This window comes from Pseudomonas tremae (assembly GCF_001401155.1).
GTDB classification, from domain to species: domain Bacteria; phylum Pseudomonadota; class Gammaproteobacteria; order Pseudomonadales; family Pseudomonadaceae; genus Aquipseudomonas; species Aquipseudomonas tremae.
Window position 1 is genome coordinate 230687 of record NZ_LJRO01000153.1, and the last position, 99262, is coordinate 329948.

Below are 99262 nucleotides of genomic sequence, written 5' to 3' on the forward strand. Positions count from 1 at the left end.
AGCGCGAAGAGGTCAAGCCCGAACCGACAGCCAAGGCCGCACCGACCTTTGACAGCGCGGAACTGAGCAACGAGATCGCCAGCCTGGAAGCCGAACTTTCGACCGAACAACAGGCTTATGCCAAGCGCCCCAAGATCCATCGCCTCAATGCGGCTTCGACCATGCGCGACAAAGGCGCCTGGTATAAGGACGACTGGCGCAAGAAGGTCGAACGGGTCGGAAACCTGAACTATCCTGAGGAAGCACGCCGCAAGCAGATCTACGGCAATTTGCGACTTCTTGTGTCAATCAATCGGGATGGTTCGCTGTACGAGGTGCTGGTGCTGGAGTCGTCGGGGCAACCGCTGCTCGATCAGGCGGCTCAGCGAATCGTGCGTCTGGCAGCGCCTTTTGCGCCGTTCACCGGCGATCTGGCGGATATCGACAGACTTGAGATCATTCGCACCTGGAAATTTGCACGCGGCGACAAACTGTCCAGCAACTGACATTTTTGCCAATGGACAACGGGCACCTGCTAAGTGCCAGTTGTCAGGCCTGTAACACGACGCCAAACTAGGACTCATGAAAAAAGTCTCTCCGAGTTATCTCAAGCATCAGTTCCTGATCGCCATGCCCCACATGCACGACGAGAACTTTGCTCAGACCTTGACCTACATTGTCGAGCACAACGCCAATGGCGCGATGGGGCTGGTGATCAACCGCCCGCAAGGCCTGTCTCTGGCGGATGTGCTTGAACAATTGCGGCCGGAGCTTCCTGCGCCCAAGCGCTGCGAGGAAATCGCCATTCATTACGGCGGCCCGGTGCAGACCGACCGCGGTTTTGTCTTGCACCCCAGCGGTCAGATGTTTCAGGCCACGGTCGCCTTGCCGGGCGGAATCTCGTTGTCCACTTCCCAGGATGTGCTGTTTTCCATCGCCGACGGCTATGGCCCTGATCAAAATGTGATCACCCTGGGCTATGCGGGCTGGGACGCCGGTCAACTGGATGCCGAAATGGCCGACAATGCCTGGCTGACCTGCTCGTTCGACCCAGCCATCCTGTTCGATGTCGACAGCGATCAGCGCCTCGACGCAGCAGCGAGGCGCCTTGGCGTCAACCTCAGCCTGATTTCGACCCAGGCAGGACACGCTTGATGGCCGCGCTACGGCTTCTGCTGGGCATCGATTACGGCACCAAACAGATCGGCGTTGCCGTCGGCCAGGCAATCACCGGTCAGGCTCGCGAACTCTGCACGCTCAAGGCGCAGAATGGCGTACCGGACTGGGACAAGGTCCAGGCGTTGATCACCGAATGGAAACCTGACGCAATTGTGGTCGGCCTGCCATTGAACATGGACGGCACACCCAGCGACATGAGCGCCCGCGCCGAGAAGTTCTCGCGCAGGCTCAATGGTCGCTTTGGTGTAACGGTCTACACCCACGATGAACGCCTGACCACCTTCGAGGCGAAAGGCGAGCGCATGGCGCGCGGCGGACAGAAAGGCAGCTATCGCGACAACCCGGTGGACGCCATCGCCGCTGCACTGCTTCTGCAAGGCTGGCTGGACGAGCACCCCGAGCTGCTGAATGTGTGACTTTTGCAGCCCAGACCGCTTCGAGATAACCGGATTCCACGTTACCGCTTGAGCAAGGCGCCATGGATGGACGCTGCCCGAGCCTCAAAGGAGCAACCATGAGTCTGCCAAATCCCGCCGAGCTGATTCGTAAGATGGCCACTGACCTGAACGCTCATCTGAGCAAGCGCAGCATCAGCGACCCTCGCTTCATCGGCATTCGTACCGGCGGCGTATGGGTCGCTCAGGCGCTGCTCAAAGCGCTGGACAATCCGTCGCCACTCGGCACCCTCGACGTTTCCTTCTATCGCGATGATTTCAGCCAGAATGGGCTGCACCCTCAGGTTCGCCCTTCAGAGCTGCCTTTCGAGATCGAAGGCCAACACCTTGTGCTGATCGATGACGTACTGATGAGTGGCCGTACCATCCGCGCCGCACTCAACGAGCTGTTCGATTACGGCCGCCCGGCCAGCGTCACGCTGGTCTGCCTGCTGGACCTGGACGCCGGTGAATTGCCGATCTGCCCTGACGTGGTCGGGGCAACGCTGTCGCTGGCACCGAACGAACGCATCAAGCTGTCCGGCCCTGCGCCAATGACACTCGAACTTCAAGACCTTTCCACCGCCCTTTAAGAGTTCATTGCGATGACGCCTCTCGACGCCAAGCGCCCGCTGCAGCTCAACCATCAGGGCCAGCTGCGCCATTTCCTGTCTCTGGACGGCTTGCCCCGCGAGCTGCTGACCGAAATCCTCGACACCGCCGACTCTTTTCTCGAAGTCGGCGCCCGCGCGGTGAAAAAGGTCCCGCTGTTACGCGGCAAGACAGTGTGCAACGTGTTCTTCGAAAACTCGACGCGCACCCGAACCACATTCGAGCTGGCGGCACAGCGACTGTCGGCCGACGTGATCACCCTGAACGTCTCGACCTCCTCCACCAGCAAGGGCGAGACGCTGTTCGACACCCTGCGTAACCTTGAAGCGATGGCCGCCGACATGTTCGTCGTGCGCCACGCCGACTCGGGCGCAGCGCATTTCATTGCCGAGCACGTGTGCCCGGACGTGGCGATCATCAACGGCGGCGACGGCCGCCATGCCCACCCTACCCAAGGCATGCTCGACATGCTGACGATTCGTCGTCACAAGGGAGGTTTCGAGAACCTGTCGGTGGCCATCGTCGGCGATATCCTGCATTCGCGGGTGGCGCGTTCCAACATGATTGCGCTCAAGGCGCTGGGCTGCCCGGACATCCGCGTGATCGGGCCGAAGACCCTGCTACCGGTTGGTGTCGAGCAGTATGGTGTGAAGGTCTACACCGACCTCAACGAAGGCCTGAAGGATGTCGACGTGGTGATCATGCTGCGCTTGCAACGCGAGCGCATGACCGGTGGCCTGCTGCCCAGCGAAGGCGAGTTCTATCGCCTGTTCGGTCTGACCACCACGCGCCTGGCGGCCGCGAAGCCGGATGCGATTGTCATGCACCCCGGCCCGATCAACCGCGGCGTGGAAATTGAATCGGCGGTGGCCGACGGAGCGCATTCGGTGATTCTCAATCAAGTGACCTACGGCATCGCCGTGCGCATGGCGGTGCTGTCGATGGCCATGAGCGGACAAAACACGCAACGACAATTCGAGCAGGAGAACGCCCAGTGAAGCTAAGCATCCTCGGCGCTCGCGTCATCGACCCGGTCAGCGGGCTGGATCAGATTACCGACCTGCACATAGAAGCAGGCAAGCTGTGCGCAATCGGCGCCGCACCGGAAGGCTTCGAGCCCACCCAGACCATCGACGCCACCGGGCTGGTCGCAGCCCCCGGTCTGGTCGATCTCAACGTGGCCCTGCGCGAACCCGGCTACAGCCGCAAAGGCAGCATCGCCAGCGAAACCCGTGCAGCGGTAGCCGGCGGCGTGACCAGCGTGTGCTGCCCGCCGCAGACCAAACCGGTGCTCGACACCTCGGCAGTAGCCGAGTTGATTCTGGACCGCGCCCGCGAAGCCGGTTTCAGCAAAGTGTTCCCCATCGGGGCGCTTAGCAAGGGCCTGGAAGGCGAACAACTGGCAGAACTGATGGCCCTGCGCAGCGCAGGCTGCGTGGCCTTCGGCAATGGTCTGAGCAGCTTCAGCAATACCCGCACGCTGTGTCGGGCGCTGGAATATGCGGCCACGTTTGACCTGACGGTGATTTTCAATTCTCAGGATCGGGATCTGGCCGAAGGTGGTCTGGCGCATGATGGCCCGACTGCCGCCTTTCTGGGGCTGGCCGGCATTCCTGAAACAGCCGAAACAGTGGCGCTGGCTCGCGACCTGTTGCTGGTCGAGCAAAGCGGCGTGCGCGCGCATTTCAGCCAACTGACCAGCGCCCGTGGCGCGGCGCTGATCGCCCAGGCTCAGGCACGTGGGCTGCCTGTGACAGCGGATGTGGCGCTGTATCAGTTGATTTTGACCGATGAAGCGCTGATCGACTTCTCCAGCCTGTATCACGTCCAGCCGCCGCTGCGCACCCGTGCCGACCGTGATGGCCTGCGTGAAGCTGTGAGGTCAGGGGTTATTCAAGCGATATCGAGCCACCACCAGCCGCACGAGCGCGATGCCAAGCTGGCACCGTTTGGCGCGACAGAACCGGGCATCAGCAGTGTCGAACTGCTTTTGCCGCTGGCGATGACACTGGTTGAAGATGGCCTGCTGGACCTGCCAACCCTGCTGGCCCGCCTGAGCAGCGGCCCGGCACAAGCCTTGCGCCTGCCAGCCGGCAAGCTGAGTGCTGGCGCGCCTGCCGACATCGTGCTGTTCGACCCGGCTGCCTCCACCGTTGCAGGTGAGACCTGGCTGTCAAAAGGCGACAACTGCCCCTTCATCGGCCACTGCCTCCCGGGCTCGGTGCGCTACACACTGGTGGATGGGCGTATCAGCTACAGCCGCTGAGGCAAGCCACCGCCCTCCACGCTCTGACCAGCGGCGGGCGGACCGCACTCTGCGTCCGCCCACCCCCAAGCATTCAACCGCGTCGGGCGTTCTTCATCGAGATCTGATCATTCAACGTCCAGAAGTCATACAGGATGCCCACCAGGAACAACCCACCGGTCAACAGGTAGATGACGCCCGTTATCCACTTGCCCTGATACATGCGGTGCAGGCCGAACAGGCCGAAGAAGGTCAACAGCACCCATGCCACGCTGTAATCGGTCGAACCGGGCGTAAAGCGCAGGTCGGCCTCGCTGTCCATGGACGGGATCAGGAACAGGTCGATCAGCCAGCCAATGCCGAACAGGCCGAACGTGAAGAACCAGATGGTCCCGGTCACCGGCTTGCCGTAGTAGAAACGATGCGCTCCCAGAAACCCGAAAATCCACATCAGGTAACCCATGACCTTGCTGTGCGTATCAGAACGATAGCCGTTCATTTTTAACCTCTTTGCGCTGATAGAAAAAAATACATAACATTTTTGTGACTTGGTTTCGCTCATCCGACGTATGGCACATGAGCCGGTTTAATGCCGCCAAGCCCTTGTCACTAAAGGGATTAGCGATAAAAAAGAAAGAGTCTGTCGCAGAAAACGCAACGATACCAGTGTGATGCACTCGACAAATGGGGTCAGATTTTTCGAAAAAGCTGTTATAAAGTTGCGCGCTGACCACTACGAGCCCTGCCGAATGCGTCCTTTTTTCAAGACATGGCTAACCATTTGCCTATTTATGCCACTGGCCGCCCACGCCACCAATCGTGAGCAACAACTTCCTGCGAGCTTCACGGGCCATACCGCCAAAAGTCACTCTTCACCGGCACTCGCGACTCGCACTGCACCCAAGGAAGCCACACCAGTATCCGTTCAACCCAAAAACTCTCGCGCCAGCAAGCCGCTGTCGCGCAAGAATGCCCAAAAGGCAGCCCTGCAGGCATCGGTGCCTGCCAAACAGGGCAATGCCGTTGTAAAACGGGCCTTGCAGGCTGTCGGGACGCCTTATCGCTGGGGCGGCAACACGCCCGGCAAAGGCCTCGACTGCAGCGGTCTGGTCAAATATGCCTACACGGATGTCCGTGAAGTCAATTTGCCACGCACCTCCAATGCCATGGCCCAGGGTCATGGTCAGACGGTGGATCGCAAGGACCTGAAACCCGGCGACCTGCTGTTCTTCAACATCAAGAGCAGCAACATCAACCACGTCGCCATCTACCTCGGCGACAACAAGTTCGTTCATGCGCCGCGCCGTGGCAAGGCCGTTACTGTCGATACGCTGAACAAACCGTATTGGAACAGTCACTACAAGGTCGCCAAGCGTGTGCTGCCCAAGCAGCCGGTGCAGATGCGCGTCGTCCAGCGCTGACCTGATCGCAGCTTGACAAAGGGGGCCTTGAATTCATTCAAGGCCCCCTTTTCGTTCCACTCTCATAACATCCGAAGGCTTGCGGAACAGGTCAGAAATTGTCAGGCACCTTGGCCCGCTCGCGTGCGCTCTCGCGGGTGATCAGGCCCTTCTTGACCAAGTCGGCCAGACACATGTCCAGCGTCTGCATACCGACCGACCCGCCGGTCTGGATCGAGGAATACATCTGCGCCACCTTGTCCTCACGAATCAGGTTACGAATCGCCGGGGTGCCCATCATGATTTCGTGCGCCGCCACGCGTCCGCCGCCAACCTTCTTGAGCAACGCCTGCGATACCACGGCGTGCAGCGATTCGGACAGCATCGAACGGATCATCGACTTTTCCTGCGCCGGAAACACATCGACGATCCGGTCAATGGTCTTTGCCGCCGACGTGGTGTGCAGGGTGCCGAATACCAGGTGACCAGTCTCCGCAGCGGTCAGCGCCAGGCGAATGGTCTCGAGGTCACGCATCTCGCCGACCAGAATCACATCCGGGTCCTCACGCAGGGCCGAGCGCAGCGCTTCCGAGAAACCCAGGGTGTCACGATGAACCTCACGCTGGTTGACCAGGCACTTCTTGGACTCGTGGACGAATTCGATCGGGTCTTCAATTGTCAGGATATGGTGATGCTTGTTGCAATTGAGGTAGTCGATCATCGCCGCCAGAGTGGTCGACTTGCCTGAACCGGTCGGCCCGGTGACCAGAATCAGGCCTCGCGCCACATTGGTAATCTTCCGAAACACATTGCCCATCCCCAAGTCTTCCATACTCAGAATTTTTGAAGGAATGGTCCGAAAAACGGCGCCTGCGCCACGATTCTGGTTGAATGCGTTGACCCGAAACCGCGCGACACCCGGCACTTCGAAGGAAAAGTCAGTCTCTAGACGCTCTTCGAAATCCTGACGCTGCTTGTCGTTCATGATGTCGTAGATCAGCGCCTTGACCTCCTTCGCGTCCAGCGGCGGCAGGTTGATGCGGCGCACATCACCATCGACACGAATCATCGGTGGCAGACCTGCAGAGAGGTGCAAGTCCGACGCGCCCTGTTTGGCACTGAAGGCCAGCAGCTCGGTAATATCCATACAGCTCCTCAATCACATAGAATGCCGCAGACCTTAGCCTGACTGGCGCAAATCAATGTCCACGATAGCAGCGAACATTTCAACGCTTGAACAGCGAATTCGCGACACAGCCCACGCTGCCAACCGCGATCCGGCCTCCGTTGGCCTGCTGGCGGTCAGTAAAACCAAGCCGGCGAGCGACCTGCGAGAAGCTTACACGGAGGGCCTGCTTCATTTTGGCGAAAATTATTTACAGGAAGCACTGGGCAAACAGCTCGAATTGAACGACCTGCCCTTGTGCTGGCACTTCATCGGCCCCATTCAATCGAACAAGACGCGTGCTATTGCCGAGAACTTCGCCTGGGTACATTCCGTGGATCGCCTGAAAATCGCTCAACGCCTGTCCGAGCAGCGCCCCGACGCGTTGGAGCCGCTGAACATCTGCATTCAGGTGAACGTCAGTGGCGAAGCCAGCAAATCGGGTTGCGCGCCTCAGGACCTGCCGGAGCTGGCAGCCGCCATCAACGTGCTGCCGCGGCTGAAGCTGCGCGGCCTGATGGCGATTCCCGAGCCAACGGATGACCCTCATGAGCAGGCAGCGGCGTTTGCCGCCGTGCGCACCTTGCAGGAGCAACTGGGCCTGCCTCTCGACACACTTTCCATGGGCATGAGCCACGACCTGGAGGCCGCCATTGCACAAGGCGCCACCTGGGTACGGATCGGCACTGCCCTTTTTGGCGCTCGCGACTATGGGCAGCCATAACTTTGCACACAAGGACCCTTTCATGAGCAAGACCCGTATTGCCTTTGTCGGCGCCGGAAACATGGCCGCCAGCCTGATCGGCGGCCTGCGCGCGCAAGGTGTGGACGCGGCGCTGATCTGCGCCAGTGCGCCGGGCGCCGAAACCCGCGAGCGAATCGCAAAAGATCACGGCATCAAGGTATTCGCAGACAATGCAGACGCGATCAACGGCGCGGATGTCGTGGTGCTGGCAGTCAAGCCACAGATGATGAAAAGCGTCTGCCAGGCCTTGAAGTCCAACCTCGAACCTCACCAGTTGATTGTTTCGGTGGCTGCCGGTATTACCTGCGCCAGCCTGACTCAGTGGCTGGGCGAACAACCGGTTGTGCGTTGCATGCCCAACACCCCGTCGCTGCTGCGTCAGGGTGCCAGCGGGCTATATGCGACCGACAAGGTCACTGCCGAGCAACGCGATCAGGCCGAGCAACTGTTGTCAGCCGTCGGGCTGGCGGTCTGGGTCGAACAGGAAAAACACATGAACGCGGTGACGGCGGTGTCCGGCAGCGGCCCTGCGTACTTCTTCTTGATGATGGAAGCGATGACCGCGGCAGGCGTGAAACTGGGCCTGCCGGAGGATGTCGCTGAAAAGCTCACGCTGCAGACGGCGCTGGGCTCGGCCCTGATCGCGACCGGCAGCGATGTGGACGCGGGCGAATTGCGCCGTCGTGTCGCCTCACCGGGCGGGACCACCGAAGCAGCAATCAAGGCATTTCAGGCGGGCGGCTTCGAAGCGCTGGTGGAAACGGCGCTGACCGCCGCAGATCATCGTGCAGCCGAGCTGGCTGAACAACTGGGCAAATAATTTTCGGGTTTTCTGGAGCAGATCGATGATCGGATTGAACACCGCTGCAATTTACGTCCTGCAGACGCTCGGCAGTCTGTACCTGCTGATCGTACTGCTGCGCTTTGTGCTGCAATTGGTGCGGGCCAACTTCTATAACCCGCTGTGCCAGTTCATCGTGCGCGCCACTCAGCCGCTGCTCAAGCCACTGCGACGCATCATTCCGAGCCTGTTCGGCCTGGACATGTCGTCGCTGGTGCTGGCAATCATCGTGCAGATGATCCTGATGGCGCTGACCCTTCTGCTAATGTTTGGCACCACCGGCGATCCGCTGCACCTGCTGCTTTGGTCGATCATTGGCGTGACGGCGCTGTTCCTGAAGATATTCTTCTTCGCCCTGATCATCAGCGTGATCCTGTCGTGGGTGGCACCGGGCAGCAACAACCCTGGCGCAGAGCTGGTCAACCAGATCTGTGAGCCAGCCCTGGCACCGTTCCGCAAGATTGTCCCGAACCTGGGCGGTCTGGACATATCGCCGATCCTGGCGTTTCTGGTGCTCAAGCTGCTCGACATGCTGGTCATCAACAACCTCGCCGCCATGAGCAACATGCCCGATGTACTGCGATTGTTGATGTAAGCGAAGTTCCGAATCGTCCGGATATATAGAGGCTTTGTGGGAGCGAACCGGGCGACGCTCCCACAACAGCCCTGCCTCAACTATGGTGCGACGCTCTGCGTCCTGGTCAGATAGCGCAACTGATTTACGCCTCACAACATCCCTTATTGCCGCTGCACCCCGCGGTCTTTAGACTTACGCCTCATTCACGCGAGAGCAGGGTCGATGCCCACGGTTTTCCCTCACGATTCTGTCGGACTGGTCACACCGCAAATGGCGCATTTCAGCGAGCCTTTGCCGCTGGCCTGTGGCCGTTCGTTGCCAGCCTATGACCTGATTTACGAAACCTACGGTCAGCTCAACGCTGCTCGCAGCAACGCCGTGCTGATCTGCCACGCGCTGTCAGGGCATCATCATGCCGCAGGCTTTCACAGCGCCGACGACCGCAAGCCCGGTTGGTGGGACAGTTGCATCGGCCCTGGCAAGCCAATCGACACCGACCGGTTCTTCGTCGTCAGCCTCAACAACCTTGGCGGTTGCAATGGCTCGACCGGCCCAAGCAGCATCGATCCAGACACCGGCAAACCATTCGGTGCCAATTTCCCGGTACTGACCGTGGAAGACTGGGTCAACAGCCAGGCCCGGCTGGCCGACCTGCTGGGTATCGACACATGGGCTGCGGTGATTGGCGGCAGCCTGGGCGGCATGCAGGCGCTGCAATGGACCATCAGCTACCCGGATCGCGTGCGCCATTGCCTGGCAATCGCCTCGGCCCCCAAGTTGTCAGCGCAGAACATCGCCTTCAACGAAGTGGCGCGCCAGGCGATTCTCACCGACCCGGAATTTCACGGCGGCTCGTTCCAGGAGCAGGGCGTCATACCCAAGCGCGGGCTGATGCTGGCGCGGATGGTCGGGCATATCACTTACCTGTCCGACGACTCGATGGGCGAGAAATTCGGTCGCGGCCTCAAAAGCGAGAAGCTCAACTACGATTTCCACAGCGTAGAGTTTCAGGTCGAAAGCTACCTGCGCTATCAAGGTGAAGAGTTTTCCGGGCGTTTCGACGCCAATACCTACCTGTTGATGACCAAAGCGCTGGATTACTTCGACCCTGCAGCCAGCTTCGACGACGACCTCGCAAAGACTTTCGCCAACGCCACCGCGAAGTTCTGCGTGATGTCGTTCACCACCGACTGGCGCTTCTCGCCAGCCCGCTCGCGGGAGCTGGTGGATGCGTTGATGGCTGCCCGCAAGGACGTCTGCTACCTGGAAATCGACGCGCCTCAAGGGCATGACGCTTTCCTGATCCCGATTCCGCGCTACCTGCAGGCTTTCGGTAATTACATGAACCGAATTTCGTTGTGAGGACGTCATGAGAGCCGATCTGGAAATCATCCAGGAATGGATCCCCGCAGGCAGCCGCGTGCTCGACCTCGGTTGTGGCAATGGCGAATTGCTGACCTGGCTGCGTGATCACAAACAAGTGACAGGGTACGGGCTGGAAAACGACGCCGAGAACATTGCCGAATGCGTAGCCAAAGGCATCAACGTCATCGAGCAGGACCTCGACAAGGGCCTGGGCAACTTTGCCAGCAACAGCTTCGACGTGGTGGTCATGACCCAGGCCCTGCAGGCCGTGCATTACCCGGACCGAATCCTCGACGAAATGCTCCGCGTCGGTCGGCAGTGCATCATCACATTCCCGAACTTCGGTCATTGGCGCTGCCGCTGGTATCTGGCCAGCAAGGGGCGCATGCCGGTGTCAGAATTTCTGCCGTACACCTGGTACAACACGCCGAACATCCACTTCTGCACCTTCGGCGACTTCGAAGAACTGTGCCGCGAACGCGATGCACAGGTGCTCGACAGGCTGGCGGTCGATCAGCAGCACCGTCATGGCTGGGCCAGCAAACTCTGGCCTAACCTGCTGGGCGAGATCGGCATCTACCGGGTTACCAGCCCAGGGCTGGCGGAGCACAAGATTGCCGTTTAAACGATCGTTTTCAAGCACCACCACAGGCCGACCATGAACCTCACACAACTCGTACTGGCCAGCCACAACGGCGGCAAACTCAAGGAACTCCAGGCCATGCTCGGCGGCAGCGTGACGCTACGTTCGGTGAGCGAGTTCAGCCTCGTGGAACCGGAGGAGACCGGGCTGTCGTTCGTCGAAAACGCGATCCTCAAGGCACGCAACGCATCGCGGCTGTCCGGGCTGCCTGCGCTGGCCGATGACTCGGGGCTGGCAGTGGATTTTCTCGGCGGTGCGCCAGGCATCTATTCCGCGCGCTATGCCGATGGTCAGGGCGACGCGGCCAACAATGCCAAGCTGCTGGAGGCGCTGAAAGACGTGCCGGACGAGCAGCGTGGCGCGCAATTCGTCTGTGTTCTGGCGCTGGTGCGGCATGCCGACGATCCGCTGCCGATTCTCTGTGAAGGCCTGTGGCACGGGCGCATTCTGCACGCCGCCAGCGGTGAGCACGGCTTTGGCTACGACCCGCTGTTCTGGGTGCCGGAGCGCAATTGCTCAAGTGCCGAACTCGGCCCCAGCGAGAAAAACCAGCTCAGCCATCGCGCTCGCGCGATGGTCCTGTTACGCCAACGCCTGGGTTTGCAATGACCCACGATTCGCCTGCACAGCCGCTGTTTCTCGGCGAGAGCGGTTTCTCATCAGAGAGCCCACGCCCTGCACTGCAGCACCTGCCACCGCTGTCGCTGTACATCCATATTCCATGGTGCGTGCGCAAATGTCCGTACTGCGACTTCAACTCGCACACCGCCAGCCCGGTGCTGCCGGAACAGGAGTACGTCGACGCCTTGCTGGCCGATCTGGACCTCGACCTGCCGCACGTCTACGACCGCGAGCTGCAATCGATCTTCTTCGGTGGCGGTACGCCGAGCCTGTTCAGCGCCGACGCTTTGGGCCGCTTGCTGAAGGGCGTCGAGCAACGCATCCGCTTTGCCAGCGACATCGAGATCACCCTGGAAGCCAATCCCGGCACCTTCGAACAGGCCAAGTTCAGCGCCTATCGCGGCCTGGGGATCAATCGGCTGTCGATCGGCATCCAGAGCTTTCAGGAATCCAAACTCAAGGCGCTGGGCCGCATACACAATGGCGACGAAGCGATTCGTGCCGCTGACATGGCGCGTCAGGCCGGTTTCGACAACTTCAACCTGGACCTGATGCACGGCCTGCCGGACCAGTCCCAGGATGAAGCGCTGGCCGATCTGCGCCAGGCTATTGCGCTGGCACCGACTCACCTGTCCTGGTATCAGCTGACCCTGGAACCCAACACGGTGTTCTGGAATCAGCCACCGGTTTTGCCGGAAGACGACATTCTTTGGGATATTCAGGAAACCGGACAGCAGTTACTGGCCACTCATGGGTACGCGCAGTACGAAGTGTCGGCCTATGCGCAACCCGGAAAACCGGCGCGGCATAACCTCAACTACTGGGCGTTCGGTGATTTCATCGGTATCGGCGCAGGCGCGCACGGCAAGCTGAGCCATCCGGACGGGCGCATTATCCGCACATGGAAGACCCGGCTGCCCAAGGATTACCTGAACCCGGACAAGCCGTTTCAGGCAGGCTCGAAGCTTTTGCCGCTGGAGGAATTACCGTTTGAATTCCTGATGAATGCACTGCGACTGACAAATGGTGTAGACGCTGCGTTATTTCGCGAAAGAACGGGTCTAAGCCTCGATTCGCTTGCCGAGGCACGCAGGCAGGCCGAACAAAAGGGTCTGCTGCATGAAGATCCGTCACGCCTGATCGCCACGCCTCAAGGCCAGCTGTTCCTCAATGACTTGCTGCAATACTTTCTGATCTAAGGACCCTGCATGGATTTCGTACTCGACTTGCTCGCCACCGTTTCGCGCTGGAGTCGCAGCAATCTTTCAGAAATCGCGCTGGCATTGGTGGGCTGCCTGCTGGTGCTGTTTGGCGCAGACATCAAAGGCTGGATAGAACAACGCATCAGCAGCATGACCGGCGCCCTGCGCATTCCGCTCATTGCCCTGCTCTGCGCAGTCGGCAGCGGTGCGGCGCTGATCTACGCCACTCCTTGGGTGGTGCGCGGCCTCAGTCAATTCAACAACTACAGCCTGGCGCCGGTGCTGTTGGTGGTGCTGGTGTTGATCGGGGTGATTGCGGACCGCAAGTGAGCCTTTCAACTGGAGCCCCACGTCGCGTTATTGAACGATGAGGCAACTGGCAAACGTGCATGCGCCTGTTTTCCCGGTGAGTGTCACAAACTTTATGCTCGGCGTGCCACTGACAGGGGTGATACTCAGCGGGTAAGTGGCGACGCGACTAATGACGTAGGTGCCCTTGCTCGCCACCTCCTGCTTCACGCCCCTCTGTATGACATAAATCGCGAACGTACTGTTATTGCGGACCTGTACCGCTGTCTCCACTTCCTGAGCGATATCAGTGGGCGGAGCTATTTCATTTTGGGTGGCGTCTGTTGAGTCAACTGCGTATGCACCAAGGCAAACGCTCATGAACAATGTCGGTGCCAGGAACCATGCTCTCATCACGTTCTCCATAACATCTGATAGCGGTTCGCCGCAGAGGATTTCGCGGCTGTTGGGCCACTGTATAGTGCTGAAACGCTCTCGACACCTGTCAGAAATACCACTGTGTCTAAAGTGCCGCGCACAATCTTTGGACAAAAAAACACCCCGACTGGCGGGGCGTTTTCATACCAAATCAAACGTTCGCGCTATGGCACCAGCTTGTCCAGCAACGCCTTGTCACGCACGGCGCCCTTGTCGGCGCTGGTTGCCAGCAAGGCGTAGGCCTTGAGTGCAGTGGTCACCTTGCGTGGACGCGACTCGACAGGCTTCCAGCCTTTCTTGTCCTGTTCGGCGCGACGTTCGGCCATCTCGGCGTCGTCGATCATCAGGTTGATCGAGCGATTCGGGATGTCGATCAGCACTTTGTCGCCGTCACGGACCAGACCGATTGCCCCGCCCGCTGCGGCTTCCGGCGAGGCGTGACCGATGGACAGACCGGACGTACCACCCGAGAAGCGGCCGTCGGTGAGAAGCGCACAATCCTTGCCCAGGCCTTTGGACTTCAGGTACGAGGTCGGATAGAGCATTTCCTGCATGCCCGGACCGCCTTTCGGGCCTTCGTAACGAATGATGACGATGTCGCCAGCCTTCACTTCGTCAGCCAGAATCCCGCGTACAGCGCTGTCCTGGCTTTCGAAGATCTTCGCGTTGCCTTCAAAGACGTGGATCGACTCGTCGACACCGGCGGTTTTAACCACGCAGCCATCCAGCGCGATGTTGCCGTACAGCACGGCCAGGCCGCCCTCTTGCGAGTAGGCGTGCTCGACGCTGCGGATGCAGCCGTTTTCACGGTTGTCATCCAGGCTTTCCCAACGGGTCGACTGGCTGAACGCGGTCTGGGTCGGGATGCCTGCCGGGCCGGCCTTGAAGAAGGTATGCACGGCTTCGTCGTCAGTCTGGGTGATATCCCATTTGGCGATGCCTTCGGCCAGGGTTTTGCTGTGTACGGTGGGCAGGTCGGTGTGCAGCAGGCCGCCACGGGCCAGCTCACCGAGGATGCTGAAGATCCCGCCGGCGCGGTGCACGTCTTCCATGTGGTACTTCTGGATGTTCGGTGCCACCTTGCACAGCTGCGGCACCTTGCGCGACAGACGATCGATGTGACGCAGGTCGAAGTCGATCTCGGCTTCCTGAGCGGCTGCCAGCAAGTGCAGGATGGTATTGGTCGAACCGCCCATGGCGATGTCCAGCGTCATAGCGTTTTCGAACGCCTTGAAGTTGGCGATGTTGCGCGGCAACACCGAATCGTCGTTTTCCTTGTAGTACTGGCGGCACAGGTCAACGATGGTCCGACCAGCCTGCAGGAACAACTGCTCGCGGTCGCTGTGGGTAGCCAGTGCAGAGCCGTTGCCCGGCAGGGCCAGACCCAGCGCTTCGGTCAGGCAGTTCATCGAGTTGGCGGTGAACATACCCGAGCAGGAGCCGCATGTCGGACAGGCGCTGCGCTCGTATTCGGCGACTTTCTCGTCGCTGGCAGTCGAGTCGGCAGCGATGACCATTGCATCGACAAGGTCCAGACCGTGGCTGGCCAGTTTGGTCTTGCCCGCTTCCATCGGCCCGCCGGAAACGAAGACCACCGGGATGTTGAGTCGCAACGCCGCCATCAGCATGCCGGGGGTGATCTTGTCGCAGTTGGAAATACACACGATGGCGTCGGCGCAGTGCGCGTTGACCATGTACTCGACCGAGTCGGCAATGATCTCGCGGCTTGGCAGCGAATACAGCATGCCGTCATGGCCCATCGCAATACCGTCATCGACCGCAATGGTGTTGAATTCCTTGGCCACGCCACCGGCGCGTTCGACTTCCCGCGCGACCAGTTGGCCCATGTCCTTGAGGTGGACGTGGCCCGGCACGAACTGGGTGAAGGAGTTGGCGATGGCGATGATCGGTTTCTTGAAATCTTCGTCTTTCATGCCCGTAGCGCGCCAAAGGGCACGGGCGCCGGCCATGTTGCGGCCGTGGGTGGACGTTTTCGAGCGGTAATCAGGCATTGGAGCACTCCGGCAAAAATAAGGCTGATCAGGAAGGGAGTGAGCTTCTATTGACGTCGCGGGCGTGCGGCAGTGACCACAGGCAGCGAAGAAACCGAACACCACGGGATCACCGTGTACTCGGCCTGAGCTCATAAACCCGCCGGGGATGAATGGCGATGAATAGCGCGATTCTACACCGCCGACTCCGTTTGGTGGGTGAACAATGTTTGTACAGCTCGCGCTGTAATCTCTGTGGACAAAACGCTATCAGCCCATCTATCTTGGTCGGCAGGCCGCCTCATGCGGCCGCGTCGCTCGGACGGTTCCGGGCGCTTACGTTTGCGAGATACTCATGGCCGAACAAGGTTCGCCGCGCCGCTTTGCGCGCATAGATCGACTCCCCCCTTACGTGTTCAATATCACCGCCGAGCTGAAAATGGCTGCCCGTCGTCGCGGTGAGGATATTATCGACTTGAGCATGGGCAACCCCGACGGGGCCACGCCGCCACATATTGTCGAAAAACTGGTTACCGTCGCCCAGCGCGAAGACACCCACGGCTACTCCACATCACGCGGTATCCCCCGCCTGCGTCGCGCCATTTCCAACTGGTACAAGAAGCGCTACGAGGTCGATATCGACCCTGAAAGCGAAGCCATCGTCACCATTGGTTCCAAGGAAGGCCTGGCGCACCTGATGCTCGCCACGCTGGATCAGGGCGACACGGTGCTGGTGCCCAACCCGAGCTATCCGATCCACATCTATGGTGCCGTGATTGCCGGCGCCCAGGTGCGGTCGGTGCCGCTGGTACCGGGCGTGGATTTCTTCGCCGAGCTGGAAAAGGCCATTCGCGGCTCGATTCCCAAGCCGAAGATGATGATTCTGGGCTTCCCGTCGAACCCGACCGCGCAATGCGTGGAGCTGGATTTCTTCGAGCGCGTGGTGGCGCTGGCCAAGCAGTACGACGTACTGGTGGTGCATGACCTGGCGTATGCCGACATCGTCTATGACGGCTGGAAAGCACCGTCGATCATGCAGGTGCCTGGAGCCAAGGACATCGCCGTCGAGTTCTTCACCTTGTCCAAGAGCTACAACATGGCAGGCTGGCGAATCGGTTTCATGGTCGGCAACCCGGAGCTGGTCAACGCATTGGGGCGCATCAAGAGCTACCACGACTACGGCACCTTCACGCCATTGCAGGTCGCGGCCATTGCGGCGCTGGAAGGCGATCAACAGTGCGTTCTCGACATAGCCGAACAGTATCGCCAGCGCCGCAACGTGCTGGTCAAAGGCTTGCATGAAATGGGCTGGATGGTCGAGAACCCCAAAGCGTCCATGTACGTCTGGGCCAAGATCCCGGAGGTTTACGCGCATCTGGGCTCGCTGGAGTTCGCCAAGAAACTGCTGGCAGAAGCTAAAGTCTGCGTCTCGCCGGGCATCGGTTTTGGCGAATACGGCGACGATCACGTGCGTTTTGCGCTGATCGAGAATCAGGACCGAATCCGTCAGGCTGTGCGCGGGATCCGCAGCATGTTCAGGGCCGACGACAAGCTCAGGTCCTGAGTTTTCCCTGCGCACCCTGCCTGCTGACCGACTGCGGTCGGCAGGCAGCAACCTCATCGTCAATTACGCTCCTCAGCCTGACCGACAGTCGCTTCGACAATTTTTACTTACTGCAAATGGCCGCGGACCGGTATGATCGCGCGCCCTGATACACCCGGAATTCTGAAATAAAATGAAACCCACCTTGATCGCCGCCGCAGAACTCGATCGCATCGACACTTGGGCCAAGTACTCCAGCCACATGTGCGGAGGCTGCATCTCCAGCTGCTGCACGCTGCCGGTAGAAGTGAAGATCAAGGACCTGATCCGCATCGGCATCGTCGATGAGTTCGAGCGCGGCGACCCGGCCAAGAACATCGCCAAGCGCCTGCAGAAAGAAGGCATCGTCGAGCGTTACAATCAGAAGTCGGAAATCTTCACGTTGCAGCGCATGAGCAACAACGACTGCCTGTACCTGGACCGCAAAAGCCGCCTGTGTACCATCTACGAAAAGCGCCCGGACACCTGCCGCAACCATCCGAAGATCGGCCCGCGCCCCGGCTATTGCGCCTATAAGCCCAAAGAGGTCGTGCGTCAGGAAAGCGGCTCACTGAAGAACGCCACCAGCGCGCCAGTGCCGAAATTCTGAGCCTTCGTGGATGACGCAAGGCGTCAGCAATGCAGCGATTTCAATCAAGCCCCGGTCAGGGGCTTTTTTGTGGGCGATTGGAAAACTCCGAGAATGTTAAATTTTGTTATAAATAAAAATACTTCACATTATTTACTCATTGATTCACTATCTGATTCACAGATCAGAACAATAACGCTCGAATGCCGGCTTCACAGGCATCGGCACTGACTTTGAGGATTACTGCATGAACACTAAAAACGTTGGCGTCATCGGCCTGGGCGCGATGGGCTTGGGCATCGCCCGCTCGTTGCTGCGCAGCGGTTTCAATGTGCATGCCTGCGATGTGCGCACCAGCGTGACCGAAGCGTTCGCCCAGGAAGGCGGTGTTGCCTGCCAATCCCCAGCCAGCATGGCCGCTGCCTGCGACGTGATCATTACCGTCGTGGTCAATGCCGAGCAGACCGAAACCGTCCTGTTCGGCGAAAACGGTGCCATTGCGGCCCTGCGTCCGGGCAGCCTGGTGATCGGCTGCGCAACCGTCGCACCGACCTTCGCCGTCGAACTCGGCGAACGTCTTGCCGCACAGAATCTGCTGTACCTCGACGCCCCGATCTCCGGCGGCGCAGCCAAGGCCGCTGCTGGCCAGATGACGATGATGACCTCCGGCCCGAACCAGTCCTATGCCAAGGCCGAAGCCATCCTCAACGGCATGGCCGGCAAGGTCTACCGCCTGGGCGACGTCCACGGCCTGGGCTCGAAGGTCAAAATCATCAACCAGTTGCTGGCGGGAGTGCATATCGCTGCCAGTGCCGAGGCAATGGCCCTAGGCCTGCGTGAAGGCGTCGATGCCGACGCACTCTACGAAGTGATCACCAACAGCGCCGGCAACTCGTGGATGTTCGAAAACCGCGTGCCGCACATCCTCAATGCCGACTACACGCCGCTGTCGGCTGTGGATATCTTCGTCAAGGACCTGGGCCTGGTGCTGGATACCGCACGCAGCAGCAAATTCCCGCTGCCGCTGTCGGCCACTGCGCACCAGATGTTCATGCAGGCTTCCAGCGCTGGCTACGGTCGTGAAGATGACTCGGCAGTGATCAAGATTTTTCCGGGCATCGAATTGCCCAAAGCCAAGCCTGAAAAAGCCTGAGGAGCGAATGATGAGCCTGAACACCGCTCGCCCGCTGCTGGGCTGCATTGCCGACGATTTCACCGGCGCGACCGATCTGGCCAACATGCTGGTCCGTGGCGGCATGCGCACCGTGCAAAGCATCGGTATCCCCAGCGCCGAAATGGCTGCGGGGCTGGACGCCGACGCGATTGTCATCGCCCTGAAATCCCGTACCACGCCAAGCGCTGAAGCGGTTGCAGAGTCCCTCGCTGCGCTGGAATGGCTGCGCGAGCGCGGCTGCGAGCAGATTTTCTTCAAGTACTGCTCGACCTTCGACTCGACCGCAGCAGGCAACATCGGCCAGGTCAGCGAAGCACTGTTGGAACAACTGGGCAGTGATTTCACCCTCGCCTGCCCAGCCTTTCCGGAAAACGGCCGCACGATTTTCCGTGGTCACCTGTTCGTGCAGGACCAGTTACTCAGCGAATCGGGCATGCAGAACCATCCGCTGACACCCATGACCGATGCCAATCTGGTGCGCGTGCTGCAAGCGCAGACCACCCACAAAGTCGGCCTGTTGCGCTACGACACGGTTGCCAAAGGCGTAGAAAGCGTACGCGGCAAAATTGCCGAGCTGCGCGCTGAAGGTGTGCGCATGGCCATCGCCGATGCCCTGTCGGACGCCGACCTGTACACCCTGGGCGAAGCCTGCGCCGACTTGCCGCTCTTGACCGGCGGTTCGGGGCTGGCATTGGGCCTGCCGGGCAACTTCCGCAAGGCCGGCAAGTTGCGTGATATCGACGCAGCCAAACAGATCGCCATCAGCGGCGGTGAAGTGGTGCTGGCCGGCAGTGCATCGGTTGCGACCAATGGCCAGGTCGCGGCCTGGCTGGAAGCCAATCGCCCTGCCCTGCGCATCAACCCGCTTGATCTGGCCGCTGGCAAACCAGTAGTCGAGCAGGCGCTGGCGTTTGCAAGAGACGCCGCTCAGACAGTGCTGATCTACGCCACCAGCACCCCGGACGAAGTCAAAGCCGTACAGAAAGAACTGGGCGTCGAACGCTCCGGCGCTATGGTCGAAGCCGCACTCGGCGAAATCGCCAAAGGCCTTTTCGACGCTGGCGTACGCCGTTTCGTGGTGGCCGGTGGCGAGACGTCCGGGTCCGTGGTTCAGGCATTGGGCGTGCAACTGTTGCAGATCGGCGCACAGATCGATCCAGGTGTCCCGGCCACCGTCAGCAGTGGCAGTGAGCCGCTGGCACTGGCGCTGAAGTCCGGCAACTTCGGTGCTCGCGACTTCTTCGCCAAAGCCCTCAAGCATTTGGCGGGGGAAGCCTGATGATTGATGAAAACGCCCTGCGTCAGGAAATCTGCGACGTCGGCCGCCTGTTGTATGGCCGTGGCTACACGGTTGGCAGCGCCGGCAACATCAGCGCACGTCTTGATGACGGCTGGCTGATCACGCCGACCGACGCCTGCCTGGGCCGCATGGACCCGGCAGATATTGCCAAGGTCAATCTGGCTGGCGAATGGGTGTCGGGCAGCAAGCCGTCCAAGACCCTTGCGTTACATCGCGAAGTCTACGACCGCAACCCTGAAGTCGGCGGCGTGGTGCATACCCATTCGACGCATCTGGTGGCGCTGACCCTGGCCGGCGTGTGGCGTGAAGACGACATTCTGCCGCCGCTGACGCCCTATCAGGTCATGAAAGTCGGCCACATCCCCTTGATCCCTTACGAACGTCCGGGCTCGCCAAAAGTCGCCGAACGTGTTGCGCATCTGGCCAACAGCGTGCGCGGCGTGATGCTTGAACGGCTCGGCCCGGTGGTCTGGGAAAGCTCGGTGGCCAAGGCCTGCTACGCCCTCGAAGAGCTGGAAGAAACAGCTCGTCTGTGGCTGATGACCGATCCGAAACCTGACCCCCTTGACCCTACGGCGCTTGAAGAATTGCGTCAGGTGTTCGGCGCGAAGTGGTAACGGGCACACATTGATCGTGAGGCGCACGACGCCTCCCGGCCAAAAAACAATAACAACAGGAATCGAGAGCATGACTCACCACAAACCCGCTGTTTCGCATTCAATCTTCACCAACATTGGTCGGAGTACACGGGCATGACGCCGCTCATGTTGATGGTCGTGGCCGGTGCGGGCATCGCGCTGCTGCTGTTTCTGGTGCTCAAGTACAAATTCCAGCCCTTTGTCGCCCTGATGCTGGTCAGCATCATCGTGGCCTTGGTCGCCGGTGTTAAACCCGCCGATCTGGTTGCCACCATTGAAGGCGGCATGGGCAAGACCCTCGGCCATATCGCGATCATCATTGCCTTGGGCGCAATGATCGGGCGCATCATCGAGCTGTCGGGCGGCGCCGAAGCGTTGGCCAGAACCCTGATCAACCGCTTCGGCAACAAGCGTACGCCGCTGGCCCTGACGATCGCGGGCTTCATGGTCGGCATCCCGGTGTTCTTCGAGGTCGGCGTGATCATTCTTATGCCGCTGGCTTATGGTGTGGCCCGCGCGGCGCGCAAGCCGTTGCTGATTTTCGCGCTGCCGATGTGTGCTGCGTTGCTGGCGGTGCATGCGTTCCTGCCGCCACACCCTGGCGCCGTTGCTGCGGCCAGCCAGTTGGGTGCGGACCTGGGTCGTGTGTTGATGCTGGGTATCCCGATTGTCGCGGTGCTGTGCATGGTCGGCTACTTCGTCGCGGGCCGCATGACCCGCAAGACCTACCCGATAACCGATGACATCCGCGCCGAAGTCTACGGCCCGCACGTCACCAACGAAGACCTGGAAGCCTGGGCACGCAACGATTATTCAGCGGTACGTGAAGCCACTGAAACCAGAACCCTCGGCGCAGAAGAAAGCGCCAGCAGCCTGGCAAGCAAGCTGCCGCCAGCGCCCGCACCGGGTTTCGGGTTGATCATCGCCCTGATTCTGCTGCCGATCGTGCTGATTTTGATGGGCACTCTGGCAACCACGCTGCTGCCCGCAACCTCCACGCTGCGTGCGGTACTGACTGTTCTGGGCGCGCCACTAGTGGCCCTGCTGATCGACACCCTGCTGTGCGCCTGGCTGCTGGGCTCGCGTCGTGGCTGGAGCCGCACGCAGGTGTCCGACGTGATCGGCTCGGCCTTGCCCGGTGTGGCGATGGTAATCCTGATCGCCGGTGCCGGTGGCGTGTTCGGCAAGGTGCTGGTGGATACCGGTATTGGTGCGGTGGTTTCCGAGGCTCTGCGCAACACTGGTCTGCCAGTGCTGGCGCTGGGCTTTCTGTTGACGCTGTTACTGCGCGCTGTTCAGGGTTCGACCACTGTTGCGCTGGTGACCACCGCCGGCATTCTCAGCCCGCTGATTGCCACACTTGACCTGAGCGCCAATCACCTTGCCCTGCTGTGCCTGGCAATGGGCGGTGGCGGTCTGGCCATGTCGCACATCAACGACGCCGGTTACTGGATGTTCACCAAACTGGCGGGCCTCAACGTCGCTGACGGCTTGCGCACCTGGACTGTGCTGGTCACGCTGCTCGGCACACTGGGTTTCGTGATCACTCTGCTGCTTTGGCCATTCGTCTGACCTTTTGAAGACTGGAGTCAACATGCCTCGTTTTGCCGCCAACCTCAGCATGCTCTATCCACAGCATGATTTTCTTGAGCGCTTTGCCGCCGCCGCTGCCGACGGTTTCGGGGCGGTCGAGTATTTGTTTCCTTACGCCTACACGCCGCAGGAGCTCAAACAGCGCCTGAGCGACAATGGCCTGGTGCAGGCACTGTTCAACGCCCCACCGGGCGACTGGGATGCGTGCGAACGAGGCATCGCGACATTGCCAGGCCGCGAAGCGGAATTTCGCAGTGGCATCGAACGTGCGCTGGAATATGCGCAGGTGTTGGGTAATGACCGCGTGCATGTGATGGCCGGTCTGCTGCCCAGCGAGGACTTGCGCGAGCGCCATCAGGCGGTTTATCTGGAAAACCTGGCGTTTGCGGCCGAGCAGGCAAGGTCTGTTGGTGTCACGATCCTGATCGAACCGATCAACACGCGTGACATGCCGGGCTTCTTCCTCAACCGCCAGGATCAGGCGCAGGAAATCCGCAGGCTGGTGGGTGCAGACAACCTGAAGGTGCAGTTCGACTGCTACCACTGCCAGGTCGTCGAAGGCGACTTGACCAGCAAGCTGCGCCGGGACTTTGCAGGCATCGGCCACATTCAGATTGCAGGCGTACCGGATCGCAACGAGCCGAACCTCGGCGAATTGAATTACGAGCACCTGTTCAACGTCATCGACGATCTGGGCTACACCGGCTGGGTCGGCTGCGAATACCGCCCGAAAGGCGATACCAGCGAAGGCCTGACGTGGTTGCGAGAGTTCCAGGCCAAGGGCTGAGCCAAGCTGTGTGGACGACGCGGAGCGTCGTGAAGGGCATTCGCAAGCGGAGCGTGAGGTACGATCACTTTGTAACTATCGTGCCCACTCTCTGCGTGGGCACGCCGTTGCGGACGCTCTGCGTCCAATCTTCAGCAACCTGAACGTCAGTCCTCTACGTCGAACTGATCCTTTATATAGCGGATCTCGGTCCGCCCATGTGGCGCTGGCTGACCGTCTTCGTCGAGGTTGACGAAGACGATCTTCTCGACCGTCAAGATGCTCTTGCGGGTGATCTTGTTGCGCACCTGGCATTTGAGGGTGATCGAGGTGCGGCCGAACTCGGTGGCGGTGATGCCCAGCTCGATGATGTCGCCCTGACGCGAAGCGCTGACAAAGTTGATCTCGGAAATATACTTGGTCACCACCCGCTGGTTGCCCAACTGGACAATCGCATAGATCGCAGCCTCTTCATCGATCCAGCGCAGCAGGCTACCGCCGAACAGGGTGCCGTTGGGGTTGAGGTCTTCGGGCTTTACCCACTTGCGGGTGTGGAAATTCATGTTCATTCCTGAGCGTATGGCCGGTAGAGGGTTGCATGATGGCAGAGCAGAAGGCTTCCGCCCATGCTGGTCTCATAGAGACTGTGCATCGACCCTATTACCGCTAGATGGCAAAAGCATGGCCTTTAACCCGACAGAAAGCCTTGGGAAGAATCGCCAGCACAGCTATACTGCCAAACGTTTCACAACGGTCATCAACGCTTGATACCGTTCCCGCCACCTGTCCGAGGGGCGCTGCAGCAGGTTTTCCCTGTCAGGCTCGGATAGGGCGTTGTTTGCAAGGTTGATCATCAGCCGGCAAGCCTTAAACGCACAACGGCGCCCATTCGCATTTTTATGGAATGGAGACTCTCAATGAGTGCTGTAATCACGCCCGCAGATTTTAACGACTACAAGGTTGCCGATATTTCTCTGGCCGCCTGGGGCCGCCGCGAAACCATCATCGCCGAATCCGAAATGCCTGCCCTGATGGGTCTGCGCAGCAAGTACGCCGCTGAACAGCCGCTCAAGGGCGCGAAAATTCTCGGCTGCATCCACATGACCATTCAGACCGCTGTACTGATCGAAACCCTGGTTGCCCTGGGTGCCGAAGTACGCTGGTCGTCTTGCAACATTTTCTCGACTCAGGACCAGGCCGCTGCTGCCATCGCCGCTGCGGGCATCCCTGTTTTCGCCTGGAAAGGCGAGACTGAAGAAGAGTACGAGTGGTGCATCGAGCAGACCATCCTCAAGGATGGCCAGCCATGGGACGCCAACATGATCCTCGACGACGGCGGCGACCTGACCGAGATCATCCACAAGAAATACCCGGCGATGCTGGACAAGATCCACGGCGTGACCGAAGAAACCACCACCGGCGTTCACCGTCTGCTGGACATGCTGGCCAAGGGCGAGCTGAAAATCCCGGCCATCAACGTCAACGACTCGGTGACCAAGAGCAAGAACGACAACAAGTACGGCTGCCGTCACAGCCTGAACGACGCCATCAAGCGTGGCACCGACCACTTGCTGTCCGGCAAGCAGGCGCTGGTGATCGGCTACGGTGACGTGGGCAAGGGCTCGGCCCAGTCCCTGCGTCAGGAAGGCATGATCGTCAAAGTGACCGAAGTCGACCCGATCTGCGCCATGCAGGCTTGCATGGATGGTTTCGAGCTTGTCTCCCCGTTCATCGACGGCGAAAACGACGGCACCGAAGCCAGCATCGACAAGGCTCTGCTGGGCAAGATCGACCTGATCGTGACCACCACCGGTAACGTCAACGTCTGCGACGCCAACATGCTTAAAGCGCTGAAAAAACGCGCTGTAGTGTGCAACATCGGTCACTTCGACAACGAAATCGACACTGCTTTCATGCGCAAGAACTGGGCATGGGAAGAAGTGAAGCCGCAGGTTCACAAGATCCATCGTACTGGCGCCGGCTCGTTCGACGCGCAGAACGATGACTACCTGATCCTGCTGGCCGAAGGCCGTCTGGTTAACCTGGGCAACGCCACAGGTCACCCAAGCCGCATCATGGACGGCTCGTTCGCCAACCAGGTTCTGGCACAGATCTTCCTGTTCGAGCAGAAGTACGCTGACCTGGCTCCGGCCAAGAAAGCCGAGCGTCTGACTGTTGAAGTACTGCCGAAGAAACTCGACGAAGAAGTGGCCCTGGAAATGGTCCGCGGTTTCGGCGGTGTGGTGACCAAGCTGACCAAGACCCAAGCCGATTACATCGGCGTGACCGTCGAAGGTCCGTTCAAGCCAGATGCTTACCGCTACTGATTGAGCAGGTCCGGTACGCTTCTGCTGCCAAAAGAAGCGGATCGGGCCGTCTGCTCGCGTGCAAGTGGGCAGAGGTTGCAATCAGCCTTCACCGGACGTAGTTGATACTCCGGTGATGCTCGGTATCTGAAGGTCCTTCCGACCTTTTCGCGAACAAGTTCGCTCCTACGATGAGATCGGCTCCATGTCTCAAGATCGCCGCTTCAGTTTCGAGTTTTTTCCTACCAAGACCGACGCTGGACATGAAAAGCTGCTGACCGTTGCTCGTCAGCTGGCCACGTACAACCCCGATTTTTTCTCCTGCACCTACGGTGCCGGTGGTTCTACCCGCGACCGCACGCTCAATACCGTGTTGCAGCTGGAGAACGAAGTAAAAGTGCCTGCCGCGCCGCATCTGTCGTGTGTTGGCGACGGCAAGGACGACTTGCGCAACCTGCTGGCCCAGTACAGGGAAGCAGGTATCAAGCGCATCGTAGCCCTGCGTGGCGACCTGCCTTCCGGCATGGGCATGGCCAGCGGCGAGCTGCGTCATGCCAACGACCTGGTGACCTTCATTCGTGAAGAAACCGGCAGCCACTTCCACATCGAAGTTGCCGCCTATCCGGAAATGCACCCTCAGGCGCGCAATTTCGAAGACGATCTCAAGCACTTCGTCAACAAGGCCAACGCGGGTGCCGACAGCGCAATCACCCAGTACTTCTTCAACGCCGACAGCTATTTCAATTTTGTCGAGCGCGTCGAAAAGATGGGAGTGAGCATCCCGATCGTGCCCGGCATCATGCCGATCACCAATTACAGCAAGCTGGCACGCTTTTCCGATGCCTGCGGCGCAGAGATCCCGCGCTGGATCCGCAAGCAACTGGAAGCGTACGGCGATGACGTGCAGAGCATTCAGGCATTTGGCGAAGAAGTCATTACGCAGATGTGTGAACGCCTGCTGCAAGGTGGCGCCCCAGGCCTGCACTTCTACACGCTGAACCAGGCAGAACCGAGTCTGGCGGTGTGGAACAACCTGCAATTGCCACGCTGACAGTCCTGCAAAGCCGTGATCTGACGGGCAATTCCCTGAAGATCGCGGCCTGATACACCGTTGGGCAGCAGGAAAGCAGCGTATTGCGCTCGCTCTGTTATACTCCAGCCTTCCCGCCAGGCTTACGCCCGGACGCGCGGTCTTGCAATCGTCACTCGTTCACGCCATCAGCGCATTTTTTTCATCAAGCGCAGACGTCACGAGATGCACTGAAGACCCTGCAGGACCGGACGGGATCGCGTTGTCTTTACACGCCATTCGCGCCAGGCAAGACATCCCTTGAGCTTAAGCTCCAACAGAACAGGATTACTCATGTCCTTTGCTTCCCTCGGTCTCTCCGAGGCTTTAGTCCGCGCCATCGAGGCAGCGGGCTATACCCAGCCTACCCCCGTGCAACAGCGGGCAATTCCCGCCGTGTTGCAAGGTCGCGACCTGATGGTTGCGGCGCAGACAGGTACTGGTAAAACCGGTGGTTTCGCCCTCCCTATTCTGGAGCGGCTGTTTCCCAATGGTGTTCCGGACAAATCCCAGCGTCATGGCCCGCGCCAACCGCGCGTACTGGTCCTGACCCCGACTCGCGAACTCGCCGCGCAAGTGCATGAAAGCTTCAAGCTCTATGCACGCGACCTGAAGTTCGTCAGCGCCTGCATCTTCGGCGGCGTAGGCATGAACCCGCAGGTTCAGGCCATGTCCCGCGGTGTGGATGTACTGGTAGCCTGCCCTGGCCGCCTGCTCGACCTCGCCGGTCAAGGCAGCGTTGATCTTTCCCACGTCGAAATCCTGGTGCTTGATGAAGCAGACCGGATGCTCGACATGGGCTTCGTACATGACGTCAAAAAGGTCCTGGCTCGTCTGCCGGCCAAGCGTCAGAACCTGCTGTTCTCGGCGACGTTCTCCAATGACATCACGTCATTGGCAGGCAAGCTGCTGCACAACCCCGAGCGCATCGAAGTAACGCCTCCGAATACCACGGTCGAGCGTATCGAGCAGCGGGTGTTCCGTCTTGCGGCCAACCACAAGCGTTCGTTGCTGGCGCACTTGATCACCGTGGGGGCCTGGGAACAGGTGCTGATCTTCACGCGTACCAAGCACGGCGCCAACCGTCTGGCCGAGTACCTGGACAAGCACGGCCTTGCCGCCGTCGCTATCCACGGCAACAAGAGCCAGAACGCACGCACCAAGGCTCTGGCCGACTTCAAGGCCGGTGATGTGCGCATCATGGTCGCGACCGACATCGCCGCACGCGGCCTGGATATCGATCAGCTGCCACACGTCGTCAACTTCGAATTGCCGAATGTCGACGAAGATTACGTACACCGCATCGGCCGTACCGGTCGTGCAGGTCGCTCGGGCGAAGCCATTTCGCTGGTTGCACCGGACGAAGAAAAGCTGCTCAAAAGCATCGAGCGCATGACCAAGCAGAAAATCCCGGATGGCGACCTGATGGGCTTCGACATCACGGCAGTCGAGGCTGAAAAGCCGGAAGTACGTGAGCGTCCGGATGTTCGCAATTCCCGTGGTGCGCGCCCTGCTCGTGCCGATGGCGACAAGAACAACGGCGGTCGTCGCGACAAGGGCAAGGACAAAGGCAAGGAAAAACCTGCCGCTGCTGCCGCCACTGGCGAACGTCCTGCAAGGCAGCCACGCGAAAAAAAACCTCGTGAGGGCACGCCTCGCAGCGAACAGCGTGCATCGCAACCAGCCACACCGCGCCCGGCGTCGGATCGCGCCCCGGACGAGTTCCGCGATGACGAAGTAGATAACTTCGGTAATCGCGCTGACTACGTGAGCCCTTATCAGGGCAAAGGCCAGAACCGCGGTCGTCGCCCTGCTGCCGCGCCTGGCGCAGCACCGGCAACCGGTGGCGCTGCACGCCCGGCCAATTCGGGCCGCCCTGCGGGTGGCGCACCACGTACCGGTTCCGCTACTGGCGCACCCAAGCGTAACGGCTCGGGTTCTTCGGCACCGCGCTCGCGCGATAGTCAGCCACGCGGTCGTCGCCCGGCACGTGAAGATCAACCCTTGCCACGTGAAGGCCAAGAGCCTGCTGTACGCGCCCCGCGCGACGGTCAGCCTCAGCCGAAGATCGTGCACAAGGAATCAAAGATCGACCGCTTCCCGTCTGCCGAGCAACTGGACCAATTGCCAGCACGCCCACGCGGTGAAAAACCGGCCCTGCTGACCCGCAACCGCGACAGCTGACAGCCACGCAACAAAAAAACGCCCCGACTTGCTCGGGGCGTTTTTGTTTGTGGTGTCGATCATGGCTCCCACGCGCCGCGTCCGATTCTGGGCAGCACCAACAAAAACGCCGACCCAAGGGTCGGCGTTTTGTCGATCAGGCGAACACTTACTTCTTCTGTACGCCTTCGAAGGTGATGTCCAGGTCCAGCGTCTGCGACGTCGGGCCAGGGCCTTTGATGCCGAAGTCGTTCAGGTTCAGCGTCGAAGTACCGTTGAAACCGGCACGGTAGCCGCCCCACGGATCCTTGCCTTCGCCGTTGAAAGTCGCCTTGATCACGATTGGCTTGGTGACGCCGTGCAGGGTCAGGTCGCCAGTCACGTCAGCTGTTTTCTCACCGGTCGATTTGACGCTGGTGGAAACGAACTTGGCTTCCGGGTACTTGGCAACGTCCAGGAAGTCTTTGCTGGAGATGTGCTTGTCGCGCTCGGCGTGGTTGGTGAACAGGCTGGCGGTCTTCAACTCGACATTGATTTTGCTGGCCTCAGGCTTGGCAGCGTCGAAGCTGAACGTGCCGTCCCAGTCCTTGAACGTACCGTGAATGAAGCTGTAGCCCAGGTGGCTGATCTTGAAGTCAACGAATGCGTGTTGACCTTCCTTGTCGATAACGTAGTCGGCAGCCATGGCCTGGCCGGCAGACAACAGTGCAGTACCCAGAGCCAGAGCGGCGAGAGACTTCTTCAACATGCTTTTCTTCCCTTTTTGGTTAAACAATCAATTACGACCCAGCATGCGCTTGAGCGTCACATCGTGATCGATGAAGTGGTGTTTCAGTGCAGCAAGGCCGTGGAGCACCGCGAATATCACGATGACCCAAGCCAGATACAAATGAATCCAGCCCGCGGTTTCTGCCTGGTCAGGAAGACCTGATACCAGCGAAGGCACCTCGAACAGACCGAATACCGGTATTCCCACACCATCAGCTGTGGAGATCAGGTAGCCGGCAAACATCACGGCAAACAGTGCGACGTACAGGAATAGATGGCCGAACGCTGCGCCGAGACGCGTCAACTTACTGTAGCTGGTCAACGGCGGTGGCGGCGGGCTGAGCAAGCGCCAGACCACACGGATCAACATGACCGCAAACAGGGTGATGCCAATGCTTTTGTGCAGATCAGGGCCGGCCTTGCGCCAAGTGTCGTAGTAATCCAGCCCGACCATCCACAGCCCCAGCGCAAACATACCAAACACGACAGCAGCCACACCCCAGTGCAGCACCATGCTGACCAGACCGTAGCGAGAGGATGAATTACGTAGCTGCATTACCAGTACCTGTCAGAAGTATTACCAGACTAGCTTTTTATCTATCGAATGAAAGCGCAAAATTTCGCTTTGACCTATCGAACAATACGATGGATCTGCATGAAGCTTTTGCTTTCGCCATGCTGGTTTATCAATGTCTGGCGAGCCTCTCAGGGTTGCCAGACGGCGTTTGTCGCAGCAGCATCGCGATAATTTGCAGTCAGTAACACTTTGCAATGACCATCGGCCGTTCGATACCGATGAACGGCATAATCACGCCCGGTCTCATCAGCGCACATAAAACGGAACGAATTCGGCACGCGTAAAAAAAGGGACGCGGCGTGAGCCGCGTCCCTTTCAGTCATCTGGCGCCAAGTCAGTTGTTGGCGTCTGCGGGGGCTGTTTCAGCGGATGGCTTGGCGGGAGCAGGCTTGGCCTGAGCCTTCTTCGCAGCCTCTTTTTTTGCTGCCTCCTTCTTGGCGGCTTCTTTTTTGGCGGCGTCCTTCCTGGCTGCTTCCTTTTTCGCAGCATCAGTCTTGGCGGCAGGCTTTTTCGCAGGCTCGGCCTTTACCGGAGGCTGGACTGCCGGTGCGACCACAGGAGCGGGCGCTGCAACCGGCGCTGGCGCTGGAGCGGGCTCCGGGGCTTTCTCTACCGGGGCAGGTACAGGCGCGGGAGCCGGCGCTTCAGAGCCGCCGAACATGCGCGAGAAGAAGCCAGGCTTGTCCGCTTGAGGTTTTACGGGTTCAGACGGCTTGTCGGAAGAACCACCGCCAAACAGGTTACTGAAGAAGTTGCCTTCGGATTTCTGCGAAGCCGGCGCCGGGGCTTTCGGCGGAGCGACCTTGACTGGCTCGAACGATTTGCCAGCGGCCAGATCCTGCACCTGACTGGCCGCACGCTGACCACTGCGCAAAGCGCCTTCCAGCGTGCCAGGGTACAAGGTGTCCGTGTGTTCGCCGGCGAAGGCTACACGCAGTATCGGCCTTTCCCACAAGCGCCAGTATTTACTGATCTGACCGGGACCGAACGCCAGGTAGGAGCCTCCCGTCGAGGGGTCAACGCTGTAACGACGAATTTCATAGCCGGTGTAGGCGCCGCGGGCTTCAGGGTAGAACGCATGCAGCCGGATCAAAACCTGATCGACCATCTGCTTGTCGCCGAATGATTGCATGATGCGGGCATTGTCGCCGGAGAGGTTGATCACCACATTGGCGCCACCCTTGAGTGCAGGCTCGACCCACAGCATGCCCAGGCCGGTGTTGCTGAACACTTCACCCGACATGCGCGCCTTGCTGTCCCAGACCGGGGTCTTGAACTTGAGCATGATCTGGTCGCGCCAGCCGTAGTTGGTGCTCTTGATCGCGCCCATGTGCTGGGCGTCCAGCGCTGGCGTCATCTGAATCTTGCTCAGCGAACGCAGCGGTACGGCCATGACCACGTAGTCCGCAGTGTAGCTGGTGGCGCCAGCCTTTACGGTGACCTTGTCCTTCTCCTGAATGACTGACGTCACAGGCGAGTTGGTCTTGACGGTCTTTAGCTGCTTGACGAAAGCCTGGGTCAATACCGCACTGCCACCGGGCAAGCGCGCAGCGCGCAAGTCACGCTCATCGACAGCACGATAAACCCGTGATTGCTGGGCGAGGTACAGCAGCGACAGCCGCGAAGGCTCGTCATAGCGGGTACGGATCTGCTGATTGATCAACTGACGGGCCGTGGCAGGCAGGCTCAGACGGTCCAGCCAGTTGGCGACGTTGATCTGATCCAGGGCATACAGCGTACTGTTGGACGCCGGGTTCTCCGGGTCGTCAACCGAGCGCGCCAGATTGTCCAGCGTGTCGTTGTAGCGCTTGATGGCTTCGGCGGTTGCAGGCTGTTTGACGGCCAGGTCGGCTTGAGTGAAGTACACACCGTCAATCAGGTAGCTGGGCGTACGCACAAATTCAGGGGCTGGCACGGTAGGTAGCTTGAAGCTGTCCAGGTAGTGGTTCAGCACCGGCTGGGCCTTGGTATTGCCGATCCATTCACTGGTTGCCAGACCGGAGCGACCGCCCAGCACAGGTTTGGCTTCAAGCAGCGTCACTTGCCAGCCCTTGGCCTGCAGCTCATAGGCAGCAGTCAGGCCTGCCAGACCACCGCCGACGACGATCGCGGTGCGTTGTTTTTCATCGGCGAGCGTCGAAACGCTGACCAGCCCTGCAACTATCAGCGCACATGCGCGCAGCCACCCAGAAAGCATTCGGCGAACTCCGAAAAAACGTAGGAAAGATTGGGCAAGTCACCCCGAAAGATCGACTCGCTGCGCAGGATACGCGAGCCATCAAATAGCTGCCAGCAATGTCAATCGGGCTTTAAAACTGCATCAAAGGTTGTTCCATGGGCGGGCATTGCATAGGCTTGCGCGATTGTTTGTCCTCGCATCAGGCGAGTCGCTACCCGGAGATTGAAAATGGGCCTCAATGACCAGTGGATGCAACGTGACCTCAAGGTCCTGTGGCACCCCTGCACCCAGATGAAAGACCACGAAAATCTGCCGCTGATACCGATCAAGCGTGGTGAAGGCGTATGGCTCGAAGACTTTGAAGGCAAGCGCTACCTGGATGCTGTCAGCTCTTGGTGGGTGAACGTGTTCGGGCATGCCAACCCGCGCATCAACCAGCGCATCAAGGATCAGGTCGACCAGCTGGAGCACGTGATTCTGGCCGGTTTCAGCCATCAGCCAGTAATCGAGTTGTCCGAGCGGCTGGTCAAGCTCACCCCCGAAGGTCTGACGCGTTGCTTCTACGCCGACAACGGTTCTTCGTGCATAGAAGTTGCGCTGAAGATGAGCTTTCACTACTGGCTCAATCGCGGCCAGCCAGAGAAGAAACGCTTCGTCACCCTGACCAACAGCTACCACGGTGAAACCATGGCGGCGATGTCGGTCGGCGATGTGCCGCTGTTTACCGAAACCTACAAGGCGCTGCTGCTGGACACCATCAAGGTGCCAAGCCCTGACTGCTATCACCGCCCTGAAGGCATGGGCTGGGAAGAGCATTCGCGGAATATGTTTGCCGCGATGGAACAGACCCTCGCCGAGCACCACGCCAGTGTCGCGGCAGTGATCGTCGAGCCCCTGATTCAGGGAGCTGGCGGCATGCGCATGTATCACCCGGTGTATCTCAAGCTGCTGCGCGAAGCCTGCGACCGCTATAGCGTGCACCTGATCCACGATGAAATTGCCGTTGGCTTTGGCCGTACCGGCACCATGTTCGCCTGTGAGCAGGCCGGCATTCGCCCGGATTTCCTGTGTCTGTCCAAGGCGCTGACCGGCGGCTATCTGCCGCTGGCGGCCTGCGTGACCACAGACGACGTGTACGACGCGTTCTATGACGACTACCCGACCCTGCGCGCGTTTCTGCACTCGCATAGCTATACCGGCAACCCGCTGGCCTGCGCTGCTGCGCTGGCGACCCTGGATATCTTCGAGCAGGACAACGTCATCGAGAACAACAAGGCGCTGGCGCAGCGTATGGCGACGGCAACGGCGCACCTGGTGGATCATCCGCATGTCGCGGAAGTGCGTCAGACCGGCATGGCCATTGCGATCGAGATGGTTCAGGACAAGGCCACCAAAACTGCTTACCCGTGGCAGGAGCGGCGTGGCATGAAGGTATTCCAGCATGCACTGGAGCGTGGCGCGTTGCTGCGTCCGCTGGGCAGCGTGGTGTATTTCCTGCCGCCTTATGTGATTACCCCGGAGCAGATCGACTTTCTCGCTGAAGTGGCCAGCGAAGGCATTGATATCGCGACGCGCAGCAGCATCAGTGTTGCAGTGCGCGAGAATTTCCATCCGGATTTCAGGGATCCGGGTTAGGGCCGGAATTTTCGGCGCAATGGCTGGCGCCTTCGCGGACAAGTCCGCTCCCACAGTGTTTAGTCGACGGTTCGCTCGTGGGAGCGGACTTGTCTGCGAAGCCATCATCACAAAATAAACATCAGAACCGAGACACACCATGAGACTGTCCCGCTTTTTCACTGAAACGCCGCTGAGCCTGGGCGAGCACGAGCTGCCCGAGGCTCAGGTGCATTACATCAGCCGTGTGCTGCGCATGACCGAGGGCGATGCGCTGCAACTGTTCGACGGCTCGGGCCTGGAGTTTCGCGGCACGCTGCTGGAAGTCGGCAAAAAGCGTGTGCGCGTGCAAATGACCGAGCGCTTCGCCGGGCAGGTTGAGTCAGGCTTGCGCATTCATCTGGGCCAAGGCTTGTCGCGTGGCGAGCGCATGGACTGGGCGATTCAGAAGGCGACCGAGCTGGGCGTCAGCGAGATCACCCCGATTGTCAGCGAACGCTGCGAAGTGCGCCTCAAGGACGAACGCGCCGAGAAGCGTCAGGCGCACTGGCAGCAGATCGCGATCAGTGCCTGCGAGCAGTGCGGTCGCTCGGTAGTGCCGGTGATCCATCCGCCCATGCCGTTGGCCGACTGGATCAAGCTGACCGAAGCCGACCTGAAGCTGGTGCTGCACCCGGTGGCCGAACCGCTGACCAGCCATGACAAGCCAGCCAGCCTGGCTTTCCTGATCGGCCCGGAAGGCGGACTGAACGATGCAGAAATTGATCAGGCGCAAGACGCAGGCTTCCACGCCGCCCGCCTTGGCCCACGCGTCCTGCGCACAGAAACCGCCCCGGTGGTTGCCTTAAGCGTGGCGCAGCAATTGTGGGGCGATTTCTGACTGTTTATCGCGCCAATGCTCCGCATTGAAGGCTCAAGAGCGGACGCGAAGCGTCCACGAGGGCGTTACCACGCTGGAGCGTGGTAACGATAATCGAACCCAACGAGAACCTGGCTTCAGCGCCCACCTTCACAACACATAAAAACAGATAGCCACAAAATGCATCAGGCTGCCGCCGATCACGAACAGGTGCCAGATGCCGTGAAAGTGGCGGATCTGGTCGTAGGCGAAGAACAGGATGCCGACGGTGTACAGCACGCCGCCGCCAGCCAGCCAGATGAAGCCCGCCGTGCCGAGCGCAGCCAGTAGCGGCTTGACCGCCACCAGCACGATCCAGCCCATCACGGCGTAGATCACGATGGACATGATTCGCGCTTCGGAGCGGGGTTTTATCTCCTGCAAAATACCGATCAGCGCCAGTCCCCAGACGATGCCGAACAGCGTCCAGCCCCACGCGCCGCGCAGCGTGACGAGGCAGAATGGCGTGTAACTGCCAGCGATCATGAGGTAGATCGAAAAGTGATCGACCTTTTGCATGATCGACTTCGTGCGCCCCTGAACGCTGTGGTAGACGGTTGAAACGCTGTACAGCGTTATCAGGCAGACACCGTAGATCGCCATGCTGACCACTTTCCAGACATCACCCTGCAGGCTTGCCATGACCAGCAGCCAGATCGCGCCGACGGTCGCCAACACTGCGCCCACCAGGTGGGACCACGCGTTGAATTTCTCTCCGTAGTACATCCGCTCTATACCCTCTTATGGCGAAAACACTGGTTACAGAGGCTCCGGCTTATTGAAAAAAACCGCAACACCTATGTCTGTGAGGGATATTTTAAGCAGCTATCGGGGCATGAGTTGGGCACAATCAGCGCACACCAACAACAAGCGCCACGACATGCAGATCGATGACGAACTCACGCTGAAGAAACTGGAAATATTCCTGGCGTTCATGCGCACAGGCAATCTGGCCCGTGCTGCAGAAGCGCTGCAGACCAGCAATGTCAGCGTTCACCGGGCGATCCATTCTCTGGAGAGCGCCCTGCGCTGCCCTCTGTTCAAGCACGAAGGGCGTAATTTGACACCGCTGGAAAGTGCTTATGTGCTGGAAGAGCGCGCGCAAAAGCTGGTGCAGGATGTACTCGCCACGGTCGAGCTGACGCGCCAGGCCGCGGGTTTCTCGGCGGCACGTTTTCGCCTTGGGGCGCTGTACTCGCTGACGGTCAAGACCGTGCCGCAATTGATCATGGGCCTGAAGATACGTCGCAGCGAGCTGAATATCGACCTGATTCTAGGCTCGAACATCGACCTGCTCTACAAGCTCAAGAAAATGGAAGTCGATGCGATGCTGGTGTCGCTGGACGAAAGCACCAACGACCCGGATTGCGAACACCTGGCGCTGTTTTCAGATGACATCTTCCTCGCCGTACCGACCGATTCACCGTTCGCGGCACACGACGAAGTGGACTTGAGCGACTTGCGCGAAGCGACGTTCATCACCCTTACCCAAGGCTTCGCAACCCATCGCGACGGAGTACGGGTATTCCGGCAAGCCGGGTTCGAGCCCAAGGTGGCGATGCAGGTAAATGACATTTTCACTCTGTTGAGCATGGTCAGTTCCGGCGTCGGCTATGCCCTGCTGCCGGGACGCATCGCCGCAGTCTATGAAAACCGCGTGCGGCTGATTCCGCTGCAGAGCCGTTACCGGATGCAGCAGCACATCGGCATGGTCTTTCTCAAGTCAAAGGAACGCGACCCTAACCTGCTGGCGCTATTGGCTGAATGCCGCATGTACGCCAATCGCCTGCTGGATCAGGCGACCTGATCGACAGGCACTAACCGACGATGCCGCGCACAATGAAATACAACACCGAAGGCCCTAGCAGGCAGCCAAGCCCGGTGTGGAAGGTGGCAGTCAGCGCGCCATAAGGCACCAGGCGCCGATCCGTTGCGGCCAGCCCGGCGGTCACGCCGCTGACCGTACCCGCCAACCCACCGAAGACCATTGCCGAGCGCGGGTTGTCCAGGCCCATCCAGCGCGCAGCCATCGGCGTACCCACCATCACCAGAATCGCCTTGATCAGGCCCGTGGCGATCGACAGCGCCATGACGTCCGAGGTTGCTCCCAAGGCAGCACCGGTAACCGGACCGACGATATAGGTCACCGCACCCGCGCCAATGGTCGTCATGCTGATTGCATCACGATAGCCAAACATCCAGGCAATACTGGCACCCACGATAAACGGCAGAATGGTGCCCAGCAGCAAGGCAATCACACCGATCAGCCCTGCCTTGCGTGCTTCGGTGGCCTGCACTTCAAAGGCCGTCGCCACGATAGCGAAGTCGCGCAGCATCGCACCGCCCATCAGGCCGATGCCGGAAAACAACGTGATATCGGCAAGACCTTTCTGGCCGCCGGTCATGGTGCCGCCGACCCAGGCCAGAATCAGACCGATGACGATAGCAATCGCAGAGCCGTGAACCCTGCCGAAGGTCAGGCGCTTTGAAAGCACTACCGAGACCCACATGATGATGCCGACAAAGGCAAACGCCGTGATCAGGCCGTTGTGCTCCAGTCCCTTTTCGATGAGAGCCCACATATCAGCGACCTCCAGCCGGAGCGATATCGGGGGTCAACAGCGGCTCTTCATCAGGCAACGGGTCGCCTCGATTGGTGCGACTGATGAGTGCGATAGTGCAGGCACACAGCACCACTGAACCTACTGCAGCCAGCACGGCAACAGGGCCGCCCTTCAATGCAGTCACGACGTTCTGTTGCGCAGCCATCGCGACCACCACCGGGATGTACAGCGCGCCCCAGAAGCCGACGCCCATTTCACAGTCTTTGGTCATGCCGCCGTGTTTCTGCATCCACAGGCGTGCGCAGATCAACAGGATCATGGCGATCCCGACCCCGCCCACATTGGATTTGACGCCCAGCAGAACGCCGAGCATGTCACCGAGAATCACGCCCGCAAGCGTGCAGATAGCCAGTAGTGCAACACCGTAGATAATCATTGTTGTTATTCCTCTGTTTGCATTGCTGAAGTTGTTGTTTTTGTCCTTCGTAGCAGCTGCACGGCGGCTCTATCGGGTGCGGCAACCTTCCTCTCGCGACAGCGCGACCAGGCTGTCCAGACGCGCAGCCTGAAAAGCCAGCGCCGTTCCTTGCTGGAAGACCTTGCGCGCCAGGCCGGTCAACACCGCACCGGGCGGTAGCTCGATGTGCAGGCGCACACCGCGTTCGTAGGCGGTTTCCACCGTGCTGCGCCAGTCGATGACCCTGCACATATTGAAGGCTAGGTCATCACGCATCTTTTCGACATTCAGTAGCGGACGCGCCGTGCTGCCGCTGAGGTAGCGCACCTTGGGTGTTTTAAGCTCGATGCCTGAAAAAGCCTCGGCCAGCTTTTGTGCGGGTGCTTCAAGCAAGGCGCAATGAGAGGGCACGCTGACGGCCAGACGCTTTACGGCTGCGGCGCCTGCAGCCTTGGCCTGTCGACCGACCTGTTGCATCGCCTCGGCGCTGCCTGCGATGACCATCTGGTTGTCGGCATTGATATTGGCAAGAAACACGGGCGTTTTCGCGCTGTGTACCTGGCCGATCATCGCTTCGACCTGGGCCTGATCCAGCCCGATGACAGCGGTCATGCCGTAGCCTTCGGGGTAAGCGCTCTTCATCAGCTCGCCGCGCAGCGCTACCAGCCGCATGGCATCGTCGAAGGCCAGCGCGCCGCAGATGACGGCTGCCGGATAGGCGCCGATCGAGAGCCCTGCGACGTAATCCGGCACGCACTCGCGGGCCTGCAACAAGCGCGCGCAGGCAACACCGGCGATCAACAGACACAGCTGAACGGCGCGGGTCGATTGCAACGCCTCGGGGGTGTCCAGCGCCATGACATCCTCACCCAGCGCATCGGCGGCCTCTTGCAGGCAATCGCGAATAATCGGGTCGTCAGGCAACTGATGCAGCATGCCCGCCTGCTGCGCACCCTGGCCGGGGAACACCCACAGGCTGCTCATGCGCACGCCTCGACCAGGTACCACGGATCGGTCACAAGTCGAGCTCCGCTGGAGGTCTTGAGCAGCACCCGCCCTGCTGGCCGCGCCCATTCCTGTAGCGCGATTGCACCGTGATCGAGCTGTAACTGGACATCGACCCGGCAGGCCGATGTCTCCAACGCCTCGACCAGCTCGGCGGCGCAACGCCGACTGAACGGCTCGGGGGTGCGCAGAATCAGGTCCAGGTCGCTGTCCTGATTCAGCGCTGCGAAACCGCTGGCCAGTTCGAATCCGGCACTGCCGCCGATGCCCCAGACCAGCTCCAGTGCTTCCATCACCGGACGGATCTGGCGCAGGGCGCACAAGGCCGGGCAGTCCTGACCAGATCCGGTCGGACAAGCGATAAGTTGCTCGGGGCTTACCCGGTGAGAAATCTGCGAGAGCAGCATGCTCGCGGCATAACGCTGTTCCCGCCCACTGCCACGCAACCCTACCGCCACCTGACCGGCTGGCATCGTCTGACGCCGCACCACAACCGGCTGCCCGGCGATCAAGGCCTCGACCGCCCACTTTGGCGCGTCGTCCGGCAAGGCGGACAGCGGCATACCCCACAGCAAATCATGGGGCAGCACTGCGCCAGTAAGATCAATCACCATTGCGCTCGCATCAGCTGGCGTACTTTTGCCGACGCCGCTCGGTTGCTCGCGCCCAGGCGACTGCTCAGGTCGACGCCAGTGGCCTGCGTGTCCTTAATGGCACGACTCAGCACATCGCGCACCTGGGTCAAGTCATCTGCAGCGGGTTGTTCGATCTGACTGACCTGCAGGGTTTCCCACAGCAGACCGAGGCTGGCGTAGCTGTCGATGTCGTAGGCCATCGGCGGGATGCTGGCAGCGAGCTTTTCCAGGTCTTCGACACTGCGCAGGGTCACGCGGGCGGCCGAGGCTTTGCCCATCGCGTGCACCATGACGCCAGGGTCGCGCAGCGCGATCAACCGATTGGCCTGGTAGCCGTGGGCCAGAAACGCGCCGGACATCGCTTTGCCCACCAACAGGCCAACCACCGGATGCCCGGCCAACCGCGCCCGCGCATAGCTGTCCACTGCTCCGGCCAGCGCCTGGTGAATGCCTAGCGCCTCTTCGCGACGGCCATAGGCCTGGCTCGGTACGTCGACAATGGCGATCAGGGCGCGCTTCTCGGCACGCTCGCGATCCTGTTCGATGGCATCGTCCACCGCCTTGGCCAGCCCCCAGCCTTCCAGCAAACCCACCTCGCCCTGACGCGCACGAGGGAAGCGGTTTTCGGTATCGGCAATCACCGCCAGAAAGCGCACCGGCTGCTCGCCCAGCCTGCCATCGGCTACCTTGAGCGAAGCAGGCAGACCCGCAACGGCGGCGCCCCCTGAGCTCAATGCGTTGAACCAGTTCAAACCCCGTTGTGAATGACTCATGAGCGGGCTCCTTGGTAAAGGGTGCGCACACGTTGTGGATCGATTTGCGCTTCGGTATCGAGGCTGGCCAGGCGGTTTAAAAACAGCTCGTACTGGCTGCTGCGATGCGTTGCGGGCACGCCTTGCCTGAGCCAGTCGCTGACCTGCTGACGAATAGCGGCCACGTCATCGCTGGCAAAGCCATCGACCAGATCACTGGCGAAACGCTGTTCACCACCAGTCAGGCTCCAGATGAACGGTCGGTCACGGGAGTCGTATTCTTCGATGCCGGCTTCCTGCTCGATCACCTGCGGGCCGTTCAGCCCGAGGCGCGCTTCCTGGGTCACCAGCAGATAACTGCAAAGCCCTGCAGCAATGGACATTCCGCCAAAACAACCAACGCTGCCCGCTACTACGCCGATCACCGGTTGGTACTGACGCAGGTCGACCATCGCGGCATGAATTTCGGCAATCGCCGCCAGGCCCAGATTGGCTTCCTGTAAGCGCACACCGCCGGTTTCCAGCAATACAATCGCGGCGGTGGGAATACCGTTGCGATTGTCTTCGGCAGCCAGCTCCAGTGCGCCGGCCATTTTTGCGCCGCCGACCTCACCCATGCTGCCGCCCTGAAACGAGCCTTCGATGGCAGCGATGACCACCGGCAAACCATCGACAGTGCCTTTGGCGACCACCACGCCGTCGTCGGCCTGAGGCACCACGCCTTGCATGGCCAGCCAGGGCGACATGACGCGGTCGAACGGGCCGAGCAATTCCCGAAAGCTGCCCGTGTCCAGCAAAGCGCGGGTGCGTTGACGGGCGCCGAGTTCGATGAAGCTGCGCTGGCTCAGCAAATGTGCGTTATCAGTCATGGCCGATCTCCTCGAAACCTTGCTCCAGACGCAAGCGCACCACGCCGGGGGTTGCACCGAAGTCATGGATATCGATGCTCAGCGCGGGCGGGGTCTGGCCCTCGAACATGCGCTCAAACAGGTGCTTCCAGCGCAGCGAGGCGCCGTTCACCGAGGTCACCACCTGAATAGACAGTTTGCCCGGCTGTCCTGGTTCCAGCAGCACTTCCAGGTCACCGGAACCCACCACGCCCACCATCGCCCGGCCTTTGGGCGGCTGTCCGGCGGGGAATTCAAAAGACAGGGTTTCCATTTCAGGCACTCCTCGAAACAGGGCCTAGCACAGGCTCCAGGCCATCGATAAACAGGCAGGCGGCGAGCAGATCAGCAGCTCCGCCAGGCGAAGCGTTAAGTGCCAGCAATTGCTGATCCAGTTCGTTCAGCGCTCGGCGACCGGCCAAGCTGGCACTGCCACCGGCATCAAGCACACGCTGCGCGCCCTGTTGCATGACGCTCAGCCCTTCGATACCCGAACGATGCAGCACGCAGGTGTCAGCCAGGCGGGTCATGATCGCCAGCAATGCATCAAGCCGGGCGTTCTGCTCGCCACTGCCTGCCGCGCGACTGCGCTGCAACTGCGGCAGCGCGAACAGCGTCACGGCAGGAAAGCCCTGCTGCGCCTGCTCCTTGGCCCCCATGACCTTGTAGCGACGAACCACTTCACTGCCGTGGCTATTTTGCGTGAGCACCTGGCGGTCCTTGATCATTGCCAGCCTGGCTGCGCGCTGACAGACTGCGTCAGATCCACAGTCATGCGGCTCCAGCGCCACCGCCGTGACCAGCAGTCCCAATGCCCAGATTGCGCCACGATGGGTATTTACCCCGCCCGTGGTGCGCAACATGGAGCCCTCGCCCTCACGTCCCAGACGGCCAAGCGCCTCGCGCAACGGCTGGCCCACTGTCTTGAATTGCGCGGCGGCATCGGCCATCAGCTTGAACGTCGGCCATAACGAGAGCGCCGAAGCATGCATAAGCCCCAGGTGCAGGTCGGTGTGCGCGCCACTGCCACGACGGTCGACCAACGCGGGTTTCGGCGAAAGGTCGGCTTCGGCTATCAGGGCGTCGACTGCCAGATCAGCCAGTCGCTCGGCCAGTGAGGCGGGTTGCGGTGTCAGTTGAAGTGCGCTCATTACCAGCTCCTGAATTTGGCAGGCGGGTTGTAGAGGCCACCGGACCACTCGACCAGATCGGCGATGCTTTTGGCCGCCAGCAGTTCGCGACTGGCATCGGTGCGGCGGATGCCGAGGTCTTCGGGCAGCGCGATCAAGCCTTCGCGACGCATACGGGCAGTGTCTTTCGGGTTGTGGCGCAAACCGATCACGGTCACGCCCGCCACCGCTGCAATCATCGCCTGACGCTCTTCCAGGCTGCGCGCCTTGTACAGATAGGCGATGCCTTCTTCGGTCAGTAAATGAGTGACGTCGTCGCCGTAGATCATGATCGGCGCCAGCGGCATGCCGCTTTTCTTCGCCACCTCAACGGCATCGAGCGTTTCGACGAAGGTCGGTTTGCCGCCCTCCTGAAAGGTCTCGACCATCTGTACCACCAGCTTCTTGCCACGTTCCAGATAGGCAGCCGGGCCGTCTTCGGTCTGCTGACGCATGTCCAGCCAGGCCGGGGTGGCATGCCGTCGGCCACGCGGGTCATGGCCCATGTTCGGCGCGCCGCCGAAACCTGCCAGACGCCCACGAGTGACAGTCGAGGAATGCCCGTCACCGTCGACCTGCAGAGTCGCACCGATGAACAAATCAACGGCGTACTGACCAGCCAGCTGACAGAGCTGCCGGTTGGAACGCAGTGAGCCGTCGCGCCCGGTAAAGAACACGTCAGGGCGGGCGGCAATATAGTTTTCCATGCCCAGTTCGGTGCCGAAGCAATGCACGCTCTCGACCCAGCCGCTCTCGATGGCCGGGATCAGGGTCGGGTGCGGGTTGAGCGTCCAGTTGCGGCAGATCTTGCCTTTGAGCCCCAGCGACTCGCCATAGGTCGGCAGAATCAGTTCGATGGCGGCGGTGTTGAAACCGATGCCGTGGTTCAGCGACTGGACGTTGTGTTTCTCGTAGATGCCGCGAATCGCCATCATCGCCATCAGCACATGCACTGGCTTGATGTGACGCGGGTCGCGGGTGAACAGCGGCTCGATATAGAAAGGCTTGTCGGCCACCACCACAAAATCGACCCAAGAGGCCGGAATGTCGACCCGAGGCAGCTCACTGACGTCATCGACCAACTGATTGACCTGAACGATGACAATGCCGTCGCTGAAGGCAGCGGGCTCGATTAGTGCAGGGGTGTCTTCAGTGCTGGGCCCGGTATAGATGTTGCCTGCACGGTCGGCCATGAACCCTGCGGCCAGTACGACGTTGGGGATAAGGTCCACCACCAGCCGTGAATAAAGCTCGATGTAGGTGTGAATCGCGCCGATTTCCAGCAAGCCGTCTTCCAGCAACTGGCTGATACGCAGGCTTTGTGTGCCGGCAAACGAGAAATCCAGTTTTCGGGCGATGCCTTGCTCGAACAGGTCCAGATGTTCTGCACGGCCAACGCTCGGCATGATCATGTGCAGGTCATGCACCTTGCCCGGGTCGACTTTGGCCAGTGCGCGGGAGAGAAAATCCGCCTGTTTCTGGTTATTGCCCTCAAGTACCACCCGATCACCGGAAACCAGCAACGCCTCCAGCGCCTCGACGATCTTGTCGGTCGGCAACACCACGCCATCGGCCAATGCCCGCACCTGCTCGAGACGCCTTTTTTTCTCGGTGCGACGACGTGTCCAGCGCGCGTCGGGGGAAGTTGTTGTTGTCATGATCGCTCCACGATTGTGCTGTCGTGGGCCACCTTAGGAGCGATGGATGCCTTGCATCAATCAAGCAGCGAGCCCGATCGTTACGGCTGGAGTAACGATGAGCGAAATAATCAGTTTTAGGCACACTTTATGTGTGCCTCTGCAACATCTCTGAAACGCGCTGCTGATGTTTACGTGGGATTTGTCTTTAACTGGCTTTGGTCGATGCCGAGGCGCTGATTTGCACCTAGCCTCAGGCTTTCCGGAACCTACAGGAAGTACTGCCATGTCATTCATAGTCAGGGAAGGCGATTCCACTACCAGCGGCGGCTTTGTGCTGAGCGCATCTGCGCAAGAGGTGATCGACGAGCGCCGCGTAGCGCGCATGGGGGACCCGGTCTGGTGCCCTGCATGCACGAGTATCGGCTTCATCGCCCAGGGCAACCCGACTTACGTCGACGACCTGGTGGCAGTGGCCACTCAAGGCCACCATGTACGCTGCGGCTGCGAACCCGGCAGCAATACACTGACGGCCTCGCAGGAGAGATTTCAGGCTGATATGGACGCAACCATCAGCATCCCCGAAGAACTGGCCTTGAAAGCACGCCTGCATGGCGAACACTTGGCGCGCTCATTGAGAGACGGCAGCTACACGCCAGAGGTGCTGAGGCCACGATGACTCTCATGCCAATGCCCGTATGCCATTTTGGACGATTTGCGCCCGCTATCGAGCAGGCGGCGCGGCGCAGATCTGTGACGCGGAGCGTCACCCAAGGCATTACCACGCTGGAGCGTGAGGAACGATAGACGCATATGTTGGGAGGTGAGGCACGATAGGCGTCCGGAAGAACTCCTATCGTGCCCACGCTCCAGCGTGGGCACGCATTTCTGGACGCTCTGCGTCCGATTTCGGGTGCGCAATGGCCCATCAAGGATGGGCATTGGTCTCCAGCAAATGATGCAGGTCGACAAACTGTTGCGTCAGTTTGTGGCGTGGGTCTAGGTGGATCAGGGGCAGGTTGACCTGGTGCGATTCACGCATTTTCACCGAAGCATTCAAATAGACCGGCAGCACTGGCAGTCCCTCGGCGATGAGCTCGTCGAGCATCTGCTGCGGCAGGCTGGCCCGCGGCTGGAACTGGTTGACGATGATGCCCTCGACCAGCAGATCCTCGTTGTGATCTTCCTTCAACTCTTCGATTTCACGCAGCAGCCCGTACAGTGCCTGTCGCGAGAAACTGTCGCAATCGAAAGGGATCAATACGCGATCTGAAGCAATCAGCGCCGAAACCGCATAGAAATTCAGTGCAGGCGGCGTATCCAGATAGATCCGCTCGTAGTCCTCGCTTAGCTCATCCAGCAGTTTGCGAAGCTTGTTGATCTTGTGCTTTGCCTCAAGCTTGGGCTGCAGGTCAGCCAGCTCGGCCGTGGCGGTGACCACGTGCAGATTGTCGAATGGCGTTTCATAGATATCGACGTGGTTTTTCTTGGCGAACGGGGCAGCCGCCAGCGTGTTCTTGAAAAACTCGGCAATCCCCATCGGAATATCGTGGCCAGTCAGGCCGGTAAGGTACTGGGTAGAGTTGGCCTGGGCATCGAGATCGATCAACAGTGTCCGATAGCCTTCGTGAGCGCTGACTGCAGCCAGATTGCAGGCGATGCTGGATTTGCCGACACCGCCCTTCTGATTGAATACCACGCGACGCATGCTTTGGGCTCCTCGAAGATGAAGAAACAACAAGAGTGGCCGATAACGACCATAGGTGCATCGATTCTAGGCAGCAGATGTGACAACAACGAGCTTACCCCATACGGAGGGTGTCTGGTTGTCATACACAAAACAGACTCGAACCTTACGATACCTGCCTATAAACAGTTTTTCATGTAACAAATTTGCTAGTAATGACACCCATCGGGATAATGCGCGCACTCGGGATAATGACCGCACCCAGGCTGATATCGACCTGATATCGATGTAGCGAGAAACATGCCCACAGGGGCGGGAAGGCATAGTCTTGATCACGTTCAACATTGCACGATGGCAGGCTTGGGCCCCGGGCCTGGCAAGCGCGGATGACTGGCAGAAATGGAGTCGTGACCCGACGCCTTTGCAAGACAGTGATGAAGCGCCGGACGTGTCTTTTCTGCCTGCCATGCAGCGCCGACGTCTTGGTCGCATGGCGCGCATGGCGTTTGCAGTCGGCTGGCCATTGACCGAAGGCTACGGACGAGTGCCGCTGGTGTTCGTATCGCGCCACGGAGAAACCCCGAGAACGTTTGAAATTCTGCGTGACCTGGCCGCAGACGAGCCGCTTTCGCCGACCCAGTTCAGCCTCTCGGTGCATAACGCAGTGATTGGCCTGTGGTCGATAATGCGCGGCGAGACCAGTGAAATGACGGCGTTGGCAGCCGCAGGCGATGGCCTGGAATATGGAGCATTCGAGGCAGCTGCGCTGTTGGCTGAAGGAGCTGAAGCAGTGCTGCTGGTGGTGACCGAAGAGCAACCACCGCAAGCCTATGCCCAATGGATTGATGATGTGCCCTTTCCCTACGCCGTCGGCTTGCTGCTGACGCCTGGCAGCGAGTGGGAATTGTCTTTGCACGGCGACACGCAAGGAACCCGACGTACTCAGTGGCCCCACGCACTGAATCTGCTGCGCGCCTTGCACACTAATCAATCGGCCTGCCTGCACCCCTGGAATAACCGGTTATGGAACTGGCAACGCAGTCACTGAAAAAAGGTCAGGACGCCTATTACTGGCGCCTGCTGGCAACCGGCATCAGTTTCGCCCTGTTCGGGTTGAGCGGCCTGTGCCTTCGATTGTTCGTTTTTCCGGTATTGAGCTGCCTGCCAGGCAGCAAGGCCAGCCACCAGCGGCGCGCGCGACGGACCATCAGCCACCTGTTCTGGCGGTTCATCCGCATCATGGCGCGTATGGGCGTGCTGACCTACGAGGTGCAGGGCGCCGAAAAACTGGGGCGTCCCGGGCAGATGATCATCGCCAATCACCCATCACTGATCGACGTGGTGTTTCTGATCGGTCTGGTGCGTGACGCCAACTGCGTGGTCAAGCGCAGCCTCTGGGAGAACCCGTTCACACGTGGCCCGGTGCGCTCCACCGGCTATATCAGCAACGACGGCAGCATGGACATGCTCGACGCCGCAGTGGAGCGCCTGCAAAGCGGCCAGACGCTGATCATCTTTCCTGAGGGCACGCGCACCCGGCCCGGTCAGCCGCCGGTCTTTCATCGGGGCGCGGCCGCCATCGCGTTGCGCGGCGCGAGCCTCATCACCCCGGTGACCATTCAGGTACGCCCGACCACCCTGACCAAGGCCGAGCCTTGGTATCGCATTCCGCAACGCCGCGTGCACTTCACTTTTCGCGTCGGTGCCGATATAGACCCAAACGCCTTCAGTTCGCTAGGCCCGCCACCCATAGCGTCCCGCAAGCTCAACGATTACCTGCATGACTATTTCACCAAGGAGCTCGCCTCAGATGAGCGATCTGCACCAGAACATTAAATTGTTGATCATCGATGCCCTGGGCCTCGAAGACATCACTCCGGAGGATATCGGCAACGATATGACGTTGTTCGGCGAAGGACTTGGCCTGGATTCGGTCGATGCACTGGAATTGGGTCTGGCCATCCAGAAGCGCTACGGCATCAGGATCGACGCCGATGCAAAAGACACACGTAACCATTTTGCCAGCGTCGACAGCCTAGCGGCCTTCGTCAGCGCCAACCGGCCTGAGAATTGAACATGCAAACCCGTGAAGACATCTTCGAAATCCTGCGCACCGCAATGGTGGAACTGTTCGAACTGGAGGCCGAGAGGGTCACGCTTGACGCTAACCTCTATCAGGACCTGGAAATCGACAGCATTGACGCCGTGGACTTGATCGACCACATCAAACGCAAGACAGGGAAGAAGATCGCCGCTGAAGAGTTCAAGTCGGTCAAGACCGTGAACGACGTGGTCGATGCTGTTTACCGACTGGTCAACGCGACCGAATGAAGCGCCTGATCGGGCTGATTCTGGTCCTGGCCGGTGTGCTGTATCCATTTGCCGTCTATTGGGGAACCGAGCACTTCGCTCCGTGGCAGTTTGCGCTGCTGCTGGGAAGCCTGTGGCTCGCCCGCGCGCTTACCGGCGAACGCAAACCCGGCAGCCTGGCAATGGCGCTAGTGGCCCTGGCCTTCTGTGTGGTGCTCGGTGTCGTCGACAGCCACCTGATGCTGCGCTGGTATCCGGTGCTGGTCAGCGCATTCATGCTCAGCCTGTTCGGTTCAAGCCTGATCTACGGGCCGCCGATCGTGGAAAAAATGGCGCGCCTGAACCGTCCGGACCTACCTGAGGCCGGCATCCGCTACACCCGCAGGGTCACGCAGATCTGGTGCGGGTTCTTTCTGTTCAACGGCCTTGCTGCAACGCTGCTGACGTTGTGGGCGCCGTTGTCTTGGTGGACGCTGTACACCGGCCTGATTTCCTACGGATTGATGGGCGTGCTGTTTGCTGTCGAATGGATCGTCCGCCCTCCCTCTGCGGGCGGCAAATGAAATGGATCGCATGAACTGGTTGAATCTGCAAGACCTGCTGCTGGCCCCACTGCCGGGTCGCCTGCTGACCCAGGCCCCAGAGCTTGACCACGCGCAGTTCTGCCATCAGGCGCTGAGCGTCGCGGCGGACTTGCAGGCACGTGGTGTCAGGCAGATTGCGGTGCATCTGGAAGACGCCGCCGAGCTGGCTGTCGCGTTGTTCGGTGCCTGGCGCGCGGGTGTCCACGTACTGCTGCCCGCCGACCTGCAGGGTCAGACCCGTGAGCGCTGGGCAACTCAGGTAGATCTATGGCTGACCGATCAGCCAGGCGACACGCATCTGCACGACCTGCACGCTGCGCCGCTTGCCCCTGCTGCGCTGGACCTTGACCAGTGCCGGCTTGGCCTGTGTACCTCGGGGTCCAGTGGCGAGCCCAAACTGATTGAAAAGCGCCTTCGACAACTGGCCAACGAAGTCTGCGCACTGGAACAATTGTGGGGCGCAGAACTGGGTGAGGCGTGCATGATCGGCAGCGTCGCGACCCAGCATATTTATGGTTTGCTGTTCCGCCTGCTGTGGCCACTGTGCGCGGCACGCTCCTTTGTTCGCCACCAGTTGCCGTTTGCCGAAGACCTGCAACGCGCCAGTCGCGAGTACCCTTCATTCGCCTGGGTTGCCAGCCCGGCGCTGCTAAAACGCATGGGCGATAACCTCGACTGGGCCAGCCTGAGTGCCGTGCGCAGGGTCTTTTCATCCGGCGGCGTGCTGCCTGCCGACGCCGCGCAGAGCCTGCAACAGCGCCTCGGCCAGTGGCCAACGGAAATTCTCGGCAGTTCGGAAACAGGCGGCATCGCCTGGCGTCAGGGCGAACAGCACTGGCAAGCCTTTGCCGACGTCGAGCTGAGTCAGGACGCTGAAGGCGCATTGCGCATCCGCTCGCCCTACCTGCCGCCCGGTCATACCGAGCAGACCTCTGATGCCGTTCGAATAGGCCAAGACGGGCGTTTCGAGCTGCTGGGCAGGCTGGACCGTATCGTCAAACTCGAAGAAAAGCGCGTTTCGTTGCCGCTGATCGAGCAAGCTCTCGCGACTCACGAATGGGTGAGTGAAACGCGCCTTGGCGTGGTCCAGGAAAACCGTGCTTCGCTGGGCGCAGTGCTGGTGCTGAGCGATGCGGGCTTGCTGGCCCTGCGCAACCAGGGCCGCCGCGCCCTTACCGAGGTTTTGCGCCAGCACCTGCGGCCGCATTGCGAAACCATCGCGCTGCCGCGGCGCTGGCGTCTGCTGCGGCAGATGCCGCTGAATGCACAGGGCAAACTGCCTCAGGCAGAGGTTGAGGCGCTGCTGCTGGCGCCACGTTCGACACAACCGGAAGTACTCGAACAACAGACCGTCGAAGGCGAACTGCATCTGCAAATGATCGTCCCGCCCGACCTGGCGTTTTTCAGCGGGCACTTCCCCAAGGCGCCGATCCTGCCCGGCGTGGTTCAGGTCGACTGGGCAATCAGCCTGGGCCAGCGACTGCTGGATCTGCCACCCGATTTTGCCGGCATGGAAGTGCTCAAGTTTCAGCAACTGGTTCGCCCCGGCGATCGCCTGAAACTGACCCTGCGCTTCGACGCCGCGCGCTCCAAGCTCCATTTCGCCTTTCACAACAGCAAAAACGCACCCTGCTCCAGTGGCCGAATCCTGCTGGGGGGCAAACATGCATAAGCCCTGCGTCATCATTCCGGTGTTCGATCACGAGTTGGCGGTGCCCAATGTAGTCAAGGCCGTGCGCGACGCCGGCTTGCCCTGCGTACTGGTGGACGACGCCAGCAGCCCGGCCTGCGCCGCCGTGCTGCAACAACTGGCCCGGGGCGACGACATTTACCTGCTGCGCCTGCCGGTCAACCAGGGCAAGGGCGGCGCAGTCATGGCAGGCTTCAGGGAAGCGGCACGCCTGGGTTTCAGCCATGCGTTGCAGGTCGATGCCGACGGCCAGCATGACCTGCGTGACATCCCGGTGTTTCTGGAGCAGTCGCGCCAGTACCCCGATGCGCTGATCTGCGGCTATCCGCAATACGACGACAGCGTGCCTAAAGGCCGCTTGTACGCTCGCTACCTCACCCACGTCTGGGTGTGGATCAATACGCTGTCGTTGCAGATTCGCGATTCGATGTGCGGCTTCCGCCTCTACCCGCTGGCGCCTGTGCTGACCCTGATCAACCATGTAAACATCGGCAAGCGCATGGACTTCGATTCGGAAATCCTCGTGCGCCTGTCATGGCGGGGGCAGGCGATGCGCTGGCTGCCGACCCGCGTTCATTATCCGCAGGACGGGCTGTCGCATTTCCGGCTGTTTCATGACAACGCGCTGATCTCGAAAATGCACGCCAAACTGTTCTTCGGCATGCTGATCCGATCGCCGATGATTGTTCGCCGCAGGTGGCGTTCATGAGCCTCAACAAGCCCCCCAAAGAACATTGGGCCAGTCACGAAGAGCGCGGCAGTTTCATGCTCATGAAACTCACCGCCTGGGGCATGCGTGTACTGGGCCGGCGCCTGCTCAGCCCGGTGCTGTATGGCATCGTCTTGTATTTCTTTGTGTTCGGTCGACGTGCCCGGAGCAGCATCTGGCAATACCAGCAGCGGTTGTCTGACTGGAGCGCCAGACCCGAACTACAACCCAGCCAGAGGCGGGTGTTCGGCCAGTTCATGGCCTTTGCCGAAGCGTTGCTCGACAAGCTCGATGTGTGGAACGGCAGGCTGGGCCTCGACCAGATCGAAATCGTCGACCGCGGCATGATCCGCCAGAACCTGCGCGGCGAACGCGGCCAGATGCTGGTGGGTGCGCACCTGGGCAACCTTGAAGTATGCCGCGCACTGGCCGAACTCGGCGAAAAGATCACCATGAACGTGCTGGTACACACCAAGCACGCCGAACGCTTCAATCGTCTGCTGGGCGAGGCTGGCGCGACCAACCTGCGGCTGATTCAGGTCAGCGAGCTGGACCCGGCGATCATGTTGCAATTGAGCCAGCGGCTGGACGAAGGCGAGTGGCTGGCGATTGCCGGCGACCGTGTTGCCTTGCATGGCGGACGCAATGTGCGGGTTGATTTCCTCGGCCATTCCGCCGCTTTTCCGCAAGGCCCGTGGTTGCTGGCCGGCCTGCTCAAATGCCCGGTCAACCTGTTCTTCTGCCTTAAAGGCACGCAGGGTTATCGAGTGATTCTTGAACCGTTCGCCGAGGCAATCGAATGGCGCCGCAGTGACCGCCCTCAGGTGATCGCCCTCTGGGCCACGCGCTACGCCGAGCGGCTTGGGCATTACTGCCTGGAGGCGCCGCAACAGTGGTTCAACTTCTACCCGTTCTGGAAATCCGACGATGAACCAAGCTCCTGATCCGATCACGTTCGGCGAACATGCCTTGCGTATCGAAGACATGTTGACCCTGGCCAATCGCCAGGCACCCGGCGTGCTGCAGAACGACGCCGCGTTTCGCGCACGCATCGCACGGGGCGCAAGGTTTCTGGACTCGTTGCTGGCCAGGGAAGGCGTTATCTACGGCGTCACTACAGGTTACGGCGACTCCTGCGTGGTAGCCGTACCGCCGGAGCATGTGGAGGCACTGCCACGTCATCTGTACACCTTTCACGGCTGCGGGCTGGGCAAGTTGCTGGATGAGCAAACAACCCGAGCAGTGCTGGCAGCGCGCTTGCAGTCATTGTGTCAGGGCGTTTCCGGGGTCAGGATCGAACTGCTCGAGCGTCTGCAGGCGTTTATCGATGAGGACGTCCTGCCGCTGATCCCGGAAGAAGGCTCGGTAGGCGCAAGTGGCGATCTGACGCCGCTGTCCTATGTAGCCGCGACCCTGTCCGGCGAGCGCGACGTCATGTTTCGCGGTGAACGCAGGCAGGCCGTTGATGTACATCGCGAGCTGGGCTGGACACCGCTGGTGCTGCGTCCCAAAGAGGCGCTGGCGCTGATGAACGGCACCGCAGTCATGACCGGCATTGCCTGCCTGGCGTTTGCCCGCGCCGATTACCTGCTGCAACTGGCAACCCGTATCACCGCCATGAACGTGGTGGCACTGCAAGGCAACCCGGAGCATTTCGACGAACGCCTGTTCGCCGCCAAGCCGCATCCCGGCCAGATGCAAGTGGCGGCGTGGCTGCGCCAGGACCTCGCCATCGACGCGCCGACCGCCCCATTGCACCGTTTGCAGGACCGCTACTCACTGCGCTGCGCGCCGCATGTGCTGGGCGTGCTGGCTGACAGCCTGAACTGGTTGCGCTCGTTCATCGAGATCGAACTGAACAGCGCCAACGACAACCCGATCATCGACGCCGAAGCCGAACGCGTGTTGCACGGTGGGCACTTCTACGGTGGGCATATCGCCTTTGCGATGGACAGCCTGAAAACCCTGGTGGCCAATGTGGCGGACCTGCTTGACCGACAACTGGCGCTGCTGGTCGACGAGCGCTATAACCACGGTCTGCCAAGCAACCTGTCAGGTGCCAGCGCCGAGCGGGCAATGCTCAATCACGGCTTCAAGGCGGTGCAGATCGGCACCAGCGCCTGGACTGCCGAAGCGTTGAAAAACACCATGCCGGCCAGCGTGTTCTCGCGCTCCACCGAGTGCCACAATCAGGACAAAGTGAGCATGGGCACCATCGCCGCGCGGGACGCCATCCGGGTGCTGGAACTGACCGAACAGGTGGCCGCGGCTACGCTGATCGCTGCCAATCAGGGCATCTGGCTGCGCAGCAAGGCTGCCGATGCGCGGCCGCTGCCGCCGGCCCTGGCCGCCATGCACGATCAGTTGAGCAAGGATTTCGCCCCTGTCATAGAGGACCGGGCACTGGAAGGCGAATTGCGCCTGTGCCTGAAACACATCGCCAACCGCCGCTGGAGGTTGCATGCGCAGTAAAGGCTTTCTGCACGTCGACACCGAAATCGTGGTGCCGTTTTTCGACGTCGACATGATGAACATCGTCTGGCACGGCAACTACGTCAAATACCTTGAGGTCGCGCGCTGCGCTTTGCTGGACCATATCGGGCATAACTACATGCAGATGCTCGAATCCGGTTATGGTTGGCCAGTGATCGACCTGCAATTGCGCTACGTGCGAAGCACCGTGTTCGGCCAGACGCTGAACGTGCGCGCCAGTCTGGTGGAATGGGAGAACCGTCTGAAGATCAACTACCTGATCACCGATGCACACACCGGGGAGCGACTGACGCGCGCCAGTACGGTGCAGGTCGCCGTGGACAGCCAAAGCCGCGAGATGCAGATGGTCTCGCCTCAGGTCTTTATCGATGCCGTAAAGAGAGCCCTGCCATGACCCGACCGTTTCGTACGTTGCTGCTGCTGGGTTTGCTGGGCCTGTCTTCACTGGCCCAGGCTTTCGACCTGCAGCAGTTGAGCGACCAGCTCGCCAAACCTGCGGTGGTGCAAGGCCGCTTCATTCAGGAAAAGCATTTGCGCGCCCTGCCGCAGCCGCTGCTCAGCAAAGGGCGCTTTGTCCTCGCCAGAGATTTCGGCCTGCTCTGGTTGCTGGAGACACCGCTGAAACAGGATTACCGCATCACGGCCAGCGGCATTTCCCGCCGTGAAACCGTCGGCGACGTCAGCACCTGGAAACCGGTGCCGAACAAGAACGCCGGTGCCGAGCAGAACCGCCTGTTCCTCTCCGTGCTGCAGGGTGACAGCAGCGGCCTGCAACGGGATTTCGACTTGCAGCTCAAAGGCGATGCGAGTGCATGGCAACTGACTCTGGTGCCGCGCTCGCTGTTGCTGCAACAGGTCTTCAAGCAGATCAACATCGATGGCGGCGAGCTGGTCCAGCGGATCGAACTGCTGGAAACCCAGGGCGACAGCACGGTTCTGAAAATGATCGACAGCAGCAGCGCCCCGGCCCTGACAGATGCGCAGCGTAATGACTTCAGCAACTGAGCGGCGACTGCCGCGACTGTTCCTGCTGATTCTGGCAGGCATTCTGGCGCTGGCCGTCTGGCAATGGCACGACCGTTCGCCGCTGTCGGCCAACCTCATGGAGCTGGTGCCGGGCACTGACAACGATGCGCTGGTAGAGAGCGCTGAAAAGCGCATGCAAGAGCCGCTCAACCGCGAAATGCTGGTGCTGGTGGGGCATACAGATCGCCAGCAAGCCGTCGAGCTGGCCCGCAAACTGGGCGAGCAATGGCAGGCGAGCGGTCTGTTCGAGAAGGTTCAGTGGACGCTGCAGGCTGACCTGCCAGCTTTGCGCACCCAGTTGCTGAAAGGCCGTATTGCGATGTTGCCGGCAGCGGATCGGGCACTGTTGATCGAAGACCCGAAAACCTTCATCGAGCAACGCGTGCAGACCCTGTTCGACCCGTTCGCCGGTTTCAGCCTGGTGCCGAGCCAGGATGACTGGCTGGGCCTTACCGGACGCATTCAGAACGGCCTGCCAAAACAGGGCTCGGTCGAACCCGACTTGGCCAGTGGCGCGTTGATTGCTACCGCCGAGGGCAAAAGCTGGGTGCTGCTGCGCTCGCGAACCCGCAGCGATGCGTTCGACATGCACCTGCCCGGTCAGGTCGCCGACCTGCTGGCGCAGGCCCGAGTGCAGGCGAGCGACGCCGGTGGCCAGTTGCTTGCAGCCAGCGGCCTGCTTTACGCGGCAGACGGCCAGAAGCAGGCCAGCCGGGAAATTACTTGGGTTGGCGGCGGTGCTACGGCAGGTATTTTGTTACTGCTGTTGCTGGCCTTCCGGCGCTGGAGTGTGCTGCTGGCATTCGTCCCGGTGGTGGTCGGCATGCTGTTTGGCGCAGTCGCCTGCGTGGCATTTTTCGGCAACATGCATGTCATGACATTGGTGCTGGGCTCCAGCCTGATCGGCGTGGCCGTGGATTACCCGCTGCATTACCTGTCCAAAAGCTGGAGCATGAAGCCTTGGCGCAGCTGGCCTGCGTTGCGCCTGACGCTGCCCGGCCTGAGCCTGAGCCTGATCACCAGCTGCATCGGCTACCTTGCACTGGCCTGGACGCCCTTCCCGGCACTGACGCAAATTGCTGTGTTCTCGGCTGCAGGCCTTGTGGGCGCCTACCTGACAGCGGTGTGCCTGCTGCCCGCGCTGCTCGCAAACGTAGAGATCCGTCCTGCGCAATGGCCATTGAGGCTGGCACAGCAGATGCTCGATTGCCGGGCTGCACTGCTGCAACGCATCAACACGCCGATCCTGCTGGTACTGCTGCTGGCCTTTTGTGCCGGAGGCATCTGGCACCTGACCACCAAGAACGATATCCGCCAATGGGTAGCTGCCCCTCAGGCGCTGACCGACGAAGCCCAGACCATCGCGCAAATCACCGGCTATCAACCGACCAGCCAGTTCTTTCTGGTGCGCGGCAAGGATCAGCAGCAGTTGCTGGATCGCCAGACGGCGTTGACCCAGCGGCTTGATCAACTGGTGAGCATGGACAAGCTGCAGGGCTACATGGCGATCAACCAGTTGCTCGACTCGCCGGCCGAGCAGCAGGCGACCCGCGACGCTCTGAGCAAACTGCCGCAGTACTGGGGGCCGCTGGTGCAACTCGGCGTGCCGGCCAACGCCTTGAAGGCCGAACTCGCCCAACTGCAGGCCCTGCCGAAGCAAGACATCGATGGTGCGCTGCAAGGCCCGCTGAGCGAGCCGTGGCGCACACTCTGGCTGGGCGCCATCGACAACCCTGAAGGCGGCGTTGCGGGAATCGTCAGTCTGCGCGGCCTGAACAGCATGGCGTTATTGCGCGTGCAGGCTATCGGGCTGGAAGGCGTGCAACTGGTTGACCGCCTTGGCGAACTCAATGACGTGTTCGCTCACACGCAGATCAGCGCCGCCGAGCTGAAACTGGCTTCATGCCTGTTGATCGTCCTGCTGCTGATTGTCCCGTTCGGCTTCAATGGCGCATTGCGCATCGTCGCGCTGCCTCTGCTGGCAGCGTTGTGCAGCCTCGCCAGCCTGGGTTGGCTTGGCCAGCCGTTGACCCTGTTCAGCCTGTTCGGCCTGCTGTTGGTCACCGCAATCAGCGTCGATTACGCCATCCTGATGCGCGAACAGGTCGGAGGGGCCGCAGTCAGCCTGCTTGGCACGCTGCTGGCGGCCGTCACCACCTGGCTGTCGTTCGGCCTGCTGGCGGTTTCCGGCACTCCGGCGATCAGCAATTTCGGGCTATCGGTCAGCCTGGGGCTGGCCTTCAGCTTTTTGCTCGCACCGTGGGCCAGCCCGCGTCAAGACACTCATGTGCCCTTATCGTCCTCCCCTGCCTCCGTCAAATCGGAAAGGAACAGCCGTGCCCATCATTGATAGGGAAATGCGTCAGGTCGTGGTCATCGGTGCCGGCCCCGCCGGTTCGATTGCGGCCGCGCTGCTAAAGCGCCAGGGTCATGACGTGCTGATCATCGAGCGCCAGCTTTTTCCGCGTTTTTCGATCGGCGAAAGCCTGCTCTGTCATTGCCTGGACTTCGTCGAAGAGGCGGGAATGCTCGACGCGGTGCAGGCTGCCGGTTTCCAGCGCAAGAATGGCGCAGCCTTCGCGCGCGGCGAGCAGTACAGCGATTTCGATTTCGGAGACACCTTCAGTCACGGCAAGCCCACCACCTTCCAGGTACAGCGCAGCGAGTTCGATAAACTGCTGGCCGATCAGGCCGAGCTGCAAGGTGTGGAGATTCGCTATGAGGAGGAAATCATCAGCGCAGACGTCGATGGCGCGCAGCCTGTATTGCGGGTAAAGCGCGCAGATGGCAGCCAATACAGCGTGCAGTCTGCCTTTGTGCTGGACGCCAGCGGCTACGGTCGCGTGCTGCCGCGCCTGCTGGACCTGGAAGCACCTTCGGGTTTTCCGGTACGTCAGGCAGTGTTTACGCATGTCGAAGATCACATCGACAGCCCACCCTTTGATCGTCAGAAAATCCTTGTCAGCATCCACCCGCAGCACAGCGACGTGTGGTTCTGGACGATCCCGTTCAGCGAGGGCCGTTGCTCGGTGGGCGTGGTGGCCTGCGCCGAGCGCTTCAAGGACAAGCCCGACGACCTGGACGCCTGCCTGCGAGCCTTTATCGATGAAACACCGCAACTGGCGAATGTGCTGAAAAATGCCGTCTGGGATACGCCTGCCAGAACCATCGGCGGCTACTCTGCCAACGTCAAAACGCTGCACGGCAAGGGCTTCGCGCTGCTGGGCAACGCTGCAGAGTTCCTCGATCCGGTGTTCTCTTCGGGCGTGACCATCGCCATGCGTTCAGCGAGCATGGCGGCCGGCGTCCTGAGCCGGCAGTTGCAGGGCGAGCCTGTGGATTGGGAAAGCGAATTTGCCATCCCGCTGAAACGTGGCATCGACACCTTCCGGGCCTATGTCGAAGGCTGGTACGACGGCACCTTCCAGAGCGTCATCTTCTACCCCGGCAGCGCTCCGGACATTCGCCGCATGATCAGCTCGATTCTGGCCGGCTATGCTTGGGACGAGCGCAACCCGTTCGTCAGCGAACCCAAGCGACGCCTGCGCACGCTGTCGGAAATCTGTGCGGACAGTGGCTCATGACTCGACCGTTCCTGAGCGACAGCTACGTCGAGGAAACCCGCTTCGGGCTGTGGTTTCTGCGCAGCCATACCTGGCAACACCGCGTGCTGCGCGTCGCGATCGACGACCTGCGCACGCTGTTTTCAAGCCCGCCACCGGTTGCGCCGGTCTTGCTGGATGCCGGTTGCGGGCAGGGCAAGTCGTTCCAGCACCTGAGCAAGGTCTTCAAGCCGTCCAGGCTGATCGGTGTCGACGCCGATCCGCACAGCCTGAGCATGAGCCTCCAGGAAGCGGTTGCCAAAGGCATTGAGGTGGAGCTGATCGGCAGTGACTGCGCCGCCCTGCAATTGCCGGATGCCAGCGTCGATCTGCTGTTCTGTCATCAGACCTTCCATCATCTGGTCGAGCAGGAACAAGCGCTGGCCGAGTTTTTCAGGGTACTCAAGCCGGGCGGTTATCTGTTGTTCGCAGAGTCCACCGAGGCCTATATCGACACCTGGGTGATTCGCTGGCTGTTCCGTCACCCTATGCACGTTCAGAAAAGCGCCGATCAGTATCTGGACATGCTCCGCGAGCAGGGCTTCGAATTCGCCGCACATAATGTTTCCTACCCTTACCTGTGGTGGAGCCGCGCCAAGGATTTCGGCTTGCTGGAAGCCCTGAAACTGCGCAAGCCCAAACCATTCGGGCAACGAGAAGAAACCCTCGTCAATGTCGTGGCCCAAAAACCGTTGCGAGGTGACGCCTGATGATCCGACTGCTGTTGCTGGTCTTTCTGTTGCTTGGCGGCTGCGCTGCACAGGCGCCACTGCCTGCTACCCCGCCGACCCTGCAATTGCCGATGCAACTGCACATCGAACGTCACCAGGCGGAGCAGAGCCAGGACTGGGTGCTGGTCATCCAGCGCGAACCGACCGGGCTACGTTGGTCGATGATGGACCCGATGGGCATTCCTCAGGCACGCCAGCTGCTGATCAACGGAGAGTGGCAGGCCGATGGTCTGCTGCCGCCCAACCCAGAGGCCCGCGAATTGTTTGCGGCATTGATGTTTGCCATGACGCCTGATCTGGAAATGCATGGCCGCTATCCCACGGCTTATCGCCAAGGCATGCAGCGCCGCCTGGATGACCGCTGGCTGGTTGAATACCAGTCGGCCAACGCGTTCACCATCCGCCTCAAGGACCATCTGAGCTACAAAGTGACCCCGCTGAACAACGGGACCGCGCCATGACCGCCTACCTCAATGCGCTAGGGGTCATCTGTTCGCTGGGTGCAAGCCGAGAAGAAGTATCGCGCAGGCTGTTTGCCGGTGACAGCTCAGGCATGGTGGTCGAGAGCGGCTGGGTGCCAGAGCGTGCGCTGCCAGTCGGGGCGGTAAAGGCCGAACTGCCGGCCATGCCGCCAGCCATGAGTTCGCAACACAGCCGCAACAACCAGTTGCTGCTGGCCGCCGCCTTGCAAATCGAAGACGATATTCGGCTGGCCATCGAACGCTTCGGTGCAGCGCGCATCGGCGTCATCATCGGCACCAGCACTTCCGGCATCGACGAAGCGAGTAGCAGCATGGCGATCTGGCTGCGTGATAAAGCGTTCCCCGAACACTACGATTATCGCCAGCAGGAGCTGGGCGCACCGGCTGGTTTCCTTGCCAGCTGGCTGCAATTGACCGGCCCGGCCTACGTGATTTCCACCGCCTGCACATCCAGCGCACGCGCATTGCTCAGTGCTCGTCGGGCTCTGGACATGGGCCTGTGCGATGCCGTGCTGTGTGGCGGCGTCGACAGCCTGTGCAAGCTGACCCTCAACGGTTTCTCGGCGCTCGAAGCAATGTCGCCCCAGCTGTGCAATCCATTCTCGCGTCATCGAAACGGGATCAATATCGGCGAGGCGGCCGCGCTGTTTCTCATGACCCGAGAAGCTGGCAGCACGCATTCGGTTGCGCTGTTGGGCGCGGGCGCCAGTTGCGATGCTCACCACATATCAGCCCCCGAACCCAGCGGACGTGGCGCACAGAACGCCATGTTGCAGGCGTTGAGCAATGCCCGACTGGACGCCGCACAGATCGGCTATCTGAACCTGCATGGCACAGCAACGCCGCTCAACGATGCGATGGAAAGCCGTGCGGTGCAGGCCGTGTTCCCGGAGGGTGTGCCCTGCTCTTCGACCAAACCACTCAGCGGCCACACACTGGGCGCGGCCGGGGCGCTGGAAGCCGCCTTTTGCTGGCTGAGTCTGGCGCCGCACAACAGCCAACAGGCCCTGCCGCCACACGTGTGGGACGGCGAGGCAGACCCACAGCTGCCTGCCCTGCAATGGACACTGCCGGGCACTCGCCTGGCCTCTGCCGACGCTCGCTACATGATGAGCAATTCCTTTGCCTTCGGTGGCAACAACATCAGCCTGATTATCGGAGATGCCCCATGACCGAGTGGCCGCTCGCCGAACTTATTCCCCACGCTGGCGACATGATCCTTATCGATCAGGTGCTGGACTTTGACGCAGAGCAGATTCACACCCGTCTGACCGTGCGCGCCGACGGCCTGTTCAATCAGGCGGACGGCAGCCTGCCCGCCTGGCTCGGCGTAGAACTCATGGCACAAAGCGTGGCGGCCTTTGCCGGCTGCCAGGCGCGTATCAAGGGCGAAGCGGTCAAGCTGGGTTTTCTGCTCGGCAGCCGCAAGTTCGAATGCAATGTGGCGCGCTTCCCTCTGGGCAGCGAACTGCATATTCATGCCATACGCTCGCTGCAGGATGACAGCGGCATGGGCGTCTTCGAATGCACCCTGACCGGCCCGGACATCACAGCGTTTGCCCGCCTCAATGTATATTGCCCAACCAACACTGCTGATTACCTGGCTGAAGGAGCCCCGGCATGACTGAATCGATACTGGTCACCGGCTCCAGCCGTGGCATCGGCCGCGCCATCGCCTTGCGTCTGGCACAGGCCGGCTATGACCTGATCTTGCATTGCCGCACCGGGCGCAGTGAAGCCGAGGCCGTGCAGGCCGAAGTACTCGCCTTGGGACGTCAGGCACGGGTTCTGCAATTCGACGTCTCGGACCGCGCCGCCTGCAAGACGATTCTGGAAGAGGACGTGGAAACCCACGGTGCGTATTACGGCGTGGTGCTCAACGCCGGTCTGACCCGCGATGGCGCCTTTCCGGCACTCAGCGAGGACGACTGGGATCAGGTGCTGCGGACCAATCTGGACGGTTTCTACAATGTCCTGCATCCACTGACGATGCCGATGATTCGCCGTCGTGCTGCAGGCCGAATTGTGTGTATCACCTCGGTCTCGGGCCTGATCGGCAACCGTGGGCAGGTCAATTACAGCGCGTCGAAGGCAGGTCTGATCGGCGCTGCCAAAGCACTGGCCATTGAACTGGGCAAGCGCAAGATTACCGTCAACTGCGTCGCACCGGGGCTGATCGACACAGCGATGCTCGACGAGAACGTTCCCGTGGATGAACTGATGAAAATGATCCCGGCACAGCGCATGGGCACGCCCGAAGAAGTTGCTGGCGCTGTGAATTTTCTGATGTCGGCGGAAGCCAGTTACATTACCCGACAGGTGCTGGCCGTCAATGGAGGGTTGTGCTGATGAAGCGTGTGGTGGTCACCGGTATGTCCGGCATTACCTCAGTGGGCAGCGACTGGGCCACCATCAATGCGAGTTTCACGGCCAACCGCAGCGGCATTCGCCGGATGGACGAATGGGACCGTTTCATCGAGCTGAATACTCGCCTGGCTGCCCCCATCGACGATTTCGCCGTGCCTGCGCACTGGACGCGCAAGCAGTTGCGCAGCATGGGCCGTGTCTCGCGGCTGGCAGTGGGCGCCGCCGAACAGGCGCTGATCATCGCCGGGCTGCTGAATGACCCGATCATTCGCGACGGCCGCATGGGCACAGCCTGCGGCTCATCCACCGGCAGCACCGACGAGATCAAGGCCTTCGGCAACATGTTGATCAACTCGGTGGCGCTGGACCTGAATGCCAATTCGTATGTGCGCATGATGCCGCACACAACGGCGGCCAACATCAGTATCTTTTTCGGCCTGACCGGACGCCTGATCCCGACCTCCAGCGCCTGCACCAGCGGCAGCCAGGGCATCGGTTACGCCTACGAAGCGATCAAATTCGGGCGTTTGCCCTTAATGCTGGCAGGCGGTGCCGAAGAACTGTGCCCGACCGAAGCGATGGTGTTCGACGCACTGTACGCGACCAGCCTGAAGAACGATGCACCGCACACCACGCCGCGTCCTTACGACAGCGGGCGCGATGGGCTAGTCATCGGTGAGGGCAGCGGCATGCTGGTGCTTGAAGAACTTGAACACGCCCAGGCACGCGGTGCGCCGATCTATGCCGAGGTAGTCGGCTTTGGCAGCAATGCCGACGGCGCTCACAGCACCCGGCCAGAACAAACCACCATGCGCCGCGCCATGGAGCTGGCCCTGGAAGATGCGGGCTTGCCGCCGGACGCCATCGGCTACGTCAACGGGCACGGCACGGCCACCGAACAAGGCGACATAGCCGAAACCCTGGCCACCAGCAGCCTGTTCGGCCCACGCATGCCGCTCAGTTCCCAGAAAAGCTTCCTCGGCCACACCTTGGGCGCATGCGGCGCACTCGAATCATGGTTCAGCATCGAAATGCTCAACAGCGACCGATATATCCACACCCTGAACCTGACTGACATTGACCCACAATGCGGGGAACTGGACTACATCGTCGGCGAACCCCGGAAGATGAGTAACGAATACGTCATGAACAACAACTTTGCCTTTGGCGGAGTAAATACATCGTTGATCTTCAAGCGTTGGGGTTGAGAGGTAGTCCATACGCAGAACAAGGTTTCTGCCCCCAAGGCGTGAGAGTTTCAGGAGATTAAGACCGCTACGATGGGCTGCAAAGGGGCCTTCGAACAGGTCTACGCTCCGCGCAGGACGAAGTTCTGGACGCCATGCAACCGATCTTGAGTCTGCGGGAGCGCACAGTTTTGTGACGCAGAGCGTGAGGAGCGATAGGTGTTCTTCCTCAGGCTACGTTGCGCGTCAGCAGGTCGGTAAATGCCTTGGCCATCGGTGATTGTTCGTCCTTGCGCTGTACCAGCCATACCGCGCTGGTTGCGCCAGGGTCGAGGACGTTGCGGTAGACCACGCCGTCAATGCGCATCCGCCGATAGGATGCAGGCAGCACCGTCACACCCAATCCGGCTGCGACCAGACCAATGATGGTCATGACTTCCCCCGCCTCCTGAGTGATAAGCGGGCTGAAACCCGCGGCGCGCGCCAGGCTCAGCACCTGCGCGTAGATGCCACTGCCATAGGTGCGCGGGAAGAACACGAACGGCTCGGCAGCCAGAGCCGCCATGTAGATCCCGTCCTCGGTACTCGCAGCCAGCGGATGGTCCGCGCGCATGATCGCCACCAGCGGCTCGTTCAGCAATTCGAACACCACCAGTGAGTCAGGCAATTCAAGTGGGCGCATGATGCCGACCTGAATGGTCTTGTCCTCAAGACCTGCGGCCACTTCCTGGCTGGTGATTTCGGTCAGGGTAAGGTGTACGTCGGGGTAGGCCTGACGAAACGCAAAGATTGCCTGTGGAATGCTGGAAGTAAACGGCGCCGAGGACGTAAAGCCGATCTTCAGCTCACCGATTTCCCCCAGTTGCGCACGTCGCGCCACATCGGTGGCCTTGTCGACCTGAGCCAATACCAGACGTGCCTCTTCAAGAAACAGCCGCCCGGATTCACTTAGTTCAACACGGCGGTTGGTGCGGTCGAACAGCCGCGTGCCGAGCTCTTGCTCCAGCGTCTGGATCTGCTGACTGAGCGGCGGTTGAGAGATCCCCAGCGCCTGCGCTGCACGGCCGAAATGCAGCTCTTCGGCAACCGCGATGAAGTAACGCAGATGGCGCAATTCCATGCGACCCCCATTAAGTCGTTTTACCTATCAAACAGGTCGAACAATATATTGGATGGAATGATTAGCTAGCTATATGATTTTTTCATTGTCCGTCCAATAGTGCCCAGAGGTCCCCCTTGAATCCTGCCGTGGCCCCGCCCGTAACAGCCCAGAACACATCCGCTGAAACGTCTGGCGACACCTACATCGAAAAGAACACGCCGCTTTTCAAACGCACTGCACTGGCGCTGTTCGCTGGCGGATTTTCTACCTTCACCCTGTTGTATTGCGTCCAGCCGATGATGCCGACGCTGTCCGGCGAGTTCTCGTTATCAGCCGCTCAGAGCAGTCTGATCCTTTCGGTTGCCACGGCAATGCTCGCGATCGGCCTGCTGATTACCGGGCCGATATCCGACCGGCTCGGGCGCAAGTCGGTGATGGTCATGGCGCTGTTCTGCGCATCGCTGTTCACCATCGCCAGTGCGTTGATGCCAAGCTGGGAAGGTGTTCTTGTGACCCGCGCATTGGTCGGTCTGTCGCTGAGCGGTCTCGCGGCCGTAGCGATGACCTACCTGAGCGAGGAAATACACCCCACGCATCTGGGCCTGGCGATGGGACTGTACATCGGCGGCAGCGCAGTCGGCGGCATGAGCGGTCGATTGATCGTCGGCGTCCTGATTGACTACGTGAGCTGGCATGCAGCGATGCTGGTGGTCGGCGGGCTGGCCCTGATCGCAGCGGTGGTGTTCTGGAAAATCCTCCCGGAATCGCGCAATTTCCGCCCCCGTTCGTTGCACCCGCGCAGCCTGCTGGACGGCTTTGTGGTGCAGTTTAGAGACGCTGGGTTGCCGCTGCTGTTTCTGATCGGCTTTCTGCTGATGGGCGCCTTCGTCACGCTGTTCAACTACATCGCATACCGCTTTCTGAGCGCACCCTACAACCTGAGCCAGGCCGTGGTCGGGGTATTTTCCGTGGTGTATCTGTCGGGCATCTACAGCTCGGCGAAGATTGGCTCACTGGCCGACCGACTGGGCCGCCGACAAGTGCTGTGGGCCGTAATCGTGATGATGCTGGCGGGCCTGTTATTGACTCTGTTCACACCACTGCCCTTGGTAATAATCGGCGTGCTGATCTTCACCTTCGGCTTTTTCGGCGCGCACTCGGTGGCCAGCAGCTGGGTGGGCCGCAGGGCCACCACGGCCAGAGGCCAGGCCGCTTCACTCTACCTGTTCTGCTACTACGCCGGCTCCAGCGTGGCCGGAACCGGCGGCGGAGTGTTCTGGCACTACGCGGGGTGGAACGGTATCGGGCTATTTATCGGCGTACTGCTGTTGATAGCGCTGGGGGTTGCGTTGAGGCTGGCGCGGCTGCAACCGCTGGGTGCCAAGGTCTAACGACCTGTTTGACAGCCCACCACAAAAGCAGACTTCTCATGTTGCCATTGCGGCAGAGAGATAGCCCTTGATGAAAACTATTGGCCGTTGACAAACCATCCTGGAAACCATGGCCAGGAAAGACGCGATGTAAGCCCTTGGGGCTGTTACTGGAAACATCGAATAAGAAAATTATTTTCACATATTTTTTTATATCCAGTTTTCGTGTAATTTATTTTCATCACGAAAACAGAGATAACAATAATGAATACCTGTGATCGCCCTGAAACCTGCCTGTATTCTTTACCAGCGTCATCCCTGCCGAGTACTCCCGGGCTGCCTCCTGGCTGACGGTTTCCGCCGTTGCTGTTGCGCCCTCGCCTACCTACTTTGCAAGGAACCGCTGCTATGTCGCCGTCACCCGGTATTTCGCTGTTGGTCTACGCTGCTGTCGCAATCATTGCCTTGATCGTGCTGATCGCGCGTTATCGCCTTAACCCTTTTATCGTGATTACCCTTGTTTCAGTCGGTCTGGCGCTGGTTGCCGGGATGCCGGCCAGTGGCGTGGTCGCCTCTTATGAAGCAGGGGTCGGCAAAACGCTGGGGCATATCGCGCTGGTCGTGGCGCTGGGTACCATGCTGGGCAAGATGATGGCCGAATCCGGCGGTGCCGAGCAGGTGGCTCGCACCCTGATTGACCGCTTTGGTGAACGCAATGCGCATTGGGCCATGGTCTGCATCGCTTTCCTGGTGGGCCTGCCGCTATTTTTCGAAGTCGGTTTTGTGTTGCTGGTGCCCATCGCCTTCACCGTAGCCCGCCGCGTCGGGGTGTCGATTCTGATGGTCGGCCTGCCGATGGTCGCCGGTCTGTCGGTCGTACACGCACTCGTGCCGCCCCACCCCGCAGCGATGCTGGCCGTTCAGGCTTATCAGGCCTCGGTCGGGCAGACGCTGTTCTATGCCATTCTGATCGGCATACCCACCGCCATCATCGCAGGCCCGGTATACGCCAGATTCATTGTGCCGCGCATTCATTTGCCGACTGAAAACCCGATGGCGAAGCAATTCCTCGACCGCGAACCTCGGGCAAAACTGCCCAGCTTCGGCCTGACCATGACGACCATCCTGCTGCCAGTGCTGCTGATGTTACTGGGCGGTTGGGCCAACCTGATCAGCACGCCGGGCAGCGCCTTCAATGGTTTTCTGCTGTTCATCGGCAACTCGGTGATCGCACTGCTGCTGGCCACTCTGCTGAGTTTCTGGACGCTGGGCATCGCTCAGGGTTTCAACCGTGACTCGATCCTGAAGTTCACCAATGAGTGCCTGGCACCTACCGCCAGCATCACTTTGCTGGTCGGCGCCGGTGGCGGTTTGAACCGTATTCTGGTCGACAGCGGTGTGACTCATCAGATCGTTGGCCTGGCGCAGGACTTTCATCTGTCGCCCTTGCTGATGGGCTGGTTGTTCGCAGCACTAATGCGTGTGGCGACGGGCTCGGCGACGGTGGCGATGACCACCGCATCGGGGATCGTTGCGCCTGTGGCAATGGGCCTGGGTTACCCACATCCCGAGTTGCTGGTGCTGGCGACGGGCGCAGGCTCGGTGATCTTTTCCCACGTCAACGACGGCGGTTTCTGGCTTATCAAAGAGTACTTCAACATGACCGTAGCGCAAACATTCAAGACCTGGACGGTACTGGAGACGCTGATTTCCATCATCGCCTTTGCCTTTACCCTGGGCCTGGCACAGGTGCTCTGAGTGGACATTCTGTACCAGATACGTGCCCGCCAGGATTCACTCAGCGCGGGTGAAAGCCGGATCGCCAAGCTGGTGCTCAGCGATATCGCCTTTGCTGCAAGTGCCAGCCTGGATGAGCTGGCCAGCCGCGCCGAAGTCAGCAGCGCCACGCTGTCGCGCTTCGCCCGCAGCATTGGTTGCCGTGACCTGCGCGACCTGCGTCTGCAACTCGCCCAGGCCAGCGGCGTTGGCAGCCGCTTTCTGCACCCGGAACAGGCTCCGGAGCAGTCGGCTTTTTTCACTCAGATTGTCGGCGACATTGAAGACACACTGCGTCGGCACCTCGCCGGGTTTGATGCATCGCGCTTTGCGGCAGCGGTAGCGTGTGTCGCCGATGCGCGGATGATTCATACGTTCGGCGTGGGCGGCTGCTCAAGCCTGTGCAGCGAAGAACTGCAAACCCGGCTGGTGCGTCTGGGCTACCCGGTGGCTGCCTGCCGCGACCCGGTAATGATGCGCATGATAGCCGCCACGCTTGGTCCGCAGCACAGCTTGATTGTCTGTTCGCTCAGCGGCCGCACGCCAGAGCTGCTCGACGCGGTTAGCCTGGCGCGCAGCTATGGCGCACGCGTGCTGGCCATCACCTTGCCTGACTCGCCCTTGGCGCAACTGGCAGAGGTGGTATTGCCGCTGCAGATTGCCGAAACCAATTTCATCTATAAACCCACCGCAGCGCGCTACGGCATGCTGCTGACAATCGATGTGCTCGCCACTGAACTGGCGTTGCTGAGCCCTGAAGAAAATCAGGAGCGGCTGCGCCGGATCAAGCTTGCACTGGATGAATACCGAGGCGGCGAAGACGGCTTGCCGCTGGGAGACTGAACCATGCTTTATGACCTGATCATTCGCGACGTGCTGGTCATCGACGGCAGTGACACGCCCGGCATGCGCGCCGATGTGGCAATCAGCGATGGACGCATCCAGCGCATCGGCAACCTGAACGGTGCCAGCGCGCGCGAAGAAGTCCATGCTGCGGGTCGTGTGCTGGCCCCCGGTTTTATCGATGTCCACACCCATGACGACACGGTGGTCATTCGCAAACCGGACATGCTGCCCAAGATCAGTCAGGGCGTGACGACGGTTATCGTAGGCAACTGCGGAATCAGCGCATCACCTGTCTCGCTACGCGGTGATCCGCCCGACCCGATGAACTTGTTGGGCAACGCGCGTGCCTTTGTCTACCCGCGTTTCGCCGATTACCGCGCAGCTGTGGACAACGCACGGCCTGCCGTCAACGTAGCTGCGCTGATTGGCCATACGGCATTGCGCAGCAATCACATGGACGACTTGTTGCGCAGCGCCAGCGCGGAAGAAATCACCGCGATGCGCAAACAGTTGCGTGACAGTCTGGAAGAAGGCGCGTTGGGTTTGTCGACCGGACTTGCCTACGCTTCGGCCTTTGCTGCCGAAACCAGTGAAGTCAAACAGCTGGCTGAAGAGCTGACAGCCTTTGGCGCTGTTTACACCACGCATTTGCGCAGCGAATTCGAGCCGGTGCTGGAAGCGATGGCCGAGGCGTTCGATATAGGCCGCCATGCACGCTCGCCGGTGGTCATTTCCCACATGAAATGCGCTGGCGCAGGTAACTGGGGCCGCAGCCCGCAATTGCTGGCTGCGCTGGAAAAAGCCGCAGAGAACCATCCGGTTGGCTGCGACTGTTATCCCTATGCGGCCAGTTCCTCGACGCTGGACCTCAAACAGGTCACCGATGCTTTCCGTATCACCATTACCTGGTCAACGCCGCACCCGGACCAAGGCGGTCGGGACCTGCAGGACATTGCCGCCGACTGGGAGCTGTCATTGATGGACACCGCGCGCAAGTTACAGCCTGCAGGGGCGGTTTATTACGGAATGGATGAGGGGGACGTCGAACGCATTCTGTCTCATCCGCTGTCGATGATCGGCTCCGACGGCCTTCCAGAAGACCCGTTTCCACATCCTCGCCTATGGGGCGCGTTCCCGCGCGTGCTCGGCCATTTCAGCCGGGACAAAGGCCTGTTTGCGCTGCACACCGCCGTACACAAAATGACCGGTCTTTCGGCGGCGCGCTTTGCCTTGCACGAGCGTGGCTTGATCCGGGAGGGTTATTGGGCGGATCTGGTGTTGTTCAACCCGCAAACCGTGCGCGACATCGCGGATTTCAAAGACCCTCAGCGAGCGGCACAAGGCATTGACGGCGTCTGGGTAAACGGCCGGTTGAGCTATGCCGACGGCAAACCGCAAGGGCAGCGACAAGGCAGGTTCCTGCCGCGCAATGGTTCATTGGTGGATGGCTTCGCGGGTGCAAAAACGCCGACTTGATCGTCGGCGCTGAAGAGGATCGATGTGTATTGGCGTCTTGGTGTATAGACACATCGGCAACACGTGGTTACTGGTGATACTGCGCCGACAACTCGTGTACCGCTTCGATGAACGCGCCAGCGTTGGCCGGGTCGACTTCCGGGGTGATGCCGTGGCCGAGGTTGAAGACGTGGCCCGTGCCGCTGCCGTAGCTGGCGAGGATGCGCGCGACTTCCTTGCGGATGGCTTCAGGGCGGGCGTAGAGCACCGTCGGGTCCATGTTGCCTTGCAGCGAAACCTTGTTGCCGACACGCTGCCGTGCTTCGCCGATGTCGCAGGTCCAGTCCAGGCCAAGGGTATCTGCACCAATGTCGGCGATGCTTTCCAGCCACAGCCCACCGCCTTTGGTGAAGACGATGACTGGCACCTTGCGCCCGTCATGTTCGCGAATCAGGCCGTTGACGATCTTGCGCATGTAGGCCAGCGAAAACTCTTGATAAGCCGCTGATGACAGGCTGCCGCCCCAACTGTCGAAAATCTGCACGGCCTGGGCACCGGCCATGATCTGGCCGTTCAGGTACGAGGTCACCGACTGCGCCAGTTTGTCCAGCAGCAGGTGCATGGCCTGCGGGTTGTCGTAGAGCATGGCCTTGGATTTGCGGAAGTCCTTCGAAGAACCGCCTTCGACCATGTAGGTCGCCAGGGTCCAGGGGCTGCCAGCAAAACCGATCAGCGGCACACGACCGTTGAGTTCACGGCGAATAGTGCTGACGGCGTCCATCACATAACCCAGGTCCTTCTGCGCATCCGGGACCGGCAGGGCTTCGATATCGGCCAGAGTACTGACGGTTTTCTTGAAGCGCGGGCCTTCGCCGGTCTCGAAATACAGACCCAGGCCCATCGCGTCAGGAATGGTGAGGATGTCGGAGAACAGAATCGCCGCATCAAGCGGGTAGCGATCCAGCGGCTGCAACGTGACTTCACAGGCGAACTGCGGGTTCTTGCACAGGCTCATGAAGTCCCCGGCACTGGCACGACTGGCGCGGTATTCCGGCAGGTAACGCCCAGCCTGACGCATCATCCATGCCGGCGTGACGTCTACGGGTTGCTTGAGCAAAGCGCGAAGGAAACGGTCGTTCTTCAGGGCAGTCATGTCGGCATCCGCAATAAAAGTGCCGGCATTTTCTCAGAGCACGACGCAAAAGGCACGGCGAGAGCCGTGCCTTTTGTCTATTGGAGCGATTTGTCGCAATAATTGACCTTTAATGACGGCTTCGCCTGCTCCGGAAAAACACCGGCCAGCCGCTTCATCAATGAGGGTCCAAAATGCTGTGGACTTTCAAAACCCCTTTTTTTGGTGGCTCGAACATCAAGCGCCAGGCGCCACGCCCTGTACTTTTGCCAACGCCGGGCAGGTCCAGCGAGTAAAGCCCTGCTTTCGATGGATGCAGGCTGCCCTTACCTTCCAGGCGGTACTTTTCAACGGCTTTTTTGACGACCGGTATCAGATCGTCCTGGATGTTTTTCTGGGCTTTCTTGAAAGCGCTGCTCTCGAAGAATCCACTCATGTCCAGTTCGAACAGTTTTTTCCCCGTGCTTATGTCCGGCGAACTTGTGTCACTTCCCGAGCCACTGTCGGACTTCTTCGCTTTGGAGCCCTTCTTGCCACCGCGCAGTCCTACCGACACCTGCACCCAGCTACCCTTTTCGTCGAAGCGGATCGGCACCTGATAGTACGCATCTGGACGCCTGGCATCGATCACTCGCCAGGTAGCGACATCGGTGTCGTACCTGACCGCATAGGTCTTGCCCTGCTGCACCGCATAAAAACGACTGGCAGCACCTTCCTGAACCTTTTCGTGGACACCTTTGTAAATCCCGTCTTCACGCAGGTTCAGTCCACGAGGCGCTCTGGAGACGGCAATCTTCGGATCAAGTGCCGCGCGGCCAACTGCAATTGCTGTCGGCGATTTGACCCGGCGGCTTGTCGGAACAATCAAGCCATCAGCCAGCAACAACGCCGCCTGGACAAAATACAACGAGGCACCTTTCTCATCACCGCCAGCCTTCTGGACGCCTTGCCAGATGGCGTAAAAGCTTCGGATCGCGGCAATCGGCAACCTGACCCTGAACGGCGCGAAAGCAAGCACGATGTCGCCGAAGGTTTTAGCAATTTCCCAGGCACTCTCCCAGTTGGTCTCCCAGGTGCTTGTGGTTTGTTCGTCTACGGCAGAAATGACACGCTCGACCTCAAAATCATAAATGGCCTCGAGAAAACTCCCGTTACACGGCAGCAACTCCATCGATAGAGCATCCCGACCAGCCGTCAACGCATGCCTGATATCGGCTCGGGATGCCAGATGCGCCCTGCTGACCAGATAGTCCAGCAAAGCAGGCTCGAGGAGTACCTGATTCAGAAACTCCTCAGCGCTGCTTATTTCCCGAAAACACAGGCCATCAGGCGCCTGCGGAGTAAAAACGACTACCGTCACCACGCTAGCACGCGACTCGACGCTGAATACCAGAATCCCGCCCAATGGAATGCCGTGGATGGACAACTGGCTGACCTGGATGCGATGCCCCTCCACTGCCTCCCGCTCGTCGTTATCGACCGGGTGATTCAGTGCCGCCATTACCCACTTGTAGCCTCTGTTGGCCAGTTCCTCGGGCAGACCGCCATCACCCAGAAAATCACCAGCCATTTTCGCTTCGATCGCATCCAGACGCATCTGGGCTTGCATGGCCCGCGCATAACACTCCCGGTGCCATTGACCAGAGGCAGAGGTCGAGAGGACGGTCCTCAGGAAATTCGAATAGTCTTCGCCGATGTTCAAATCACGAATCATTGCGAACAGATAGCCTGCATTCAAAAAGCTGAGCCGTTGCCCCTGACTGTCAAATGCATGGCTTGCGAGAAGGAAATTGAGGTTGGTGACAGCAAGGTTTTTCAGGGATAGATCAGTGAGGCTGCGTGACTCGGTCACGTATTGCGGCTCCAGCTCCGAAGGACCTGCAAAACCGAAATCGATATCCACCACAGTGTCCGGATCAATTTCGACACTGTAGGTGTGGACACTGATTTCGTCAGGGTCCACCGCTACACCGTGATCGAGCATGATTCGCTCTTTCAGTTTTTCACGCGCATATTTTCGTAGCTGCTCTGGCTGACCGTGCAGGGAAGGGTCGAGCAGATCAGGCGTCTGTGCTTCGAGCAACGCCATGCTGTAATCATGTACCGCCGTCTTCCAGTTGCGCTTATCGGCGTCGGTTGCGTTCGCAAACCATTCGGGCAAAAAACCGGTATCGATTTCAGTTGGTTTCTCGGGGTCGAACCAGCCTTGGTTTTCATTAATCGCCTGCCGGGTCAAAAGGCTGCGGAAACCTTTTGTATCCTGCTCGAACTGCAGCCCCAACAGCGCGCGTTCGTCATCCTTCAATTGCGAACTGATTGCCAGATAGAAACTGTCGGTGCCCTCTTTGAATTCGGTGATCTCGCGATTACTCGCATCCTGTGCGCGATAATTACCGTAGCCGTCATGCAGCAATACAATCTGGGTTTCATCCGTCCTGGCAGCTACATATGCCTCCTTGTCGACTTCGACGATAACGAGTTCACGCCGCAATTCGCTCGCCAACAGCTCACTTGCAACCTTGTAGGCCAGTTCATGTGTATACGAATTGAAAAACCGTGTTCGTGACAGGCCATCAATCGCCAGACTGCTACTCCATTCTTTCGAGGAAATAGTCATCGCCTCAACGAAAGCATCCGGCAAAATGCCGTTTTCCAGGAAGTCAGTCTCCTGCTCCTCTGACAGTTTCATATGATCCTGCAGGTCTTCAAGACGTCCGAGCGGCACGTCGGGGGTCAGTGCGTTGAGTATGCTCAGGACTGGAGAGCGCTCAGCCTGCCCGCGCTTCCAAAGCGGCAAAAATGGATTGGGCGGCCTGATCAGCGATTGGCTCTTGAAGGCGAAGTCAGCAGCCAGAAAGGCGTCGAAAAACAAAGGCCGCTGCGCTCGCGCCAGCCCGGCAACCTGCTCACGCAGGGTCACGATTCGGCCGGGCACACTGTTGCTTCCAGGGAAGTTGCCACCCGCGCCCAAGGTACAACTGGGTGGCAGCTGGCTGAACACCAGATGCAACAGCGGCTCTTCATCGGCGATGGAAACACCATCAGGCGCGATATACGTATCGTCAGCGCTTTGCGTCAATACGACGGTCTGTCGAGCAACGCTTTTATCGTTGCCTTTCAAATACAGCGCCAGCACTTCGTCGTTTTCGCTCTGAACCCGAAGCATCAGGTCAGCAGGCCATTCCGGCATTTGAACCAGCAAGGCAAACAGCGCGCCGTCATCGCCGTCAGGGAAGTAATTCTTTTCCGGGAAGTGCTCAATGAACTGATCAACGAATCGGTCCGCACGCTCGCGAGCACGATGCTCGCGAATGGCAAGGGTGCTGGGCGTGAACCGATGTGATCCAGCGTCCAGTTGATCATAGGACCGGGCCAGCTTGCCCGCAGGTGCTGCTCTCGACATGGCTATTTCCTTATAGCGACATGGATGGCGGGAGCGTCGGTATGTCGATGAGCCCCCGATGAGGGCGCGAGAGTAAGCGCTTTCCAGAAGCATCAGCAGAGGGCAGAAACCAGCGGTAACGCATCGGCTGTCGTACCTGCTTCAGCAGGTCATGACCGGAATCAAGGGAAGGGGATGAAACCTCGAGAAGCCGCCCCTGGCAGGGCGGCAAAACTCAACGAGCGGCATGTTTGAGGACTGAGTCAGAGTTATTTCAAGAAGTCACAACTCAGCCTTATCGTCACTCAGACGCCCAGATAATCCATGATCCCTTCAGCCGCATTGCGGCCTTCGAAAATCGCAGTCACCACCAGGTCGGACCCGCGAACCATATCGCCGCCAGCGAAGATTTTCGGGTTGCTGGTCTGGTGCTTGTACTGCGCCTGTTCAGGAGCAACGACGCGCCCCTGGCTGTCGGTGCTGATTGTGAAGGGTTCGAACCACGCGGCCGGGCTTGGGCGGAAGCCGAAAGCGATGACCACTGCGTCTGCCGGAATGATCTCTTCAGAACCCGGAATCGGCTCGGGGCTGCGACGGCCACGGGCGTCGGGCTCGCCAAGACGCGTCTCGACGACCTTGACCCCTTCGACCTTGCCATTGCCAACGATGGCGATAGGCTGACGGTTGTAGAGGAAGCGTACACCTTCTTCCTTGGCGTTTTTAACTTCCTTGCGCGAGCCAGGCATGTTTTCTTCGTCGCGACGGTAGGCGCAGGTCACCGACTTGGCACCCTGACGAATCGAGGTACGGTTGCAGTCCATCGCCGTGTCGCCACCGCCCAGTACCACAACCCGCTTGCCCTTCATGTCGACAAAATCTTCCGGCGCCTTTTCAAAGCCCAGGTTGCGGTTGACGTTGGCGATCAGGAAGTCGAGTGCATCGTGGACGCCCGGCAGGTCTTCACCGGCAAAACCGCCTTTCATGTAGGTGTAGGCGCCCATGCCCATGAACACTGCATCGTATTCTTCGAGCAGCTGATCGATGGTGATGTCCTTGCCGATTTCGGTGTTGAGTCGAAACTCGATGCCCATGTCGGTGAACACTTCGCGGCGATGGCTGAGCACGGATTTTTCAAGCTTGAACTCTGGGATGCCAAAGGTCAGCAGACCACCGATTTCCGGGTTCTTGTCGAACACCACGGGGGTCACGCCACCGCGCACCAGCACGTCTGCACAGCCCAGGCCTGCAGGCCCGGCACCGATGATGGCCACACGTTTGCCGGTCGGCACGACGCGCGACATGTCCGGACGCCAGCCCATGGCGAATGCGGTGTCGGTGATGTACTTCTCGACCGAACCGATGGTGACGGCACCAAAACCGTCGTTCAGCGTGCAGGCGCCTTCACACAGGCGGTCCTGGGGGCACACGCGGCCGCAGACTTCCGGCAGGGTGTTGGTCTGGTGAGATAATTCCGCAGCCGCGAGAATATTGCCCTCGGCGACCAGCTTGAGCCAGTTGGGAATGAAGTTGTGCACCGGGCACTTCCACTCGCAATAAGGATTGCCGCACCCCAGGCAACGGTGCGCCTGATCGGCGGACTGCTGAGGTTTGAAAGGTTCATAGATTTCCACGAACTCTTTCTTGCGTTGACGCAGCAGTTTCTTCTTCGGGTCTTTACGCCCGACGTCGATGAACTGGAAGTCGTTACTGAGACGTTCAGCCATTCTCTGGAGCCTCTTTACAGCCGCTTCAAGCTACGCACTTGAAGCGGCAAAAATCATGATCGCAGGCAATACGCGCACTGCCGTTGGCTTGCGGCCTGCAACAGGCCGCTAGCAGCTGCTTTTATTGCGGATTCGCACGGGTACTGGAGAGCAGCGATTTCAGGTTGGCCGCCTTGGGCTTGACCAGCCAGAAGCGACGCAGGTAGTCGTCCAGGTTTTCTGCCAGATTGCGACCCCACTCACTGTCGGTCTCCGCCACATACTCGTTCAGAACGCTCTGCAGGTGAGTGCGATAGGCTTCCATCGACTCGCCGCTGATGCGCTGGATCTCGACCAGCTCGTGGTTGACGAGGTCAACGAAGGTGTTGTCCTGGTCGAGCACATAAGCGAAACCGCCGGTCATGCCGGAACCGAAGTTGTAACCGGTCTTGCCCAATACGCAGACGAAACCGCCGGTCATGTATTCGCAGCAGTGGTCACCGGTGCCTTCCACAACCGTGTGCGCACCCGAGTTACGCACTGCGAAACGCTCGCCTGCCGTGCCCGCAGCAAACAGCTTGCCGCCGGTTGCGCCGTACAGGCAGGTGTTACCGATAATCGCGCTCTCGTTGGTCTTGAACGGGCTGCCCTTGGGCGGCACGATCACCAGTTTGCCAGCGGTCATGCCTTTACCGACATAGTCGTTGGCATCGCCTTCCAGATACATGTTCAGGCCACCGGCGTTCCACACCCCGAAGCTCTGACCGGCAGTGCCTTTGAAGCGGAACGTGATCGGCGCCCTGCTCATGCCCTGATTGCCGTGCAGCCGGGCGATTTCGCCAGAAATCCGCGCGCCGATGGAACGGTCGCAGTTGCAGATGTCCAGTTCGTACTCGCCGCCACTGAGCGCTTCGATGGCCGGTTTGGCCAGCTCTACCATTTTCTCTGCCAGCAGCCCTTTGTCGAATGGCGGGTTGCGATCAACCAGGCTGAATTGTGGCTTGTCAGCCGGTATGTGATCGCTGCCCAGCAAAGGCGTGAGGTCCAGATGCTGCTGCTTCTCGGTTTCGCCCGGCAGAATGTCCAGCAGGTCGGTACGACCGATCAGCTCTTCCAGCGAGCGAACGCCCAGCTTGGCCAGCCACTCGCGGGTTTCTTCAGCCACATAAGTGAAGAAGTTGATCACCATGTCGACGGTGCCGATGTAGTGGTCCTTGCGCAGCTTTTCGTTCTGCGTCGCAACGCCGGTGGCGCAGTTGTTCAGGTGACAGATACGCAGGTATTTGCAGCCCAGTGCAATCATTGGCGCGGTGCCGAAGCCGAAGCTTTCAGCGCCGAGAATCGCCGCCTTGATCACGTCGAGGCCGGTTTTCAGGCCACCGTCGGTCTGCACCCGGACCTTGCCGCGCAGATCGTTGCCGCGCAGGGTCTGGTGGGTTTCCGCCAGGCCCAGTTCCCACGGCGCGCCAGCGTATTTGATCGAGGTCAGCGGCGATGCACCGGTGCCGCCGTCGTAGCCGGAAATGGTGATCAGGTCGGCATAGGCCTTGGCCACGCCTGCGGCAATGGTGCCGACGCCGGCTTCTGCCACCAGCTTGACCGAGACCAGCGCTGCCGGGTTGACCTGTTTCAGGTCGAAAATCAGCTGCGACAAGTCTTCGATGGAGTAGATATCGTGGTGCGGCGGCGGCGAAATCAGCGTCACGCCCGGTACGGCATAGCGCAACTTGGCGATCAGGCCATTGACCTTGCCGCCCGGCAGTTGCCCGCCCTCGCCCGGCTTGGCGCCTTGCGCGACCTTGATTTGCAATACGTCGGCATTGACCAGGTATTCAGGCGTGACACCAAAGCGGCCAGTGGCGATCTGCTTGATCTTGGAGCTGCGGATCGTGCCGTAGCGCGCAGGGTCTTCGCCGCCCTCACCGGAGTTGGAGCGTGCGCCCAGCCGGTTCATCGCCTCGGCCAATGCTTCGTGAGCTTCAGGCGACAAGGCCCCCAGCGAAATACCGGCCGAGTCGAAGCGCTTGAGGATTTCGCTCAGTGGCTCGATTTCGTCGATGTTCAGCGGCTGGTCGAGGGTCCTGACCTGCAGCAAGTCACGGATCATCGACACCGGACGCTGATCCACCAGCGCGGTGTATTCCTTGAACTTGCTGTAGTCGCCCTGCTGCACAGCGGCCTGCAGGGTACTCACCACGTCCGGGTTATAGGCGTGGTATTCGCCACCGTAGACGAACTTCAACAGACCGCCCTGCTGGATCGGCTTGCGCGGGCTCCAGGCTTCGGCCGCCAGCGCTTTCTGTTCGGCTTCGAGGTCGACGAAGCGCGCGCCTTTCAGACGGCTCGGCACACCACGGAAGCTGGTGTTGCAGACTTCCTCGGACAGGCCGATGGCTTCGAACAACTGCGCGCCACGATAGGACGCAACAGTCGAGATACCCATCTTCGACAGAATCTTGAGCAGGCCCTTGGTGATGCCTTTGCGGTAGTTCTTGAAGACTTCATACAGATCGCCCAGCACTTCGCCGGTACGGATCAGGTCGCCCAGCACTTCGTAGGCCAGGAACGGGTAGACCGCCGAAGCACCGAAACCGATCAGCACAGCGAAGTGATGCGGGTCACGCGCCGTGGCGGTTTCGACCAGAATGTTGCTGTCACAACGCAGGCCCTGTTCAGTCAGGCGATGGTGAACAGCGCCGACTGCCAGCGAAGCGTGAACCGGCAGTTTGCCCGGCGCAATGTGGCGGTCGCTCAGCACAATCAGGGTGTGCCCGGAACGCACCGCTTCTTCGGCCTGATCGGCTACGTTGCGCACAGCGGCTTCAAGGCCCAGGCTTTCGTCGTAGTTCAGGTCGATGATGTGGCGCTCGAAACCCGGACGCTCGAGGTTCATCAGCGAACGCCATTTGGCCGGCGAAATGACCGGCGAGCTGAGGATCACGCGCGAAGCATGCTCTGGCGACTCCTGGAATATGTTGCGCTCGGCACCGAGGCAGATCTCCAGCGACATGACGATGGCTTCACGCAGCGGGTCGATCGGCGGGTTGGTGACCTGCGCGAACTGCTGGCGGAAGTAGTCGTAAGGCGAGCGCACACGGCGCGACAATACTGCCATCGGCGTGTCATCGCCCATCGAGCCCACGGCTTCCTGGCCCTGCTCACCCAATGGGCGCAGCACCTGATCACGCTCTTCGAACGTGACCTGATACATCTTCATGTACTGCTTGAGCTGCTCGCTGTCGTAGAAAGCCGAACCGTGGTCGTTGTCTTCCATGGTGGCCTGAATGCGCAGCGCATTCTTGCGCAGCCATTGCTTGTACGGATGACGCGACTTGAGGCGGTTGTCGATGGCATCGGTGTCGAGGATCTGCCCGGTTTCGGTGTCCACGGCGAAGATCTGCCCCGGACCGACACGGCCCTTGGCGATGACGTCTTCGGGCTTGTAGTCCCACACTCCGATTTCCGACGCGAGGGTGATGTAGCCATTCTTGGTCGTGACCCAGCGCGCCGGGCGCAGGCCATTGCGGTCGAGCAGGCATACCGCATGACGACCTTCGGTCATCACAATGCCGGCCGGGCCGTCCCACGGCTCCATGTGCATGGAGTTGTATTCATAGAAGGCGCGTAGATCCGGGTCCATGGTCTCGACGTTCTGCCACGCAGGCGGAATGATCATGCGCACGCCACGGAACAGGTCGATACCACCGGTAACCATCAGCTCGAGCATGTTGTCCATGCTCGACGAGTCGGAGCCCACGCGATTGACCAGCGGGCCGAGTTCGTCCAGCTCCATCAGGTCATTGGTGAACTTGGTGCGACGCGCCTGTGCCCAGTTGCGGTTGCCGGTGATGGTGTTGATCTCGCCATTGTGGGCCAGAAAGCGGAAAGGCTGGGCGAGCGGCCATTTCGGCAGGGTGTTGGTCGAAAAGCGCTGGTGAAACACGCAGATCGCGGTTTGCAGACGCTCGTCGCTAAGGTCCGGGAAGAAGGCCGTGAGATCGGCCGGCATCATCAGGCCTTTATAAATGATGGTCTTGTGCGAAAAGCTGCAGATGTAGTGGTCGGTGTCTGCGGCGTTGGACACCGATGAACGACGACGCGCGCTGAACAGCTTGATTGCGAATTCCTGATCGCTCAGGCCTTCACCACCGATATAGACCTGCTCGATTTTCGGCAGACGTTCCAGCGCCAGCTGACCCAGCACGCTGGTATCAATCGGTACCTGACGCCAGCCCACCAGCTCCAGGCCTTCGGCCAGGATCTCGCGGTTCATGTTTTCGCGCGCGGCCTCGGCTTTGGTGTCGTCCTGATTGAGGAACACCATGCCCACAGCGTATTGGCGGGGCAGATCGGCGCCAAAGTGTTCTTTGGCCATTGCGCGCAGGAAGCCATCGGGCTTCTGAATCAACAGACCGCAACCGTCGCCGGTCTTGCCGTCGGCATTGATACCGCCACGGTGGGTCATGCAGGTCAGGGCCTGAACGGCCGTCTGCAACAGGTGATGACTGGGCTCGCCCTGCATATGAGCGATCAGGCCGAAGCCGCAGTTATCCTTGAATTCATCTGGTTGGTACAGACCTGCTTTCATAGACACTTTCTCACCAGGCTGCCTCTTTACGAGGCAAATTTCCTTTTAATTCAACCAATTACCTGACACGCCGAACGTACGCCGGCTTCGGACAGGCAAAACGGAGGTCATTGTACACAGCGACACAAGGGCTAACAAATTTAGCGACGACTGGCTGATAATCAATGTCGCAATTATGAAAGTTTTAAAACGGGTCGCTGTGCTAGTCAAAGCATTTGTTCATGAATCTGACTGACGCGACGGGAGACTGTAGAGCGCTTGTAACGCAGACACCGCAAGCAGCACGCCAATAAAGTGGCGCACTGGAGCGGGTTAAGTCAGGTTTGCTTGGTGAGCGGCCCGGATAGAGCCGCTGCGACTTCAGCGACTGGCGCCGAGCTCTTGTTGGACGCTGGCGACAGTACGAGGCCAAGGTTTACCAGCCTGAACCTTCGCTGGCAATACCTTGATGGCTGCCAGGGCGGCAGCACGGTCAGGAAAGTTGCCATACGTGACGACGTAAAGCGGCTTGCCCTGCAGGGTTTTCTTGAAGTAACGGTACTCGCCGCCCTGTTCCGCGATGTAGGCCTGGGCAGTTGCTTCAGAGCTGGTGCCGAGGATCTGCACCACGTAATGGCCAGGTGCCTGGCTGCTGTACCAGCTACCACCGGTCGCCGGTTTGGCAGCTGCCGCTGGTTTTTCGGCAGGCTTGGCAGCCGGGGCCGGCTTGGCCGTCGCGACCTGAGCCGGAGCAGGCTTGGCGGCTGGGGCTGGCGCCGGAGCTGCCGGGGTAGGTGCAGGAATCGACGAACGCGGCGTTTGGGCCGCCGCCTGACCTGCAGGTACACCGGCTGGCGGTGCAGTGGTGGTCACGGTTGGAGGCTGAGCAGGCGACCCGGTAGGCACTGCGTCTTCGTCAGCATCGCTGGAGCCGGCGGCTTCAGCCAGCGGGCCGCGCATCACCGGCTGCGAATTGCCATTCATGGGCAACGGCATCGGTTGGGAATTGCCCGCGAACTCGATGGCAGGGCCACCGTTGTTCGATTGCTGAGCAGTCGGCTTGCCTTCGCCCAGCGGCAATTGTGCCTGGGCAGACGCTGGAGCATCGGCGGTAGTGCCTGTCTTGTTGCCACGACCCGGGATCAGCACTGCTGCTGCCACGGCCACGATGACAACGGCACCCAAGGCCAATACGTGTTTTTTCGGCATTTTGAACCCCACACTTGGACGCTTGACCGCGGAACGACTCGCGATCATCGCCTCGATCATTGAATCGCGGGCCACCTGGTTGATCGCCCCAGGCCAGCCATCGGATTGTTCATGAATATCGGTGATCTGGTCGGCAGTGAACAACGCGATTCCTTGCCCTGCACCCTCCAGACGTTGAGCCAGATACTCCCGGGTTTCCTCTTCCGTATAGGGTTGCAGCTCGATGACGTGAAAGCGCTCGCCTTCTACATCGCCCTGCAGGTCGGCACACATCTGATCGAGACGATCGAGCAGCGATGGCTCTCCGAACAGGAATACATGCGGGCGCCCTTCAGGGGTTCCCGCAGCAAGACCCAGCAACGCTTCGAGCGCCGAATCGCCAAGTTGTTCCGCATCGTCAACCAGCACGTAAACTTCTTGCCCGGTCAGACCCAGCTGCACAACCTGCGACAGGATCGCCTGCATTTCAGGCTGGGCGACGCTGAGCGACTGAGCGACCTGCTGCAACACGCCTGCCGCATCGCCGGCACCGCGCGCGGAAACCACGACGCTTTGCACCGATTGCTTGTTGGTACTTGCCACCAACGCCTGGCGCAACAGCGTCTTGCCGCTGCCCTGTGGGCCGGTGACTGCCAGCAGCAACTGGCTGTAGCGCGCCAGATGATGAAGCTGACCCAACACAGGCTTGCGCTGGGCAGGGAAGAATTTGAAGCCAGGTACCCGCGCCGCAAAGGGGTCATGACTCAACTGATAATGACCGAGGAAGGCCTCGTCGGCATGCAAACTAGTCATGGGGTTTCCGTTAACCTCTAAGCTGATCCACCAGGGCGCGATAGTCCGCAACCAGAGTGGCCTGTAATACTTCTTTTGGATAATCGTCCGTGATAACCGCTTCGCCCATCTGGCGCAACAGCACCAGACGCAGGCGACCGTCGATGACTTTCTTGTCGATCGCCATGTGTTCGAGGAAATTATCTTCCGTCATGTCCTGCGGCGGTACGACGGGCAACCCGGCACGTTGAAACAGGCGAATACCACGGTCCCGTTCCTGGGTGCTGATCCAGCCCAGACGCGAGGACATTTCCAGCGCCATTACCGTACCGGCCGCTACCGCCTCGCCATGCAGCCAGACACCATAGCCCATATGCGTCTCGATGGCGTGACCGAATGTGTGACCCAGGTTCAATGTCGCACGCACACCCGATTCGCGCTCGTCGGCGCCGACCACCAGTGCCTTGGCTGCGCAGGAGCGCTCGATGGCGACGGTAAGCGCCGCCTGATCCAGCCCGCGCAGGGCGTCCACGTGCTCTTCGAGCCAGGTCAGAAAAGGCTCGTCGCAGATCAGGCCGTACTTGATGACTTCTGCCAGCCCGGCGGACAGCTCACGCTCGGGCAGGGTATTGAGCGAGGTGGTGTCGATAATAACGACGCCTGGCTGATAAAAGGCACCGACCATGTTCTTGCCCAGCGGGTGGTTGATGCCGGTCTTGCCGCCGACCGAGGAGTCCACCTGAGACAAAAGGGTGGTCGGAATCTGGATGAAATTCACGCCGCGCTGGTAGCAGGCGGCAGCGAAGCCGGCCATGTCACCGATCACCCCGCCCCCCAGAGCGATAACGGTGGTGCGCCGATCGTGACGCGCCGTGAGCAATGCATCAAAAATGGTCTGCAGGGTTTCCCAGTTCTTGAACGCCTCGCCATCAGGCAGAACAATCGGAAGCACGTTGTAACCGGCCAGGGTCCGGGTCAGACGCTCCAGATAAAGCGGCGCCACTGTCGTGTTGGAAACAATGGCCACCTGACGCCCGACGATGTGCGGCGCCAGTAATTCCGGCTGATCCAGCAGGCCTTCGCCTATGTGAATCGGGTAGCTACGCTCGCCCAGCTCGACCTTAAGTGTCTGCATGTGTCCCCACATTGATTACCGGTTGCACCGTTGTGTGCTCAGCGGGTCATGACGTCAGGCCATGCACCGTAGCTGTTTTTATGGTCGACGAGGATAGCGCATTTTCGTCTGCGCTTTAACGGGGAGGAAGCTCTGCCAGACGCCCGAGTATCTCAAGAACCACCATTCGGGGTGGCCGCTCATCGGTTTCGATCACCAGATCGGCAATTTCTCGATACAACGGGTCCCGAATGGCGAGCAACTCGCTCAGCACACGGGCCGGATCGGCAGTACGCAGCAAAGGGCGATTGCGATCACGTGCGGTACGTCCGACCTGCTGTTCGATAGACGCATGCAAGTAGACGACACGCCCACCGGCGCGCAGGGCCTGACGATTTTCGCTACGCATCACTGCGCCGCCGCCAGTCGCCAGCACCACGCCATCGGCGTCACACAGCTCGGCAATCATGGCCTGCTCGCGATCACGAAAACCCGGCTCGCCTTCCTTGTCGAAGATCCAGGGGATATTGGCGCCCGTACGCAGCTCGATTTCCTTGTCGGAATCCTTGAACGGCAGTCGCAACTCTTTGGCAAGCAAGCGGCCGATGGTGCTCTTGCCAGCACCCATCGGCCCCACAAGTATTAAATTTCGCACAAAATCAACGACTCACAGAAATCGCCTGGTTGTTCATGATACGCGGAGTCAAAAATACCAACAGCTCGGATTTGGACTCGGATACCACATCGCGCCTGAAAAGCCGGCCAAGATACGGTACATCGCCGAGAAATGGCACTTTATCGACAACTTTACTTTGCGTATTCGAGAACACGCCGCCAATGACGATGGTTTCGCCGTCGGAAATCAGCACTTTGGCGTTGACTTCGTTTTTCTTGATAGGCGGAACGCCAAGCACCGCATTCAGGTAGTCCGGCTCATCCTTGGTGACCTTGACCTCCATGATGATGCGGTTATCGGGCGTGATCTGCGGCGTCACTTCAAGCGACAGGGACGCCTCCTTGAAGCTCACGGTGGTTGCGCCGCTGGAGCTGGATTCCTGGTACGGGATTTCCGTGCCCTTGAGGATCTTGGCAGTTTCCTTGTCGGACGTGACCACTTTGGGCTGGGAGACGATTTCACCGTTGCCGGTTTTTTCCATCGCGCTCAGCTCAAGGTCCAGCAGCGTGTTGTTGGTCACGAAGCCCAGGCCGATACCTGTCGTCGCATTAGCAGCGCCCAGGTCGACAAACGGAATGTTGGGCCCCAGATTGTTGCCGGTATTGCCTGCCTCATCGCCGTTATTGTCCAGACCGCCAGCGCTCCATTTGCTGGAACCCGACAGGTTGGTCCGGCCGCCCCAACGCACACCCAACTGTTTGTTGTAATCGACGTTGGCCTCGACGATGCGCGCCTCGATCATCACCTGACGCACCGGAATGTCCAGTTGCGAAACGATACGGCGAAGTTCGTCCAGGCGGTCCTGGGTCTGATAGGCAATGATGTTATTGGTGCGGTCGTCCACTGTAATGGAGCCACGCTCGTCAGCCTTGGCCTCGGCGCTGGTCACCGACTGGAACAGCTTGGCGATATCGGCGGCCTTGGCGTAGTTGACCTGCAGCAGTTCACGACGCAGCGGTGCCAGTTCGGCGATCTGCTTGAGCGATTCCAGCTCCTGACGTTCGCGGGCGGCGATTTCGTCAGCTGGCGCGACCAGCAGGACGTTGCCGATCTTGCGCTTGTCCAGCCCCTTGGTTTTCAGCACCAGATCCAGTGCCTGATCCCACGGCACGTTCTGCAGGCGCAGCGTGATGCCACCCTGGACAGTGTCGCTGGCGACCAGATTAAGGTTGGTGAAGTCGGCAATCAGTTGCAGCACCGAACGCACATCGATGTCCTGGAAATTCAGCGACAGCTTCTCACCGGTGTACACCGGCTTGTCGGCGGCGCGGCGGTCCACGTCCTCGTTGGTCAACGGACGCACACTGATCGTCAGCTTGTTTTCGGTCTGAAACGCCGAGTAATCGAAAGCGCCCGACGGCTCGATCAAGATGCTGGCCTTGTCGCCAGAAGTAGAAGCACTGACGAACTGCACGGGGGTCGCGAAGTCCTTGACGTCGAGGCGGACACGCAGCGGTTCAGGCAGCAGGGTCTTGGCGAAATCGACGCGGATCTTGCCGCCCTGCTCCTGAATATCAGGGGCAATGCTGGCATTGCTCAGGTCGATGACCACATTACCTTCACCCAACTCGCCGCGCTGGAAGTCGATATTCCTGATTGCCTTGGCGCCGGCAGGCACGTAAGGCCTGGCGGAAGCCGGAGTGGGCGGCGGCACAGCCACTCTCTGCGCGCCCATGGCGGTGGTTGGCTGAGAGGCCTGCGCGGCAGATGCTCCTTGCCCGATGACCACGAACAGGTTGTTGCCGTCGACCCGCGAGCTGTAAGGCGACAGCGTCGTCAGGTTGATGATCACCCGCGTGCGATCCTGGGCCTGCACCACGACCACACTGCGTGCATTGCCGGTGCCCAGTTCTCGACTTTTGGTCGATAACTGGCTGGTCACGCCCGGAAGGTCCAGCGCGATGCGAGCCGGTTGCGCGGTAGTGTAGCCACGAGGCGCAGGCACGGGCGCATCGAATGACAGCTTGAGCTCGATGCGATCGCCCGGCAGGGCAGCCACATCCAGGGTCTTGAGGTTGGCAGCCTGGAGAACCGGCGAAAGCATCGCGATGCATAACGACACGCCGATAATCGAGAAAATCCGGGTCATGATCAATTTCCGTTGAGCGCTACTGTGCATACTTGGCCTTGCCCACTTCATGAGCGTTCTTTGAGGGAAATACTGCGCGGCCTTTCCAGCCAGGCCCCCTCTCCATCAGGAACTATTTCGATGACATCTACCTGCGCGTCGCCGATCGACACAACCCGACCGTTATTGCGCCCCAGGTAATCGCCCACCTTGACGCGATGTACACCACCAGCGCCGCGCAACAGGGCAAAGGTGCCTGATTCATTGCCAATCGTGCCGACCATTTCGAACGACTCGATGTTGAAGCCTTCCAGAAACTGCTTGACCCTATGCTCATCCGGCGCCACCAGCCGCGTGCCCTTCTGGCGATTGAGCAGGTCAATCTTCACCGGCGGCTGGAAAGGGCTGCGCAGGGCCGATGCGTTATAAGTGAACGCCTCGTAGGGGCGAAACTTGGGCAGGGGCTCGATGGTGCCACTCGGACGCGCCCGAGCCTGATCCATGAAGCCGGTCAGATCAGCAAAGTCATTGTCATTGCCGCAACCGGCCAGCCCCGCAAAAATCACACTGACGCACAACAATCGCGCCGCCTTCATTTTTTCAGCCCTTCATCGTTGTAGCGGTAGGTCTTGGCCAGAATGCTCATGCGCAATTTGCCCGGGACTTTCGGATCGACCGGTTTGATCTCGAAGTCATGCAGCGTGACGATGCGTGGCAGGCTGGCAACGCCGCTGACGAAAGTCGCCAGGTCGTGATAACCACCGACCACGGTGATCTGTATCGGCAGCTCGATGTAGAACTGCTGGACGGCCTCGGGCAGCAGCTTGATTTCCTCGAACTCAAGGCCGCTTCCCAGCCCGGTCCGCGTGATGTCCTCGAGCAAACCCGGCACTTCGGTGTCGCTGGGCAATTGCCTCAGCAGCGCACCGAAGGTGTTTTCCATTTCTTCCATCTGTTTCTTGTAGGGCTCCAGGTTGGCGGCCTGAAATGCCTTGTTGGAAAATTGATCCTTGAGCGTTATCTCGCTGGTCTGAGCGGCTTCCAGCTGGGTCTCCAGGTCTTGAATAAAGAAGAAGTAGCCCAGTGCGAAAATCAATACTGCGACCAGTACGCCTGCAATGACCTTGACCGCCGCAGGCCAGGAGCCTGTGTTGTTCAGTTCCAGCTCGCTCAGGTCGACCTTGCGCAGCCCTTCCATCCATTCGGAGATGTTCATGGCTTGGCTCCTTCGGCAGCGACAACCGGTGGCTGCGTCTGGCGCACAGTCAGCTGGAAGATATTGGCCTGATCCACGGCCCCCGCCGTCGTCGCCTTGACCTCGGTCAGGCTCGGCGCTTCAAGCCATTCGGAGGCTTCAAGGTTGCGCATCAGGTCCGAAACCCGGTTGTTGGACTCTGCTGCACCGCTGATGGAAATCAGCTTGCTGGCCATCTTGACCTGCGAGTAGTAGACGCCATCGGGCAAGGTGCGGGCCAACTGGTCGAATACACGCCCGGTGATCGGCCGGTTGCCTTGCAGGTCCTGAATGATCTTCATGCGCTCAAGCAGTTGCTTGCGACGCGCCTTCAGGTCGCTGATCTCCTTGATGCGGATATCCAGTTGCGCGATCTGCGTCTGCAGGAATGCATTGCGCGCCATCTGATGCTCGATGGCATTGCTGACGTAGCGGTCGACCAGAAACAGAATGCTGACAGACACCACCAGCACACCGACCAGCGCCGTCAAAAAGCGCTTCTTTCGCTCTTCGCGAAGCTCTTCACGCCACGGTAAAAGGTTGATCCGTGCCATCAGTCGAAGCTCCTCAACGCCAGACCGCACGCGATCATCAAGGCAGGCGCATCACTCGCCAGGGCGCCAGCATTGACCTTGGCGCTCAAAGCCATGTCGGCAAACGGGTTGGCCACCATAGTCGGCGTACCAATGCGCCGCTGAATAAGATGCTCCAGCCCGGAGATTGAAGCCGTGCCGCCTGCCAGCATGATGTGATCCACTGAGTTGTACTGACCTGCCGCAAAAAAGAACTGCAGAGAACGGGAAACCTGCTGCACCAATGCATCCTTGAACGGGTCCAGCACTTCGCTGACGTAGTCGTCGGGCAGCCCGCCCTGCTTTTTGGCAAGCCCGGCTTCCTCCATCGAGAGCCCGTAACGGCGCTGAATTTCGTCAGTCAGCTGGCGACCACCGAACAGTTGCTCGCGGGTATAGATGATCCGGCCATGGTGCAGCACGCTCAAGGTGGTCATCGTGGCGCCGATATCAACCACCGCCACGGTAAGCTCGTCATGACCGTTGCCCAGTTGCGCGGCCAGCAGGCCGAACGAACGCTCCAGCGCATAGGCTTCGACATCTACGACACGCGCGGTCAGACCGGCCAGCGCCAGCGCAGCCTCGCGCACTTCGACGTTTTCCTTGCGGCAGGCCGCCAGAAGGACCTCGACGCGTTCCGGGTTGCGGACCGAATAGCCCTGCACCTCAAAATCGATGGCGACTTCTTCAAGCGGATAGGGAATGTACTGATCAGCTTCAAGCTTGAGCTGGTTTTCCATGTCGTCGTCGGAAAGACCGGCGTCCATCTCGATGGTCTTGGTAATAACGGCGGACCCGGCAACGGCCACCGCCACAATCTTGACGCTGGTCTTGGCCTTGGCAAGCACGCGAGACAGCGCCTGACCCACCCCTTCGAGTTCGGCAATATTTTTTTCGACCACAGCGTTGGCCGGCAACGGCTCGACTGCGTAAGACTCGACCTTGTAACGAGTGCCGGAACGACTCAATTCCAGGAGTTTTACCGAGGTGGAGCTAATATCGATCCCTAGAAGGGTGTTGGCCTTCTTCTTGAAGAGTTCGAACACAACCTGATTCCTATTGAGTTTCCGTCACTTACGGAGTTATTTCGGGTCAACGTCACTGTCGACAGCCTTGACAGTAGCGCAAATCACGCTCGGGGACGAAAAATGCTTATAATGCCCAGCGTTTTTTTCGTTTAACAAAGCTTCAAGGCGTGTTCATTTGTAAACGCCTGCGCTTAACCCATTATTTTTTCTGGAAATCCAAAAGCCTTGATACGCCTGCTGAAGTTTTTCTGGTGGTCCCTCGTCGCGGTATTCTGCTCGCTGTTGCTTGGCTTGAGCGGCGCGTTTCTTTACCTGAGCCCGACCCTGCCCTCCGTTGAAGCGCTGCGAAGCATTCAACTGCAAATTCCCCTGCGCGTGTTCAGCAGCGACGGCAAGCTGATTGCCGAATTCGGTGAAATGCGTCGCACGCCGATTCGCTTCGCGGAAATCCCGCCCAATTTCATCAATGCCCTGCTGTCGGCCGAAGACGACAATTTCGCCAACCACTACGGCGTCGATCCTGGCAGCCTGATGCGCGCTGCCACTCAGCTGGTGAAAAGCGGCCACATTCAATCAGGCGGCAGCACCATCACCATGCAGGTCGCGAAAAACTTTTTCCTGACCAGCGAACGAAGCTTTTCACGGAAAACCACCGAGATTCTTCTGGCCTTGCAAATCGAGCGCCAACTCACCAAAGACGAGATTCTCGAGCTGTACGTCAACAAGATTTATCTGGGTAACCGGGCCTATGGCATCGAGGCCGCGGCGCAAGTCTACTATGGCAAATCGATTCGCGATGTAAGCCTTGCGCAAATGGCCATGATTGCCGGCTTGCCCAAGGCGCCGTCGCGCTTCAACCCACTGGCCAACCCGACCCGCGCCAAGGAACGTCGTGACTGGATCCTCGGCCGCATGTTCCGTTTGGGCAAGATCGACCAAAGCGCTTATCAAGCCGCCTTGAGCGAACCGCTCAATGCCAGCTATCACGTGCCGACACCTGAAGTGAACGCCCCGTACATTGCTGAAATGGCGCGCGCAGAAATGGTCGGCCGCTACGGCAGCGCCGCGTATACAGAGGGTTTCCGCGTCACCACCACGGTGCCGAGCGACCTTCAGGAACATGCCAACAAGGCTATCCAGCAGGGCTTGATCGACTACGATCAGCGCCACGGCTACCGAGGTCCGGAGAGCCGCTTCCCGGCCATGACCCGAGCTAACTGGGTACAGGAGCTGACCAAGCAACGGACTATCAACGGCCTCGAACCCGCCATCGTGACCCAGGTCGACAAGACCGGGCTGCGCGTTCTGACCCGCAATGGCGAGAAGGAAGAGACTGTCGATTGGGCCACCATGAAGTGGGCGCGCCCTTATCTGAACACCAACAGCCTGGGTGCAAATCCAAAGCAGCCAGGCGATGTTGCGAAGGTCGGTGACTTGGTTCGCTTGCTGCGCCAAGACGATGGCTCGCTGAAATTCAGTCAAATTCCCGTCGCGCAAAGCGCCCTGGTCTCGCTTGATCCGCAAAACGGCGCCATTCGTGCGTTGGTCGGCGGTTTTGCTTTCGAGCAAAGCAACTACAACCGGGCCATGCAGGCCAAGCGCCAGCCGGGTTCCAGCTTCAAACCGTTCATTTACAGCGCCGCGCTTGATAACGGCTACACCGCATCAAGCCTGGTGAACGATGCCCCTATCGTGTTTGTCGACGAGTACCTGGACAAGGTGTGGCGTCCGAAGAACGACACCAATACGTTCCTCGGGCCAATTCGCCTGCGCGAAGCGCTGTACAAGTCGCGCAACCTGGTTTCGATCCGCCTGCTTCAGGCGCTGGGTATCGACAGCACTATCGATTACATCACCCGCTTCGGTTTCGCCAAGCAGGACCTGCCGCGTAACCTTTCGCTGGCATTGGGTACAGCCACACTGACGCCGATGGAGATCGCCACTGGCTGGGCCACGTTCGCCAACGGTGGCTACAAGATCAGCCCCTATCTGATCCAGACCATCGAGAACCGTGACGGTCAGACGCTGTTTGTCGCCAACCCGCCCAGCGTTCCGGCCAACGATGTCAAGACTGCGCCTGACACATCGACCTTTGCCGTACACGACAGCCCAAGCGTCGCGACCACGGCACCGGGCACGCCTGCCGAACCGCAAGCGCCGGCCTTTGCAGAGCGTATTGTGGATGGCCGCACGACCTATATCCTGAACAGCATGCTGCAGGATGTGATCAAGCGCGGCACCGGCCGTCGCGCCCTGGCAATGAATCGTCCGGACATCGCGGGCAAGACCGGTACGACCAACGACTCCAAGGATGCGTGGTTCTCTGGCTACAACTCTGACTACGTGACAACGGTCTGGAGCGGTTTTGATCAGCCTGAAAGTCTTGGCCGTCATGAATTTGGCGGTACCGTCTCACTGCCGATCTGGATGGACTACATGAGCGCTGCGCTCAAGGACAAGCCTCCGCATCAGCAAGCGCAACCGGACGGTATTCTCAGCCTGCGTGTCGATCCGTTGAGCGGACGTGCCGCTACGCCAAGCACACCGAATGCGTTCTTCGAGCTGTTCAAAAGCGAAGACACGCCGCCTAGCGTCAACGAAATGGGCGGCAGCAGCGCACCCGGCAGCCCACTGCCCGCAGACGAGTCAGCGCCGATCGATTTGTTCTGATCCACAGCCGTGTGACGCGGAGCGTCACCAAAGGCATTCCCACGCTGGAGCGTGAGGAACGATAGTCTTTAAGCAGGCACTATCGTGCCCATGCTCTGTGTCCACTTCGCAGGCATAAAAAAACCCCTGCATCGCTGCAGGGGTTTTTTATTGGGTCAGGTATCAACCCTTGAACACATCGTCCACGCTGGTCAGCGGGTAGTGCTTTGGATACGGCAGGGTGGCAACGCCGCTTTCGATGGCTGCCTTGGCGACCGCATCGGCGATCAGGCCCAGCAGGCGGGTGTCCATTGGTTTCGGGATGATGTACTCACGACCGAATTCCAGCTTGATGCCGCCGTAAGCGTCGCAGACTTCCTGTGGGACCGGCAGCTTGGCCAGTTCACGCAGAGCATTGGCTGCGGCGATTTTCATCTCTTCGTTGATGCGCTTGGCGCGAACATCCAGAGCACCACGGAAGATGAACGGGAAACCCAGCACGTTGTTGACCTGGTTCGGGTAGTCCGAACGGCCGGTCGCCATGATCACGTCGCTACGGGTAGCGTGAGCCAGTTCCGGGGAGATTTCCGGGTCAGGGTTCGAGCAAGCGAACACGATCGGATCCTTGGCCATCAACTTGAGGTTTTCAGCACTCAGCAGATTAGGACCGGACAGGCCTACGAACACATCAGCGCCATCCAGTGCGTCAGTCAGCGAGCGCTTTTCGGTGGCGTGGGCGAACACAGCCTTGTACTGGTTCAGGTCGGTACGGCCGGAATGGATCACGCCAGTACGGTCAACCATGAAGATGTTTTCGATCTTCGCGCCCATGCTGACCAGCAGCTTCATGCACGAGATGGCAGCAGCGCCAGCGCCGAGGCAGACGATCTTCGCGGTATCCAGGCTTTTGCCGACGATTTCCAGCGCATTGATCATGCCGGCAGCAGTTACGATTGCGGTGCCGTGCTGGTCATCGTGGAAGACCGGAATGTCGCACTGTTCGATCAGCGCCTTCTCGATTTCAAAGCACTCAGGCGCCTTGATGTCTTCCAGGTTGATGCCACCGAACGTAATGGAGATACGCTTGACGGTGTCGATGAAAGCCTGCGGGCTTTCGGAATCGACTTCGATATCGAAAACGTCGATACCGGCGAAACGCTTGAACAGAACCCCTTTACCTTCCATGACCGGCTTGGAAGCCAGTGGGCCCAGATCGCCGAGGCCCAGAATCGCGGTGCCATCGGAAATAACTGCTACCAGGTTACCTTTGCCGGTGTACTTGTACGCCAGCTCGGGGTCACGGGCAATTTCACGCACGGGTTCAGCAACGCCAGGGCTGTAGGCCAGAGCCAGGTCACGAGCGGTTGCGGTCGGCTTGGTGAGTTCGACGCTCAGCTTCCCCGGACGAGGATTGGCATGGTATTCGAGCGCGGCAGTTTTCAAATCTGACATGTATTGGATTCCGCTTTTTTACTGTGGGACAGACGGACCGCCGAGGATACGCAAGATGCATAGTCCTAACAAGACTGACCAGTCACTGCTGTCAAGGGGCGTGGCGTTAGACTTTACGCCTAGATACCTGAAAACCGAATACCCGACAGCCCATCAGAAGAAGGGCGACTTTGCGGAAATCTCTATTCTTCGGGCTGGCTCAGCATGGCCGGATGAGTCAGTGTCATCATCCAGCGCGATTGCCCGGCCTTCAGGCCTCCGCGCCTGGAACGGTCGACAACCCAGCCGCGCGCTTCGACTTTTCTGCCTTTAAGGCTTTCGAGCTTCACACGATCGAAACCGGGCACCTGACCGGGCGCAACGCGCAGTACCAGCGAGCCCTGCAGCTCGATCCAGATACCACCGCCATTGCGCTGCACGCGTCTGACCTTGCCGGATACAAGGGCAAAGCCGCTGCTGCTGATTCTGTCTGAAGGCTGCACCGGCGAATTGCGCCACAAGCCTCGCCGGGCCTGACGCGCCTGCTGCTCGACACCCTGCTGGCAATCGACAAGTGCCACATTGGGCGCAACGGCGACCAGATAGCCCAGCCCTTCGCTGAGCAACTGCGCTTCAAGATTACTGCCGTCACGGCCATAGACGTTGGCCAGCGTACGGCCGTAATGATCCTTGCTTTGCTGCCCGACACGCAGGCTGACGCGCCCATCGCTTTCATCCACCAAGGCTTGCAGGCGCGCCTTGGCTGCATCGGCAAACGGCTCGGCAGAACGGCCTTTTTTGCCGGTTTCGGGTGTATTGAGGCCGATCATGCGCACATTACGACCATCGGTCAGGCGCAGCGTATCGCCGTCGATCACCCGCTGCACCTGCGCGACAGGCAATGAAGCAGGCGCCGGGCAGAAGGCCTGAGCCCCGGACAGCCAAATCGCGGATATAAAAAAGGCGCCCACAAGGGGCGCCTTTTGAAGCAGTCTGGAAAGGCCCAATGGACAACCAGTCTTGCTATCAGTCCTGCTTCGGCTTGGTTGCGCCGAACGCACCGAAACGGGACTTGAACTTGTCAACACGGCCGCCAACGTCAAGCATCTTCTGCTTGCCGGTGTAGAACGGGTGGCACTCGTTGCACACGTCCAGGCTCAAAGGGCCGGTCAGAGTGGAACGGGTTTTGATGACATTGCCGCAGCTGCAGGTCGCGTCAATGGCTTCGTAAACTGGATGGATATTAGCTTTCATCGGTACTTCCTCAGTCTAACGTGCCGCCACCCAACACTATTGTTGAATACCGCACGGAAATAGGCTGCGGATAGTACCAGACAATTGCAGCCACGCAAGCGAACCTTCACACCGGCCGTCTGCTAAGATCGCGTCTTCTTATTACAGACCACCACAGGGAAACATTGCGTGCCCGACGCCATCCTGCGCCTTGCCCTGCCCTCGCCGCTCCGCCGCCTGTTCGACTACCGCGCCCCTGCCGGTGTAACGCGCAGCGCCTTGCAGCCGGGCATGCGCCTGCGAGTGCCGTTCGGGCGTCGGGAGATGATCGGCATTCTGGTGGAAGTGGTCGATCACAGCGAAGTGCCCGCCGACAAGCTCAAACCCGCCATCGCCCTGCTCGACAGCGAAGCACCGTTGCCGCCTGCGCTGTTCAAGCTGTGCCTGTGGACGTCGCAGTATTATCAGCACAGCCTCGGCGATACGTTGAGCTGGGCCTTGCCAGTGCTGCTGCGCCAGGGCGAACTGGCAGAAAGCCGTCAGGAGCGTTTCTGGCATGTGGTAGCCAATGCCAGTGTCGATGATCCGCGCATCGCCCGCGCGCCCAAGCAGCGTGAAGCGTTGACCACCCTCGCCCAGCACCCGCATGGCGTGGCGCACCAGTTGCTCAGTAAGCTGATGCTCAACAAGGAAAGCCTCAATCTGCTGCTGGCCAAGGAGCTGGTCTATGTAGAAGTGCGCAGCCATGCGCCCAGCGCACGTCACGAACACTGGCTGGCCCAGCCGGAGTTGCCTCTCAACACTGAACAACGTGCTGCTTATGAGGCCATTAGAGCCGGGTTCGACAGCTTTCATGCGTTTCTGCTGGCCGGCGTGACGGGCAGCGGCAAGACCGAAGTCTATCTGCAACTTATTCGCGAAACCCTTGAGGCAGGTAAACAGGCGCTGGTGCTGATCCCGGAGATCAACCTGGGGCCACAAACCCTGGCGCGCTTCGAACAGCGCTTCAACGCCCGGATTGCGCTGGTACATTCTGCCGTCAACGACCGCGAACGACTGGATGCCTGGCTGGCAGCACGCGATGGTGAAGCCGACATCATCATCGGTACGCGATCGGCGCTGTTCACGCCAATGAAAAACCCCGGTTTAATCATTATCGACGAAGAACACGACGGCTCCTATAAACAGCAGGAAGGCCTGCGCTATCACGCCCGGGATCTGGCGCTGGTGCGCGCCCGCCAGGAAAACATTCCGATTGTACTCGGGTCGGCCACGCCTTCGCTGGAAAGCCTGCACAACGCTTACACCGGACGTTACGGCCTGCTGCGCCTGAACCAGCGCGCAGGTGGCGCGCAACAACCTCGCTTCATGCGCCTGGACGTCAAGAGCCGGCCACTGGACAGCGGGATTTCCGGGCCGATGCAACAGGCCATCGGCCAGACCCTGGCGGCAGGCCAGCAAGTGCTGGTGTTCCTCAACCGTCGCGGCTTTGCGCCAACGCTTCTGTGCCATGACTGCGGCTGGATGTCCGGCTGCCAGCGCTGCGACGCTCGCATGACCGTGCATCAGCGCTCAGGCGAGCTGCGCTGCCACCACTGCGGTTATGTCGAACGCGTGCCGCGCCAGTGTCCTTCCTGCGGCAAGGTGGATTTACGCCCCGTAGGTGCAGGCACTGAACGCGCCGAAGAGCGGCTGGCGATTCTGTTTCCGGACTTTCCCGTGTTGCGCGTGGATCGCGACAGCACCTCGCGCAAGGACGCAATGAACCAGTTGTTCGCGACCATCCAGCGCGGCCAGCCGTGCATTCTGGTCGGCACCCAGATGCTCGCCAAGGGGCATCACTTCCCACGAGTGACACTGGTGTCGATTCTCGACGCTGACGGCGGGCTGTTTTCCGGTGACTTCCGCGCCAGCGAACGCATGGCGCAGCTGATTGTGCAGGTTGCCGGGCGCGCAGGACGAGCCGAAGAACCTGGCAAAGTGATCATCCAGACCCATCTGGCGGATCACCCACTGTTGATCCAGCTCACCGAACAAGGTTATTTCGCGTTCGCCGAACAGGCCCTGAGCGAGCGCCGTTCGGCGGGTCTGCCACCGTTTTCGCACTTGGCGCTGCTGCGTGCCGAGGCGCACAAGCCTGGTCAGGCAGAAGCCTTCCTCGATCAGGCCTGCAGCGATGCCGAGCAACTGGTGGCGCAAATGCAGCTGGGTGGCATAGAGCTGCTGGGGCCAATTCCGGCACCGATGGAGCGTCGGGCCGGGCGATATCGTGCGCAGTTGCTCGTGCAATCCAGCGCGCGCGCGCCCCTGCATAAATTACTCGGCACCTGGCTGCTGGCGCTGGAGCAAATGCCCAGCGGGCGACAGGTCCGATGGTCGCTGGATGTGGATCCGGTGGATCTTTATTAGGTCACGCCGTTGGCAAGCAGGCTCCGGCAACGGATAATGCGGCGTTTTTCCACCCGCGCATCAAAGCGCCACCGCGCTTGCGGTTGAAGAGAGCACCATGAAAGACACCATTCGCCAGCTGATTCAACAAGCCCTGACCCGTCTCGTCACCGAGGGCGTCTTGCCAGAAGGGCTGACGCCGGCGATCCAGGTAGAAAACGCCCGCGACAAGACTCACGGCGACTTCGCCAGTAATATCGCGATGATGCTCGCCAAACCTGCTGGCATGAAGCCCCGCGACCTGGCTGAAAAGCTGATCGCCGCGCTGCCTGCCGACGAGCAGGTAAGCAAGGTCGAGATTGCCGGCCCAGGCTTTCTGAACTTCTTCCAGAACACTGCCGCACTGGCTTTACGCCTCGACGCCGCCCTTGCCGACGCCAACCTGTCGGTGCGCAAGGCGGGCGCAGCGCAGCGTGTGGTGGTCGACCTGTCGGCCCCCAACCTGGCCAAGGAAATGCACGTTGGCCACTTGCGCTCGACCATTATTGGCGACGGCGTGGCGAACGTCCTCGAGTTTCTGGGCGACACGGTCATTCGCCAGAACCACGTGGGCGACTGGGGCACCCAGTTCGGCATGCTGCTGGCCTACCTGCAGGAAAAACCGGCGACCAGCGACGAACTGTCCGACCTGGAAAACTTCTACCGTGCCGCCAAGCAGCGTTTTGACGAGTCTGCGGAGTTTGCCGAGCGCGCTCGAGGCCTGGTAGTCAAGCTACAAGCGGGCGACGCCGAATGCCTCACATTGTGGGAGCGTTTCAAGGACATTTCGTTGTCGCACTGTCAGCAAACCTACGAGCGCCTCAACGTCAAGCTGACCCCGGCCGATGTCATGGGCGAAAGTGCTTACAACGATGACCTGGCCAATGTGGTCAACGACCTGAAAGCCACCGGCCTGCTGGTCGAGAGCAACGGCGCGCAGTGCGTGTTCCTCGAAGAATTCCGCACCGCCGACGATACGCCTCTGCCAGTGATCGTGCAGAAGGCAGGCGGCGGTTATCTGTATGCCACCACCGATCTGGCTGCCATTCGCTACCGCAGCAAGGTGCTCAAGGCCGATCGCGTGCTGTATTTCGTCGATCAGCGTCAGGCGCTGCATTTCCAGCAGGTATTCGAAGTCGCCCGCCGCGCAGGTTTCGTCCACAACGGCATGCAACTGGAACACATGGGCTTCGGCACCATGAATGGCGCTGATGGCCGCCCGTTCAAGACCCGCGACGGCGGTACGGTCAAGCTCATCGACCTGCTCGATGAAGCAGAAGAGCGCGCTTACACGCTGGTAAAGGAAAAGAACCCGGAAGTCGCCGAGACCGAGTTGCGCAGCATCGCCAAGGCCGTGGGCATCAGCGCGGTGAAATACGCCGACCTGTCCAAGCACCGTGCCAGTGATTACAGTTTCAACTTCGATCAGATGCTGAGTTTCGAGGGCAATACCGCGCCTTATCTGCTGTACGCCTATACCCGTGTAGCAGGCGTATTTCGCAAACTGGGCACACCTTTCGACGCCAGCAAGGGGCAAATCGTCCTTGAGGCGCCGCAGGAGCAGGAACTGGCTGCACGCCTGGCGCAGTTCACTGAAACATTGAACAACGTCGCAGAAAAAGGCACACCGCACGTACTTTGTGCTTACCTGTATGACCTTGCGGGTCTGTTTTCGAGCTTTTATGAAAACTGCCCGATCCTTGGTGCGGAAAGTCCCGATCAGCAACAGAGCCGTCTGCGCCTGGCTGCCCTGACCGGTCGCACCCTCAAGCAAGGCCTGGATCTATTGGGTCTGGAAACTCTGGAGCGTATGTAAGTTGGCAGTTGCGAAGAAAAAACCGGCACCCAAGCGGGGCGCCAGCCGTTATCAGGCACCCGCGAAGAAGCCGATTCCAGGATGGTTGTGGCTGGTCATCGGCTTGAGCGTGGGCGCATTTGTAGTCTTCCTGATGAAGCTCGAACCGGGTGGCGAAGACGTCAAGCGGGTCAAGGCGGATGCCAAGGCTGCGAAAATCGCCGAAGCGAACAAGACCCCTCCGAGCCCGACAGCACCGGTCAAACCCAAGTACGACTTCTACACACTGCTGCCTGAGTCGGAAGTGATCGTGCCGAACGAAGCCGTCCCGGAAAAGACCCCACCGGCCGTGGCACCAACGGCACCGGTGTCTCCCGAGCAGGCTGCCAAGATCGACACTGCGCGGGCTCAGGCAGCACTCAGCGGCTTGACGCCTCCACCGGCGCCAGCGGTTGCCACGACCAAGCCAGCGGCGGTCACGACGTTCTTCCTGCAGGCTGGTTCGTTCCGCAAGCAGGCGGACGCCGAGAAGGTCCGCGCGCAGATCATCCTGCTAGGCCAGACCTCGACAGTCGAGTCCGGCACCGTGAAGGATGAAACCTGGTACCGCGTACTGGTCGGCCCGTTCAGCAACCGCGAACAACTGACCACTGCCCAGAAACAACTGGCGGGCGGCGGTTTTAGTAACCTGTTGTTGCAACAGCGCCAGAGCCGGTAGCCAAAGCGCCGCTGTTTCTGTGCTCATCGCGATGTTCCGATGAGCACAGAGCTTCTGCTGGAGGGCGTAGGACCGGACCGGGCGACGCT

At 60.1% G+C, this 99262-nt stretch carries 90 protein-coding genes and 1 riboswitch (1 of these 91 only partly in view); of the genes, 56 read left to right on the forward strand and 34 right to left on the reverse strand.

Features of this window, described 5'->3' with window-relative positions; genetic code table 11:
• The 6 genes from ALO43_RS10930 to ALO43_RS10955 all read left to right on the forward strand — a co-directional run.
• Positions 1-485, forward strand: the 3' portion of a protein-coding gene (locus tag ALO43_RS10930) for an energy transducer TonB (protein ID WP_024668620.1). Its footprint begins 418 nt before the window's first position; only the last 485 of its 903 coding nucleotides appear in the window; the start codon falls outside the window, past its left edge; its stop codon occupies positions 483-485.
• Positions 486-561: 76 nt separating this feature from the next.
• The gene (locus tag ALO43_RS10935; RefSeq protein ID WP_024668619.1) at positions 562-1134 is read left to right on the forward strand and encodes a YqgE/AlgH family protein; all 573 of its coding nucleotides are present in this window, start codon (positions 562-564) and stop codon (positions 1132-1134) included.
• Positions 1134-1574 (forward strand): Holliday junction resolvase RuvX, encoded by a 441-nt coding sequence (gene ruvX / locus ALO43_RS10940; RefSeq protein WP_005888341.1) that lies wholly within the window; start codon positions 1134-1136, stop codon positions 1572-1574. Before ALO43_RS10935 ends, ruvX begins: the two co-directional genes overlap by 1 nt.
• Before the next feature lie 98 nt (positions 1575-1672).
• Positions 1673-2185 carry a bifunctional pyr operon transcriptional regulator/uracil phosphoribosyltransferase PyrR gene (gene pyrR, locus ALO43_RS10945; RefSeq protein WP_005888339.1) on the forward strand — a complete coding sequence of 171 codons (513 nt, stop codon included), beginning with the start codon at positions 1673-1675 and terminating at the stop codon, positions 2183-2185.
• Between the two features lie 12 nt (positions 2186-2197).
• Complete coding sequence (locus ALO43_RS10950; RefSeq protein WP_024689953.1) at positions 2198-3202, forward strand: aspartate carbamoyltransferase catalytic subunit; 1005 nt, start codon at positions 2198-2200, stop codon at positions 3200-3202.
• On the forward strand, positions 3199-4470 hold the full coding sequence (locus tag ALO43_RS10955) for a dihydroorotase (RefSeq protein WP_053479858.1): 1272 nt from the start codon (positions 3199-3201) through the stop codon (positions 4468-4470). Before ALO43_RS10950 ends, ALO43_RS10955 begins: the two co-directional genes overlap by 4 nt.
• Positions 4471-4543: 73 nt before the next feature.
• Here ALO43_RS10955 and ALO43_RS10960 read toward each other — a convergent pair whose 3' ends face one another.
• Entirely contained in the window at positions 4544-4948 is a 405-nt protein-coding gene (locus ALO43_RS10960; protein WP_024689951.1) for an NINE protein, read from the reverse strand.
• 250 nt (positions 4949-5198) lie between these two features.
• Between ALO43_RS10960 and ALO43_RS10965 the strand changes: the two genes are divergently transcribed.
• Positions 5199-5870, forward strand: a complete 672-nt coding sequence (locus ALO43_RS10965) for a C40 family peptidase (RefSeq protein WP_050586564.1) — start codon at positions 5199-5201, stop codon at positions 5868-5870.
• A gap of 91 nt (positions 5871-5961) precedes the next feature.
• On the opposite strand, the gene ALO43_RS10970 is transcribed toward ALO43_RS10965, so the two are convergent.
• Positions 5962-6996 (reverse strand): type IV pilus twitching motility protein PilT, encoded by a 1035-nt coding sequence (locus ALO43_RS10970; protein WP_054997494.1) that lies wholly within the window; start codon positions 6994-6996, stop codon positions 5962-5964.
• 55 nt (positions 6997-7051) lie between these two features.
• Here ALO43_RS10970 and ALO43_RS10975 point away from each other — a divergent pair, with 55 nt between their 5' ends.
• The 8 genes from ALO43_RS10975 to ALO43_RS11010 all read left to right on the forward strand — a co-directional run bounded on the left by ALO43_RS10975 (position 7052) and on the right by ALO43_RS11010 (position 13338).
• Positions 7052-7738, forward strand: coding sequence for a YggS family pyridoxal phosphate-dependent enzyme (locus ALO43_RS10975; protein ID WP_054997495.1), 687 nt, complete (start codon positions 7052-7054; stop codon positions 7736-7738).
• Between the two features lie 22 nt (positions 7739-7760).
• Positions 7761-8579 (forward strand): pyrroline-5-carboxylate reductase, encoded by an 819-nt coding sequence (gene proC, locus ALO43_RS10980; protein ID WP_024689950.1) that lies wholly within the window; start codon positions 7761-7763, stop codon positions 8577-8579.
• Positions 8580-8604: 25 nt separating this feature from the next.
• The gene (locus ALO43_RS10985) at positions 8605-9195 is read left to right on the forward strand and encodes a YggT family protein (protein WP_005888327.1); all 591 of its coding nucleotides are present in this window, start codon (positions 8605-8607) and stop codon (positions 9193-9195) included.
• A 204-nt stretch (positions 9196-9399) separates the two neighbouring features.
• Complete coding sequence (metX, locus tag ALO43_RS10990) at positions 9400-10539, forward strand: homoserine O-succinyltransferase MetX (protein ID WP_005888326.1); 1140 nt, start codon at positions 9400-9402, stop codon at positions 10537-10539.
• 7 nt (positions 10540-10546) lie between these two features.
• On the forward strand, positions 10547-11167 hold the full coding sequence (gene metW / locus ALO43_RS10995; protein ID WP_005888325.1) for a methionine biosynthesis protein MetW: 621 nt from the start codon (positions 10547-10549) through the stop codon (positions 11165-11167).
• Between the two features lie 33 nt (positions 11168-11200).
• Entirely contained in the window at positions 11201-11794 is a 594-nt protein-coding gene (rdgB, locus tag ALO43_RS11000; protein WP_024656720.1) for an RdgB/HAM1 family non-canonical purine NTP pyrophosphatase, read from the forward strand.
• Entirely contained in the window at positions 11791-13005 is a 1215-nt protein-coding gene (gene hemW / locus ALO43_RS11005; RefSeq protein WP_024689949.1) for a radical SAM family heme chaperone HemW, read from the forward strand. The genes rdgB and hemW overlap by 4 nt, the downstream gene beginning before the upstream one ends.
• Before the next feature lie 9 nt (positions 13006-13014).
• A complete protein-coding gene (locus tag ALO43_RS11010) occupies positions 13015-13338 on the forward strand; it encodes a DUF3392 domain-containing protein (protein ID WP_005888321.1) in 324 nt (107 codons plus the stop codon).
• Between the two features lie 560 nt (positions 13339-13898).
• On the opposite strand, the gene ilvD is transcribed toward ALO43_RS11010, so the two are convergent.
• On the reverse strand, positions 13899-15746 hold the full coding sequence (gene ilvD, locus ALO43_RS11020) for a dihydroxy-acid dehydratase (RefSeq protein ID WP_024689947.1): 1848 nt from the start codon (positions 15744-15746) through the stop codon (positions 13899-13901).
• Between the two features lie 334 nt (positions 15747-16080).
• Between ilvD and alaC the strand changes: the two genes are divergently transcribed.
• The 7 genes from alaC to otnI all read left to right on the forward strand — a co-directional run bounded on the left by alaC (position 16081) and on the right by otnI (position 23388).
• Positions 16081-17289 carry an alanine transaminase gene (alaC, locus tag ALO43_RS11025; RefSeq protein ID WP_024668610.1) on the forward strand — a complete coding sequence of 403 codons (1209 nt, stop codon included), beginning with the start codon at positions 16081-16083 and terminating at the stop codon, positions 17287-17289.
• A gap of 172 nt (positions 17290-17461) precedes the next feature.
• A complete protein-coding gene (locus ALO43_RS11030) occupies positions 17462-17917 on the forward strand; it encodes a YkgJ family cysteine cluster protein (protein ID WP_005888313.1) in 456 nt (151 codons plus the stop codon).
• A 226-nt stretch (positions 17918-18143) separates the two neighbouring features.
• Positions 18144-19049 (forward strand): L-threonate dehydrogenase, encoded by a 906-nt coding sequence (gene ltnD, locus ALO43_RS11035; protein WP_005888311.1) that lies wholly within the window; start codon positions 18144-18146, stop codon positions 19047-19049.
• Positions 19050-19059: 10 nt separating this feature from the next.
• Positions 19060-20349: a 3-oxo-tetronate kinase gene (gene otnK / locus ALO43_RS11040; RefSeq protein ID WP_054997496.1), complete on the forward strand. Its 1290-nt coding sequence runs from the start codon at positions 19060-19062 to the stop codon at positions 20347-20349.
• Positions 20349-20987, forward strand: coding sequence for a 3-oxo-tetronate 4-phosphate decarboxylase (otnC, locus tag ALO43_RS11045; protein WP_005888307.1), 639 nt, complete (start codon positions 20349-20351; stop codon positions 20985-20987). Before otnK ends, otnC begins: the two co-directional genes overlap by 1 nt.
• A gap of 135 nt (positions 20988-21122) precedes the next feature.
• Complete coding sequence (locus ALO43_RS11050) at positions 21123-22580, forward strand: GntT/GntP/DsdX family permease (protein WP_054997497.1); 1458 nt, start codon at positions 21123-21125, stop codon at positions 22578-22580.
• 22 nt (positions 22581-22602) lie between these two features.
• Positions 22603-23388: a 2-oxo-tetronate isomerase gene (gene otnI / locus ALO43_RS11055; RefSeq protein ID WP_054997498.1), complete on the forward strand. Its 786-nt coding sequence runs from the start codon at positions 22603-22605 to the stop codon at positions 23386-23388.
• A 146-nt stretch (positions 23389-23534) separates the two neighbouring features.
• Here the strand turns inward: otnI and ALO43_RS11060 are convergent, their stop codons facing one another.
• Positions 23535-23930 carry an acyl-CoA thioesterase gene (locus ALO43_RS11060; protein WP_002551711.1) on the reverse strand — a complete coding sequence of 132 codons (396 nt, stop codon included), beginning with the start codon at positions 23928-23930 and terminating at the stop codon, positions 23535-23537.
• Positions 23931-24150: 220 nt separating this feature from the next.
• A riboswitch (S-adenosyl-L-homocysteine riboswitch) is annotated at positions 24151-24261 on the forward strand.
• 23 nt (positions 24262-24284) lie between these two features.
• On the opposite strand from ALO43_RS11060, the gene ahcY reads away from it, so the two are divergent.
• From ahcY to ALO43_RS11075, 3 genes are all read left to right on the forward strand, one after another.
• Positions 24285-25694, forward strand: a complete 1410-nt coding sequence (gene ahcY / locus ALO43_RS11065; protein ID WP_005888304.1) for an adenosylhomocysteinase — start codon at positions 24285-24287, stop codon at positions 25692-25694.
• A 184-nt stretch (positions 25695-25878) separates the two neighbouring features.
• Entirely contained in the window at positions 25879-26724 is an 846-nt protein-coding gene (metF, locus tag ALO43_RS11070) for a methylenetetrahydrofolate reductase [NAD(P)H] (RefSeq protein ID WP_005888303.1), read from the forward strand.
• 312 nt (positions 26725-27036) lie between these two features.
• Positions 27037-28926 (forward strand): DEAD/DEAH box helicase, encoded by a 1890-nt coding sequence (locus tag ALO43_RS11075; RefSeq protein ID WP_005888302.1) that lies wholly within the window; start codon positions 27037-27039, stop codon positions 28924-28926.
• Positions 28927-29074: 148 nt separating this feature from the next.
• On the opposite strand, the gene ALO43_RS11080 is transcribed toward ALO43_RS11075, so the two are convergent.
• The 3 genes from ALO43_RS11080 to ALO43_RS11090 form a co-directional block, all read right to left on the reverse strand.
• Positions 29075-29653, reverse strand: a complete 579-nt coding sequence (locus tag ALO43_RS11080) for a YceI family protein (RefSeq protein WP_005888301.1) — start codon at positions 29651-29653, stop codon at positions 29075-29077.
• A 27-nt stretch (positions 29654-29680) separates the two neighbouring features.
• Entirely contained in the window at positions 29681-30229 is a 549-nt protein-coding gene (locus ALO43_RS11085) for a cytochrome b (RefSeq protein WP_005888300.1), read from the reverse strand.
• Between the two features lie 355 nt (positions 30230-30584).
• On the reverse strand, positions 30585-32447 hold the full coding sequence (locus ALO43_RS11090; RefSeq protein WP_005888299.1) for a flavin monoamine oxidase family protein: 1863 nt from the start codon (positions 32445-32447) through the stop codon (positions 30585-30587).
• A gap of 210 nt (positions 32448-32657) precedes the next feature.
• On the opposite strand from ALO43_RS11090, the gene ALO43_RS11095 reads away from it, so the two are divergent.
• Together ALO43_RS11095 and ALO43_RS11100 are read left to right on the forward strand one after the other, a co-directional pair.
• Positions 32658-34064, forward strand: coding sequence for an adenosylmethionine--8-amino-7-oxononanoate transaminase (locus ALO43_RS11095; protein ID WP_054997499.1), 1407 nt, complete (start codon positions 32658-32660; stop codon positions 34062-34064).
• Positions 34065-34203: 139 nt separating this feature from the next.
• Entirely contained in the window at positions 34204-34923 is a 720-nt protein-coding gene (locus tag ALO43_RS11100) for a 16S rRNA (uracil(1498)-N(3))-methyltransferase (protein WP_005888296.1), read from the forward strand.
• 129 nt (positions 34924-35052) lie between these two features.
• On the opposite strand, the gene trhA is transcribed toward ALO43_RS11100, so the two are convergent.
• Positions 35053-35667, reverse strand: a complete 615-nt coding sequence (gene trhA / locus ALO43_RS11105) for a PAQR family membrane homeostasis protein TrhA (RefSeq protein WP_005888294.1) — start codon at positions 35665-35667, stop codon at positions 35053-35055.
• A 154-nt stretch (positions 35668-35821) separates the two neighbouring features.
• Here trhA and ALO43_RS11110 point away from each other — a divergent pair, with 154 nt between their 5' ends.
• Positions 35822-36748, forward strand: a complete 927-nt coding sequence (locus tag ALO43_RS11110; RefSeq protein WP_054997518.1) for a LysR family transcriptional regulator — start codon at positions 35822-35824, stop codon at positions 36746-36748.
• A 10-nt stretch (positions 36749-36758) separates the two neighbouring features.
• Here ALO43_RS11110 and madM read toward each other — a convergent pair whose 3' ends face one another.
• The 9 genes from madM to mdcA all read right to left on the reverse strand — a co-directional run bounded on the left by madM (position 36759) and on the right by mdcA (position 44068).
• The gene (gene madM / locus ALO43_RS11115; protein ID WP_005888291.1) at positions 36759-37523 is read right to left on the reverse strand and encodes a malonate transporter subunit MadM; all 765 of its coding nucleotides are present in this window, start codon (positions 37521-37523) and stop codon (positions 36759-36761) included.
• A 1-nt stretch (position 37524) separates the two neighbouring features.
• The gene (madL, locus tag ALO43_RS11120; RefSeq protein WP_024689943.1) at positions 37525-37941 is read right to left on the reverse strand and encodes a malonate transporter subunit MadL; all 417 of its coding nucleotides are present in this window, start codon (positions 37939-37941) and stop codon (positions 37525-37527) included.
• A 69-nt stretch (positions 37942-38010) separates the two neighbouring features.
• Entirely contained in the window at positions 38011-38946 is a 936-nt protein-coding gene (gene mdcH, locus ALO43_RS11125) for a malonate decarboxylase subunit epsilon (protein WP_054997500.1), read from the reverse strand.
• Entirely contained in the window at positions 38943-39581 is a 639-nt protein-coding gene (locus ALO43_RS11130) for a malonate decarboxylase holo-ACP synthase (protein WP_054997501.1), read from the reverse strand. The genes mdcH and ALO43_RS11130 overlap by 4 nt, the downstream gene beginning before the upstream one ends.
• Positions 39575-40375, reverse strand: coding sequence for a biotin-independent malonate decarboxylase subunit gamma (gene mdcE, locus ALO43_RS11135; RefSeq protein WP_054997502.1), 801 nt, complete (start codon positions 40373-40375; stop codon positions 39575-39577). The genes ALO43_RS11130 and mdcE overlap by 7 nt, the downstream gene beginning before the upstream one ends.
• Complete coding sequence (locus tag ALO43_RS11140; protein WP_054997503.1) at positions 40372-41223, reverse strand: biotin-independent malonate decarboxylase subunit beta; 852 nt, start codon at positions 41221-41223, stop codon at positions 40372-40374. The genes mdcE and ALO43_RS11140 overlap by 4 nt, the downstream gene beginning before the upstream one ends.
• Entirely contained in the window at positions 41216-41515 is a 300-nt protein-coding gene (locus ALO43_RS11145) for a malonate decarboxylase subunit delta (protein WP_005888275.1), read from the reverse strand. Before ALO43_RS11145 ends, ALO43_RS11140 begins: the two co-directional genes overlap by 8 nt.
• Before the next feature lies 1 nt (position 41516).
• The gene (locus ALO43_RS11150) at positions 41517-42392 is read right to left on the reverse strand and encodes a triphosphoribosyl-dephospho-CoA synthase (RefSeq protein WP_024668601.1); all 876 of its coding nucleotides are present in this window, start codon (positions 42390-42392) and stop codon (positions 41517-41519) included.
• Positions 42392-44068, reverse strand: a complete 1677-nt coding sequence (gene mdcA, locus ALO43_RS11155; protein ID WP_005888271.1) for a malonate decarboxylase subunit alpha — start codon at positions 44066-44068, stop codon at positions 42392-42394. Before mdcA ends, ALO43_RS11150 begins: the two co-directional genes overlap by 1 nt.
• 265 nt (positions 44069-44333) lie before the next feature.
• Between mdcA and ALO43_RS11160 the strand changes: the two genes are divergently transcribed.
• Positions 44334-44726 (forward strand): PAAR domain-containing protein, encoded by a 393-nt coding sequence (locus ALO43_RS11160; RefSeq protein WP_024668599.1) that lies wholly within the window; start codon positions 44334-44336, stop codon positions 44724-44726.
• Positions 44727-44975: 249 nt separating this feature from the next.
• Here the strand turns inward: ALO43_RS11160 and ALO43_RS11165 are convergent, their stop codons facing one another.
• Entirely contained in the window at positions 44976-45755 is a 780-nt protein-coding gene (locus tag ALO43_RS11165; RefSeq protein ID WP_005888269.1) for a ParA family protein, read from the reverse strand.
• Between the two features lie 307 nt (positions 45756-46062).
• On the opposite strand from ALO43_RS11165, the gene ALO43_RS11170 reads away from it, so the two are divergent.
• The 19 genes from ALO43_RS11170 to ALO43_RS11260 are packed head-to-tail and all read left to right on the forward strand — an operon-like array spanning position 46063 to position 62936.
• Positions 46063-46782 (forward strand): beta-ketoacyl synthase chain length factor, encoded by a 720-nt coding sequence (locus ALO43_RS11170; protein WP_005888268.1) that lies wholly within the window; start codon positions 46063-46065, stop codon positions 46780-46782.
• Positions 46758-47570: a lysophospholipid acyltransferase family protein gene (locus tag ALO43_RS11175; protein WP_054997504.1), complete on the forward strand. Its 813-nt coding sequence runs from the start codon at positions 46758-46760 to the stop codon at positions 47568-47570. Before ALO43_RS11170 ends, ALO43_RS11175 begins: the two co-directional genes overlap by 25 nt.
• Entirely contained in the window at positions 47545-47808 is a 264-nt protein-coding gene (locus tag ALO43_RS11180; RefSeq protein WP_054997505.1) for a phosphopantetheine-binding protein, read from the forward strand. Before ALO43_RS11175 ends, ALO43_RS11180 begins: the two co-directional genes overlap by 26 nt.
• A 2-nt stretch (positions 47809-47810) precedes the next feature.
• Positions 47811-48065 (forward strand): acyl carrier protein, encoded by a 255-nt coding sequence (locus tag ALO43_RS11185; protein WP_024690751.1) that lies wholly within the window; start codon positions 47811-47813, stop codon positions 48063-48065.
• Positions 48062-48607 carry a COG4648 family protein gene (locus tag ALO43_RS11190; protein ID WP_005888260.1) on the forward strand — a complete coding sequence of 182 codons (546 nt, stop codon included), beginning with the start codon at positions 48062-48064 and terminating at the stop codon, positions 48605-48607. The genes ALO43_RS11185 and ALO43_RS11190 overlap by 4 nt, the downstream gene beginning before the upstream one ends.
• A 10-nt stretch (positions 48608-48617) precedes the next feature.
• The gene (locus ALO43_RS11195; RefSeq protein ID WP_054997519.1) at positions 48618-50300 is read left to right on the forward strand and encodes an acyl-CoA synthetase family protein; all 1683 of its coding nucleotides are present in this window, start codon (positions 48618-48620) and stop codon (positions 50298-50300) included.
• Positions 50293-51027, forward strand: coding sequence for a glycosyltransferase family 2 protein (locus tag ALO43_RS11200; RefSeq protein WP_024671190.1), 735 nt, complete (start codon positions 50293-50295; stop codon positions 51025-51027). Before ALO43_RS11195 ends, ALO43_RS11200 begins: the two co-directional genes overlap by 8 nt.
• On the forward strand, positions 51024-51971 hold the full coding sequence (locus ALO43_RS11205) for an LpxL/LpxP family acyltransferase (protein ID WP_005888254.1): 948 nt from the start codon (positions 51024-51026) through the stop codon (positions 51969-51971). Before ALO43_RS11200 ends, ALO43_RS11205 begins: the two co-directional genes overlap by 4 nt.
• Positions 51955-53499 carry an HAL/PAL/TAL family ammonia-lyase gene (locus ALO43_RS11210; protein WP_054997506.1) on the forward strand — a complete coding sequence of 515 codons (1545 nt, stop codon included), beginning with the start codon at positions 51955-51957 and terminating at the stop codon, positions 53497-53499. The genes ALO43_RS11205 and ALO43_RS11210 overlap by 17 nt, the downstream gene beginning before the upstream one ends.
• Positions 53489-53914 (forward strand): acyl-CoA thioesterase, encoded by a 426-nt coding sequence (locus ALO43_RS11215; protein WP_005888250.1) that lies wholly within the window; start codon positions 53489-53491, stop codon positions 53912-53914. Before ALO43_RS11210 ends, ALO43_RS11215 begins: the two co-directional genes overlap by 11 nt.
• Positions 53911-54525, forward strand: a complete 615-nt coding sequence (locus ALO43_RS11220) for an outer membrane lipoprotein carrier protein LolA (RefSeq protein WP_005888249.1) — start codon at positions 53911-53913, stop codon at positions 54523-54525. The genes ALO43_RS11215 and ALO43_RS11220 overlap by 4 nt, the downstream gene beginning before the upstream one ends.
• Positions 54509-56896, forward strand: coding sequence for an MMPL family transporter (locus ALO43_RS11225; RefSeq protein WP_054997507.1), 2388 nt, complete (start codon positions 54509-54511; stop codon positions 56894-56896). Before ALO43_RS11220 ends, ALO43_RS11225 begins: the two co-directional genes overlap by 17 nt.
• The gene (locus tag ALO43_RS11230; protein WP_024671187.1) at positions 56883-58130 is read left to right on the forward strand and encodes an NAD(P)/FAD-dependent oxidoreductase; all 1248 of its coding nucleotides are present in this window, start codon (positions 56883-56885) and stop codon (positions 58128-58130) included. The genes ALO43_RS11225 and ALO43_RS11230 overlap by 14 nt, the downstream gene beginning before the upstream one ends.
• Positions 58127-58858, forward strand: a complete 732-nt coding sequence (locus tag ALO43_RS11235; RefSeq protein ID WP_024690755.1) for a class I SAM-dependent methyltransferase — start codon at positions 58127-58129, stop codon at positions 58856-58858. Before ALO43_RS11230 ends, ALO43_RS11235 begins: the two co-directional genes overlap by 4 nt.
• Entirely contained in the window at positions 58858-59340 is a 483-nt protein-coding gene (locus ALO43_RS11240) for a hypothetical protein (RefSeq protein ID WP_054997508.1), read from the forward strand. The genes ALO43_RS11235 and ALO43_RS11240 overlap by 1 nt, the downstream gene beginning before the upstream one ends.
• Positions 59337-60533, forward strand: coding sequence for a beta-ketoacyl-[acyl-carrier-protein] synthase family protein (locus ALO43_RS11245; protein ID WP_024671184.1), 1197 nt, complete (start codon positions 59337-59339; stop codon positions 60531-60533). The genes ALO43_RS11240 and ALO43_RS11245 overlap by 4 nt, the downstream gene beginning before the upstream one ends.
• The gene (locus tag ALO43_RS11250; RefSeq protein ID WP_005888242.1) at positions 60530-60985 is read left to right on the forward strand and encodes an ApeP family dehydratase; all 456 of its coding nucleotides are present in this window, start codon (positions 60530-60532) and stop codon (positions 60983-60985) included. Before ALO43_RS11245 ends, ALO43_RS11250 begins: the two co-directional genes overlap by 4 nt.
• The gene (fabG, locus tag ALO43_RS11255) at positions 60982-61710 is read left to right on the forward strand and encodes a 3-oxoacyl-ACP reductase FabG (RefSeq protein WP_005888240.1); all 729 of its coding nucleotides are present in this window, start codon (positions 60982-60984) and stop codon (positions 61708-61710) included. Before ALO43_RS11250 ends, fabG begins: the two co-directional genes overlap by 4 nt.
• Positions 61710-62936, forward strand: coding sequence for a beta-ketoacyl-ACP synthase (locus tag ALO43_RS11260; RefSeq protein ID WP_054997509.1), 1227 nt, complete (start codon positions 61710-61712; stop codon positions 62934-62936). The genes fabG and ALO43_RS11260 overlap by 1 nt, the downstream gene beginning before the upstream one ends.
• 208 nt (positions 62937-63144) lie before the next feature.
• On the opposite strand, the gene ALO43_RS11265 is transcribed toward ALO43_RS11260, so the two are convergent.
• Positions 63145-64035, reverse strand: a complete 891-nt coding sequence (locus tag ALO43_RS11265) for a LysR family transcriptional regulator (RefSeq protein ID WP_005888237.1) — start codon at positions 64033-64035, stop codon at positions 63145-63147.
• 116 nt (positions 64036-64151) lie between these two features.
• On the opposite strand from ALO43_RS11265, the gene ALO43_RS11270 reads away from it, so the two are divergent.
• The 4 genes from ALO43_RS11270 to ALO43_RS11285 all read left to right on the forward strand — a co-directional run bounded on the left by ALO43_RS11270 (position 64152) and on the right by ALO43_RS11285 (position 69485).
• A complete protein-coding gene (locus ALO43_RS11270; RefSeq protein WP_005888235.1) occupies positions 64152-65408 on the forward strand; it encodes an MFS transporter in 1257 nt (418 codons plus the stop codon).
• A 387-nt stretch (positions 65409-65795) separates the two neighbouring features.
• Entirely contained in the window at positions 65796-67145 is a 1350-nt protein-coding gene (locus tag ALO43_RS11275; RefSeq protein WP_053479842.1) for a GntT/GntP/DsdX family permease, read from the forward strand.
• On the forward strand, positions 67146-68006 hold the full coding sequence (locus ALO43_RS11280) for a MurR/RpiR family transcriptional regulator (protein ID WP_024668741.1): 861 nt from the start codon (positions 67146-67148) through the stop codon (positions 68004-68006).
• Between the two features lie 3 nt (positions 68007-68009).
• Positions 68010-69485, forward strand: a complete 1476-nt coding sequence (locus ALO43_RS11285) for an N-acyl-D-amino-acid deacylase family protein (protein ID WP_054997510.1) — start codon at positions 68010-68012, stop codon at positions 69483-69485.
• Between the two features lie 67 nt (positions 69486-69552).
• Here the strand turns inward: ALO43_RS11285 and hemE are convergent, their stop codons facing one another.
• The 12 genes from hemE to ALO43_RS11345 form a co-directional block, all read right to left on the reverse strand.
• Positions 69553-70617 (reverse strand): uroporphyrinogen decarboxylase, encoded by a 1065-nt coding sequence (hemE, locus tag ALO43_RS11290; RefSeq protein ID WP_054997511.1) that lies wholly within the window; start codon positions 70615-70617, stop codon positions 69553-69555.
• Positions 70618-70774: 157 nt separating this feature from the next.
• Positions 70775-73999 carry a dermonecrotic toxin domain-containing protein gene (locus ALO43_RS11295; RefSeq protein ID WP_054997512.1) on the reverse strand — a complete coding sequence of 1075 codons (3225 nt, stop codon included), beginning with the start codon at positions 73997-73999 and terminating at the stop codon, positions 70775-70777.
• Between the two features lie 284 nt (positions 74000-74283).
• The gene (locus tag ALO43_RS11300) at positions 74284-75702 is read right to left on the reverse strand and encodes an FAD-dependent oxidoreductase (RefSeq protein WP_005888224.1); all 1419 of its coding nucleotides are present in this window, start codon (positions 75700-75702) and stop codon (positions 74284-74286) included.
• A 121-nt stretch (positions 75703-75823) separates the two neighbouring features.
• Positions 75824-80269: a glutamate synthase large subunit gene (gene gltB / locus ALO43_RS11305; protein WP_054997513.1), complete on the reverse strand. Its 4446-nt coding sequence runs from the start codon at positions 80267-80269 to the stop codon at positions 75824-75826.
• Between the two features lie 360 nt (positions 80270-80629).
• On the reverse strand, positions 80630-82249 hold the full coding sequence (locus ALO43_RS11310) for an SPOR domain-containing protein (protein WP_054997514.1): 1620 nt from the start codon (positions 82247-82249) through the stop codon (positions 80630-80632).
• Positions 82250-82259: 10 nt separating this feature from the next.
• Positions 82260-83363 carry a 3-dehydroquinate synthase gene (aroB, locus tag ALO43_RS11315; RefSeq protein WP_005888216.1) on the reverse strand — a complete coding sequence of 368 codons (1104 nt, stop codon included), beginning with the start codon at positions 83361-83363 and terminating at the stop codon, positions 82260-82262.
• A gap of 115 nt (positions 83364-83478) precedes the next feature.
• Positions 83479-83997, reverse strand: coding sequence for a shikimate kinase AroK (aroK, locus tag ALO43_RS11320; protein WP_005888214.1), 519 nt, complete (start codon positions 83995-83997; stop codon positions 83479-83481).
• A 4-nt stretch (positions 83998-84001) separates the two neighbouring features.
• A complete protein-coding gene (gene pilQ / locus ALO43_RS11325) occupies positions 84002-86107 on the reverse strand; it encodes a type IV pilus secretin PilQ (protein ID WP_005888212.1) in 2106 nt (701 codons plus the stop codon).
• 47 nt (positions 86108-86154) lie between these two features.
• Positions 86155-86682: a type 4a pilus biogenesis lipoprotein PilP gene (pilP, locus tag ALO43_RS11330; RefSeq protein ID WP_005888210.1), complete on the reverse strand. Its 528-nt coding sequence runs from the start codon at positions 86680-86682 to the stop codon at positions 86155-86157.
• Complete coding sequence (gene pilO, locus ALO43_RS11335) at positions 86679-87302, reverse strand: type 4a pilus biogenesis protein PilO (RefSeq protein ID WP_005888208.1); 624 nt, start codon at positions 87300-87302, stop codon at positions 86679-86681. The genes pilP and pilO overlap by 4 nt, the downstream gene beginning before the upstream one ends.
• Positions 87299-87874, reverse strand: a complete 576-nt coding sequence (locus ALO43_RS11340) for a PilN domain-containing protein (protein ID WP_005888206.1) — start codon at positions 87872-87874, stop codon at positions 87299-87301. Before ALO43_RS11340 ends, pilO begins: the two co-directional genes overlap by 4 nt.
• On the reverse strand, positions 87874-88938 hold the full coding sequence (locus ALO43_RS11345) for a pilus assembly protein PilM (protein ID WP_005888204.1): 1065 nt from the start codon (positions 88936-88938) through the stop codon (positions 87874-87876). The genes ALO43_RS11340 and ALO43_RS11345 overlap by 1 nt, the downstream gene beginning before the upstream one ends.
• Positions 88939-89148: 210 nt before the next feature.
• Between ALO43_RS11345 and ALO43_RS11350 the strand changes: the two genes are divergently transcribed.
• A complete protein-coding gene (locus tag ALO43_RS11350) occupies positions 89149-91590 on the forward strand; it encodes a penicillin-binding protein 1A (RefSeq protein ID WP_371903650.1) in 2442 nt (813 codons plus the stop codon).
• 162 nt (positions 91591-91752) lie between these two features.
• Here ALO43_RS11350 and ALO43_RS11355 read toward each other — a convergent pair whose 3' ends face one another.
• The 3 genes from ALO43_RS11355 to rpmE all read right to left on the reverse strand — a co-directional run bounded on the left by ALO43_RS11355 (position 91753) and on the right by rpmE (position 94254).
• Positions 91753-93021 carry a malic enzyme-like NAD(P)-binding protein gene (locus tag ALO43_RS11355; RefSeq protein ID WP_005888200.1) on the reverse strand — a complete coding sequence of 423 codons (1269 nt, stop codon included), beginning with the start codon at positions 93019-93021 and terminating at the stop codon, positions 91753-91755.
• Positions 93022-93203: 182 nt separating this feature from the next.
• Positions 93204-94007, reverse strand: a complete 804-nt coding sequence (locus ALO43_RS11360; RefSeq protein WP_024668735.1) for a thermonuclease family protein — start codon at positions 94005-94007, stop codon at positions 93204-93206.
• A 19-nt stretch (positions 94008-94026) separates the two neighbouring features.
• Positions 94027-94254, reverse strand: coding sequence for a 50S ribosomal protein L31 (gene rpmE, locus ALO43_RS11365; protein ID WP_005888197.1), 228 nt, complete (start codon positions 94252-94254; stop codon positions 94027-94029).
• A gap of 168 nt (positions 94255-94422) precedes the next feature.
• Here rpmE and ALO43_RS11370 point away from each other — a divergent pair, with 168 nt between their 5' ends.
• From ALO43_RS11370 to ALO43_RS11380, 3 genes are all read left to right on the forward strand, one after another.
• Complete coding sequence (locus ALO43_RS11370) at positions 94423-96642, forward strand: primosomal protein N' (RefSeq protein WP_024668733.1); 2220 nt, start codon at positions 94423-94425, stop codon at positions 96640-96642.
• Positions 96643-96739: 97 nt separating this feature from the next.
• Positions 96740-98476 (forward strand): arginine--tRNA ligase, encoded by a 1737-nt coding sequence (gene argS / locus ALO43_RS11375; protein ID WP_005888193.1) that lies wholly within the window; start codon positions 96740-96742, stop codon positions 98474-98476.
• A gap of 1 nt (position 98477) precedes the next feature.
• Positions 98478-99173, forward strand: a complete 696-nt coding sequence (locus ALO43_RS11380; RefSeq protein ID WP_024668731.1) for an SPOR domain-containing protein — start codon at positions 98478-98480, stop codon at positions 99171-99173.
• Positions 99174-99262: the final 89 nt, after the last annotated feature.

Coding starts and splice junctions, on each gene's coding strand:
- ALO43_RS10935 (WP_024668619.1), top strand. CDS start 562: ATGAAAAAAGTCTCTCCGAGTTATCTCAAGCATCAGTTCCTGATCGCC.
- ruvX (WP_005888341.1), top strand. CDS start 1,134: ATGGCCGCGCTACGGCTTCTGCTGGGCATCGATTACGGCACCAAACAG.
- pyrR (WP_005888339.1), top strand. CDS start 1,673: ATGAGTCTGCCAAATCCCGCCGAGCTGATTCGTAAGATGGCCACTGAC.
- ALO43_RS10950 (WP_024689953.1), top strand. CDS start 2,198: ATGACGCCTCTCGACGCCAAGCGCCCGCTGCAGCTCAACCATCAGGGC.
- ALO43_RS10960 (WP_024689951.1), bottom strand. CDS start 4,948: ATGAACGGCTATCGTTCTGATACGCACAGCAAGGTCATGGGTTACCTG.
- ALO43_RS10965 (WP_050586564.1), top strand. CDS start 5,199: ATGCGTCCTTTTTTCAAGACATGGCTAACCATTTGCCTATTTATGCCA.
- ALO43_RS10970 (WP_054997494.1), bottom strand. CDS start 6,996: ATGGATATTACCGAGCTGCTGGCCTTCAGTGCCAAACAGGGCGCGTCG.
- ALO43_RS10975 (WP_054997495.1), top strand. CDS start 7,052: ATGTCCACGATAGCAGCGAACATTTCAACGCTTGAACAGCGAATTCGC.
- proC (WP_024689950.1), top strand. CDS start 7,761: ATGAGCAAGACCCGTATTGCCTTTGTCGGCGCCGGAAACATGGCCGCC.
- ALO43_RS10985 (WP_005888327.1), top strand. CDS start 8,605: ATGATCGGATTGAACACCGCTGCAATTTACGTCCTGCAGACGCTCGGC.
- metX (WP_005888326.1), top strand. CDS start 9,400: ATGCCCACGGTTTTCCCTCACGATTCTGTCGGACTGGTCACACCGCAA.
- metW (WP_005888325.1), top strand. CDS start 10,547: ATGAGAGCCGATCTGGAAATCATCCAGGAATGGATCCCCGCAGGCAGC.
- rdgB (WP_024656720.1), top strand. CDS start 11,201: ATGAACCTCACACAACTCGTACTGGCCAGCCACAACGGCGGCAAACTC.
- hemW (WP_024689949.1), top strand. CDS start 11,791: ATGACCCACGATTCGCCTGCACAGCCGCTGTTTCTCGGCGAGAGCGGT.
- ALO43_RS11010 (WP_005888321.1), top strand. CDS start 13,015: ATGGATTTCGTACTCGACTTGCTCGCCACCGTTTCGCGCTGGAGTCGC.
- ilvD (WP_024689947.1), bottom strand. CDS start 15,746: ATGCCTGATTACCGCTCGAAAACGTCCACCCACGGCCGCAACATGGCC.
- alaC (WP_024668610.1), top strand. CDS start 16,081: ATGGCCGAACAAGGTTCGCCGCGCCGCTTTGCGCGCATAGATCGACTC.
- ALO43_RS11030 (WP_005888313.1), top strand. CDS start 17,462: ATGAAACCCACCTTGATCGCCGCCGCAGAACTCGATCGCATCGACACT.
- ltnD (WP_005888311.1), top strand. CDS start 18,144: ATGAACACTAAAAACGTTGGCGTCATCGGCCTGGGCGCGATGGGCTTG.
- otnK (WP_054997496.1), top strand. CDS start 19,060: ATGAGCCTGAACACCGCTCGCCCGCTGCTGGGCTGCATTGCCGACGAT.
- otnC (WP_005888307.1), top strand. CDS start 20,349: ATGATTGATGAAAACGCCCTGCGTCAGGAAATCTGCGACGTCGGCCGC.
- ALO43_RS11050 (WP_054997497.1), top strand. CDS start 21,123: ATGACGCCGCTCATGTTGATGGTCGTGGCCGGTGCGGGCATCGCGCTG.
- otnI (WP_054997498.1), top strand. CDS start 22,603: ATGCCTCGTTTTGCCGCCAACCTCAGCATGCTCTATCCACAGCATGAT.
- ALO43_RS11060 (WP_002551711.1), bottom strand. CDS start 23,930: ATGAATTTCCACACCCGCAAGTGGGTAAAGCCCGAAGACCTCAACCCC.
- ahcY (WP_005888304.1), top strand. CDS start 24,285: ATGAGTGCTGTAATCACGCCCGCAGATTTTAACGACTACAAGGTTGCC.
- metF (WP_005888303.1), top strand. CDS start 25,879: ATGTCTCAAGATCGCCGCTTCAGTTTCGAGTTTTTTCCTACCAAGACC.
- ALO43_RS11075 (WP_005888302.1), top strand. CDS start 27,037: ATGTCCTTTGCTTCCCTCGGTCTCTCCGAGGCTTTAGTCCGCGCCATC.
- ALO43_RS11080 (WP_005888301.1), bottom strand. CDS start 29,653: ATGTTGAAGAAGTCTCTCGCCGCTCTGGCTCTGGGTACTGCACTGTTG.
- ALO43_RS11085 (WP_005888300.1), bottom strand. CDS start 30,229: ATGCAGCTACGTAATTCATCCTCTCGCTACGGTCTGGTCAGCATGGTG.
- ALO43_RS11090 (WP_005888299.1), bottom strand. CDS start 32,447: ATGCTTTCTGGGTGGCTGCGCGCATGTGCGCTGATAGTTGCAGGGCTG.
- ALO43_RS11095 (WP_054997499.1), top strand. CDS start 32,658: ATGGGCCTCAATGACCAGTGGATGCAACGTGACCTCAAGGTCCTGTGG.
- ALO43_RS11100 (WP_005888296.1), top strand. CDS start 34,204: ATGAGACTGTCCCGCTTTTTCACTGAAACGCCGCTGAGCCTGGGCGAG.
- trhA (WP_005888294.1), bottom strand. CDS start 35,667: ATGTACTACGGAGAGAAATTCAACGCGTGGTCCCACCTGGTGGGCGCA.
- ALO43_RS11110 (WP_054997518.1), top strand. CDS start 35,822: ATGCAGATCGATGACGAACTCACGCTGAAGAAACTGGAAATATTCCTG.
- madM (WP_005888291.1), bottom strand. CDS start 37,523: ATGTGGGCTCTCATCGAAAAGGGACTGGAGCACAACGGCCTGATCACG.
- madL (WP_024689943.1), bottom strand. CDS start 37,941: ATGATTATCTACGGTGTTGCACTACTGGCTATCTGCACGCTTGCGGGC.
- mdcH (WP_054997500.1), bottom strand. CDS start 38,946: ATGAGCAGCCTGTGGGTGTTCCCCGGCCAGGGTGCGCAGCAGGCGGGC.
- ALO43_RS11130 (WP_054997501.1), bottom strand. CDS start 39,581: ATGGTGATTGATCTTACTGGCGCAGTGCTGCCCCATGATTTGCTGTGG.
- mdcE (WP_054997502.1), bottom strand. CDS start 40,375: ATGAGTCATTCACAACGGGGTTTGAACTGGTTCAACGCATTGAGCTCA.
- ALO43_RS11140 (WP_054997503.1), bottom strand. CDS start 41,223: ATGACTGATAACGCACATTTGCTGAGCCAGCGCAGCTTCATCGAACTC.
- ALO43_RS11145 (WP_005888275.1), bottom strand. CDS start 41,515: ATGGAAACCCTGTCTTTTGAATTCCCCGCCGGACAGCCGCCCAAAGGC.
- ALO43_RS11150 (WP_024668601.1), bottom strand. CDS start 42,392: ATGAGCGCACTTCAACTGACACCGCAACCCGCCTCACTGGCCGAGCGA.
- mdcA (WP_005888271.1), bottom strand. CDS start 44,068: ATGACAACAACAACTTCCCCCGACGCGCGCTGGACACGTCGTCGCACC.
- ALO43_RS11160 (WP_024668599.1), top strand. CDS start 44,334: ATGTCATTCATAGTCAGGGAAGGCGATTCCACTACCAGCGGCGGCTTT.
- ALO43_RS11165 (WP_005888269.1), bottom strand. CDS start 45,755: ATGCGTCGCGTGGTATTCAATCAGAAGGGCGGTGTCGGCAAATCCAGC.
- ALO43_RS11175 (WP_054997504.1), top strand. CDS start 46,758: ATGGAACTGGCAACGCAGTCACTGAAAAAAGGTCAGGACGCCTATTAC.
- ALO43_RS11180 (WP_054997505.1), top strand. CDS start 47,545: ATGAGCGATCTGCACCAGAACATTAAATTGTTGATCATCGATGCCCTG.
- ALO43_RS11185 (WP_024690751.1), top strand. CDS start 47,811: ATGCAAACCCGTGAAGACATCTTCGAAATCCTGCGCACCGCAATGGTG.
- ALO43_RS11190 (WP_005888260.1), top strand. CDS start 48,062: ATGAAGCGCCTGATCGGGCTGATTCTGGTCCTGGCCGGTGTGCTGTAT.
- ALO43_RS11195 (WP_054997519.1), top strand. CDS start 48,618: ATGAACTGGTTGAATCTGCAAGACCTGCTGCTGGCCCCACTGCCGGGT.
- ALO43_RS11200 (WP_024671190.1), top strand. CDS start 50,293: ATGCATAAGCCCTGCGTCATCATTCCGGTGTTCGATCACGAGTTGGCG.
- ALO43_RS11205 (WP_005888254.1), top strand. CDS start 51,024: ATGAGCCTCAACAAGCCCCCCAAAGAACATTGGGCCAGTCACGAAGAG.
- ALO43_RS11210 (WP_054997506.1), top strand. CDS start 51,955: ATGAACCAAGCTCCTGATCCGATCACGTTCGGCGAACATGCCTTGCGT.
- ALO43_RS11215 (WP_005888250.1), top strand. CDS start 53,489: ATGCGCAGTAAAGGCTTTCTGCACGTCGACACCGAAATCGTGGTGCCG.
- ALO43_RS11220 (WP_005888249.1), top strand. CDS start 53,911: ATGACCCGACCGTTTCGTACGTTGCTGCTGCTGGGTTTGCTGGGCCTG.
- ALO43_RS11225 (WP_054997507.1), top strand. CDS start 54,509: ATGACTTCAGCAACTGAGCGGCGACTGCCGCGACTGTTCCTGCTGATT.
- ALO43_RS11235 (WP_024690755.1), top strand. CDS start 58,127: ATGACTCGACCGTTCCTGAGCGACAGCTACGTCGAGGAAACCCGCTTC.
- ALO43_RS11240 (WP_054997508.1), top strand. CDS start 58,858: ATGATCCGACTGCTGTTGCTGGTCTTTCTGTTGCTTGGCGGCTGCGCT.
- ALO43_RS11245 (WP_024671184.1), top strand. CDS start 59,337: ATGACCGCCTACCTCAATGCGCTAGGGGTCATCTGTTCGCTGGGTGCA.
- ALO43_RS11250 (WP_005888242.1), top strand. CDS start 60,530: ATGACCGAGTGGCCGCTCGCCGAACTTATTCCCCACGCTGGCGACATG.
- fabG (WP_005888240.1), top strand. CDS start 60,982: ATGACTGAATCGATACTGGTCACCGGCTCCAGCCGTGGCATCGGCCGC.
- ALO43_RS11260 (WP_054997509.1), top strand. CDS start 61,710: ATGAAGCGTGTGGTGGTCACCGGTATGTCCGGCATTACCTCAGTGGGC.
- ALO43_RS11265 (WP_005888237.1), bottom strand. CDS start 64,035: ATGGAATTGCGCCATCTGCGTTACTTCATCGCGGTTGCCGAAGAGCTG.
- ALO43_RS11275 (WP_053479842.1), top strand. CDS start 65,796: ATGTCGCCGTCACCCGGTATTTCGCTGTTGGTCTACGCTGCTGTCGCA.
- ALO43_RS11285 (WP_054997510.1), top strand. CDS start 68,010: ATGCTTTATGACCTGATCATTCGCGACGTGCTGGTCATCGACGGCAGT.
- hemE (WP_054997511.1), bottom strand. CDS start 70,617: ATGACTGCCCTGAAGAACGACCGTTTCCTTCGCGCTTTGCTCAAGCAA.
- ALO43_RS11295 (WP_054997512.1), bottom strand. CDS start 73,999: ATGTCGAGAGCAGCACCTGCGGGCAAGCTGGCCCGGTCCTATGATCAA.
- ALO43_RS11300 (WP_005888224.1), bottom strand. CDS start 75,702: ATGGCTGAACGTCTCAGTAACGACTTCCAGTTCATCGACGTCGGGCGT.
- gltB (WP_054997513.1), bottom strand. CDS start 80,269: ATGAAAGCAGGTCTGTACCAACCAGATGAATTCAAGGATAACTGCGGC.
- ALO43_RS11310 (WP_054997514.1), bottom strand. CDS start 82,249: ATGACTAGTTTGCATGCCGACGAGGCCTTCCTCGGTCATTATCAGTTG.
- aroB (WP_005888216.1), bottom strand. CDS start 83,363: ATGCAGACACTTAAGGTCGAGCTGGGCGAGCGTAGCTACCCGATTCAC.
- pilQ (WP_005888212.1), bottom strand. CDS start 86,107: ATGACCCGGATTTTCTCGATTATCGGCGTGTCGTTATGCATCGCGATG.
- pilP (WP_005888210.1), bottom strand. CDS start 86,682: ATGAAGGCGGCGCGATTGTTGTGCGTCAGTGTGATTTTTGCGGGGCTG.
- pilO (WP_005888208.1), bottom strand. CDS start 87,302: ATGAACATCTCCGAATGGATGGAAGGGCTGCGCAAGGTCGACCTGAGC.
- ALO43_RS11340 (WP_005888206.1), bottom strand. CDS start 87,874: ATGGCACGGATCAACCTTTTACCGTGGCGTGAAGAGCTTCGCGAAGAG.
- ALO43_RS11355 (WP_005888200.1), bottom strand. CDS start 93,021: ATGTCAGATTTGAAAACTGCCGCGCTCGAATACCATGCCAATCCTCGT.
- rpmE (WP_005888197.1), bottom strand. CDS start 94,254: ATGAAAGCTAATATCCATCCAGTTTACGAAGCCATTGACGCGACCTGC.
- argS (WP_005888193.1), top strand. CDS start 96,740: ATGAAAGACACCATTCGCCAGCTGATTCAACAAGCCCTGACCCGTCTC.